106 protein-coding genes, 1 tRNA gene and 8 pseudogenes (2 of these 115 only partly in view) are annotated in these 111,776 nt (G+C 61.8%); 50 read left to right on the top strand and 65 right to left on the bottom strand.

Annotation, left to right across the window (positions count from 1 at the left end; genetic code table 11):
* From AC0V7N_RS09685 to AC0V7N_RS09660, 6 genes are all read right to left on the bottom strand, one after another.
* Nucleotides 1-53, bottom strand: the start of a protein-coding gene (locus AC0V7N_RS09685; protein WP_475460263.1) for an ArsR/SmtB family transcription factor. It extends 325 nt beyond the left edge of the window; only the first 53 of its 378 coding nucleotides appear in the window; it begins with the start codon at nucleotides 51-53; its stop codon lies off the left edge, out of view.
* A 426-nt stretch (nucleotides 54-479) separates the two neighbouring features.
* Entirely contained in the window at nucleotides 480-1,418 is a 939-nt protein-coding gene (locus tag AC0V7N_RS09680) for an IS110 family RNA-guided transposase (protein ID WP_475456790.1), read from the bottom strand.
* 504 nt (nucleotides 1,419-1,922) lie between these two features.
* Nucleotides 1,923-2,951, bottom strand: coding sequence for an esterase-like activity of phytase family protein (locus AC0V7N_RS09675; RefSeq protein WP_475456788.1), 1,029 nt, complete (start codon nucleotides 2,949-2,951; stop codon nucleotides 1,923-1,925).
* Nucleotides 2,948-4,846, bottom strand: coding sequence for a cobaltochelatase subunit CobT (gene cobT, locus AC0V7N_RS09670; RefSeq protein ID WP_475456786.1), 1,899 nt, complete (start codon nucleotides 4,844-4,846; stop codon nucleotides 2,948-2,950). Before cobT ends, AC0V7N_RS09675 begins: the two co-directional genes overlap by 4 nt.
* 11 nt (nucleotides 4,847-4,857) lie before the next feature.
* Nucleotides 4,858-5,844 (bottom strand): cobaltochelatase subunit CobS, encoded by a 987-nt coding sequence (gene cobS / locus AC0V7N_RS09665; RefSeq protein ID WP_287271377.1) that lies wholly within the window; start codon nucleotides 5,842-5,844, stop codon nucleotides 4,858-4,860.
* Between the two features lie 123 nt (nucleotides 5,845-5,967).
* A complete protein-coding gene (locus tag AC0V7N_RS09660) occupies nucleotides 5,968-6,588 on the bottom strand; it encodes a J domain-containing protein (RefSeq protein WP_172223507.1) in 621 nt (206 codons plus the stop codon).
* A gap of 192 nt (nucleotides 6,589-6,780) precedes the next feature.
* Between AC0V7N_RS09660 and AC0V7N_RS09655 the strand changes: the two genes are divergently transcribed.
* Nucleotides 6,781-7,083 carry a BolA family protein gene (locus AC0V7N_RS09655; protein ID WP_475456782.1) on the top strand — a complete coding sequence of 101 codons (303 nt, stop codon included), beginning with the start codon at nucleotides 6,781-6,783 and terminating at the stop codon, nucleotides 7,081-7,083.
* A gap of 30 nt (nucleotides 7,084-7,113) precedes the next feature.
* Here the strand turns inward: AC0V7N_RS09655 and AC0V7N_RS09650 are convergent, their stop codons facing one another.
* From AC0V7N_RS09650 to AC0V7N_RS09630, 5 genes are all read right to left on the bottom strand, one after another.
* Nucleotides 7,114-8,667: an acetolactate synthase large subunit gene (locus AC0V7N_RS09650; RefSeq protein WP_475456780.1), complete on the bottom strand. Its 1,554-nt coding sequence runs from the start codon at nucleotides 8,665-8,667 to the stop codon at nucleotides 7,114-7,116.
* Between the two features lie 116 nt (nucleotides 8,668-8,783).
* A complete protein-coding gene (locus AC0V7N_RS09645; protein WP_475456778.1) occupies nucleotides 8,784-9,584 on the bottom strand; it encodes an alpha/beta hydrolase in 801 nt (266 codons plus the stop codon).
* 368 nt (nucleotides 9,585-9,952) lie between these two features.
* A complete protein-coding gene (locus AC0V7N_RS09640) occupies nucleotides 9,953-10,843 on the bottom strand; it encodes an HlyC/CorC family transporter (protein ID WP_475456776.1) in 891 nt (296 codons plus the stop codon).
* 1 nt (nucleotide 10,844) lies between these two features.
* Entirely contained in the window at nucleotides 10,845-11,981 is a 1,137-nt protein-coding gene (gene aroB / locus AC0V7N_RS09635) for a 3-dehydroquinate synthase (RefSeq protein ID WP_475456774.1), read from the bottom strand.
* Nucleotides 11,978-12,586 (bottom strand): shikimate kinase, encoded by a 609-nt coding sequence (locus AC0V7N_RS09630; RefSeq protein WP_475456772.1) that lies wholly within the window; start codon nucleotides 12,584-12,586, stop codon nucleotides 11,978-11,980. The genes aroB and AC0V7N_RS09630 overlap by 4 nt, the downstream gene beginning before the upstream one ends.
* 211 nt (nucleotides 12,587-12,797) lie before the next feature.
* On the opposite strand from AC0V7N_RS09630, the gene AC0V7N_RS09625 reads away from it, so the two are divergent.
* The 5 genes and pseudogenes from AC0V7N_RS09625 to AC0V7N_RS09605 all read left to right on the top strand — a co-directional run bounded on the left by AC0V7N_RS09625 (nucleotide 12,798) and on the right by AC0V7N_RS09605 (nucleotide 16,730).
* Nucleotides 12,798-12,950, top strand: a complete 153-nt coding sequence (locus AC0V7N_RS09625; RefSeq protein WP_015315495.1) for a hypothetical protein — start codon at nucleotides 12,798-12,800, stop codon at nucleotides 12,948-12,950.
* Nucleotides 12,951-12,978: 28 nt separating this feature from the next.
* Complete coding sequence (locus tag AC0V7N_RS09620) at nucleotides 12,979-13,896, top strand: site-specific tyrosine recombinase XerD (protein WP_475456770.1); 918 nt, start codon at nucleotides 12,979-12,981, stop codon at nucleotides 13,894-13,896.
* Nucleotides 13,897-13,994: 98 nt separating this feature from the next.
* Nucleotides 13,995-14,945 carry an acetyl-CoA carboxylase carboxyltransferase subunit alpha gene (locus AC0V7N_RS09615; protein ID WP_475456769.1) on the top strand — a complete coding sequence of 317 codons (951 nt, stop codon included), beginning with the start codon at nucleotides 13,995-13,997 and terminating at the stop codon, nucleotides 14,943-14,945.
* 240 nt (nucleotides 14,946-15,185) lie between these two features.
* A pseudogene (locus AC0V7N_RS09610) lies at nucleotides 15,186-16,483 on the top strand (L,D-transpeptidase family protein).
* Between the two features lie 8 nt (nucleotides 16,484-16,491).
* Nucleotides 16,492-16,730, top strand: a pseudogene (locus tag AC0V7N_RS09605) (sulfurtransferase TusA family protein).
* A gap of 16 nt (nucleotides 16,731-16,746) precedes the next feature.
* Here AC0V7N_RS09605 and AC0V7N_RS09600 read toward each other — a convergent pair.
* Together AC0V7N_RS09600 and AC0V7N_RS09595 are read right to left on the bottom strand one after the other, a co-directional pair.
* Nucleotides 16,747-17,874, bottom strand: a complete 1,128-nt coding sequence (locus tag AC0V7N_RS09600; protein WP_475456763.1) for a CobW family GTP-binding protein — start codon at nucleotides 17,872-17,874, stop codon at nucleotides 16,747-16,749.
* Between the two features lie 4 nt (nucleotides 17,875-17,878).
* Nucleotides 17,879-19,045: a D-alanyl-D-alanine carboxypeptidase family protein gene (locus AC0V7N_RS09595; RefSeq protein ID WP_475456761.1), complete on the bottom strand. Its 1,167-nt coding sequence runs from the start codon at nucleotides 19,043-19,045 to the stop codon at nucleotides 17,879-17,881.
* A 255-nt stretch (nucleotides 19,046-19,300) separates the two neighbouring features.
* Between AC0V7N_RS09595 and AC0V7N_RS09590 the strand changes: the two genes are divergently transcribed.
* The gene (locus tag AC0V7N_RS09590; RefSeq protein ID WP_475456759.1) at nucleotides 19,301-20,464 is read left to right on the top strand and encodes a M20 aminoacylase family protein; all 1,164 of its coding nucleotides are present in this window, start codon (nucleotides 19,301-19,303) and stop codon (nucleotides 20,462-20,464) included.
* An 85-nt stretch (nucleotides 20,465-20,549) separates the two neighbouring features.
* Nucleotides 20,550-20,626: transfer RNA gene (locus AC0V7N_RS09585), tRNA-Arg, on the top strand.
* Between the two features lie 122 nt (nucleotides 20,627-20,748).
* Here the strand turns inward: AC0V7N_RS09585 and AC0V7N_RS09580 are convergent.
* The 4 genes from AC0V7N_RS09580 to AC0V7N_RS09565 all read right to left on the bottom strand — a co-directional run bounded on the left by AC0V7N_RS09580 (nucleotide 20,749) and on the right by AC0V7N_RS09565 (nucleotide 24,226).
* Nucleotides 20,749-21,714 carry a hypothetical protein gene (locus AC0V7N_RS09580; protein ID WP_475456757.1) on the bottom strand — a complete coding sequence of 322 codons (966 nt, stop codon included), beginning with the start codon at nucleotides 21,712-21,714 and terminating at the stop codon, nucleotides 20,749-20,751.
* 143 nt (nucleotides 21,715-21,857) lie between these two features.
* Nucleotides 21,858-23,045, bottom strand: a complete 1,188-nt coding sequence (locus AC0V7N_RS09575; protein ID WP_496627811.1) for a mechanosensitive ion channel domain-containing protein — start codon at nucleotides 23,043-23,045, stop codon at nucleotides 21,858-21,860.
* A 44-nt stretch (nucleotides 23,046-23,089) separates the two neighbouring features.
* A complete protein-coding gene (locus AC0V7N_RS09570) occupies nucleotides 23,090-23,707 on the bottom strand; it encodes a twin-arginine translocation signal domain-containing protein (protein ID WP_496627810.1) in 618 nt (205 codons plus the stop codon).
* A gap of 102 nt (nucleotides 23,708-23,809) precedes the next feature.
* Nucleotides 23,810-24,226: a hypothetical protein gene (locus AC0V7N_RS09565; protein ID WP_475456753.1), complete on the bottom strand. Its 417-nt coding sequence runs from the start codon at nucleotides 24,224-24,226 to the stop codon at nucleotides 23,810-23,812.
* Between the two features lie 87 nt (nucleotides 24,227-24,313).
* Between AC0V7N_RS09565 and AC0V7N_RS09560 the strand changes: the two genes are divergently transcribed.
* The gene (locus tag AC0V7N_RS09560) at nucleotides 24,314-24,541 is read left to right on the top strand and encodes a hypothetical protein (RefSeq protein ID WP_475456751.1); all 228 of its coding nucleotides are present in this window, start codon (nucleotides 24,314-24,316) and stop codon (nucleotides 24,539-24,541) included.
* Between the two features lie 28 nt (nucleotides 24,542-24,569).
* On the opposite strand, the gene AC0V7N_RS09555 is transcribed toward AC0V7N_RS09560, so the two are convergent.
* From AC0V7N_RS09555 to AC0V7N_RS09530, 6 genes are all read right to left on the bottom strand, one after another.
* Complete coding sequence (locus AC0V7N_RS09555) at nucleotides 24,570-25,412, bottom strand: ABC transporter substrate-binding protein (protein ID WP_475456749.1); 843 nt, start codon at nucleotides 25,410-25,412, stop codon at nucleotides 24,570-24,572.
* Nucleotides 25,413-25,441: 29 nt separating this feature from the next.
* Nucleotides 25,442-26,485: an OmpA family protein gene (locus tag AC0V7N_RS09550; RefSeq protein ID WP_475456747.1), complete on the bottom strand. Its 1,044-nt coding sequence runs from the start codon at nucleotides 26,483-26,485 to the stop codon at nucleotides 25,442-25,444.
* A 266-nt stretch (nucleotides 26,486-26,751) separates the two neighbouring features.
* A complete protein-coding gene (locus AC0V7N_RS09545; protein ID WP_475456745.1) occupies nucleotides 26,752-27,030 on the bottom strand; it encodes a hypothetical protein in 279 nt (92 codons plus the stop codon).
* A gap of 59 nt (nucleotides 27,031-27,089) precedes the next feature.
* Nucleotides 27,090-28,085 carry an HAD family hydrolase gene (locus tag AC0V7N_RS09540; RefSeq protein WP_475456743.1) on the bottom strand — a complete coding sequence of 332 codons (996 nt, stop codon included), beginning with the start codon at nucleotides 28,083-28,085 and terminating at the stop codon, nucleotides 27,090-27,092.
* A 12-nt stretch (nucleotides 28,086-28,097) separates the two neighbouring features.
* On the bottom strand, nucleotides 28,098-28,430 hold the full coding sequence (locus AC0V7N_RS09535; RefSeq protein WP_475456741.1) for a hypothetical protein: 333 nt from the start codon (nucleotides 28,428-28,430) through the stop codon (nucleotides 28,098-28,100).
* Nucleotides 28,427-29,323 carry a DUF2092 domain-containing protein gene (locus AC0V7N_RS09530; protein ID WP_475456739.1) on the bottom strand — a complete coding sequence of 299 codons (897 nt, stop codon included), beginning with the start codon at nucleotides 29,321-29,323 and terminating at the stop codon, nucleotides 28,427-28,429. The genes AC0V7N_RS09535 and AC0V7N_RS09530 overlap by 4 nt, the downstream gene beginning before the upstream one ends.
* Nucleotides 29,324-29,600: 277 nt before the next feature.
* On the opposite strand from AC0V7N_RS09530, the gene AC0V7N_RS09525 reads away from it, so the two are divergent.
* The 13 genes from AC0V7N_RS09525 to AC0V7N_RS09465 all read left to right on the top strand — a co-directional run bounded on the left by AC0V7N_RS09525 (nucleotide 29,601) and on the right by AC0V7N_RS09465 (nucleotide 41,139).
* Nucleotides 29,601-29,912 carry a hypothetical protein gene (locus AC0V7N_RS09525; RefSeq protein ID WP_475456737.1) on the top strand — a complete coding sequence of 104 codons (312 nt, stop codon included), beginning with the start codon at nucleotides 29,601-29,603 and terminating at the stop codon, nucleotides 29,910-29,912.
* Nucleotides 29,913-30,044: 132 nt separating this feature from the next.
* The gene (locus tag AC0V7N_RS09520; protein WP_475456735.1) at nucleotides 30,045-30,899 is read left to right on the top strand and encodes a transporter family protein; all 855 of its coding nucleotides are present in this window, start codon (nucleotides 30,045-30,047) and stop codon (nucleotides 30,897-30,899) included.
* Between the two features lie 211 nt (nucleotides 30,900-31,110).
* A complete protein-coding gene (locus AC0V7N_RS09515) occupies nucleotides 31,111-31,893 on the top strand; it encodes a SphA family protein (RefSeq protein WP_475456733.1) in 783 nt (260 codons plus the stop codon).
* 27 nt (nucleotides 31,894-31,920) lie between these two features.
* On the top strand, nucleotides 31,921-33,132 hold the full coding sequence (locus tag AC0V7N_RS09510; RefSeq protein ID WP_496627808.1) for an alpha/beta fold hydrolase: 1,212 nt from the start codon (nucleotides 31,921-31,923) through the stop codon (nucleotides 33,130-33,132).
* A 141-nt stretch (nucleotides 33,133-33,273) separates the two neighbouring features.
* Nucleotides 33,274-33,753 carry a YidH family protein gene (locus AC0V7N_RS09505; protein WP_475456731.1) on the top strand — a complete coding sequence of 160 codons (480 nt, stop codon included), beginning with the start codon at nucleotides 33,274-33,276 and terminating at the stop codon, nucleotides 33,751-33,753.
* A gap of 22 nt (nucleotides 33,754-33,775) precedes the next feature.
* The gene (locus AC0V7N_RS09500) at nucleotides 33,776-33,991 is read left to right on the top strand and encodes a hypothetical protein (protein WP_475456729.1); all 216 of its coding nucleotides are present in this window, start codon (nucleotides 33,776-33,778) and stop codon (nucleotides 33,989-33,991) included.
* Between the two features lie 61 nt (nucleotides 33,992-34,052).
* Complete coding sequence (locus tag AC0V7N_RS09495; protein WP_475456727.1) at nucleotides 34,053-35,597, top strand: arylsulfatase; 1,545 nt, start codon at nucleotides 34,053-34,055, stop codon at nucleotides 35,595-35,597.
* 74 nt (nucleotides 35,598-35,671) lie between these two features.
* Nucleotides 35,672-37,009 (top strand): DUF1214 domain-containing protein, encoded by a 1,338-nt coding sequence (locus AC0V7N_RS09490; protein WP_475456725.1) that lies wholly within the window; start codon nucleotides 35,672-35,674, stop codon nucleotides 37,007-37,009.
* 88 nt (nucleotides 37,010-37,097) lie between these two features.
* Nucleotides 37,098-38,576 (top strand): DUF1254 domain-containing protein, encoded by a 1,479-nt coding sequence (locus AC0V7N_RS09485; RefSeq protein ID WP_475456723.1) that lies wholly within the window; start codon nucleotides 37,098-37,100, stop codon nucleotides 38,574-38,576.
* A 62-nt stretch (nucleotides 38,577-38,638) separates the two neighbouring features.
* On the top strand, nucleotides 38,639-39,508 hold the full coding sequence (locus AC0V7N_RS09480) for a bile acid:sodium symporter family protein (protein ID WP_475456721.1): 870 nt from the start codon (nucleotides 38,639-38,641) through the stop codon (nucleotides 39,506-39,508).
* A 73-nt stretch (nucleotides 39,509-39,581) separates the two neighbouring features.
* Nucleotides 39,582-39,758: a hypothetical protein gene (locus AC0V7N_RS09475; protein WP_475456719.1), complete on the top strand. Its 177-nt coding sequence runs from the start codon at nucleotides 39,582-39,584 to the stop codon at nucleotides 39,756-39,758.
* A gap of 83 nt (nucleotides 39,759-39,841) precedes the next feature.
* Nucleotides 39,842-40,765: a formylglycine-generating enzyme family protein gene (locus AC0V7N_RS09470; RefSeq protein ID WP_475460261.1), complete on the top strand. Its 924-nt coding sequence runs from the start codon at nucleotides 39,842-39,844 to the stop codon at nucleotides 40,763-40,765.
* Nucleotides 40,765-41,139, top strand: coding sequence for a DUF1622 domain-containing protein (locus AC0V7N_RS09465; RefSeq protein WP_475460259.1), 375 nt, complete (start codon nucleotides 40,765-40,767; stop codon nucleotides 41,137-41,139). The genes AC0V7N_RS09470 and AC0V7N_RS09465 overlap by 1 nt, the downstream gene beginning before the upstream one ends.
* Before the next feature lie 13 nt (nucleotides 41,140-41,152).
* On the opposite strand, the gene AC0V7N_RS09460 is transcribed toward AC0V7N_RS09465, so the two are convergent.
* Entirely contained in the window at nucleotides 41,153-42,892 is a 1,740-nt protein-coding gene (locus AC0V7N_RS09460; protein WP_496627807.1) for a tetratricopeptide repeat protein, read from the bottom strand.
* A gap of 379 nt (nucleotides 42,893-43,271) precedes the next feature.
* Here AC0V7N_RS09460 and AC0V7N_RS09455 point away from each other — a divergent pair, with 379 nt between their 5' ends.
* Nucleotides 43,272-44,249, top strand: coding sequence for an AraC family transcriptional regulator (locus AC0V7N_RS09455; RefSeq protein WP_475456715.1), 978 nt, complete (start codon nucleotides 43,272-43,274; stop codon nucleotides 44,247-44,249).
* A 165-nt stretch (nucleotides 44,250-44,414) separates the two neighbouring features.
* On the opposite strand, the gene AC0V7N_RS09450 is transcribed toward AC0V7N_RS09455, so the two are convergent.
* From AC0V7N_RS09450 to AC0V7N_RS09440, 3 genes and pseudogenes are all read right to left on the bottom strand, one after another.
* Nucleotides 44,415-45,113 (bottom strand): hypothetical protein, encoded by a 699-nt coding sequence (locus AC0V7N_RS09450; protein WP_496628053.1) that lies wholly within the window; start codon nucleotides 45,111-45,113, stop codon nucleotides 44,415-44,417.
* Nucleotides 45,114-45,175: 62 nt separating this feature from the next.
* Nucleotides 45,176-45,304 (bottom strand): annotated as a pseudogene (locus AC0V7N_RS09445) (DUF5681 domain-containing protein); the annotation flags it as partial.
* A 41-nt stretch (nucleotides 45,305-45,345) separates the two neighbouring features.
* A complete protein-coding gene (locus tag AC0V7N_RS09440; protein WP_475456711.1) occupies nucleotides 45,346-46,143 on the bottom strand; it encodes a ParB/Srx family N-terminal domain-containing protein in 798 nt (265 codons plus the stop codon).
* 1,232 nt (nucleotides 46,144-47,375) lie between these two features.
* Here AC0V7N_RS09440 and AC0V7N_RS09435 point away from each other — a divergent pair.
* A complete protein-coding gene (locus tag AC0V7N_RS09435; protein ID WP_475456709.1) occupies nucleotides 47,376-47,837 on the top strand; it encodes an ATP-dependent DNA ligase in 462 nt (153 codons plus the stop codon).
* Between the two features lie 11 nt (nucleotides 47,838-47,848).
* Here AC0V7N_RS09435 and AC0V7N_RS09430 read toward each other — a convergent pair whose 3' ends face one another.
* The gene (locus tag AC0V7N_RS09430) at nucleotides 47,849-48,055 is read right to left on the bottom strand and encodes a DUF2188 domain-containing protein (RefSeq protein ID WP_475456707.1); all 207 of its coding nucleotides are present in this window, start codon (nucleotides 48,053-48,055) and stop codon (nucleotides 47,849-47,851) included.
* A gap of 695 nt (nucleotides 48,056-48,750) precedes the next feature.
* On the opposite strand from AC0V7N_RS09430, the gene AC0V7N_RS09425 reads away from it, so the two are divergent.
* Nucleotides 48,751-49,029, top strand: coding sequence for a hypothetical protein (locus AC0V7N_RS09425; RefSeq protein WP_496627806.1), 279 nt, complete (start codon nucleotides 48,751-48,753; stop codon nucleotides 49,027-49,029).
* Nucleotides 49,030-49,514: 485 nt separating this feature from the next.
* Here the strand turns inward: AC0V7N_RS09425 and AC0V7N_RS09420 are convergent, their stop codons facing one another.
* From AC0V7N_RS09420 to AC0V7N_RS09410, 3 genes are all read right to left on the bottom strand, one after another.
* Nucleotides 49,515-49,682, bottom strand: coding sequence for a hypothetical protein (locus AC0V7N_RS09420; protein WP_475456703.1), 168 nt, complete (start codon nucleotides 49,680-49,682; stop codon nucleotides 49,515-49,517).
* Between the two features lie 200 nt (nucleotides 49,683-49,882).
* The gene (locus AC0V7N_RS09415) at nucleotides 49,883-50,074 is read right to left on the bottom strand and encodes a hypothetical protein (RefSeq protein ID WP_475456701.1); all 192 of its coding nucleotides are present in this window, start codon (nucleotides 50,072-50,074) and stop codon (nucleotides 49,883-49,885) included.
* A 299-nt stretch (nucleotides 50,075-50,373) separates the two neighbouring features.
* The gene (locus AC0V7N_RS09410; protein ID WP_475456699.1) at nucleotides 50,374-51,051 is read right to left on the bottom strand and encodes a LuxR C-terminal-related transcriptional regulator; all 678 of its coding nucleotides are present in this window, start codon (nucleotides 51,049-51,051) and stop codon (nucleotides 50,374-50,376) included.
* Nucleotides 51,052-51,814: 763 nt separating this feature from the next.
* Between AC0V7N_RS09410 and AC0V7N_RS09405 the strand changes: the two genes are divergently transcribed.
* From AC0V7N_RS09405 to AC0V7N_RS09395, 3 genes are all read left to right on the top strand, one after another.
* Nucleotides 51,815-52,168, top strand: coding sequence for a lipocalin-like domain-containing protein (locus AC0V7N_RS09405; RefSeq protein ID WP_475456697.1), 354 nt, complete (start codon nucleotides 51,815-51,817; stop codon nucleotides 52,166-52,168).
* Nucleotides 52,169-52,660: 492 nt separating this feature from the next.
* Nucleotides 52,661-52,822 carry a hypothetical protein gene (locus AC0V7N_RS09400; RefSeq protein WP_475456695.1) on the top strand — a complete coding sequence of 54 codons (162 nt, stop codon included), beginning with the start codon at nucleotides 52,661-52,663 and terminating at the stop codon, nucleotides 52,820-52,822.
* A gap of 294 nt (nucleotides 52,823-53,116) precedes the next feature.
* Nucleotides 53,117-53,557 carry a CatB-related O-acetyltransferase gene (locus tag AC0V7N_RS09395; protein ID WP_475456693.1) on the top strand — a complete coding sequence of 147 codons (441 nt, stop codon included), beginning with the start codon at nucleotides 53,117-53,119 and terminating at the stop codon, nucleotides 53,555-53,557.
* A 205-nt stretch (nucleotides 53,558-53,762) separates the two neighbouring features.
* Here the strand turns inward: AC0V7N_RS09395 and AC0V7N_RS09390 are convergent, their stop codons facing one another.
* Nucleotides 53,763-54,035, bottom strand: a complete 273-nt coding sequence (locus tag AC0V7N_RS09390) for an outer membrane protein (protein WP_475456691.1) — start codon at nucleotides 54,033-54,035, stop codon at nucleotides 53,763-53,765.
* A gap of 34 nt (nucleotides 54,036-54,069) precedes the next feature.
* Entirely contained in the window at nucleotides 54,070-54,513 is a 444-nt protein-coding gene (locus AC0V7N_RS09385) for a hypothetical protein (protein WP_475456689.1), read from the bottom strand.
* 428 nt (nucleotides 54,514-54,941) lie between these two features.
* Between AC0V7N_RS09385 and AC0V7N_RS09380 the strand changes: the two genes are divergently transcribed.
* The gene (locus AC0V7N_RS09380; protein WP_475456687.1) at nucleotides 54,942-55,490 is read left to right on the top strand and encodes a glutathione peroxidase; all 549 of its coding nucleotides are present in this window, start codon (nucleotides 54,942-54,944) and stop codon (nucleotides 55,488-55,490) included.
* Nucleotides 55,491-55,576: 86 nt separating this feature from the next.
* Nucleotides 55,577-56,377, top strand: a complete 801-nt coding sequence (locus tag AC0V7N_RS09375) for an SDR family NAD(P)-dependent oxidoreductase (RefSeq protein WP_475456685.1) — start codon at nucleotides 55,577-55,579, stop codon at nucleotides 56,375-56,377.
* 142 nt (nucleotides 56,378-56,519) lie between these two features.
* Here AC0V7N_RS09375 and AC0V7N_RS09370 read toward each other — a convergent pair whose 3' ends face one another.
* The 9 genes and pseudogenes from AC0V7N_RS09370 to AC0V7N_RS09330 form a co-directional block, all read right to left on the bottom strand.
* The gene (locus AC0V7N_RS09370; protein ID WP_475456683.1) at nucleotides 56,520-57,407 is read right to left on the bottom strand and encodes an MBL fold metallo-hydrolase; all 888 of its coding nucleotides are present in this window, start codon (nucleotides 57,405-57,407) and stop codon (nucleotides 56,520-56,522) included.
* Nucleotides 57,408-57,486: 79 nt separating this feature from the next.
* Nucleotides 57,487-57,990, bottom strand: coding sequence for an exopolysaccharide production repressor protein (locus AC0V7N_RS09365; RefSeq protein WP_475456681.1), 504 nt, complete (start codon nucleotides 57,988-57,990; stop codon nucleotides 57,487-57,489).
* Nucleotides 57,991-58,239: 249 nt separating this feature from the next.
* On the bottom strand, nucleotides 58,240-58,593 hold the full coding sequence (locus AC0V7N_RS09360; protein WP_475456679.1) for a cupin domain-containing protein: 354 nt from the start codon (nucleotides 58,591-58,593) through the stop codon (nucleotides 58,240-58,242).
* A 143-nt stretch (nucleotides 58,594-58,736) separates the two neighbouring features.
* On the bottom strand, nucleotides 58,737-59,630 hold the full coding sequence (locus tag AC0V7N_RS09355) for a sugar phosphate isomerase/epimerase family protein (protein ID WP_475456677.1): 894 nt from the start codon (nucleotides 59,628-59,630) through the stop codon (nucleotides 58,737-58,739).
* 71 nt (nucleotides 59,631-59,701) lie between these two features.
* A complete protein-coding gene (locus AC0V7N_RS09350) occupies nucleotides 59,702-60,640 on the bottom strand; it encodes an ABC transporter substrate-binding protein (protein ID WP_475456675.1) in 939 nt (312 codons plus the stop codon).
* An 80-nt stretch (nucleotides 60,641-60,720) separates the two neighbouring features.
* Nucleotides 60,721-61,720 (bottom strand): annotated as a pseudogene (locus tag AC0V7N_RS09345) (ABC transporter permease subunit).
* Nucleotides 61,717-63,259 (bottom strand): annotated as a pseudogene (locus AC0V7N_RS09340) (sugar ABC transporter ATP-binding protein). Before AC0V7N_RS09340 ends, AC0V7N_RS09345 begins: the two co-directional pseudogenes overlap by 4 nt.
* Nucleotides 63,256-64,634 (bottom strand): annotated as a pseudogene (locus AC0V7N_RS09335) (FGGY-family carbohydrate kinase). The pseudogenes AC0V7N_RS09340 and AC0V7N_RS09335 overlap by 4 nt, the downstream one beginning before the upstream one ends.
* Nucleotides 64,631-65,413 carry a DeoR/GlpR family DNA-binding transcription regulator gene (locus AC0V7N_RS09330; RefSeq protein ID WP_475456673.1) on the bottom strand — a complete coding sequence of 261 codons (783 nt, stop codon included), beginning with the start codon at nucleotides 65,411-65,413 and terminating at the stop codon, nucleotides 64,631-64,633. The pseudogene AC0V7N_RS09335 and the gene AC0V7N_RS09330 overlap by 4 nt, the downstream one beginning before the upstream one ends.
* A gap of 182 nt (nucleotides 65,414-65,595) precedes the next feature.
* On the opposite strand from AC0V7N_RS09330, the gene AC0V7N_RS09325 reads away from it, so the two are divergent.
* Genes AC0V7N_RS09325 through AC0V7N_RS09315 form a run of 3 tightly spaced genes read left to right on the top strand, consistent with a single transcriptional unit; the run spans nucleotide 65,596 to nucleotide 68,777 of the window.
* Nucleotides 65,596-66,639, top strand: coding sequence for a class II aldolase/adducin family protein (locus tag AC0V7N_RS09325; protein ID WP_475456671.1), 1,044 nt, complete (start codon nucleotides 65,596-65,598; stop codon nucleotides 66,637-66,639).
* A 15-nt stretch (nucleotides 66,640-66,654) separates the two neighbouring features.
* Complete coding sequence (locus AC0V7N_RS09320; protein ID WP_475456669.1) at nucleotides 66,655-67,929, top strand: FGGY-family carbohydrate kinase; 1,275 nt, start codon at nucleotides 66,655-66,657, stop codon at nucleotides 67,927-67,929.
* Nucleotides 67,926-68,777, top strand: a complete 852-nt coding sequence (locus AC0V7N_RS09315) for a TIGR01459 family HAD-type hydrolase (protein WP_475456667.1) — start codon at nucleotides 67,926-67,928, stop codon at nucleotides 68,775-68,777. The genes AC0V7N_RS09320 and AC0V7N_RS09315 overlap by 4 nt, the downstream gene beginning before the upstream one ends.
* Here the strand turns inward: AC0V7N_RS09315 and AC0V7N_RS09310 are convergent.
* Nucleotides 68,764-69,788, bottom strand: a pseudogene (locus AC0V7N_RS09310) (sugar-binding transcriptional regulator). The gene AC0V7N_RS09315 and the pseudogene AC0V7N_RS09310 overlap by 14 nt on opposite strands.
* A 157-nt stretch (nucleotides 69,789-69,945) precedes the next feature.
* On the opposite strand from AC0V7N_RS09310, the gene AC0V7N_RS09305 reads away from it, so the two are divergent.
* Nucleotides 69,946-70,740: a hypothetical protein gene (locus AC0V7N_RS09305; protein ID WP_475456665.1), complete on the top strand. Its 795-nt coding sequence runs from the start codon at nucleotides 69,946-69,948 to the stop codon at nucleotides 70,738-70,740.
* Nucleotides 70,741-70,779: 39 nt separating this feature from the next.
* Here AC0V7N_RS09305 and ptsP read toward each other — a convergent pair whose 3' ends face one another.
* From ptsP to AC0V7N_RS09280, 5 genes are read right to left on the bottom strand one after another with little or no spacing between them, the layout of a single operon-like run.
* Nucleotides 70,780-72,765 (bottom strand): phosphoenolpyruvate--protein phosphotransferase, encoded by a 1,986-nt coding sequence (ptsP, locus tag AC0V7N_RS09300; RefSeq protein WP_475456663.1) that lies wholly within the window; start codon nucleotides 72,763-72,765, stop codon nucleotides 70,780-70,782.
* 49 nt (nucleotides 72,766-72,814) lie between these two features.
* Complete coding sequence (locus AC0V7N_RS09295) at nucleotides 72,815-73,195, bottom strand: PTS glucitol/sorbitol transporter subunit IIA (RefSeq protein WP_475456661.1); 381 nt, start codon at nucleotides 73,193-73,195, stop codon at nucleotides 72,815-72,817.
* A 26-nt stretch (nucleotides 73,196-73,221) separates the two neighbouring features.
* Nucleotides 73,222-74,220 carry a PTS glucitol/sorbitol transporter subunit IIB gene (srlE, locus tag AC0V7N_RS09290; RefSeq protein ID WP_475456659.1) on the bottom strand — a complete coding sequence of 333 codons (999 nt, stop codon included), beginning with the start codon at nucleotides 74,218-74,220 and terminating at the stop codon, nucleotides 73,222-73,224.
* Nucleotides 74,221-74,236: 16 nt separating this feature from the next.
* Nucleotides 74,237-74,998 (bottom strand): PTS glucitol/sorbitol transporter subunit IIC, encoded by a 762-nt coding sequence (gene srlA, locus AC0V7N_RS09285; protein WP_127279228.1) that lies wholly within the window; start codon nucleotides 74,996-74,998, stop codon nucleotides 74,237-74,239.
* 51 nt (nucleotides 74,999-75,049) lie between these two features.
* Complete coding sequence (locus tag AC0V7N_RS09280) at nucleotides 75,050-75,487, bottom strand: transcriptional regulator GutM (protein WP_475456657.1); 438 nt, start codon at nucleotides 75,485-75,487, stop codon at nucleotides 75,050-75,052.
* Nucleotides 75,488-75,678: 191 nt separating this feature from the next.
* Between AC0V7N_RS09280 and AC0V7N_RS09275 the strand changes: the two genes are divergently transcribed.
* The gene (locus AC0V7N_RS09275; protein ID WP_475456655.1) at nucleotides 75,679-76,320 is read left to right on the top strand and encodes a hypothetical protein; all 642 of its coding nucleotides are present in this window, start codon (nucleotides 75,679-75,681) and stop codon (nucleotides 76,318-76,320) included.
* A 105-nt stretch (nucleotides 76,321-76,425) separates the two neighbouring features.
* Nucleotides 76,426-77,100, top strand: coding sequence for an HAD family hydrolase (locus AC0V7N_RS09270; RefSeq protein ID WP_475456653.1), 675 nt, complete (start codon nucleotides 76,426-76,428; stop codon nucleotides 77,098-77,100).
* A gap of 11 nt (nucleotides 77,101-77,111) precedes the next feature.
* Here the strand turns inward: AC0V7N_RS09270 and AC0V7N_RS09265 are convergent, their stop codons facing one another.
* From AC0V7N_RS09265 to AC0V7N_RS09205, 13 genes and pseudogenes are all read right to left on the bottom strand, one after another.
* Nucleotides 77,112-78,128 carry a DUF930 domain-containing protein gene (locus tag AC0V7N_RS09265; RefSeq protein WP_496627805.1) on the bottom strand — a complete coding sequence of 339 codons (1,017 nt, stop codon included), beginning with the start codon at nucleotides 78,126-78,128 and terminating at the stop codon, nucleotides 77,112-77,114.
* A gap of 162 nt (nucleotides 78,129-78,290) precedes the next feature.
* Entirely contained in the window at nucleotides 78,291-79,445 is a 1,155-nt protein-coding gene (locus AC0V7N_RS09260; protein ID WP_475456651.1) for a DUF930 domain-containing protein, read from the bottom strand.
* Between the two features lie 105 nt (nucleotides 79,446-79,550).
* Nucleotides 79,551-80,294, bottom strand: coding sequence for a 5'/3'-nucleotidase SurE (locus AC0V7N_RS09255; RefSeq protein ID WP_475456649.1), 744 nt, complete (start codon nucleotides 80,292-80,294; stop codon nucleotides 79,551-79,553).
* On the bottom strand, nucleotides 80,291-81,004 hold the full coding sequence (locus AC0V7N_RS09250) for a hypothetical protein (protein WP_475456647.1): 714 nt from the start codon (nucleotides 81,002-81,004) through the stop codon (nucleotides 80,291-80,293). Before AC0V7N_RS09250 ends, AC0V7N_RS09255 begins: the two co-directional genes overlap by 4 nt.
* Before the next feature lie 247 nt (nucleotides 81,005-81,251).
* Complete coding sequence (locus AC0V7N_RS09245) at nucleotides 81,252-81,455, bottom strand: MBL fold metallo-hydrolase (RefSeq protein ID WP_475456645.1); 204 nt, start codon at nucleotides 81,453-81,455, stop codon at nucleotides 81,252-81,254.
* Nucleotides 81,455-82,534, bottom strand: a complete 1,080-nt coding sequence (locus AC0V7N_RS09240) for an ABC transporter ATP-binding protein (protein ID WP_475456643.1) — start codon at nucleotides 82,532-82,534, stop codon at nucleotides 81,455-81,457. The genes AC0V7N_RS09245 and AC0V7N_RS09240 overlap by 1 nt, the downstream gene beginning before the upstream one ends.
* The gene (locus tag AC0V7N_RS09235; RefSeq protein ID WP_496627804.1) at nucleotides 82,522-84,225 is read right to left on the bottom strand and encodes an ABC transporter permease subunit; all 1,704 of its coding nucleotides are present in this window, start codon (nucleotides 84,223-84,225) and stop codon (nucleotides 82,522-82,524) included. The genes AC0V7N_RS09240 and AC0V7N_RS09235 overlap by 13 nt, the downstream gene beginning before the upstream one ends.
* Before the next feature lie 58 nt (nucleotides 84,226-84,283).
* A pseudogene (locus tag AC0V7N_RS09230) lies at nucleotides 84,284-85,269 on the bottom strand (ABC transporter substrate-binding protein).
* A 261-nt stretch (nucleotides 85,270-85,530) separates the two neighbouring features.
* A complete protein-coding gene (locus AC0V7N_RS09225; RefSeq protein WP_496627803.1) occupies nucleotides 85,531-86,940 on the bottom strand; it encodes a pyruvate dehydrogenase complex dihydrolipoamide acetyltransferase in 1,410 nt (469 codons plus the stop codon).
* Nucleotides 86,941-86,943: 3 nt separating this feature from the next.
* On the bottom strand, nucleotides 86,944-87,942 hold the full coding sequence (locus tag AC0V7N_RS09220; RefSeq protein ID WP_475456639.1) for an alpha-ketoacid dehydrogenase subunit beta: 999 nt from the start codon (nucleotides 87,940-87,942) through the stop codon (nucleotides 86,944-86,946).
* The gene (locus AC0V7N_RS09215; RefSeq protein WP_475456637.1) at nucleotides 87,942-88,970 is read right to left on the bottom strand and encodes a thiamine pyrophosphate-dependent dehydrogenase E1 component subunit alpha; all 1,029 of its coding nucleotides are present in this window, start codon (nucleotides 88,968-88,970) and stop codon (nucleotides 87,942-87,944) included. The genes AC0V7N_RS09220 and AC0V7N_RS09215 overlap by 1 nt, the downstream gene beginning before the upstream one ends.
* 2 nt (nucleotides 88,971-88,972) lie before the next feature.
* The gene (locus AC0V7N_RS09210) at nucleotides 88,973-90,301 is read right to left on the bottom strand and encodes an NAD(P)H-dependent oxidoreductase (RefSeq protein WP_475456635.1); all 1,329 of its coding nucleotides are present in this window, start codon (nucleotides 90,299-90,301) and stop codon (nucleotides 88,973-88,975) included.
* Between the two features lie 284 nt (nucleotides 90,302-90,585).
* Complete coding sequence (locus AC0V7N_RS09205; protein WP_475456633.1) at nucleotides 90,586-91,359, bottom strand: phosphodiesterase; 774 nt, start codon at nucleotides 91,357-91,359, stop codon at nucleotides 90,586-90,588.
* A gap of 336 nt (nucleotides 91,360-91,695) precedes the next feature.
* Here AC0V7N_RS09205 and AC0V7N_RS09200 point away from each other — a divergent pair, with 336 nt between their 5' ends.
* The 6 genes from AC0V7N_RS09200 to AC0V7N_RS09175 all read left to right on the top strand — a co-directional run bounded on the left by AC0V7N_RS09200 (nucleotide 91,696) and on the right by AC0V7N_RS09175 (nucleotide 99,299).
* Nucleotides 91,696-92,646, top strand: a complete 951-nt coding sequence (locus AC0V7N_RS09200) for a MurR/RpiR family transcriptional regulator (RefSeq protein WP_475456631.1) — start codon at nucleotides 91,696-91,698, stop codon at nucleotides 92,644-92,646.
* 40 nt (nucleotides 92,647-92,686) lie between these two features.
* Nucleotides 92,687-94,135, top strand: coding sequence for an amidase (locus tag AC0V7N_RS09195; protein WP_475456629.1), 1,449 nt, complete (start codon nucleotides 92,687-92,689; stop codon nucleotides 94,133-94,135).
* An 85-nt stretch (nucleotides 94,136-94,220) separates the two neighbouring features.
* The gene (locus AC0V7N_RS09190) at nucleotides 94,221-95,753 is read left to right on the top strand and encodes an ABC transporter substrate-binding protein (RefSeq protein WP_475456627.1); all 1,533 of its coding nucleotides are present in this window, start codon (nucleotides 94,221-94,223) and stop codon (nucleotides 95,751-95,753) included.
* Nucleotides 95,754-95,825: 72 nt separating this feature from the next.
* On the top strand, nucleotides 95,826-96,764 hold the full coding sequence (locus AC0V7N_RS09185; protein WP_475456625.1) for an ABC transporter permease: 939 nt from the start codon (nucleotides 95,826-95,828) through the stop codon (nucleotides 96,762-96,764).
* 32 nt (nucleotides 96,765-96,796) lie between these two features.
* The gene (locus tag AC0V7N_RS09180) at nucleotides 96,797-97,612 is read left to right on the top strand and encodes an ABC transporter permease (RefSeq protein WP_475456623.1); all 816 of its coding nucleotides are present in this window, start codon (nucleotides 96,797-96,799) and stop codon (nucleotides 97,610-97,612) included.
* A gap of 1 nt (nucleotide 97,613) precedes the next feature.
* Complete coding sequence (locus AC0V7N_RS09175) at nucleotides 97,614-99,299, top strand: dipeptide ABC transporter ATP-binding protein (RefSeq protein WP_475456621.1); 1,686 nt, start codon at nucleotides 97,614-97,616, stop codon at nucleotides 99,297-99,299.
* Here the strand turns inward: AC0V7N_RS09175 and AC0V7N_RS09170 are convergent.
* Both AC0V7N_RS09170 and AC0V7N_RS09165 read right to left on the bottom strand, forming a co-directional pair.
* Nucleotides 99,267-100,055, bottom strand: a complete 789-nt coding sequence (locus AC0V7N_RS09170) for a 3-hydroxybutyrate dehydrogenase (protein WP_496627802.1) — start codon at nucleotides 100,053-100,055, stop codon at nucleotides 99,267-99,269. The two genes, AC0V7N_RS09175 and AC0V7N_RS09170, sit on opposite strands and share 33 nt — an antisense overlap.
* 116 nt (nucleotides 100,056-100,171) lie before the next feature.
* Nucleotides 100,172-100,940, bottom strand: a protein-coding gene (locus tag AC0V7N_RS09165; protein ID WP_496627801.1) for an IS5 family transposase whose coding sequence is annotated in 2 segments (ribosomal slippage) — nucleotides 100,172-100,630 and nucleotides 100,632-100,940 — 768 coding nt in all. Because the reading frame shifts where the segments join, the coding sequence is not laid out codon by codon here.
* A 218-nt stretch (nucleotides 100,941-101,158) separates the two neighbouring features.
* On the opposite strand from AC0V7N_RS09165, the gene AC0V7N_RS09160 reads away from it, so the two are divergent.
* Both AC0V7N_RS09160 and AC0V7N_RS09155 read left to right on the top strand, forming a co-directional pair.
* A complete protein-coding gene (locus tag AC0V7N_RS09160) occupies nucleotides 101,159-101,947 on the top strand; it encodes an acetoacetate decarboxylase (RefSeq protein WP_096458017.1) in 789 nt (262 codons plus the stop codon).
* Nucleotides 101,940-103,100, top strand: a complete 1,161-nt coding sequence (locus AC0V7N_RS09155) for a patatin-like phospholipase family protein (RefSeq protein WP_475456619.1) — start codon at nucleotides 101,940-101,942, stop codon at nucleotides 103,098-103,100. Before AC0V7N_RS09160 ends, AC0V7N_RS09155 begins: the two co-directional genes overlap by 8 nt.
* Nucleotides 103,101-103,446: 346 nt before the next feature.
* Here the strand turns inward: AC0V7N_RS09155 and AC0V7N_RS09150 are convergent, their stop codons facing one another.
* Entirely contained in the window at nucleotides 103,447-105,057 is a 1,611-nt protein-coding gene (locus AC0V7N_RS09150) for an inorganic phosphate transporter (protein ID WP_496627800.1), read from the bottom strand.
* A gap of 170 nt (nucleotides 105,058-105,227) precedes the next feature.
* Complete coding sequence (locus tag AC0V7N_RS09145; protein WP_475456615.1) at nucleotides 105,228-106,442, bottom strand: ROK family protein; 1,215 nt, start codon at nucleotides 106,440-106,442, stop codon at nucleotides 105,228-105,230.
* A gap of 221 nt (nucleotides 106,443-106,663) precedes the next feature.
* Between AC0V7N_RS09145 and AC0V7N_RS09140 the strand changes: the two genes are divergently transcribed.
* The 6 genes from AC0V7N_RS09140 to AC0V7N_RS09115 all read left to right on the top strand — a co-directional run.
* Nucleotides 106,664-107,902: an extracellular solute-binding protein gene (locus tag AC0V7N_RS09140; RefSeq protein ID WP_475456613.1), complete on the top strand. Its 1,239-nt coding sequence runs from the start codon at nucleotides 106,664-106,666 to the stop codon at nucleotides 107,900-107,902.
* Between the two features lie 81 nt (nucleotides 107,903-107,983).
* On the top strand, nucleotides 107,984-108,868 hold the full coding sequence (locus AC0V7N_RS09135; RefSeq protein ID WP_475456611.1) for a carbohydrate ABC transporter permease: 885 nt from the start codon (nucleotides 107,984-107,986) through the stop codon (nucleotides 108,866-108,868).
* On the top strand, nucleotides 108,868-109,713 hold the full coding sequence (locus AC0V7N_RS09130; protein ID WP_475456609.1) for a carbohydrate ABC transporter permease: 846 nt from the start codon (nucleotides 108,868-108,870) through the stop codon (nucleotides 109,711-109,713). The genes AC0V7N_RS09135 and AC0V7N_RS09130 overlap by 1 nt, the downstream gene beginning before the upstream one ends.
* Nucleotides 109,710-110,732, top strand: a complete 1,023-nt coding sequence (locus AC0V7N_RS09125; RefSeq protein ID WP_475456607.1) for an SIS domain-containing protein — start codon at nucleotides 109,710-109,712, stop codon at nucleotides 110,730-110,732. Before AC0V7N_RS09130 ends, AC0V7N_RS09125 begins: the two co-directional genes overlap by 4 nt.
* The gene (locus AC0V7N_RS09120) at nucleotides 110,732-111,670 is read left to right on the top strand and encodes a PfkB family carbohydrate kinase (protein WP_496627799.1); all 939 of its coding nucleotides are present in this window, start codon (nucleotides 110,732-110,734) and stop codon (nucleotides 111,668-111,670) included. Before AC0V7N_RS09125 ends, AC0V7N_RS09120 begins: the two co-directional genes overlap by 1 nt.
* A protein-coding gene (locus AC0V7N_RS09115) for an ABC transporter ATP-binding protein (RefSeq protein WP_475456603.1) crosses the window boundary here: on the top strand, nucleotides 111,657-111,776 show its 5' portion. It continues 990 nt past the right edge of the window; the window shows 120 of its 1,110 coding nt (coding positions 1-120); the start codon lies at nucleotides 111,657-111,659; its stop codon lies off the right edge, out of view. Before AC0V7N_RS09120 ends, AC0V7N_RS09115 begins: the two co-directional genes overlap by 14 nt.

The raw sequence follows: 111,776 nt of genomic DNA, 5'->3' as shown, positions 1-111,776 counted from the left end.
GTGGGCTCGACAAGAGCGCGAAGGATGCTGTCGATCTCGGAATAGTTAAGCATGGACTTGAGTATTACGCCAATTGCATGAATAGTCAAGTCTTCACTAAAGTGTTTTGAGCAGCGTAGATCGAGTGACGAGCAGTCGACCCCCACTCCGTCGAGCTTCGCTCGCCACCTCTCCCCCGATCGACGGGGTAGAGGAAAGGCGCGAGCGTGCAACGGCTGGCGCCTTTCCTCTCCCTCCGGAGGCAGGGCAATCGCATATGGCGATTTTCTTGGTTTTCCAGATACTTGGCTGGATACCAAGAAAATCGTCGACGCGGACGGTTCGCGATTTGATTCTGATCCGTTCTTGCTCCGATTCGGGTTCGATACCGCGATCGAACGTCGGCAAAAGTGTCTCCCAGCCACTAAGTGGCTGCAAAGACTCAGAAATTCCATATGCGATTGCCCTGCTCCGGAGGGGGAGAGCGACTATCTGGGGTGTCAAGTTGCATTTGCGAACTCGCTTCTCGCGTCGCGTGCTTTTGCATTGAGGATGACGAGAAGTTTTCTGGCGAGCGCGATGCGGATGAGCATTTTGGGCTTTCCCGCCTGTTGCAACCGTTGAGTGAACGCTTTGAGATGGGGATCGAACTTGGCCACGATGGCTGCGACGATGAAGAGGATGCCACGCGGCCCGGCGCGTCCGCCGCGCACATGCCTGTTGCCGGCGCGCCTGCCGCTGTCATTGGCGATGGGGGCGAGGCCTGCCAGCTTGGCGATGGCCTTGTTGGAGATGAGGCCGATCTCGGGCAGTTCGGCCATCAGGCGGGCGACGGTGCGCCCGGCGACACCCTTGAGCGAACGGAATGCCGATCCCAGCCTGGCCCACAGCGGATCGTCATCGATCATGGAGGCGATCTCGCCTGCCAGGCGCCGCTCCTCGCGTTTGAGGAAGGCCAGCATGGCCTCGATGCTGGCGCATGCCTCGGCATCGCGTGCGGCACTTCTACGCTGCTTGTTGATGGTGGCATCGCCGACAATTTGGCAAAGCCGCCCAACCAGCGCAGCAAGGCGCTGCTGAGCAGTGCTGGGCGGTGGCGTGGGAACCATCTTCTTGACTGCGCCGTAATGGGCGATGACGGCAGCGTCGATCCGGTCGGTCTTCTCCAGATGGCCCATCGCCTCGGCGAAGCGGCGCACGCTTCTAGCATTGACCAGAGCGCACTCCATGCCGTGCGCCCACAAAAGCATGAAGCCCAGCCGCTCGTAGCCGCCCGACGCCTCCATCACCGCAAGAGCTGCGCCATGGCTGCGGCAAAACAGGCAAAGAGCTGCGATCCCCGTCGCATCGTTGGCGAAGCGCTCTATCGCCCCACTCGGCCTGATATGCGCGTCCAGCCAATCCTTAGAAACATCAACTCCACAAATGATCTTGTTCACGGTAACCTGCCTTGTGCGTACGGTTGGAACCAAGCGACTGTTCGGTCGTGCGTGACGAAGGCGAAGATCCCAAGCTCTCCCGCGGCTGTAACCTCAGGTGGTACGGGCGACTTCGCCAAGCCAAGGTCCGGGCGGCCTTGGCTCAATCGCTTCAATCCCACGAAATCTCTCTCGTGTAGATACAAGGTGGCCCGGCGAAGCGGGGACGGAGAGGGGGAAGGCGTCCGTCAAACGCGCAGCACGACGCAGCGAGCGCCTAATCTGCGGCGAACGAGCAATCAGGCGGATCTGATGAAAGGTCGACCCCCACTCCGTCGAGCTATGCTTGTCCGGCCGATAGATGGGTAACACTTCTCCCCCTATGTGTCCGTCGCAGCGCCAAGCGGTTTGTTTGGCGTGGCGCTGCGAAGCAGCGACGGAGTGAGGGAAGGCATCCGACCAAATCGAACCCGCCCCAAATCGAACCCGCCGTTGAAAACCCCAGGTTCGCAGTTGGCGCGCCGCTCAATCCTGATGCAGGATAAATTCCAGATAGAGATTGCGCTGCAGGATCGAGTGGTTGTCGTCCGAGATCAGCGACACCATCAGCGCGCCGTCGTCGCGGATCCAGACGTCGAGCCCTTCCATATTGTCGATCTGGTAGCCCATGTCGGCTTCCAGCAGCACCGGCCCGTCGGCGACAGCGCCCTTCTCGACACTCTCGCCATAAATGCGCCGCAGCCGCATCTTGAGGCCGCCCGCCATGGTAAAACTGCGCTCCAGCAGCAAAAGGTCGCCATCCGGCAGGAAGGCGCCATCGGTGATGTCGAAATCGCCATTGCGCTTAACGGTGAAGACGCCCTTGTGCGGCCCTTCGATGATGGCGGCATAGATGTTGCCTGATTTGTCGAGGCTCTTTTCCGAGACCACGACCAGACCGCCCTCGTGCTGGCCGTTGGCATTGGCATGGGTGACGGTCTCGAAGCCGCGGTTCTGGCGCAGCTCCCGCGCCGGCACCAGAAAATCCAGCTGCCGGAACGGCGCCTTCATATCATTAGGGTCGATCTTGAACTGGGCGACGCGATGGTTGCGCTCGAAACCGACGGTGGCGATGCCATCCTTGACCGCGAGGCCTTCGGCATCGACTTCCCATTTCTCGTCGATCGGCTGGCCGTTGTCGTCCACCATCTGCTGCAGGCGGAAGTTCTGGATGCCCGTTGGCCGCCTGTCGGCGTCGCGGGCCAGCGTGCCGAAGAACCAGTAGCCGGTGTCGGCCACGCCGATGAAATCGCTGCCCGCCTTCAGAAACCGGAAGGCCGACAACGCGCCGAAATCGCGTGATGGCGAGGTCAATTCCAACCCGCCGACGAATTCGAGCGGACCGAACTGCTTGTCGGTGCGGCCAATATGGAATTCGGTAATCGGGCGTGCCGAGACTTCGATGGGCTCAACCGGAGCCGACCCAGCAGAACCGGCTGGCGCCGAAGCCACGCCGGCGAGCAGGGCTATGACGGCGAAAAGCGTCCGCCGAAACCCACCGCGCGAAAAGATCATCCGGCGCGCCGCATGCCGCCGCGCCGCGTGTCGCGGGCGCTTTCCTCGGCAAACAGCGAAGCCAGTTGCTCGGTCATGGCGCCGGCCAGTTCCTCGGCATCGACGATGGTGACGGCGCGGCGATAATAGCGCGTGACGTCATGGCCGATGCCGATGGCCAGCAGTTCCACCGGCGAGCGAGTCTCGATCAGTTCGATGACAGCGCGCAAATGGCGCTCGAGATAGTTGCCCGGATTGACCGACAGCGTCGAATCGTCGACCGGCGCGCCATCCGAGATCATCATCAGAATCTTGCGCTGCTCGGGCCGGGCGATCAGCCGGTTGTGCGCCCACAGCAGCGCCTCGCCGTCGATGTTTTCCTTGAGCAGGCCTTCGCGCATCATCAGGCCGAGATTGCGCCGTGCCCGCCGCCACGGATGGTCGGCGGATTTGTAGATGATGTGGCGCAGATCGTTGAGCCGGCCGGGGTTCGGCGGCTTGCCGTCCTTCAGCCACTTCTCGCGCGCCTGGCCGCCCTTCCACGCCCGGGTGGTGAAGCCAAGGATCTCGACCGAGACGCCGCAGCGCTCCAGCGTACGCGCAAGGATGTCGGCGCAGGTGGCGGCAACCGTGATCGGCCGGCCGCGCATCGAGCCCGAATTGTCGAGCACCAGCGTCACCACCGTGTCGCGGAATTTCGTGTCGCGTTCCTGCTTGAAGGACAGCGGCTGCATCGGGTCGATGACGACGCGCACCAGCCGCGCCGGGTCGAGGTAGCCCTCTTCCAGGTCGAAATCCCAGGAGCGGTTCTGCTGCGCCATCAGCCGGCGCTGCAGCCGGTTGGCGAGCCGCCCGACGACGCCGGACAGATTGGCAAGCTGCTTGTCGAGGAAGGCGCGCAGCCGGTCGAGCTCTTCTTCTTCACAAAGCTCCTCGGCGCCAACCGTCTCGTCGAAGGCGGTGGTGTAGACCTTGTAGTCGATTTCCTTCGGCAGGTTGGTGAAGGGATTGTCATTGCGGCGCGCCTCGCCGGGCGTCTCGGCATCCGCATCGTCATCATCGGACAGATCGTCGGCTGTGGCGTCGGAGGCTTCGGTTTCCGACGACTGCTCGTCATCGGCCGATGCCTCGGCATCCTCGGACTGCGACTGCTCCGAGCCGGAATCCTCTTCGCCGCCTTCCTCGCTCTGCTCCTCGCCTTGCGGCTGGTTGTCGTCATTGTCCTCGGAGTCTTCCGTCTCCTGGTCGTCGCCGAGTTCCTCGGCCATCTCCATGGAGGCGAGCATCTCGCGCACGACGCGGGCGAAGGCCTGCTGGTCGTCGAGCTTTGCCGACAGCCCGTCGAGATCGGCCTTGGCCTTTTCCTCGACCCAGGGCCGCCACAGCTCGACCAGCCGCTCGCCGCTCTTCGGGATCGGCCGGCCGGTCAGCTTCTCGCGCACCATCAGCGCCAGCGCTTCCTCGATCGGCGCGTCGGCCTTGTCCTTGACATCGACGAGATTGGCCTTGGCGTATTTGTCCTCCAGCATCGAGCCGATATTGTCGGCGACGCCTTGCATGGCGCGGCTGCCGATCGCCTCGACGCGGGCCTGCTCGACCGCGTCGTAAATGGCGCGGGCCGCCTTGCCTTCCGGCGCCAGCTTAGTGTGGATGCGCGCATCATGGCATGCGCGCTTCAGCGCCATGGAATCGCCGAGCCCGCGGGTAATCGCGATGTCGGTCTTCGACGCCTTCTTCGGCAGTTCGGGCAAGCGGGCGCGGCTGCCGGCGAGCGCCGGCCGGTCCTTGGCGAAACCGACTTCCAATTCCTTGTCGCCAGCAATGGCGCGCATGCAGACGGTGACGGCGCGCTTGAAGCTGTCGGCTTCAGACCCCGTCTTCGACTTGTTGCGCGTGTTGTCGCCCGGACCCGCCATCGAGGCTCTGCTTAGCCCAGCACCACGTTGGCGGCGCTTTCCGGCAGATCCTCGCCGAAGGCGCGCTGATAGAATTCGGCCACCACCGAACGCTCCAGTTCGTCGCACTTGTTGAGGAAGGTCAGCCGGAACGCCATGCCGATATTGCCGAAAATCTCGGCATTCTCGGCCCAGGTGATGACGGTACGCGGGCTCATCACGGTCGACAGATCGCCGTTGATGAAGGCCGAGCGCGTCATGTCGGCGACGCGCACCATCTTGTTGACGATGTCCTTGCCCTTGCCGTCGCGATAGTGCTTGGCCTTGGCCAGCACGATGGCGACTTCATTGTCGTGCGGCAGATAGTTCAGCGTGGTGACGATCGACCAGCGGTCCATCTGCGCCTGGTTGATCTGCTGCGTGCCGTGATAGAGGCCGGTGGTGTCGCCCAGGCCAACCGTGTTGGCGGTCGAGAACAGCCGGAACGCCGGATGCGGACGGATGACCCGGCTCTGGTCGAGCAGCGTCAGCCGACCCGACGATTCCAGCACGCGCTGGATGACGAACATCACATCCGGACGGCCGGCATCATATTCGTCGAAGCACAGCGCGACATTGTGCTGGTAGGCCCAGGGCAGGATGCCGTCGCGGAATTCGGTGATCTGCAAGCCGTCCTTGACGACGATCGCGTCCTTGCCGACGAGATCGATACGGCTGACATGGCTGTCGAGGTTGACGCGCACGCAGGGCCAGTTGAGGCGGGCGGCGACCTGTTCGATATGGGTCGATTTGCCGGTTCCGTGATAGCCCGACACCATGACGCGGCGGTTGTAGGCAAAGCCGGCGAGGATCGCCAGCGTCGTCGCCTTGTCGAACAGATAGTCCGGATCAATGTCAGGCACATGTTCGCTGGTTACCGAATAGGCCGGCACCACCATCTTGGACTCGAAGCCGAATTTATCCTTCACCGACACCGTCGTGTCGGGCAGGTTGGCGATGTCGCGATCGACCTTGTTCATATCTCTCAACGTCTCCACGGGCGAAACGTCCCGTTTCGCCGGCAATCGATTTTGTTCGGGGGCGGTCTTAAAGCCTTTTCCAACCTTATGAAAGTTGGAAAACGACACAAACCATAGGGTCGCTCAGCACAGGCCCGCCTGTTTGAGCACGCGATAGGCCTGCAGCACATCGCGGAACCGGTCTTCCGAACCTCTATCGCCACCATTCGCATCCGGATGGTGACGTTTCACCAATTCCTTATAGCGCGCCTTGATATCCTTGCCAGTCGCCTTTGTATCAAGGCCAAGCGTTTCCAGCGCCTTGGCCTCAAGCGGCTTGGCCTTGCGCTCACGCGCCTCACGCGGATCCTTCGGTCCCTTGAACAGGTCGAACGGGTCGCGCATGCGGTTGTAATAGCCGGCGCGGCCTGATCGATGCTGGGCAATATCGGGCGACGAACGCGTCGAGGCGCCGTTGACGCCCATCTTCCAAGTCGGCCGATGACCGGTCATAGCTTCCTTCTGGAAGCGCGCGACCTCAGTGTCCGGCACGCCGGAGAAATAGTTGAAGCCCTTGTTGTACTCGCGCACATGGTCGAAGCAGAAGCGGAAATACTCGCCCTCCTTCATCCGTCCGACCGGCGCGCGATGGGTGCCCGCTTCCTTGCAGCCATCCCACTGGCAAATCGGCGAGTGCGACTTCAGCTCCGCGTCCTTGTCGGGGCGGACGCGAATCTTCTCGAAATATTTGGGATACGGCTTCATCTAACCCATTTATGGGGCGTTCGCAGATGCGAAACAAGAATTGACATTTTCGCGATCATCGCCCTAACCGCTGAATCGCGGCTTAAAGCAGGCGAATGGCGAATTTAGTTGCGAAACAGCGGCCCCCCTTGTGAAACCGGTTTCCGGTTTTCACGCTGGTGCGCCAGCCATATGTGGTGAAGGGAGACGGCGATGTCCATACAGACGACCATGGAAGACAAGCTCAACAAGGCATTTTCGCCGGAGCGACTGGTCATCATCAACGAAAGCCATCTCCACGCCGGCCACCATCACCACGGCTCGGATCATCACGGCGCCTATGACGGCACCGGCGAAACACATTTTCGCGTCCGCGTCGTTTCTTCCGCCTTTGCCGACATGAGCCGCATCGACCGCCACCGCGCCGTCAACGAATTGCTGGCCGATGAATTGAAAACCGGTGTGCACGCGCTGGCGATCGAACCGGCGGCACCTGGTGAAAAGACCCGCTGGTAGGCCAGATCCGCTCTCGCCTGAACTGAGCGGTCAGATCACCGCTTCGATCAGGAACGGCCCGCGCCGCGACAAGGCGCTATCCAGCAGCGCGTCGAAGCGCTCGCACGTGTCGGCACGCGCCGCCTCCACGCCCATGCCTTTGGCCAGCGACACCCAGTCCAGCGCAGGATGGTCGAGGTCGAGCATGCGCCTGGCATTCTCGCCGATCGCATTGACGCCGACATTGCGCATCTCGCCATGCAGGATCGCATAGGTCCGGTTGGCAAAGACGATCGTCACCACGTCGAGATTTTCCCGCGCCTGCGTCCACAGACCCTGCACGGTGTACATGCCGCTGCCATCGGCCTCCAGATTGATCACCTTGCGGTCGGGGCAGGCGATCGCCGCCCCGGTTGCCATCGGAATGCCGCCGCCGATCGATCCGCCGGTGCCCATCATGTAATCGTGCGGCGCGGCAAAGGCCGACAAGGCAAAGAAGCGCCGCGCCGAGGTGACCGCTTCGTCGCAGACGATCGCATTGTCCGGCAGCTTGCGCGCCACCGACAGCGCGATGGCGTCGTCCGTGAGCTTGCCGCTCGGCGCAGCCTCGTCCGGGAAAGCGGTCGCGAACACCGTCTGCTGCGACGGCTCGATGCCGAGTTCGTCACGAAGCGCCTCCAGCGCCGCATGCAGGTCCTGACCATGGGCGGCGAGCGTCAGCGGCTTGCAGTCGTCGCGAACCAGCCGGCCGGGTTTTCCCGGATAGGCAAAGAAGGCGACCGGCTCCTTACCGCCGACCAGCACCAGAACGTCGATATCCCTCAGCAACGCCGTCGCCGCATCGATTGGATAGGGAATGCGGGTCGGCGCGACGCGCCCGCGGCCGCGTTGCATGCGGGCGATCAGAACCTCGCTGAACAGGCGGACATTGCAGGCCGTCGAGATCTGGCCGGCGATCTCGAGCGCATCGGCCCGCGCGGCTCGGCCGCGAACGATCATGCCGACACGGCCCGGAGCCGCACGGATCGCCTCGGCGGTCTCGCGTACGACATCCCTGTCGACGGCCGGTGGCGGTGAAAGGACAACCCTGCCCGGCGACGCCGGAGCAGCACCGCCCCAGGCAGCATCCGCCGGCAGGATCAGCGTCGTGACGCCTGGAGGCGTCAGCGAGGCGCGAAACGCCGCCTCCGTGGCCGGCTGGACATCGGCTGGCCCAGCGATGCGGCGAACCCAATTGGACATCGGCGCTGCCAGGCCTTCGATATCGCTGGTCAGCGGCGCATCGAGCGGCAGATGGTAGGAGGCGTGATCGCCGACGATGTTGATCATCGGCGTCCTGGCACGGCGGGCGTTGTGCATGTTGGCCAGCCCGTTGGCCAGGCCCGGGCCTGTGTGCAGCAGCGTCGCGGCCGGGCGGTCGGTCATGCGCGCATAGCCGTCGGCGGCACCGGTCACCACGCCTTCGAACAGACCGAGCACACAACGCATCTCAGGCTTGCGGTCGAGCGCGGCAACAAAATGCATTTCGGAGGTGCCGGGATTGGCGAAGCAGACCGTCACATCATTGGCCAGCAGCACGTCGCACAGGACATCGGCACCATTCATGCAATTCTCCCTCTCATGAAGAGCAATTGCACCCACGGATGTCCGCACGGCAATATCCCGCCGCCGCTTTTGGCATGATCCAGTTACAGGGAAAGGCGAGCGGAAGCTGCCGGGGATCAACCGACCGTCGATTTCAGGAATGTCAGAGCGGCAGCGGTCAGCGCATCACCATCTTCGCCGAAATCGCGGTTGATCGACATGTGCGTATAGGCAGTGCCGTCGAACAGCGTCACCTTCGTGCCGGTGGCGCGCAGGCGCTCGGCAAAGGCTTTCGAATCCTCACCACGACCTGACGCCCCCGAATAAGCGATGAAGGTCGGCGGATGTTTGCGGCCGTCGACATAGTTGGCCGGGGAAAGTGCCGCCCATTGCGAGGGGTCGGAAAAGACCCGCGCATAGGCCCGCACCATGCCGCCATTTTTCTCAAGCGCCGCAAGATCATAGGCCCTGGTATCGTCGAGCAGCAGGCCGGCGACGCCGGGCAATCCCCCGCGCATGCCGGTCAACGCAATCAGGTGGCAGCCGGCCGAATGGCCCATGCCGACAATGCGCTTGGGGTCGCCGCCATGCCCGGCGATGTTGGCCCTGACATAGGCATAGGCCTTTTCGACGTCATTGGCCTGGGTCGCGACATCGGCCTCCGGCAGCATGCGATAGTCGATCGAAACAAAGCAGAAGCCGCTGGCGAGCAGAAAACCCGGCTTGGCGCCCACCTGACTGCGTTTGCCAAACTCCCAGGCCCCGCCATGGACGAAGAACACCACGGGCAGGTTTTTCGCGCCGTCCGGTGCGTAGATATCGAGCTTGGCCGGGCCGTAGTCGAAGGTTTTGGGAGATGGCGACGACTGGCGCGCAAATGTCGTGGCCGGCAGAAAGGCCGCCATCGAAGCCAGAAGCAGGGTTCGCCGATCGATCATCATGTTCTCCTGAACGCCCGGCGCAAAATGCACCGGGACGCCGAGAAGTTCCAATGAAGGATTGGTAACGTGTTCCTCGGCTTGACGGGTCGGACGTACTTGTCTTGACGGATACATGCCTTGGAGATTGGCGAAAACGCCCATCACGTCGTCATCCTATGGCGAAGCAAGGAGCGAAGCGACGCGGCGCAGACCATAGGATCCATGCCGCGACTTCAATGCGTTGCAGCGGTCCAGAATTCTGCTCCGCCGCATCCTTCGGCCGGGGTCGCGGCATGGATCCTCGGGTCTCCGCGACGCCGCTTCGCGGCTGCTCCGCCCGTGGATGACGAAGTTGGGGCTGCGCCAATCCCGAACGTCTACGGTTTCTAAGCGTCGCCGGCCGGCCTGATCCTCAACCGGGCGATCCGGTTCTTGTCGCGCTTCATGACGATGAAGCGCTTGCCGTGGAAGGTGAAGGCCTGCTTCTCATCGGGGATCGACTGCGCCTCGTGGATGACGAGGCCGGCAATGGTGGTCGCTTCCTCATCCGGCAGGTTCCAGTCGAGTGCCCGGTTCAGGTCTCGGATCGGCACATTGCCGTCGACGACGACGGAGCCGTCGGCCTCCTGCTTGACGCCCTGAATATCGACATCGTGCTCGTCGGCGATTTCGCCGACGATCTCCTCGATGATGTCCTCCAGCGTCACCAGACCCTCGACCTCGCCATATTCGTCGACGACGACGGCGAAATGCGCCTTGCGCCGCAAAAAGGCGTTGAGCTGTTCCTGCAAGGTCGTGGTGTCGGGCACGAACCAGGGTTTCGAGGCGATCTTCATCACGTCGATCCTGGAAAAGTCGTTGCCGACTTCATTCAGCGCACGCAGCAGATCCTTGGCGTGCAGCACGCCGACAATATTGTCGAGCGAGCCCTTCCACAGCGGCATGCGGGTGTGCGGGCTCTGCAGGATCTCGCGCACCACTGCTTCCGGCGCATTGTCGGCATTGACCGAGCGCATGTTGGTGCGGTGGACCATGATGTCGGAGACTTCGAGCTCTTCGAGGTCGAACAGGCCGCCAATGCGGTCGCGGTCCTCGCGCACCACCTGGCCGTCGCGGCGGAAATCGTCGACCGCGCCGCGCAACTCGTCCTGGCTCGAGCGCTGCGGCTCGATGCGCGACAGCTCGTAGCCGAACATGGCAAGCAGGCGTGTGCGCACGGCAACGACCAGCAGGATGAGGATGGCAAGGACGGCGACGACAACCCAGCCGGTCTCCATCTCAGCCGGCTTTCCCGTTGGCTGGATGGTTTTCTCTCAAGAAGGACAGCACTTCCGAAGCCGGAACGTCCTTGGCGATAAAAGCCTGGCCGATGCCACGTGTCAGGATGAAGGTCAGCGCGCCGCGCGACACCTTCTTGTCCTGGGTGATGAAGGAGAGCAACGCCTCGGCATCGGGCAGGTCGCCTGGGATATCGGCCATCCGCCACGGCAGGCCGACAGCACGCAGATGCGTCTCGACGCGTGCCGCGTCGTCGGGGCTGGCCAGATTGAGCCGCGAGGAGAACCGGTGCGCCAGCGCCATGCCGATGGCCACCCCCTCGCCATGGACGAGGCGAGCTCCGTCATATTGCGTTGCGGCTTCGAGCGCATGGCCGAATGTGTGGCCGAGATTGAGGAGCGCGCGGTCGCCGGTCTCGAACTCGTCGCGGGCGACGACATCGGCCTTGGCGCGGCAGGCTTCGGCAATGGCCTCTCCCCGCTCCGGCCCGCCGGCGAAGACTCTTTCCCAGTTCGCTTCCAGCCAGGCGAAGAATTCCGGCCGGTCGATCAGCCCGTATTTGGCGAGTTCGGCATAGCCGGCGCGGAATTCGCGGATCGGCAGCGTGTCGAGCACTTGCGTGTCGGCCAGCACCAGCTTGGGCTGCAGGAAGACGCCGACAAGGTTCTTGCCGCGCGGGCTGTTGATGCCGGTCTTGCCGCCGACAGAGGAATCGACCTGCGCCAGCAGCGAGGTCGGAACCTGCACGAAATTCATGCCGCGCCGCACGATGCCGGCGGCAAAGCCGGTGAGATCGCCGATGACGCCGCCGCCGAGCGCGATGACGACATCGCCGCGCTCCAGCCTGGCCGCCAAAATTCCGTCGACCACCTCTTCGAGATGGGCAAAGCTCTTGGTCTTCTCGCCCGGTGGCATCGTGATGACAGTGGGCTGGATGCCACCCTTCTCGAGCCCGGCCTTCAGCGTATCGAGATGCGCGGCGGCAACATTCTCGTCGGTGACGACAGCAGCGCGCGTGCCGGGCAGGCGGCGCGAAATCTCCTCGCCGGCGCGCGACAACAGGCCGGAGCCGATCAATATGTCGTAGGCCCGGTCGCCAAGCCCGACTTCGACGGTGACGGGCTGATCGGCGCTCACGATTCGACCTCGCCCGTCGCTGCAATTTCATCGATGCCGAAATGCCGGCACAGTGCTCCCAGCACCTCTTCGGCGATGACTTCCTTGCGGTCGTCGCGGGTTGGCACGGTGACATCAGCGGTCGCATAGACCGGATAGCGCTCTCCCATCAGCCGCTCCAGCACGGCGCGGGGATCGGCACTTTTCAGCAGTGGCCGGTTCTGCTTCTTGGAAACCCGGTCCATCAGAAGGTCGAGTTCGGCCTTCAGCCACACCGACACGCCATGCGCGGCAATCGCCTCGCGCGTCTGCGCGTTCATGAAAGCGCCACCGCCGGTCGACAGCACCTGCGGACCGTTCTCCAGCACCCGCAGGATGACACGCTGCTCCAGCGCCCTGAACTCTGTCTCGCCATAGCGCTCGAACAACTCCGGAACGGTCATGCGCGAGACGCTCTCGATCTCCTGGTCGCTGTCGATGAAGGGCAGCGAAAGCATCGTCGCCACCTTGCGGCCGATCGCCGTCTTGCCGGCGCCCATCAGGCCGACAAAGACGATTGACCGGCTGCCCAGCCGGCCAAGCAGCGCGGCGTAAGTCCCGCCCGGAGGATTTTGGTGCGCGGTCATCAGCTGTTTCTTGGGCCCTCTTTGCCGGCGTATCGACATGAAAAGCCGGTTTGCGTCAAGCGTGCCGAGCACAGGCAAGCCTATATCGGCCGGGGGATGCCTGCATCAGAAGTCGCTGACAAGCCTCCGCTTCTTCCTTGAATTGGCCGAATTGGCGTCCCATAAGGGCACAGGGTTTGGAAACGCAGAACAAGAAGACGGGCGAAAATTGATGCCGACACTGTTTCGCTTTGTCGTGACCCTCGCGATTCTGGCCGGCATTGCCTATGGTACGATGTTCGCACTGGTGATGTTCGTCGAGCCGAAAAAAGCGGAGATGAGCGTGCGCATCCCGCCTGAAAAGCTGAACCCCAAGAAAAACTGAATCCCGAAGAAAAACTGACCGACAGGAAATGAACAGCGCCGCCCGCATCGAGGCCTTCCTGGAAATGATGAGCGCCGAGCGGGGCGCTGCCGAGAACACGCTGTCCTCCTACCGCCGCGACCTCGAAGACGCTTCGAGCGAGATCGATGGCGGGCTTGCCGGTGCCGCCGCCACCGATATCCGCGCCTATCTCGACGACATCGCCGCGCGCGGCTTCGCGCCAACCTCGCAGGCGCGCAAACTGTCGGCGATCCGCCAGTTCTTCAAGTTCCTCTATGCCGAGGGCCTTCGCACCGACGACCCGACCGGCACGCTGGACAGCCCGAAAAAGGGCCGTCCGCTGCCCAAGACGATGAGCGAGGCCGACACCGGCCGGCTGATCGACCGCGCCGCGCAGGAAGCCGGCGACACCGAGCTCGGCTACAGCGACAAGCTGGCTGCCCTTCGCCTGCATGCGCTGGTCGAGGTGCTCTACGCCACCGGCCTGCGCGTGTCCGAACTGGTCGGCCTGCCGGTGACGGTGGCGCAGCGCGACGACCGCTTCTTCATGGTGCGCGGCAAGGGCGACAAGGAGCGCATGGTGCCGCTATCAACCAAGGCGCGCACGGCAATGCGCGCCTGGCTTGCCGCCCGGGCCGGGGTGCCTGCCTTCGCCGACAGCCCATTCCTGTTTCCGGCAGCGTCCGACAGCGGCTATCTCTCGCGCCAGGTCTTTGCCCGCGACCTGAAAGGCCTGGCGGCGCGCGCCGGTATCGCCTCAGCGAAAATATCGCCGCATGTGCTGCGCCATGCTTTCGCCAGCCATCTCCTGCAGAACGGCGCCGATCTCAGGGCCGTGCAGCAGTTGCTTGGCCATGCCGACATATCGACGACACAGATTTACACCCATGTGCTGGAGGAGCGGCTGGTGCGGCTAGTCAACGATCATCATCCGCTTGCCGACTAGGCCTCATATCGCTATGTGAGGACGACATTTCACCGCCCGGAGCCTTGGTTTCAACGGTTCCGCAGTCCTTGCCTTCCGAAATATCGGTCCGCTCAAGCATGTACAACTACCTCGATTTCGAAAAGCCGGTGCAGGATCTTGAGCTCAAGATCCTCGAGCTCAAGAAGCTTGCCGAGAATGGCGAGGCGGTCGATGTCGCCGATGAGATCACCAGGCTCGAGAAGCGTTCCCGTGACGCGCTGCGCGAGCTCTACAGGGCGCTGACGCCGTGGCAGAAGGTGCAGGTGGCGCGCCACTCCGACAGGCCGCACTGCGTCGACTACATCAAGGGCCTGTTCAGCGACTTCACGCCGCTTGCCGGCGACCGCAATTTCGGCGAGGACCAGGCGATCGTCGGCGGTTTTGCCCGCTTCCGCGGTGAACCCATCGCGATCATCGGCCAGGAAAAGGGCTCGGACACGACCAGCCGCCTGAAACACAATTTCGGTTCGGTGCGCCCGGAAGGCTACCGCAAGGCGGTGCGGCTGATGGAGCTTGCCGACCGCTTCAAGATTCCGTTGCTGACGCTGGTCGACACGGCGGGCGCCTATCCCGGCGTCGGCGCCGAGGAGCGCGGCCAGGCCGAAGCCATTGCCCGTTCGACCTCGGCCTGCCTTGGCCTGAAAGTGCCATCGATCTCGGTGGTCATCGGCGAAGGCGGTTCGGGCGGCGCCATCGCCATCGCCACCGCCAACCGCGTCTACATGCTCGAACACGCCATCTATTCGGTGATTTCGCCTGAGGGTGCCGCTTCGATCCTGTGGCGCGACACGACGCGCTCCAAGGACGCGGCGACCAACATGAAGATCACCGCGCAGGATCTCCTGGAACTGAAGGTCATCGACGCCATCATCCCCGAGCCGATGGGCGGCGCCCAGCGCGCCCCCGAAACGGTGATTGCCGCGACCGGCGACCTCATTGCCAAGACAATGAAGGAATTCGCCGGCGCCAACACCGACTTCCGTGAACAGCGCCGCGAGAAATATCTGGCGATGGGCCGCAGCCTCTGACGCCCTCCGATGGCGGAACACGGCCATCGGAAGCCCCGCGCCCACGGCAATGTGGCGACAATGAGCAATTTCGCCACAAAAATGCCGCCACATTCGGGTCAATGAAAGTGCCGCGAAGGGCTGGCCGAGGCTTGCGGTAAGGAATTTTCAAGGTTAACGGGCTTACGGTCCGTGGGTGTTCAGCATGCGGGCCCGGCATTATGAAGCCATTGGCCCGAGGGAAAAGACATAGCCGTATCCATGTTTGCCAAGCTCGCCCGTACCGGAGTCCTCATCACCTCGATAGCTGTCGCCGGCTGCAATGATTCGTCGATGAAGGACTTTGCCCCGGAAGCCAACAAGCCGCTGCCGGACAAGATCCTGGCCGACATGAGGGCCAAGGGCATGGTGCGCACCTCTTCGGTGATGGCGCGTATCTTCAAGGAAGAGGGCAAGCTCGAGATATGGAAGGCCAAGACCAACGGCCGTTACGACATGGTGGCGAGCTACGACATCTGCAAATGGTCGGGAAAGCTCGGACCGAAATACACCGAAGGCGACCGCCAGGCGCCCGAAGGGTTCTACACGGTCCGTCCGGCGCAGATGAATCCGCGCTCGAACTACCATCTGTCCTTCAACATCGGCTTTCCCAACGCCTATGACCGCGCCAATGGCCGCACAGGCCAGAATCTGATGGTCCACGGCGCCTGTTCGTCCTCGGGCTGCTACTCGATGACCGACGCGCAGATCGAGCAGATCTATGCCTTCGGCCGCGACGCCTTCCAGGGCGGGCAGACCGAGTTCCAGGTCGAGGCCTTTCCGTTCCGCATGACCGCCGCCAACATGGCGCGCTATCGCAACGACCCGAACTATGAATTCTGGAAGATGCTGAAGGTCGGCTACGACAATTTCGAGATCACCAAGGTGCCGCCAAAGGTGGACGTCTGCGAGAAGCGCTACGTCTTCAACCAGGTCGCCGCCGACGGCCAGACATTCGATCCGACCGGAGCGTGCCCGGCGACCACGCAGCCGGATTCGCTGAAGAGCGCCTACAACGCCTATCAGAGCACCTACGATGCGGCGTACAACGGCGCGCTCAAGGCCAGCGTGCCGCCGCCCAAGCCGACCATCGCCGGCATCAAGGAAGCCAGCATCGTCTCCGACTGGTCGAAGCGCCGGGCGCGCGGCGAGCGCGTGCCGATCGATCCGCCGTCGCTCAACAACGACGGCTCGGTCACCGAGACGGCGCGCATGGGCCGCATCGATTCGCCGGCTGGCCGCAAGATGGCTGCACTCGACGCCGAGAAAGCCGCCAAGCAGAAAGCCGAGGAGCAGCGGCTGGCCGCCATAGAGGCCGCCAAACAAGCCAAGGAAGCCGCCAAGGCACAGGCGCTGGCCGAAAGGAAGCGGCCAAGGCCGCCAAGGAAGCCCCAGTCGCGACCGCCACCATCGCCGCCCCCACCGAGGCCGCGCCGGTTGCCGAGACGCAAGCCGCCGACGCCGGCGAAGGCACGGTGACAAAGCTGAAGAACAAGCTGCTCGGCATGTTCGGCGGCTGAGCCCAGTCTTGGCCGCTGATGCCGCTATCTATGACCTCAAGGGCCTGAACTGCCCGCTTCCCGTGCTCAAGGCGAAGAAGCGCCTGGCGGGTATGCAGCCGGGCAGCCGGCTGTGGCTCGAAACCACCGACCCGCTCGCCGTCATCGATATTCCGCCTTCTGCTCGGATGCCGGCCACCAGCTCATTGAAACGGCGGCGATGTCAGGCGGCCATCGATTCCTGGTCGAACGCGGCGAAATCGTCTGAATTTGGATCTGAGAGGCTATCTTCCGGCGATCGCCAGCGGATTGTTTTCCAGCGCCGCGCGGTCGGGCGTGTCGATCGACGGCCGGTTGGTGAAGGCGGCAAACAGGCGGCGCACATAGTCTTCCGGCATGTCGAGTGTGATCAGCACCAGCCGCGTGCCGCGTTGGTCATCGGGCCAGGCCGGCAGCCTTGCCGGTGGATGCAGGATCTTCTGCACGCCGTGGATGACCAGCGGACGTGACCGATCTTCCTGCAATTCAATAACGCCCTTCATGCGCAGCAGCTTCTCGCCATGCGTCGAACGCAACAGGTCGAGGAACATCTCGATGGCCGAAAACGGCACCGGACCATCATGGACCAGCGAATAGGAGCGCACGCGCTGATCGTGCCGGTGGCCATGATCATGACTGTGATCGTGGTCATGGCCATGCCCGTGGTCATGACCGTCATGGTGATGCTCGTGATCGTGCGCCGCCTCCTCGCCGAGCCAGCGGCGCACGTCGGCGGATTTGGTGGCGGGATTGTAGAGGCCGCAATCAAACAGCGCCGCTACGCCTGTTTTTGAGTTGCCAGCATCGAGCAGTTCAGCCCCCGGATTGATCCGCCGCAGGCGCGCCCGCAGCGTTTCGAGGTCGCCGGCATCGGTCACCAGGTCGGCCTTGCTCAGCACGATGCGGTCGGCGACGGCCACCTGCTTGACCGCCTCGACATGGACATCGAGCGTGGCATTGCCATTGACCGCGTCGACCAGCGTGATGACGCCGTCGAGCCGGAAGGCCTGGACAAGTGCCGGATGCGCCATGATCGACTGCAGCACCGGCGCCGGGTCGGCAAGCCCTGTGGTCTCGACGATGACGCGGGCAAGCCTGGCGATACGGCCGGTCTGCAACCGGTCGACCAGGTCGGCCAGCGTGTCGACCAGTTCGCCGCGCACCGTGCAGCACAGGCAGCCATCCGAAAGCTGAATGATGCCGTCGGAAGCCTGCTCGACCAGCAGATGGTCGATCGCCACCTCGCCGAACTCGTTGATAATCACCGCCGTGTCGGCCAGCGCCGGATCTTTCAGGAGCCGGTTGAGCAATGTCGTCTTGCCGGCACCGAGGAAGCCGGTCAGCACCGAGACGGGGATAGGGAACCCGCTCATCGGGTTAGTTCGCGACCTTGGCCGGCTGATCGCCTTGTGCGGCGGTACCCACGACTTTCGGGCCGATGCCGGCCGGTACCGGCTTGTCGGGCCGCCAGCTCGGGATTGGCACGTCGGCATATTCCTGGCCGCCCTGGTCGAGCATCGCCTTCGGTGCCGGACCGGTAGCGCCGCCGAGGCCGACGGCAACCAGCGTCGGCACATGGTCGAGCTTTTCCTGATAAGGCGACTTCGGCACATCCTTGGGAGCCTCGGCCGGCGGTGCTTCCGACTGCTCCTCCTTTGTCTTCTTCTTGCAGATCTCGTCATGCATGTCGTTGGGCGAGACCGTGTCGCCGTAAGGCGCCAGCGTTGCGATGGTGGCGGTGCCGGCGGCTTGCGTATCAAACCCCTGGTCGAGCAGTTTTGCCGCGGCCTCGGCACGGCTGACCGCCGACTTCTCGCCAAGCACGACCGCGACCAGCGTGCGGCCGTTGCGCGTCGCCGAACCGATCATGTTGAAGCCGGAAGGGCAGACAAAGCCCGTCTTCATGCCATCGGCGCCGGGATAGCGGCCGATCAGGAGATTGTAATTCGGAATGGCCTTCTTGCCGACGGCAAGACCCTCGATCGAGAACCACGGCGCATATTGCGGGAACTCGCGGCGGATCGCCATCACCAGCACCGAAAGGTCGCGCGCCGTCGTGTACTGGTCGGGCGAGTAGAGGCCGTTCGGGTTGACGAAATGGGTGCCGTTCATGCCGAGCCGGGCCGCCTCGGCGTTCATCCTTTCAGCGAAGGCGGCCTGCGAGCCGCCGACATTCTCGCCGACCGCCATAGCGATGTCATTGGCCGATTTGACCAGCATCATCTTCAGCGCATTGTCGAGCCGCATCACCGAGCCGGGCTTGAAACCCATCTTACTCGGCGGCTCGCCGGCGGAGTGCTTCGTCACCTTGATCGGCGAATCGAGCTGGACTTCGCCGGCCGCGATCGCCCGGAAGGTCACATAGGCGGTCATCAGCTTGCTGAGCGAGGCCGGGTACCAGCGCTTGAAGGCATCCTGATGCTGCAGGATCTGGCCGTTCTTCAGGTCGAAGACAACCACCGGATTGGCCAGCGCCGACCCAGCCAGGGCCGACAGCATGATTGCGCCGGCCGAGAATAGTTTGAGGAAATGCCTGTGCCGCATGATCGAATCCGAAATCGCCTCTTGCCCTGATTGCCCCCGGCTCCGTAAGATTTCGTTACGTGACCGCCAGCATAATGAGTCCGACCCTCAAAAACGGACCGCATCGGTGCGGTGCTATTTACCCTATGTGACGCCAACATGGCAAAGTACCTGACAATCACAATTCCAAAACCCCGGGCATAATTGTAAAACCCCGGGCACAATTGCAAAACACCAGGCTGAAGCCGGCTGCTCCAACGACGAAATGGAACCATCATGCCAATCCTGAACCGCGCCGCTGAAATGCAGGACGAAGTCGCCGGCTGGCGCCAGCATCTGCACCAGACACCGGAACTGAACTTCGACGTCTTCAAGACGGCGGCTTTCGTCACCGAAAAGCTGAAAGAGTTCGGTTGCGACGATGTGGTCACCGGCCTCGGCAAGACCGGCGTTGTCGGCATCATCCGCGGCCGCCAGGGCGAAGGCGCCACCATCGGCCTGCGCGCCGATATGGATGCGCTGCCGCTCAACGAAATCACCGGCAAGTCCTACGCCTCGACCGTTCCCGGCAAGATGCACGCCTGCGGCCATGACGGCCACACGGCGATGCTGCTGGGTGCTGCGAAATACCTCGCCGAGACGCGTAATTTCGCCGGCTCGGTGGCGGTGATCTTCCAGCCGGCGGAAGAAGGCGGCGGCGGCGGCAACGAGATGGTCAAGGACGGCATGATGGAGCGCTTCGACATCGCAAAAGTGTTCGGCATGCACAACATGCCGGGCCTGCCTGTCGGACAGTTCGCCATTCGCCCGGGCCCGATCATGGCGGCGACGGCCGAATTCACCATCACCGTGAAGGGCCGGGGCGGCCATGCCGCGATGCCGCACGGCACGATCGATCCGATCGTCATCACCAGCCAGCTGGTCGGCGCGCTGCAGACGATCGCCTCGCGCAGCACCGATCCAGTCGAGGCCGTGGTGGTGTCGGTGACCAAATTCCATGCCGGTGATGCCTACAACATCATTCCCGAATCGGCCGAGATCGCCGGCACCGTGCGCACCTTGCGCAAGGAGATCGCCAAGAAGTCGGAAGAGCGCATCCGCACCATCTGCGACGGCCTGGCGACCGCCTTCGGCGCCAAGATCGAGGTCGACTACCAGGCAAATTACCCCGTCACCTTCAACCATGCCGAAGAGACGGTGTTCGCCAGCGACATCGCGGCCAATGTCGCCGGCGACGCCCATGTCCACCGCGGCATCCAGCCGGTGATGGGCGGCGAGGATTTCTCCTACATGCTGGAAGCCCGCCCCGGCGCCTTCATCTTCATCGGCAACGGTGACACCGCCGGCCTCCACAACCCGAACTATGATTTCAACGACGAGGCCATCCCGCACGGCATGAGCTACTGGGTGAAATTGGCGGAAACCGCGCTCGCCGCCTGACGAGCGCTGTACAAAAGGCTGGCCGATTTGCGTTCGGCCGGCCTCTTGGCGAAACGACCCGAAGCGGCTATGTGTCGGGCCGCGTGGTCCCGTAGCTCAGTAGGATAGAGCGGCAGATTCCTAATCTGTAGGTCACAGGTTCGATTCCTGTCGGGATCACCACTCAGTCACAGCAAAATTGGGCTATGCTAGGTGGCTTGAAATTCACTCGGCTTATCCGAGGGTTAGCCGGAGCCCCCTCTAGACGGTCGGGCTGAGACGCGCAATCGGTCTCTGTTTTCGCCCTATTTTCGGAGCCCGTCTCTCTGACCGGCTTTCCGTGCCCTATTGTTTTGGTGGCCGATGCAGAGGAGTCGAATGCGTGTTCCGGCTTCTGGACCAAGCGGTGATTGAAAACCTAGAAGGGACTGCTGCTGGTTCCAATCAACAGGAAGATCGGCGAGCCGAGCGAGCCACCGGGCGGTTATGCTGACGGGTTGATTGCCGGCCAGAATGTTGTCCACGATCGCCGGAGAGAGGAAGGCCAAAGGCAATGCCTTGCTTAGGTCAGCGCGATGGATGTCAGTCGCTTTCGAGAGTTCGGAGATGCTGCGAGCCGAGCCATTTGTCAGCGCCGACAACATCGAGTGTGACCTAACCAGCAGGTTAATGAGGCTCGGGTCAGCAGCCCTGCTGGGTTTGGGTTGGTCTCCGATGATCAGCCGTGCCCCATTTCCACGCCTTTGAATCTTGCATGCGACCATAACCTTGTGAGCCTCGCTCGCGATGACAGGTTGTTGGGAGCTGGTTGCATCGGATTGTCTGTCGCCCTGTGGTTCTAGGATCACCCTCGCCAAGGCGGCAGGATTGATTGCGAGCTCAATGGTCTCGGGCCAGAGCGTCATCCTCACAATCGCGCTTTTGACAATCGATCTACGCTTTTCATGACGTGCTGGCGAGCCGTTCAAGAACCCGCCCGCCTCGCTCAATCCACTCTCGATCGCATCCTTGGATGCGTATCGCTCGATCCATTCAGCCAGTCGCAATCTGTTGTTGAGCAAAGCAACTAGCTGCTGATCGACGAACCCTTCCAGTACATCGGCTGGCACGCTCCAACCATTGTCGTCCTTGCGCCGAGCGACCTTGAGCCGGTTCGAGATGTAGCATCGATAGCGCTTGCCGTGATTGTTCGCATAGGCAGGACATCCATACCTATGGAAACGCCGCCTCTGCCCTTCCAGATGGCGTGCCTTCGCAAGACGCCTTTCCATTCAAGCTGTGGTCGTGCGTCTGCGCGCGGGCGGCGCGGCGGGCGGCGGCCGCGAGGTGATCCGCAGCTGAGAAAGGGAGATCGCCGCCTTTTGGAGCCAGCGTGCGTAGCAACCGCTAGCGCGATCATGACTAGCCGGTATGCTCATGCAGATGCCCCGAAATTAGATGTCAGCGGCTTTGGGACGGCCTGAATGCCGTTCTCCTGAAATGCCTGCTGCACGGCGATCAAAACGGCGCGGCGGATCATGAAGTTTCTGCCCGCTTTCGCCATGAATTTGGCCCGGATAACCAGCGTGCCGTCCTCAACCTCGGCAATTCCCTGGCTCTTGAACGGGGCGAGCAGATCTCCAGCAAGTTCCGGGTTGGCCGAAATATCCTGGCCGATCTTCTTGAAAATCTTGCGGACTTTCTCGACATCGGTGTTGAATGCAACGCGAAAGGTAAGTTTCTCGATCATCCAGTCGCGGCTAAAATTCTGGATCTTGCCAATCGAGCCATAGGGGATTGTCGCCAAGGCACCGCGCTGATGGCGCAAGGAAACCGACCGGACCGAGATTTTTTCTACGGTCCCCTTGGCGCCTGACGTTTCGATATATTCGCCGAAGCGGAATGCATCGTCGATCAGGAAAAACAGCCCGGAGACTAGGTCCTTCACCAGCGTCTGCGAGCCGAAGCCGATGGCCAGTCCGAACACACTCAAGCCGGCGATCAGCGGCCACACATTGACCCCGATCGACACCAGGATCGAGAGCAGCGCCAAGGCCAGAATGCTCGATTTGCCGATCGCGCTGAGCAGCGGCACCAGCGTGCCCAGCCGTGAACGCGGTGCACCCACTTCCTCGTCGACACCCGTTGCGGGTAACTCCGCGCGCATGGCGCGAGCCGTCCCCGCGCCTACCACGTTCCACATAAACGCCGCCGCCAACATGATCAACGCCACGCCGGATGCGCCCTTGGCGACCTCTCGCAGATCTATGCCGAACCCGGCAGCCAGCGGTGTCGCCCATAGTGTTCCCAGCATGGCAATCATGATAGCCACGACGGTGAAGCGGGCGGTCTGTCGCCCTGCCGCTGCCAAGATCGAGATGTCAGGGGACTCCAATCCGCGCTGCGCCCAGTTCCCGATCATTGCGTCGAGATGCGGCGCTGCGAGAAACATCAAGGTGGTCAGCAGAACGGCTGACCCACGAAGCGATGCTCCCAGGGTCAGCGCGGCCTGAGTGCTGAGAAAGGTGATTGTCAGGAACGCGGTCACGATTGCCGGCCATATTTTGGCGAGACGGGTGCGCCAGCGGCTTCTGGGGCGCGGACCGGCGACAGCCGCTGCCATAGTGCGTCTGTGCCTCCATACCGCCCATGCAAACAGAAGGTAGATCAGAACCCCAAACCTGTTCGCAGCAGATCCTCCAAGGCCGGCCCAACGCTCCAGAGCCGCAACGTTGCGAACAGGGCGACACCGATGATCGCAAAACCAATGGCAAGCGAGAGGTCGTACACGAGCGCCGCCAGATGGACGGAGCGCTCTGCGAACTCGGGTCGCCGCGATGCCATCAACAGTGATCTGATGGCGGCGAGGATGATGAAGCCGAGCACTGTCATCACCGTCCAGAGTCGCAACGTCCGCAGTGGCAGGCCCGGACCAACGAGAAGCTGCGCGACGAGCAAGCCGATCACCAAAGCCGCGGCAGCCGCAGCCGAACGGTATAAAAAGCGGCGCCAACTGCTGCGCTCGGCACCGTCTCTGTTTGCCTGCCGGCTTATCAACAGGAACGCGCCGGCGACGATCCCTGAAACCAGAATGATCTGGAAGCAAAGGTCAACGACCGATGTCGACGCGGCGGTGAGTGAGCTCCGCAAGCTAACGAATTCGGCTGGCGCGTCGAACAAGGCCAGGTATCGTGCGTGGGCGCCCGAAACAAGGCGTTCTGCAACGTCCTCGAGGGCCGTTGTTAGAGAGGTGACATCTGCATCCGGCGTAGGTCTGTCGCTCACATTGCTCGTCCTGTGGTGGCGCCAAGGTCATCTGTCGGCTGCTTCGATGGCCGCGCCTCGGCTATCCTGACCCAGATCAGTCCGGTTAACCGCTTCCGGCAATCAAAACTCGCACTTGTAATAGATGACAGAAATCTCTGGAAATTGAGGGTCGAAGCGCTCGAAATGAGTTTTGTCGATCACACGGAAGGATGCGGAGAAACTGCTGAACAGAACGGCATCCGAGCAGCTCAACAGTACCGAGAAATGATCTCCTTTCTGCGAGATTTTTTCCGCCGTGCAACTGGAGTTGGGTCCGAGGACCCTGCTGCCCGAGACGATGATTCCGGTTGTCAGCGTAGAACTCCGGTCTTTGTACTCAAAACCTTTGCCTCGCTTGTTGAAGTTGTCTTCACATCCCGTCCCGTTCATCGTCCATGCGCCTTGCAGTGCCTCCATGGAGGCTGCAACAACATCGCTCACGCCGCCAGCAAGCAAGACGATGGTAGCCATCGCGCCTAGAAACGGTCTTCCGGTCATCACCAACCCCAACGTAAACAGATCTTCTAAATTGAATTCGCAACGGGCCCTTTTTAGGCGGGAAACACCACTTTCCAGTCCTACCTCATGTCAACGACAATCCAGTTTTCCTCGACCGCTTCGCTTCAGAAGATCGCCTCCGGGCGGCTCGACGCCGGCATCGGCCAGACTGTCGCCCAACTCGTCCAGCGTGCCCTGGCTTCGACCTTTCATGTCCCGATTGGTGCGAATGACGGCCTGCTTGTCGACCGGCAGCGCCGTACGATTATGTTCGAACTTGCCGACCCGTTCTTTCTTGGCGACTTACTGAAATAGAGAGCGCTCTCGGCGCGAACACTTCCTATCATGGATTGAAGTATGGAATAGCTGCGGGATCCTCGCCCCAGGCACCGGCGAGATATTGGGTCTCCAGCTTCTTCATTGTGCCGTCATCAATCAGCGACTGGATGATCTTGTCGATGGTCTTGTTGTTGGGATTGTCCTTCGGGTAGATGGCGCCGTATGTCTCGCCGGTTTTGTACTGCCCGACGACGCTGGTCTTTCCGCTATTGATCGCCGCTTCCGAAAGTGCGATCGATGTATCGGTCAAAACAGCTGCGACATCCCCGTCATTCAGAGCACCGAAGAGTTCCGACCGCTCGGCGTAGACCTGATAATTGATGATGCCGAGGACATCGAGCGCATATGCCGCGCCGGTCGTGCCCTGCTGAATTCCAACAGCCACCGTCTTGATCGTCGTGGCATCGACGGGGCTGTTGGCGGCTGTCAAGACGCCGATGTCGGAACGGAAATAGGGGACCGAGAAATCAACCACCTTCTTGCGCTCATCGGTGATTGAGGCTTCCGATAAGGTCAGATCGTAACCACTGGTCTTGCCGGTGACGAGCGCGGTCCAGTCAATCGGAACAATCTTCAAACTGCTATAACCGGCACGCCACGCTATCTCAGCGGCCATGCAGTATTCCATCCCGTCCTTGATCGCGTCGACAGTCGTTCCATTCCACCAGACCGGTGCCGGAAGCGAAACCTGCACCGTGAGTTGTCCGGGAACGGCCGGTGTCGCGACGGGGATAGAACCTTTTGCCCCGGTTACGTCGCAGTTGCCGATTTTCTCTGCGGCCACCGCTGAGTTTACCAGTGCGCAGGCCGCGAGCCCGGCCAGGAGAAAACGCGTTACCAAAGTCATGTATTTGCACTCCTCTATTCGATCCCGGGTCAGCGGTCGGTACGGTCGAGTACGACACGCCGGTTGAGCGCGCGCCCCTGAAGGGTTTTGTTCGTTGCCACGGGTTTGCCCGCGCCGGCGCCGGCGGCGGACAGTCGATTGGGAGTGACGCCGAGCTTGACCAGCAGCGCCTTGACGGAGTCCGCGCGCGCCTGGGAAAGCTTTGTGTTGTATGCGTTTCCACCTATCGAGTCGGTATGGCCAGTCACGGAAAGCGTCCATAGCGGATTGTTCTTCATGGCCGTTGCAATCCCCTTCAACAACGGCACGGACTCGTTGCGGATCGAGGCCTTGTCGAAGTCGAAGTGAATACCGCGCGTGGTGTAGGCTTTGCGTGCCGCCAGCGCCTGCTCCATTTTGGCGCGTTCGTCGTCTCCTGGGGTGGCAAGCACATAGCGTTCGGTGCGCGGCGTCGCCTCCCCGCTGAACTGAATGCTGTACTGCACCAGCACTGGGTCGTTCCGGTTGCTGAGGAAGTAGAAATCGCCGGTTGCACTCTTGTCTCCCGAGCTGAACAGTCCGGTCGCGTGCACCACCGGAACATTGAGCAGCGTGCCATCGACGCTGATCGCGAGCTTGGCGTTTTTCTCGGCTAGGGTGAACGTACCGGGCATCGAGGCCAGCGCAGTGTTGTAGACCAGCGCAGAGCCTGCCCGACCTGTCTTGCGCAATTCGTCAAGCACCGCGGTCGACGTCCCGAGCGTCGTTGTCCCAGGAATGATCAGCGGCATCTTCGCGCTATAGCCCAGCACCATCGCTCGTGCCGAGACGCGATCCGCAACTAGGATCCGGCGCACGGCCACAACGCCGCGCGAACTGGAGTAATTGATGTCGAACGTGTCGGGCGTGACGTTGCCGAAACGTATCCAGGATTCAGAATCGGGGCCGTAAGCATTCGCCCACACCGTCGTAATCGTCCCGCCGTTGTGTGGCATGAACGGGCCTAGGCCATCCTGAGCAGCGGCGACACCGCCGGCAAAAAAGAATGCGACTATTCCGAAAAGGTATCTAAAAGCAGGTTTCGCGATTTCCATGGACCTTGTCTCACTTCTAGGCCGCTGCCAAAAATATCGCCCTGGGTGTGGGCTGAAAAGTACGTAACTGTTGCAAAGCGTTCCTTCAGCAGCGGCGCAGCCGTTGGGAGCACTTTCTGGTCTGGCGACAAGGCTGCTTCCGCCAGGAATATAATCGGCAGGGCTACAGTCACCGACGAATGCCTCGCAACTGGGAGCGATCCCAGCGTGTCAATGAACCGCATCGACCATAGGGAGGCGGCACATGCCCAAGGGTCATTGCACGATCACCTCCACATACACGCCGCTGCTCCGTGCATAATAGACGCCGAGTTGGGCCTGAGGATATTGCTTCCGGAGACGATGATACCGGTCGATAGCGAAGAGTTCCGATCTTTGTACTCAAAGCCTTTACCGGCCTTTTTGAAATTGTCCTCGCATCCCGTTCCGTTCATCGTCCACGCGCCCTGCAAGGCTTCCAACGAAGCGGCGGCAACATGGCTGGCTCCTCCGGCAAGCAGGACAGTGGCAGCCATCGCGCCAAGAAATGGTCTTCCGATCATCATCCACCAACCCCAACATATCCAGATTTTCAAAATTGAATTTTCAACGCGGCCAGTGCCCTTCAGGAGGGGAAGACCACTTTCCAGTCCTGCTTCATGTCAACGACAGTCCACCGTTCCTTCCCCGCTTCGTCCAAGGCCTTGTCCAACTTTCCGACTGAAGATTTGCGATCGTAGGCATATTCGCGATCGGCATCGGTATGATGCACGAGCCCCATAAATCGCGCGCCGCTTCCAGCTGCGGTCCATTGCAGCATCTGCAGATCGCCGTCGGAATTTCCGAACGCGAAGATGGGCCGGCGGCCAATGAATTTGTTGATGCCAACTGGTTTGCCAGGACCGTCATCGACGAAATCGATCTTGGCGTCCTTGATCAAGGCCGGTTTGCCATCCGCATCGAAGACGTATCTGGTCATGCCCGATGAGCCGACGATTCTCTCTGGCGGGATGCCGTAGACGGCTTCCATCCAGGGACGCATGAAATCGATACCGCCGCCCGAAACCACGAAGATCTTGAAATCGTTTTGGCGCAGGTACTCGAGCAGTTCCAACATCGGCTGGAAAACAAGTTCGGTATAGCGGCGATGAAACCGGGGATGCTTTGCCGTTTTGGTCCAATTGATGACGGCGTGTTCAAACTCGTCGGTGGTCATGCCCGCGTGCGTCGCTGACACGATCTCGAATATTCCTTGCTCGCCGGAGCGAACCAGACCGGCCAGGTCGTTGGAGATCACCGACCTGAAGGGTTCCTGCGTCTGCCACTGCGGATGGTCAGGCGCGAGCAGCTTCACCTGGTCCAATGCGAACGCGAGTTGAGAATAGATCGGCTGTTCGCACCACAGCGTTCCGTCATTGTCGAAAACCGCGATACGTTCATCCGCGATGACAAAATCACGGCCGGACGGCGTCGTGACCTTGGCGACGAAATCCATGATCGAAGCTTTGGCGGGCCCCTCGTGCCACGAAGCGAGAGGTGCTGCCTGAGCGCGAGCGGATATGATGCTGGAGAGCGGCAGGCCTGCAGCCAGCATGCCGGCGAGCACCGTGCGTCTGTCCATGATCGGGCTCATCTACCGAACGACGACTTCGACGTACACGCCGCCTGTTCTCGCATAATAAATGCCGCCGCAATTGTAGTAGTAGTTGCCGTAGTAGAGACCATAGACGCAGGCTGGCGGCAGCACGGCAATCTGCCGCGCAATGACACGCCTTGTTGTTCGACGAGCCGTACGGCGCGCGACCCCGGCATAAGACAGCGGAGTCAGCGGGCGCCCGATCCTTGCCTGCGCGGCCGAAACCGGGTTCAGAGCCTCGAGGAGAGCGAGGTTGGAAACAGGTCCGATTTCAGCGCACAGGAATCCACCGAAAATCGATGCCGTCAGGAGTTTGCCGAACCTGGTCATTGCTGATCTCCATCGTCTTCAGGGCTTGGAACCTCATCGATCTGCGCAATTTCGCTCAGGTCGACTTTCTTGGCATCCGCCGGCACCTTGAACCTGAAGTCGTTGGCCGCCACATCGGAGCCGAATTTCCAGTCCCTGGTCTGAAGCGTGTATTGCGGCGCTTGCGACAGGTGCTTGCTGGTGATGACATAGCGCCTGGGGATCGGTTGATCGCCCGCCTGGATCCATATCTGCCAGTCGACGTCGTGCGAGCGAAAGGCAAGATACTCACACTCGACGCCGTCGATATAGGCGCTCGAAATGTGCCGAGCGTCGGTGACACCATCCATGAGCGTATCGAAGACATTCGACGCCAGAATATCGGCTCCTGGCGGGTCAATGCCGGCGCTCGAAAGTTGTTCACCCAGATCGTCGAGTGTGCCCTTGGCCTCTACCTGGCTATAGACATTCAGGTTCTTGCCCAGGATCGACAGGGTCTTGCCGTCGAAGACGGTTTCCACATCGGCAAAGCCGCCAATCCTCGACACGCTGATCTTGTCGGGCCTGGCGACCTCGACCTTGCCAGAGCTGGCGAACTGCAGCTTCTCGAAATCGCGCGTCACGACTTCCACGGAAGAGTCATAGCTGAATGAAAAACTCGTCTGCTTGGCCATGTAGTCCGACATGGCTTTGAGTATGTCCTTGGCATCGTCGGCCATGGCGTTGCCGATTGGCAGGACAGTCAGGGCACCTGCAAGGAGCCAGCCACTAGGACGGATAAAACTCTTGGAAATGAGATATCTTGGCATCGCGAACTCCAACGGTTTGGTGTGTCGCGCCGGCAAGGACTTCAAACTGCGAAGTCGATGACTGCGATTTGATGCGCTGGCTGATGAGGCATTCAGGCCTTGCAAAGGCCGGTTCGATTGACCGAGCGCGTCAGTCGGCCAGAGTAGGAGTTGGCCTCGCAGGCACAAGACTTGGCTGCCGCATATACCGATACGAAACGGTAACAAGCGGGCCTTCCGGCCGATTGACCGATGGGAACGCCGCCAGAAGCCTACACTACCGAAAGCTGTCCCAGGCAGGAGCCAAATCGCGCCGTCGAACGTCAAGGCGGTGACGTGGCAGGCCCCGGAGAGGACCCGGCTGTAACAGTAAAGTGCTGGCGCGCTGCCCCGCGCTGCGGCGATGCTTGCTGCAATGCTTTCCGCACGAGGTCATTCATCCGGTTTGAAACCTATGGCCATGCCTTTGGAACACGACCATGATCGTCGGGGCTTGCTAAGGCTCATGCTTAAGATGCCGGCCTTGCGCGGCACGCTTCAAATCCTCAGCGCGACGAATCCTGATCTGCTCGGCTTGTGTGGCGCCTACGACGACGCCAACACCGCCCTTGAGCGGTTGAGAAAGGAACAGGGAAAATCAAATCGCGCCGCGATTGCTGAATACGAAGAACTGTGCACCGAACTGGAAAACGACATCATCCGCATGTGCCAATGACACCAGGCGGCAACGTGCGCATTTTCGGCCTCTGTAACTGTAACGTACTTCGCATCCCGGCATTCCGATTCAATTGTGTGACGCGCCGAAAGCTTCGGGCGCGCAGCAGAGGGGTCGTGACCGGGGATGTTGATGGGACACACTCGCTCTGGCGTAGGTGCAATCCCGCTGACTGGCACCTTCCGCCCCCAGGGGCCTGGAGCAGCAGCCCCAACGTCGGGCTCGAATTGTAGTCTCCTCGCCATAGCCTTCGCTATTGCGCTACCCCTTGCCGGCGGCGCCGAGGCCCAGGAGGCAAAGGATAATTCGGGGACGAACCCTGCTGTTCTGACGCGGACCCTGTCGTTCTCGAACGAGTATCGATTCCTGCCGGGGGACGAATACTACGATATTACGAACATCCGTTACACCGAGCCGTTTTTCGACGGAAAGGCGTCGGTTCGCCTGACCGTGCCGCTCGACGCAACCAATCTGACCGGCGACGACGAATTCGGCCTTGGCGACATTTCCGCGAAGCTGAGCTGGATTCCCTATTTGAGCAGGCGGCAGGCATTTATCCTCAGCACCGAGATCTACGCGCCGACCGCGTCCGAAGACGTGCTTGGCACCGGCAAATGGGTTGCCGCTCCTGGGTTGACCTGGGCCTACTTTGCCAGCCCGGAGGTCATCATCGCTCCGGCCTATATCCAAAGTTTTTCATTTGCCGGCGACAGTGACCGGCCCAATGTCAATCGCGGCGATTTCGATCTCTACGTCGTCTACAAGCCGCACGCCAGACGCTGGTGGCTGACGTCGGACTTGACCGCAAGTTACGATTTCGAAGCCAGGACAGAACCGATGTCCTGGGAGGTCGCCCTGGGCTTCAATCTGGGCAGGATGCCAAACGGCGGCGCCATCAACGGCTACATCAGGCCAGGTATCGGTATCGGCAACGACCGGCCCTACGACTTCAACATGGAGGTCGGCGTTTCGTTGGTCAATTTCTAGCGACCAATGAGACCCCGGTGCAGAAAGGGAGACAATGACCAAAGCAAGATCGCCTGCCTGGCTCATGACCGCGACAGCTGTTCTCGTGGCATTCGCTCCCGTCAGGCAAGCAAATGCCACCGAGGCCGTCGCCGGACGCTATATCCCAGGCGCCTTCGCCGGACCTGGCGCGGGCATTGTGCCGCCCGCGCCGGGAGCCGCCTATTGGGCAATGTCCAACATCTATTACCATGGCGAAGCAAGTGGTGAGGTGCCATTCGGCAAGGGCTCCGTCGCGGCGGGCCTTACTGGTGATACCTATGCCGCAATCCTGGCCGGGGTCTATGTGCCCGATTTGCACTTGCCGGGAAACTGGACTTACGCCGTGCAGCTCGCTGTCCCGCTGGGCCGGACGGCAGCCTCGGCCGAGGTCGGCCCTTTCGGGACGGATCAGCATGTTGCCGGGCTTGGCGACATCGCCTTCGCACCGCTCGTGTTCGGCTGGCACAACGATGCCATGAATACTTGGCTGTCGGCGTCGCTGACGATCACCGCGCCTACCGGCGAATGGAAAGAGGGTGACCTTGCCTTCATCGGCATGAACTACTGGACATTCACTCCGGCGATCGGTTTCACCTATCTCATCCCACAACACGGGCTGGACTTCTCAGCCAAATTTGGCGTGGACATCAACACCAAGAACCAGGACACCGATTACTACAGCGGTGCGATGGCTCACCTCGATCTCTCGGTCACAAAGGCTGTGACAGAGAACCTGTCCGTGGGCGCGATCGCCGGCTTCCTGGACCAGATCGAAGATGACCGCGGCACGTTCGCCGACGCCCATGACGGCTTCAGGGGCAGTTCGATCGCGGTCGGCCCGCTGGTCAAGTACAAGGCCAAGTTCGGCGAGAAAACCGAGGTCGATTTAACCTTGAGATGGGCCCACGAGGTCGAGGTCGAGCACCGCATGAAAGGCGACGCGGTGTTCTTCGATGTTTCCGGGAAGTTTTGAGCGGCGGGACAAACCAGGTGCTCCTCAATGTGCAACTGGGTTAGCCAAATCGTCGCGGCCTCGTGCCTGCTCACGCTGACGGCGTGCGCAGGGGGACCGGAAGGCGTGTTGGCACCGATAGCCGCCAATACGCTGTCACCGTCGGCGTCTGACGTAACAATGCTGGTGGCGACCAGCCGCAAACCTTCCGGCAATCCCGCAACGCTGTTTACAGGCGAGCGGAGCCCAACACTTTCCCTGACCGACCTGACCATTTCAATTCCACCGAACCGTGCATCCGGCACGGTCGAGTGGCCGAAAAAACTGCCGCCGAATCCCCAGAAGGAATTCGCGGTTGTTGCAGCAAAAAACCTTTCGATCCCGCAGGCCGGCGATTGGCTGCACTCTCACAATTCAACCGGCCATGTGCTCGTCTTCGTCCACGGCTTCAACAACCGCTACGAGGATTCGGTTTTTCGGTTCGCGCAATTTGTCCATGACTCCGGTGCGAAGGTCACGCCCATCCTCTTCACCTGGCCGTCGCGCGCGAGCGTCCTGGATTACAATTACGACAAGGAAAGCACCAACTTTTCCCGCACCGCCTTCGAGCGGGCATTGAAGGCTTTGGCCAATGATCGCACCGTGACGGACATCACCGTGATGGCCCATTCGATGGGAACCTGGCTCGCCATGGAAGGGCTAAGGCAAATGGCCCTGCAGGATGGTCGGGTCTCGCCTAAAATCAGGAACGTAATTCTTGCATCTCCCGACCTCGATGTGGATGTCTTCGGGCGCCAGGGGACCGAACTCGGGCCAGAGACGCCGAAATTCACGATCATGATCTCGCGCGACGACCGCGCGCTTGCGATCTCGCGTCTGATTTCAGGCGATGTCGACCGGGTGGGCCAGATTGATCCGTCAAAGGAGCCGTACAAGTCGAAGCTGCAGGCGGCGGGAATAACCGTCATCGACCTGACCAACGTCAAGACGGACGACCGCTTGAACCACAGCAAGTTCGCCGAAAGTCCTGAAATCGTGAAGTTGCTGGGATCTCAATTGGCCTCCGGCCAGATCCTCACCGACTCGCGAGTAGGCCTTGGCGACGGACTGGGCCTGGTGATTGCCGGCACGGTGGGGACGGTCGGCAAGGTCGCGGCAACGACGGTCAGTGCTCCCATCGCGATCGTGGAGGGAAAGCGAAACACCCCCGCTCCCGATCAGCTCGCACCGATCCTAAAGGCCGATCCGGCGGCGGAGTGAGCTGGCGGCCTGCCTGACAAGGAATCCGGCCGTTCGGCCCTTCCGACACGTATCGTTACCGTAACGTACTTCGAAAGTCCGCACCGCGACCCAACAGTGCCGGTGACTTCTCGACATCCTCCCATTCGCAGGACCCCTGCAATGAGCGTTGAACCCGTTACCGGCCAATCGCCGACCGACCGCATCAACACCGAGTTGTCGTCGCGGCGCACCGGCATGTCGTTCCAGCGCACGCGCATGAGCGCCGACCGCACATTGATGTCGGTGATCCGCACCGCGCTGTCGCTGATCAGTTTCGGCTTCACCATCTACCAGGTGTTCCAGAAGCTGCGGGATGCCGGCACGCTGGCGCATGCGGCGGCGCCGCGCAATTTCGGCGTGACGCTGGTCCTGCTCGGCATCGTGATGCTGGTCATCGGCATCATCTACCACGTCCAGTTCATGTTCGGACTGCGCCGCGAACGCGATGCCATGCGCGATGCCGGTCTGATCCATGCCCAGAGCGGATATCCCGTCTCGTTCACGCTGATAACGGCAGTGATCTTGTTGCTGATCGGTCTCGTCGCCATCAGCAGCATGGTTTTCAACGTCGGCCCGTTCACGGACGCCCCGGCAACATGAGAAAGGATGGGGCAACCTTGAGATGGAAACTCCCCGCATCATCGCGCTGCGAACCGCGCTCCGTGAACTGCGCAAGGCGCAGGACAGCGCAATCGCCGGACTCGCGGACGAAAACAGCGCGGAGAACCGCAAGGCTCTCCACGACATTGCCGACACTTTGAAAACACTCCGATCAATCCACAAGGAAGAACAGGGCACCGTCACGCGGATTTTGAAATGGCTGCGCGTGATTCCGTAGAGAGGCGCTTCAGCCATTCGCGATCATGCCACTGAGATAGCAGTAACCAAGGAGAAACAGGATGGCGAAATCACCTAAATCCGGCAAGCCGAATATCCTCGTCATATGGGGCGATGATATCGGCACGGCCAATCTGAGTTGCTATACGCACGGATTGATGGGCTACAAGACGCCCAACATCGACCGCCTGGCCAAGGAAGGTCTGATGTTCACCGACGCCTATGGCGAGCAGTCCTGCACCGCCGGCCGTTCTTCCTTCATCACTGGACAGAGTTGCTATCGCACCGGCCTTTCCAAGGTCGGCATACCAGGCTCGGACGTCGGCCTGCAGGCTGAGGATGCGACCATCGCCGAAGTGCTTAAGCCGCTCGGCTACGCGACAGGGCAATTCGGCAAGAACCATCTGGGCGACCGGAACAAGTACCTGCCGACTGTGCATGGCTTCGACGAATTCTTCGGCAATCTCTACCACCTCAACGCCGAGGAAGACCCCGAGGATCCGGACTATCCGAAGGATCCGAAGTTCAAGGCGATGTTCGGTCCGCGCGGCGTGATGCATTGCTGGGCGACGGACAAGGATGATCCGACCGAGGAGCCGCGCTGGGGGCGCGTCGGCAAGCAAAAGATTGAAGACACCGGTCCGCTGACGCGCAAGCGCATGGAGACCATTGACGATGAAATCGTCGCTGGCGCGAAGAACTTCATCAAGCGCCAGGACGATGCCGGCACTCCGTTCTTCGTCTGGCTGAACACCACGCACATGCATTGCCGGACGCACACCAAGCCGGAGAGCATCGGCCAGGCCGGCGAAGGCCAGTCGCCGTACCACGACACCATGATCGACCACGACAAGAATGTCGGCGAGATGCTCGACTATCTCGACGAGCTCGGCATCGCCGACAATACCTTCGTCCTGTACTCGACCGACAACGGGCCGCACATGAATTCATGGCCGGATGCGGGCATGACCATGTTCCGTAGTGAAAAGGACACCAACTGGGAGGGCGCGTTCCGCGTTCCGCTGCTGGTGCGCTGGCCGGGCAAGGTTCCCGCCGGCGAGGTGACCAATGACATCGTGCAGCACCATGACTGGCTGCCGACCTTCTGTGCGATCGCCGGCGATGCCGACATCCCGAACAAGCTGCTCAAGGGCCACAAGGCAGGCGAGAAGACCTTCAAGGTCCACATCGACGGATACAACCTTCTCGACTTCCTGACGAAGAAGGGCGTGGCGAGCCCGCGCCAAGGTCTTGTCTATTTCGACGACGACGGCAGCCTCGTCGCGCTGCGCATGAAGAACTGGAAGATCGTGTTCATGGAACAGCGCACCGAGGGCACGTTGCGCCTGTGGATGGATCCGCTTGTCGTTCTGCGCTGCCCCAAGATCTTCAACCTGCGAACCGACCCCTATGAGCGGGCCGATATCACCTCGAACACCTATTACGACTGGTACCTGTCCAAGGCCTACCTGATCATGGCGGCCCAGGCCGTGGTGCAGCCGTTCCTGAATACCTTCAAGGACTACCCGCCACGTCAGAAGGCCGCGAGCTTCACGCTTGATGACGCACTCGCGAAGATGGCGGAGAGCTTCAACACCGGCCACTGAGACAAGCCGCTGGGCGGCGGGTGCAAAGCCCGCCGCCACAGATTCCCATCGCGGCAGAATCGTGGAGCAAGGTCATGGACTTGAATCGCAGACAAACGCTGACTCTGCTGTCATCGGCATCATTTGCCGTTTCGCCGTTTGGCAGCCTTGCCACAGCCGCGGATGCTGGGCCGGACGAAGCCACCATCGCTGATGCATATGTCTATCTGCTCGGACGTATGCTCGTCATCCGGCAAGAGCACATTGATCGAATGGGCGACGGCTTCGCCTACAACCAGATCAAATATAACCCGCTTGGCTCGGCGGACTTCGTCAATCCCAATTTCGACGTCGCCTATCTCGAGGCTTGGTTCGCCGTGGACGACCGTGTGCCCGTGGTGCTGGAGGTACCGGAAATTACCGGTCGCTATTATACGGCGCAAATCCTCGACGAATGGGCCGAGGTGATCGTCAACATCAATGAGCGGACATTCCCGTCGAAACCGTTCGGCAAGTTCGCGCTGGTGGCGCCCGGCTGGCAAGGCAGCCTGCCGGCGGATGTCGCGCGTATCGAATTGCATTCGCGCAAGGCCAAGATGCTGGGCCGCGTCGAGTTGAAGGGGGATCCTGAAGGAGCGGTGAAACTGCAAAATCAGTTCTCTGTCAGCACGCTCGGCACACCCGCCATCGCAGCTCCGCCCTTCGTGCAGGCGTTCGGCAACAAGGAGTTGCTCGGCGCGGAAATGTTCGATGACATCGACGTCAGGCTCGACAGCGCCTTCGACGTGTTGCCGGTGGCTGCGCAGATGCAACAGCAGGCGAGGTCGGTCGCGGCCTATATCGCCTCTTCGTCCGATGCGCGGGCTGCGGTCGATGCCCTGCTGCACAAGAAGGTCGTGCCGGAGTTCGAGAAATATGTGTTCACAAAGGCTTCGCCCTACAAGAACCACTGGCTGGTCGCGAACACGGCCGGTAATTACGGTGTGGACTTCTGGAGCCGGGCTTCGGCCAATTATGCCGGCATATGGGCCAATTCGCCTACCGAAGTCGTTTATCTCGTCGCCACAAGGGATGCCGATGAAAAGACGCTCGACGGGGCGAACAGCTACGTCATCCACTTCCCGGCCAAATCCCTGCCGAGTTCCGTCGTCAATGCCTATTGGTCGGTGATTTTGGTCGGCGTGCCCGATTACCGCGTCGTGCCCAACGACCTCAAACGTTACAATTTCAACAGCTATTCCGATCTCAAGCCGGAGGCTGACGGCTCGCTCAAGATCGGTATCGGGCCAAAACCCGTCGTTGGCGTGCCTGAGAGCAATTGGCTGCCGGCGCCCGACCGCAAGCCGTTTTCACTGACATTCCGCACCTACGTGCCGAAGGAAGTCGTGAAGGCCGGAGAGTGGACGCCGCCGCCGGTGACGATCGTCAAATGAACCGGGCAGCAACAATGATGGGAGCGGCATCCGCCCGCGCGGTGCGCGGTCAAGTCGATGGACATCGGCTCAACAGAGGGATTCGAAGATGAAAATGCCCTTACCTTTCCTTGCACTGTCCGTCGCATCAGGCGCGGTCGTCATGCTGGCAGGAACGGTGTTGGCCGCGGAATCCCAAATCACGATTTCTCCTGGGTGGCAGCGCACATTACCTGTCGGACCTGACACCCGCGCCAGGATCACGGAAGAGTATGCGAAACTCATTGGCAAGGACGCGTATTTCTGGGCGTGGCCCATGGCCAACATTTTCAACCGACGCCTCACGTTCAAAGACGTCAAAGAGCCGATGATGTCCGGTGCGGTGCCCATTGCGCCACTCAACACGGTCGGCATGCTGACGGACTATATCACGCCGGACGAACGCCATGTGGCATGCCCGAACCAGGACGTTGTCTATGGTGCGGGTTCACTCGCTCTCGATATCGAGCCTGCGGTCGTCCAAGTGCCCGATTTCGGCGACCGATTCTGGGTCTACCAAATGGTCGACCTCAGGACGGACAGTTTCGTTCAGCTTGGCAAGATGTATGCGACCCTTCCCGGCTTTTATCTTCTGGTTGGACCGAATTGGCATGGGGAATTGCCAAAGGGCATTACCAAGGTTTTCCGCTCGACCACCAACACAGGCTTCACCGCACCGCGGGTATTTCAGGATGACACGGCGGAGGACAGGAAAGCCATCCAATCCGTGCTGCAGCAGGTCATGGTCTATCCCCTTTCAAAATTCGACGGGACGATGAAGCATACCGACTGGAGCAAAATGAAGGTTCTCCCGTCGGAGGGGGGCGGCGACGCAGAAACCCGTTTCGTGTTTCCTGAAAAGTTCTTCGACGAGCTTCCTGCCATTCTGGCCGATGCGCCGCCGCTGCCAGGCGAGGAAGCACGCTATGCTCAGGTGCTCGCGGTTCTGGAGGCCGCAAAGAATAACCCCAAGATCAAGGCAGCCCTGATCGAGGGGGCGAAAGAGGCTGACGAAAAACTTGTCACCCCACTCTTCCAGTTCCGCAACTATGGGCAACCACTGCCGCACAATTGGAGCACCATCTCGAACGAGGCGGCCTTCGGCACGGACTACTACACTCGCACAGCGGTCGCCAAATCCAACATTCTGGTCAACTCGCCGAACGAAACAAAATATTTCTACCAAGACCTCGATGCGGCAGGAGACCGGCTGAACGGCAGCAAAAGCTACACCGTGACCTTTCCCAAGGGCCAAACGCCGCCCGTGAACGGGTTTTGGTCGCTGACGCTCTACAACGAGCACCACTTCTTCGCGCCCAACGACCTCAAGCGCTATTCGCTCGGCACCAAGAACAAGACGCTGAAATACGCCGACGACGGATCGCTGTCGATCTACGTGCAGGCGGAATCGCCCGGACCGGACAAGGAAGCGAATTGGCTTCCGGCACCAAAGGACGGCGATTATTCGCTCTACATCCGCTCCTACTGGCCGAAGCCCGCCATCACCGATGGCTCGTGGACGCCGCCGGCGGTGCAGAAAGTGAACTGACAAGCCCCCCGGAGACCGGCGGCCCAGACATCCAATGAGGTCCGTGAAATGAGTGAAATGGTATGACGATCGCACAGCTTATCCCAATGGCCATCAACCTCTCGATGGCGCTGATGGTGCTGGCGCTTGGGCTTCATGCGAGTTGGCAGGACGCGTTGTCGCTGTTGCGGCAGCCGGGCCTGCTCGCCCGTTCGTTCCTGTCGATGAATATCATCATGGTGATGATCGCCGTGGCGATGGTGCTGCTGTTTGATCTTCATCCGGCGGTCAAGATTGCGCTGGTAGCGCTGGCATTATCACCGGTGCCGCCGATCCTGCCCGGCAAGCAGACCAAGGCCGGCGGAACGGTGTCCTACACGGCAAGCCTGCTCGTCATCATGGCCGCACTGTCGATCATCGTCGTGCCACTTGGTATCGCGCTGCTTGGCGATTGGGCCGGGCTTGGCATCGGCGTGCCGGCGGACAAGGTCGCGTCGGTCGTGGCCACGGGGGTGTTTTTCCCGCTCGTTATCGGGCTCGCGGTCCGGCAGTTCTTTCCGTCCTTCGCGACCCGGCTTGCGCACCCGCTCTCGCTGTTTGCGACCGTCCTTCTCATTGCTGCCTTCATCCCGGTTCTGATCAAGATATGGCCTGCCATGGCGGCAATGGTTGGCAATGGAACACTGGTAGCGCTTGCCATATTCACTGTCGCCGGCGTCCTCGTTGGTCACAGCCTTGGCGGCCCGAACCCAGACAACCGCACGGTGCTGGCGCTTGCCAGCAGCGCCCGCCATCCTGGCGTCGCCATGGCCATCGCCAGCGCGACCTTTCCCGATGAAAAGGCGGTGATCGCCGTCGTACTGTGGCACCTGATCGTCAGCGCCATCGTGTGCATTCCTTATGTCAAATGGCGCACCAGGCTCCATGCCGCCACGCAGTCAAGGGCCACGTGATGATAGGCCAGGTGAAACTTCCCAGGCACAGGATGGGTGGGTGAGCTCGATGCCTTCTCGTCGCAATCCCCGATTGGCCAGGATCGACACATGGATCCATGTCCTGGCCATCGCCGGGATGGCCGCGATCTATCTGTCTTCCTTGTTTTGGGGACCGACGAACCGGGTCGAGCAGAACGCCAATTCCAGCAGTCCCGCCGGCACGATTGACAGCCGCGGTTTGTCCGTGACCAAGGCGCAAGGAGGTTGAGGATGGACAAGTTCACTGTGCCTGGCGGGACGGTCGACCAACTGGAAAGGATGCCGGTTTCGAAAAATTCGCCGACTGACGGCATGATCTGGATTCCAGGCGGCTCGTTTCTGATGGGCTCCGAAAAATTCTATCCCGAGGAAGCACCGGTCCACCGCGTGAAAGTCGATGGTTTCTGGATGGACCGATTTACCGTGACCAATGGTGATTTCGAACGCTTCGTCGCTGCGACTGGATATGTGACGCTCGCTGAAATGCCGGCCGACCCTGCCAACTACCCCGGCGCGTTGCCAGACATGCTCTCACCATCCTCGACCATGTTCAAGAAGCCGGCCGGCCCCGTCGACATGCGCAACCACTACAATTGGTGGGTTTATGTGCGCGGCGCCAACTGGCGCCATCCGAGGGGCCCGGCCAGCTCAATCAAGAAGCTCGCCGATCATCCCGTCGTTCATGTCGCCTATGAGGATGTTCAAGCCTATGCAAGCTGGGCGGGCAAGGAATTGCCGACGGAGGCCGAATGGGAGTTTGCGTCGCGCGGCGGTCTGGACGGCGCCGACTACGTCTGGGGCGACGAACTCACACCTGATGGCCGGCACATGGCCAACACCTGGCAGGGCGAATTCCCCCACCGCAATACGCTCGATGATGGATACGAATACACAGCACCCGTCGGCTCGTTCCCGGCCAATGGCTACGGGCTCTTCGACATGGCCGGCAATGTCTGGCAATGGACGACGGACTGGTATCAAGAACATAGCCGGATCGACAGTCCGTGCTGCACGGCGCAAAACCCGCGCGGCGCCGCGCGCGAGGCAAGCTTTGACCCGCGCCAGCCCGATGTGAAAATCCCGCGCAAGGTGACCAAGGGCGGTTCGCATCTCTGCGCGCCGAACTATTGCCGGCGCTATCGCCCCGCCGCACGCATGGCGCAGCCGGTCGACACATCGATCTCCCATCTCAGCTTCCGCTGCATTGTCCGCGCCATCAGGAACGGCAATTCGTGATGCTCGGACAATGGCTGAACCAGCTGGCTGAACTCAGCGCCCCGATCATCGATCTTTTGGCCCTGGTCCTGATCCTGGCAGGGACGCTCGAGGCTTTTGTGAACGGCGTCAGGGTGATGCTCAGCCACCCGGACGGCCACTACGCAATCCGTGCGGTGTGGATGCGTCATGCAAGATGGCTGATTGCCGGCCTTACGTTCCAGCTTGCGGCCGATATCATCGAGACCTCCGTCGCACCGAGTTGGGACGACGTCGGCCGCCTAGCGGCAATCGCTGCGATCCGCACATTCCTCAATTTCTTCCTGGAGCGCGATCAGCGGGAAGCTCGCGAACTCCAGCAGGAAAGCGAAGCGAGAAAGTTGGCGACGACCTAAGCATCGCTCCGTTCTACTGAAGACGAAGGCCGGCGAGTTGGAGCCCTTGCGCAAGTTCCGTGGTCAGCTGTGGATCAAGATGACGGCGGGACATTTCGGAATGGAAATTCCGATCGAAATTGGGGCGTGCTTTCCGTATATCGGAGATGATTGCGGATGCATCTCCCTCTCGGCCCAGGCGTCCCAGTGTTGCCGTCAACAGCAGATCGGTGAGATAGCATCCGCCGGTCTCGCGTTTCAGGCGGAACAACACGTCACCCAATTGTCCCTGGCGGTAGGCATCGAACGCCAGCGTCCACTCGGCATCCGGTAATGGCAAGCCATCGACCTCCAGCGCCTTGTTAGCGAGCCTTACCCCCTCGTCCCGTGCGCCAGTGGCGTAGAGAATCCTGGCGAATGCAGCTGCTACCCTGGTGTTGTAAGGGTTGAGCGTTGTTGCCCTGCGCCCCGCGGATATCGCTGCTTCGACGTGGCCTACCCGAAATTCCGCCATCATCTTGGCCGTGAAGCTGCGGGAGGATTCCGGGGCCAAGGCTACGGCGCGATCGGCATGTTCGTGGGCGGCCGCGGTCAAGTCTGTCGACGCATCTGGCTGTTCGATCGACAGGAGTATCGGGGCCAACATGGCATGGGCGTCCGCATCGTACGGGCGCTGCTGCAATGTGAGCTCAAGACACTGCCTCGCTTGCGCCAAGGCCTGTGTCGTCTGCATACTCAAGGCAAGGCCGGCCCGCAGAACGCACCCATTACCCAGCGTTGGATGTTCCAGGTCCTTGTTGGCTTCGACGGTGTTGATGGCACCATCCACCGAGGCAATGCGTGGGGCCAGCCGGGACACCAGCCGTTCGGCCGGATCCGCCGACGAAGCGGTATCGACACGAATGCGCTCGTCATCGGATTGAAGTGCTTCGCCCGTCTGCTGGTCGATGATCTGCCACCAGACCGACTTCTGGATCGTGTCCGAGCTGTATTTCAGCACCAGTCGATAACGGCTTCGAGATGAGGCAGCGGAGGCATCTTCGGTCGTACTTGACGTATAGGCATCAGGTGCTGAAAGCCGCAGGGTGCTGAAGTCCGAGAGCGCGCTCATGAGGAGGTCGCGGAGCGCGATCGCATCATGATCGTTGGCACCGTCCAGCTGCATATCGACAGCGACCGTGGGCCTTTCCGAAATGGTCATCGTGTTCAGGCCGCTCAGCAGGCTGTACCCCGCGAAGAGCGCGACAGCGAGCAAGGCAGCCCCCGCGAGACTTGTTCGTTTCAGGATGGTGATAACGCTTCCGCCTATCCTTAGGCGCCGTACCGACCTGTTCGCCGTGTTCGATCCGGGCTGGTTTTCCATGCCGTCTGAGGGATCACCCGGATCCTTGACGTCCCGACGGTGACTGGAAAACATCGGTACATATCGGCCTTTCGGCAGTTCGATGCTGACCTCGCGGCTTGACCCGTACAGTTCATAGTAGCGGGACAATGCAGACCGAAGGCGAGTTGCCTCTATCCGTACGATTGGATCGGTCGAAGCGTCAAAAGACGACGGACGACCGAAGACATCGACGGCTATCGAATATGCCTTGAGCGCATCCTCACGTCCGGCGAAAAGCTCTTCCGAAACAAAGCGAAGAAACTTTTTGTTGCGCTCGGAACACTGAAATTGCGGGTCCGAAAGGACCTGCTCAAGCTCCTCACGTGCCTCAGAACAGCTGATCGCCAAATATTGGATCGATCGAACATCTACTTCGTGGTCTGTATTCACGACACGCCCCTCGGTCCGCCGACAGATCTCGCGTGCTCCATTCTTAGATGTTTCAGCGTAAACGCCCAGTGGCTCCGCCGCTATGCGATTTGTGCCATCGATCGATCTGCGATCCATTCGTGCAGATAAAAATGCGATTTTTGGTTTATTCCTGGCTTAGCTTCTATGTTGAAAACGCAGCATCGGCAGCGTTTTGCCGGGTCACAACCAAGTACACTTGCTTCTCAACTTAACCATCGACGCGTTTTCACAATACATTAGCACTGGAAAATGTTATATGCGGGCTGCGGGGGAGTATCTTAGAGATCGTACCATGTCGGATCACTTGAGCGAACACTTAGCAGACAAACGGCTTTCGAACCCTTGCGAGGATGACGGCTTGGCCTTGCCGGCCGTCAGGCCGAACTCCGTCGCGCTGGAAGTCCACACCTTGAAGCTTCAAACCGCGGAAGATCTGCGTGAAGCGGTACGCGGTGCGGATCTGAAGATCGTGCAATTGGCGCCGGGTAAATTCGACGGACATTTGATGCATGCACAAATCGGCTCCCTGTCTTTGAGCACTGGCGATTTCGGACCGGATATCCGAGCGCGTGGTGTGATGAACCAGGCCATGGTGACGATCGGCATGATGCTGGAGAGCAGCGGCGCGGTCTCGCAATGGGATTACGACGTCGTTCCTGGCGACGTGATCGTGTTTCCCAAATCAGTCGAACAAGAGGGGCGTTTTACAGGTCACTCCCGCTACGCGACAATCACACTCAGCGAAGAGGCGTTTGCCGACTATGCGGCAGGCGAGCCTGTCCTGCAGGACCCGAAGTTCTGGACCAGGATTTCCAGGTTTCACCGGTCGCCGACCCTGCGGGAATCTGCCTGTCGCGAGATAGCCGACAAAATTTCGAAATTGCACAGGGGTGAGGTTCCCGACAGCGAGGCATGGGTAGGCTATCTACAGAGATCACTCATAGAATCTTTCATCACGGGCATAGTCGACGAAGTCTCCGACGAGCGCGACGACAAGCCATACGCGGGCACAAAATTGGTTCGCGATGTCGAAGATTATGTTGACGGTGCGGGCATCGATCGGCCGGTGCACATCTCGGAATTGTGCGCAGCACTCATGGTCTCACGGCGCACTCTCCACCGCGCTTTTCAGCACTCGCTCGGGGTAGGCCCTGTAGCCTACCTGCGCCTGAGGCGCCTCTCGGATGTCCATCGCGCGCTTACGACGACAGAGCCTGCACCGGTCGGTGTGACACAAGCGGCGCTTGACTATGGATTTATCGATCTGGGGAGGTTCGCCGCGTTTTACAAAGAATCTTTGGCGAGGTCCCTTCTGAGACACGCCTTAGGGCAATGAGCCCGCGCGGTCGCTAATCGTGCAACGGGTTGCCTCTCCCTGCTGGGCGCCACTACTCGACATGCAGAAGTGCCGCTCTAAGAAAACCAATCGTCTTTGCGGAATGACATCTGTCGCTCCGAAACCAAGGGCATCAAATGCCTCGAAACGAATGGGGCCAAGGATTCAATGCAACCCGCGCCGCTCCATGAAATCCAATGCGGCATTGCTGAATTCGCCTCGAGCCATCGCATCGAGGTCGAGATTCCCGGCTTGGACCTCCTGGTACATTGCACCGAAATCCTCGAACCATTTTTTTGCGACGCTAAGGTCAACTGATAGCGAGCGACGTGGTCGAGGACGTCCAGTCTTGCGCCAGGAAGTGAAAAGAAGTTTGAGCAACTTTCGCTTCGAGAAAGCTTCGTATTTGCACTTCTTGTGAATCCATTCCAACTCCGAGAGCCGCAGGCGAGGTGGGATGCTTTTCTCCAACAGCATCGCCACCAGCATTGCGGCCCCAGGATCATTGAATTGCCGGCCATCTGGCCTATGGGTCGATTTGTGGTCGAGCGCATCCTGCATGATGAGGGTTTCACGCATTTGTAGCGTGCGTTCCAGCTCCCGTTGCTCAACCTCATCAACTGGCCCCAGAAATTTTGGGCCTGTCGCCGAGTCGATGACGATGTCGTCTGGATGTGGCAGGAAGCTTGGGACGGGCTCACCGCGCCGCTTAGCTTCTTCGAGTTCAGCGGTCTTAGCGTCCTTGTACCATTCCCATAGCTCATTGCGGCGTCGGATTTCCCGCGCGTTTGCCTCATCAGCCGTTCTGAACAGGTCCATGGCGAGGCCTTGCGAGCGAGCATTGCCTTTGATGGCGTCAACCAAGATTTTTGTGTGACAGCTTCTCTACCGGATAGTTCGATGGCCTTGCCGCCATCCATGACCGAAATTTTCTTATTGGCCGCTTTGAGCGCTGCACTCAGCACTGGTTGCTCTGCCATCGAGAGATCTAGCGCCGCTCTCCGTGGCCGCCCCGCAGGATTGCCGGAGCGTCCCTTTTCGAAGCGCGTTGCCATAGGCGGCTTGCCATAACCGGCTCCGAATAAAACCTGCCGCTTTATGTCATGTGGCGCCAGTCCATGCAGACAAATGCGATGGCACCGTCCTTGGCAATTTGAGAAGCGTTTGACAGCGTCACCGTCAGGAACTCAGTGAATTCGGATTGGCTCATTTCGCCAGACGCGAACGCAAACTCCCGGTGTCGGACAGACCCCAGGCCACCGACATTGCCGTCGATCGCGACGTCGTATGGAGGATCCGTGAAGATGAGGTCCGCTGTCTCCCCGCTCATCAGGAGAGCAACGTTTTCGCTCGATCGGGCGTCACCGCAGAGCAAACGATGACGGCCAAGCAGCCAAAGGTCACCCTTCTTCGATACCGCCTCGCCTGGGAGTTCGGGAATATGATCAGCAGCATCATTCGCGGCCGCTGAAGCCTCCCTCGCCTGGTCGAGTGTCAGGTCGATTTCTGCGAGCGAGAAGCCGGTCAGCGTTAAATCGAATTCGATATCGATCAGCGCCTGCAACTCGATTGCCAGGATCTCCGTGTCCCAACCAGCGTTCAATGCAAGCTTGTTGTCGGCGAGAACGTAGGCTCGGCGTTCCTCAGCACTAAGGTGCGAAAGCCTCAGCGTCGGCACAGCAGCAATACCCAACTCCTTCGCGGCCATGACACGGCCATGACCTGCGATGATTTCACCGGTGTCGCTGACCAGGACCGGATTGGTGAAGCCGAACCGCGAAATGCTTTCGGCAATTTGTCGGATCTGCTTTTTGGAATGTGTTCGAGCGTTGCCATTGTAGGGTCGCAGAGCCAAGACAGGCTGCATTTCGACTTTGGGAATAGCGATGTTCATCGTGCTCTCCAAGCGCGCGGCAAGATCTCAAGGCGCGCCACGCGTGGAACGATGCATGAACATCGAGAAAGAAATCAACTGGCTGCGTTTGAAAAACTGTTCACTTACAATAACTTCGAGACGCTCGGCGCCTTCGACCGTTCAAACGCCGTTCAAAGGCCGTTTTAGAGCCGTTTTAGGATTTGGCGTTTTTAATGAGTGCAACAATTGCACTCATTAACGAGCCATAGAGCTGGCTGTTCCGGCCGTATGACGGTTTGGAAACACGAGAAGAAGCCAAATCGGACGGTGGTGATTCGCAGTTCTGGCCCCCGAGATTTTTTCCAAAGTCAGGTTACCGTTCCAATGCCCAGAAAGATCGACCAGGCACGCAGCGGACCGGTGCGGGTCGACCGGGAGTGGGTCTCGCCGTCCATGTTCGCAATTCGACAATCGCCTCCCACATGATGACAATGCATTTCCGGGTAAGAGCATTTCGTTCTCGCTCAAGCTCAACTCGAAATCGCTAGCGCGCATTCGGGTCCCACAGAACGCCAGCGCATTCCCGGATATCGACAATTCGATCCCAGCTAACGGCAATCGCATCCCACATAACGGCAACGGATTTCCCTGTTAATTCACGGGCAACCGCGAATTTCCGCTGATATCTGGTCGACCTTCGCTGATAAGCCGGGCAGAGTCTTCCTACTAAGTAACTGAAATCACTGTACGATATAGATCGCCTGCCCACTAAAGCGCTGCGCTTCACGCAAATACCCTGTTTTTTGCCTGTTATCAGGGAATATCAAACGGAGACTGGTTCGCCAGTGATTGCTCGGTTCACCACGCATTTACCAGATATACAAAGATTTTTTCCCCATCGGCGGTGTTCGCGTTACGCAAATTGGCGCGGGTCGTCACCGGGTCGTCACGGCGCCTTGGAAACCCGTCTCGGCGTCCCGCCGGGGTGGGCTCTTTCCGTGAGGTTGACAATGTGCACCAGCACGTTGCATCTGAGTTGAGGGAAAGTCTGCAACACAGGGGTCATTATGAAGAAGTACGAAAAGCCGACACTCGTCAAGCGCCAGTGCCTGTCTAAGGTTGTCGCCGCGACGGTGACGTCTAGGCCCGTCGCCTGACCGGTTAAGGCTGCAGCCACCAAGCCCGTTTCGGCTAACGCCGGAGCGGGCTTTTTGCATTTTCGGAACTATTTAGGCGCAAGCTAATTGAATCGCGGTTTTGCGAGTCAGTTCATGCGTTTGAAGTTCATCGCGCCGTTGATGCCGACCCTGGTGGAGAAGCCTCCCGAAGGCGAAGGCTGGATTCACGAGGTCAAGTTCGACGGCTACCGCTCGCAGATCGTCATCGACGATGGCGTTCGCATCTTCACCCGGCACGGTCTCGACTGGTCGGCGAAATATCGAGACCTGGTTGACGCCGCCAAGGGGCTGACCGTCCAAAGCGCCATCATCGACGGCGAGATCATCGTCACCAATGAGGCGGGGCTCTCCGATTTCGCAGGGCTCAGCAAGGCAATCAGCCGGCGACAGCACGACCTCTATTTTGTCGCTTTCGATTTGCTGCATCTCAACGGCCATGATCTGCGCGAAATGGCGCTGGAGGAGCGGCGCGAGATCCTCGTCGGTATGATCCCGACCGGTGGTCGCATTCAGTTCAGCCAGGCTTTGCAGGGCGAGGCCAAGGCAATCTTTTGAAAAACCCGGGGTCAACCGGCGGGCCATTCGGTGCGCCATTTGCCGTCGACACCTTGGACTAGGACCTCCGCCGCATGCCCTTTTGACGCTGCGCTATTTGCGGCTTCGACAGCGGCCGATAACGCGGATTCGCGCGAGTCATAGGCATAATCTTTGTCTTCATATCGAACCTTCCAGCGGTCCGCCTCCTTCGAAACGTAGTACTTCGCGTTCGCCATCGGTTCGCTCTGCGATCAAACGATTTTTCTTGGTCGTCCCTATAGCCGCCCCACGGCGGGATCGGTTCATATTAGACCTTGCTTATGCAGAAAACCATGGCGGTGGCATCTCTTCAAGCCTGCATGCGCTCAGGCCGCAAAGTGCCAAAAAACGCCACCCGTTTCTGTGCGTTTCGGGCTTGGCGCTCAATCCCATAACGCCGCAATCCGTCTTCGCTTATTTGCTGTATTTTGCCTTGCATGCAGGACTTAATTCGCTGAGGTGCTTCTTGAGGCACGCCACAGCCTTGCCAATAGGTACCGTTGAGCAAAGCCGTTTGTAATCTGGTGCGCAAGGCGACTTGGTGTGCATCGAGTGGCCGCCTTTCGCATCCGCCAGGCCTGCGCCCGAGAGAGCGATCACGGCGGCAACTCCAGCAACGGAAAATGCTCTAAACATGACTTGTCCTTTCCCGTTAAGGTCAGGCAGACAACCACATTATCCCTTATCAAGCGATTGCTAATGTTGCACGATTGCGTGAGCCAATGAGCATTATCGGGCGCTGCAAACGAGGTGCTGTTGAAATCGATCGTCGTAGTCATCGGCTAATCGGGGATCGCAATGCCCGACAATACACTCGCCTTCACCCTGGCCGCTGGCGCTGGCGTGGCTTTGTTGAAAACAGTGGAACATTGAAGCGCGGACTTCCTCTTAATTGATGATGCTGCGTTTCGGCTGTCAGTTGTATGCTCGCAAGGTTCGGGAGGGTGCCATGCGAGAATTACCATTCGACATCGATGCAGATGCCGTGATTGAAGTCGGCCGTTATCTGGATGATCACGCGAAAACCACCGCAGTTTCGATATATGAAGCGCTCCGTGTAATCAGGCGCCGCGTCAACAATTCGCGCGTCGGCGACATCGGTTTGGAGGAACTGATTGTAGAAAGCGCTGTAGCCAGAAAGCTTGCTCTCTTGTTGGACAACCACAACTAAAGGGCCCAGGCGTAGGCGGGCGCCAGAGCGCGGAAGACGCCTCGGCGATGTAGGAGAGCGGCCGGCAGAAACGCGCGCTGGCGGGCTCTATAAGAGGCGCGACGAAATTCATTGGCCAATTGGCCCAATGGGCATACTGTCCGCTGGTCGTCCGCCTTCTACGGCACACGGATGCTTGGAAGCCAACTCAGGTGCTCCCGCCTATTCGGAGCCCTGCAATGTCTCTGTCCCAGAGCCTAGTGTCTTTCGATCTGACTTTCGAATGCCCCCACTGTCAATTGGCCCTTACCAAAACTGGCGCCTGGTTTCGCGTCATCGCCAGCTATGAGTGCGAGGGATGCCGGCGGCGGGTCAAGATAACCTATCCCGACAAGATCAAGATCTTCAGAGCACACGCGCACTTGGCAACACAGGCGGTTTGATATTGCTGGCAAGCAATTCGGCCAGGACGCAAATAATCGAGGGAAGATCACGCCCAACCGGCTTCACCGCACGGTTCGCAACGCCCGAACCGCTTCGACCAATGTCTCGCGATCGTTGCCAAGTGTCCTGATCAGATCCCTCAACTGGTCGAGCGTGATGCCGTTTTCCACGGCAAAAACCGCATCCTCATGAACCTCGACGACTTCGCGCTTCGGCTGCTTTTTGGTCATGACCCCACCCCTGGTTGCGACCAATTTGGCGCAAAGGCGATTCCAATTTCTACCAGCCCGCTCCAATTCGTCGGAGCGGGTATTTTTTCTAGACAACCGAAATAATACAGCCGCGCTACCCGGCGAGGCCATGGCGATCGGCTCAAAGTCCGTTGGGGTACGATTTTGACCGCCGTCCCCAAGGGCAACTTTGGCATTGTTCAGGGCTTTATCCTCCTGGACTGGCTCGGAGTCAGGAATCCGCCCTTTAGCAGTTCCAAGGCGTCGAGCGCCTCTTCATCCAATAAATTTGTCAAGGCCACCCCGCCCACGAGTACAACCTTGTCGTTGTCTATGTCGTAGACCTCCCACAGCCCATCCTCGACCCTTCGGATTGCGTACCTGCGTTCCATAAGGAACTTCTCATATGCGAGTCTCGGAGATTCCGGCTAGAAAATTCGGTCCATGGGCGTGATTAGCGGTGGAAAACTGAGCTGCTTTGATCAGCTTACTGAATAATCGCCGTGCGGGATCGGGGGAGGGATTGCGATTCATTTGGGTGCCCGACAGCCGCTGCATTGGTAGGGGACCAATCCATGGCTGTCGGGCCCTGGCCAGCCGCTTAAGAGGAGGCCCGTGCTGGCTGACAAAAGATATGCATGAGACTGCGGAATTCGCATCATGCGAATGATGCAAGTTCATTAGCGCGATTCTAACCCACGTTTTTCGCGTGCCAGGTTTGTAGCAAAACGGCGGCTTCAGTCCGGTTTCGCACCCCAAGCTCGCGCAAAACGGCCGCAGCGTGGATTTTCGTTGTCGCTTCGGCAATGTCCAAATTACGGGCAATCTCCTTGTTCGAGTACCCTTCCGCCATCAGCTTGAGGACTTCCTTCTGTCTCGATGTCAACCTGCTGAAATTGCCGGCGCCCGCGCGCGGTCGCGCCTGGTATCTCTGAGAAGGCGAAGGTACGTGCGGTCCTTGTCGGGCAGACGTTCGCGACAGAAGCGCTGGAACATAGATGCGGCCGGCGAGGATATCCTTTACAGCCAGCACGACTTCCTCGTCCTTTTGCGACTTTACGATGTAGCCGTGAAGCCCGATCGAAAGTGCCTTCAGGATCTCCGCGCGTGAACCATCGGCGGAAACAATCGCGAAGCGCGTATCAGGATAGGCAGACAGAACGTCGCCAAGCACTTCCTGATCGAACAGGCCCGGCATGTTTAGGTCCAAGATCGCGAGATCGATCGCTGCTTGTTGTTCCAGAAGACTGACCACGGCGTCGAAACACGCAGCGTCGAAGATTTCGACGCCCGGAATGCCTGCCGTCAGTGCCAATCGCAATCCGTAACGATACAAGCCGTGATCGTCGGCGATGACGATCCGATACATTGAACTGCCCCAACGCTCACTCTTCGCCCCGCGAGCAAACCCGAACCAGCCCGCAGAGGCTCTGTTACCCTGAGATGCACGGAACTGTGACGGGCTTAGAATCGTGGCCAACCACTTGTCGTGACACCCCCGCGAGGTTCACGGCGTCCCATCCGCAAACATCACCCATTTCTAATATAATCTTATTTGCCGAAAAAGCTCCTTTTTTTGTGAGCCAGTCCGTCGTTGGGGTAGGATTTGGCCGACCGCCGGGCCTAACCGGCATGGGCACGCCGGCTGGCGCGACCCTAATATTAGCAACTCCGCAACAGAACCCTGTTCGGACGTTTTCGACCGGTAATGTCCCATTTCGGGACGGCGGTGCTGGCACTGCTTTTGCGTCGGACAGCGTGCCGGTTGATCCCGGTCCTGATCGCGTACTCTGATCAGGTTGTAGGCTCGCCGGGCTTGAGGTTGTTGGGGTCTTCGCCTGGCGAGCTTGCCATCCACCAACACCAGGTAGTGTCTCAGTTTGAAATTTGCGTCGCTTGCGTATCCAAGACGCTCTGGTCGACGGACGATTTTTGCGGGATGGTGGACGCCGTTGCTCTGAAGCCGGGACCGCGCGGCCCACATATAGAGCGCGCCGACCAAAGAAATAACGGAGGATACAATGGCTCAAGATACGCCAGTTGACCCGATTAGCCGCGATCTCCTTCTTGGAAGCTGGAGGATGACGTCGTGGACGACGAAAGACGTCGCGACTGGGGAGCGGTAGGACGCATTGGGTCGGCATCCTCAGGGTACCGTCATCTATACGCCTGAGCGCGTCATTTTCTTCATTCTTAAGAGCAATCGTAAACGGCCCGAGCGGTTGCCGCCATCAGGCGAAGAAAAGATTGCGTTGTTCGACACGATGTTCGCCTATTCGGGCAGCTATACGGTCGAGTCAGACCGGGTGGTCCATCATGTCGACATGAGCTGGAATGAAACATGGAGCGGCACAGAGCAGGTGCGGTTCTGCAGTGTCAATGAATATACGCTAACTTACACGTCGCCCCCCGCCCAAAATCCGTTCGACGGGCGCGAGGTTGTCCACGAAGTCACGTATGTGCGAGAGAAGCGAACCGCTAGGTAGATCTGCTTCTATGCCCGCAGATGCGGCCTCACCCAAGAGGAAGCTCTGAAGCTTCTCAAAGAGGCCAGCCCGTCAAAGCCGGTAATCCATCTGGTCGGCAAGGGTAAGGGCCGCTAGGCGCTACCCAGCCATAGGCGAAGCGAGAGAGGCCCCCGGCGCTGGGTGAGGCGCCGGGGCCTTTGGTCATGTACGAGCTACTTGGCATGTCCGCCTATTATGGTGCGCTAATATGCTCAACAAACGGTAAATTCAGCACGCAACCTGAAGCTGGTGGCAGGCGAGGCTAGCCTGCATCATCTAATCGATGGATGATGCCCATCATGGCCGGTGTTACTTTGATGCATGGCGCGGCGTAAATCCCGCCATTGAGCGCGCGCGATGGAAGAGTTGTCCCCATAGGCTGCCAGCTACCGGCGCTCTCTTTGGCCCGCTGCTAACACCTTGGCAGCGGGTCTTTTCGCTCGCCAAGATGAAAAGGCGCGGGCCAGTGCTATGAACGACAAGCTAGTGACAACTTACGTCGTCAGCGTTTTCGAGAAGCCGCATTGGCGGACGGTGTTGACCACCAATGATAAGGTCAAAGCACTGGCCATGGCCGAGGAGATCGGCGACAAAGTGCGGGTCGCAGAGATCACGCCGAAGGTGAAGCGTTAGCGGACACCTAGAAATGCCAACGGCAAGTGCATCTAGGCCGCTCCCATGCCCTTACAAATCCGTAAGTCGCTTAGTCCCTTCCAGGCTCCTATGACAGAGCAATTTCTGGGAGGAAAAGCCGGTGGGACTGCTTAGAGGGCTTCGCATAAAACTGGGGCTGAAGAAGAATCCTTTGCCGCCGCTGCCCGGTGTCGAGATCGGTCGTCATACCTACGGGCTCGTGAAAACTCCTTTTGGGGTGCGCAGGAGAAATCGCCAATACGAATAGGTTCCTTCTGCTCGGTTGGCCCGGGTGTGCTCTTTCTCGGCGCGGCAGAGCATCGCGTCGACACGGTGACCAGCTATCCGCTTCGAATCGTTGACGGAAAGATCCGCAATGGCGCTGAAGCCTTCAGCAAGGGACCTACCACGGTCGGCAATGATGTATGGTTTGGTGCTCGCTGTATCATCCTCGGCGGCGTCACGATCGGCAACGGGGCGATTCTCGGTGCCGGCAGCATCGTCACCAAGGACATCCCGCCCTATGCCATCGCGGTAGGCAATCCAGCTCGCGTCATCCGCTACCGGTTCGCGCCTGATGTCATTGCGCGCCTGCAGGCATTGGAATGGTGGAACTGGAGCGATGGCCTGATCGGCGAACGCGTCGCGATTTTGACGGCGATGGATGCCGAACATTTCCTAGACGCACTAACGCAGCATCAACGGGGCGAAGCCGGGGCTGAACCAGCGGTGTGACGCATCTCTGCGGGGCGTGGACAGGTGAGATCACGCCGAGAGTGAAGCACTGATGAAAATGGCCGGCGCCAGTTGGGGTGGGCTTTGGGATGACGCCGGCCAAGCGGACATCAGGTCCGCCGCAAGCAGATGCTAATATACCGAAGGCGATCCCTGGATATGGTGTGATCGCGGAAGCCCGCGCCTTTATAGCCGCCCGGCGCAGCTAGAACTTCATCGCGACACCGATCCTGAAATCATGCGTCTGGACAGTGTGTTCCAGAAGGCAGCCGGTGCAGTAGCTTAGCGTCTTCTTGCCGAAGAACGAGAAATCATACTCGCCGCGCAGGAACACATTGTGTGTCAGCGCCACTTCGACACCGTCGCCGACGATACCGCCGACAAGCGTCGCGTCGGCTTCCGCGTTACCGCCGGGCCAGAACGTCTTCAGCTTTGCCGCCGTGACGCCGGCCGTCACGAATGGCAGATACTGCCCCATATCCATGCCACTGAGAGAGGAAGAAGGTAAGGCGCTAGGGCTTGAAACCGTCTGCTGCCGAATGAAATCCGATCTCATAGAGGTAATATTCGAGCTCAGACGAGCTAACCGACATCCCCGTTCCGATATAGGTTTCTGAGTATATCCCGTCTTCCATTTTCCAGACGTCAAGGCCGTTCGTAACAGCCTTCTCGCAGCGCCAGTTGGTGGTGTCCAGAACCTTGCACCCATCCAGAAAATAGGCGCCATTGTTCCCCGCATAAGGGCCCGACACCGTCCGCCATTCACGATGGACGACATTTCCGGCCGGATTGACCGTGAATTTTTCGACAGAGTATTCGGTTTTCTCACCGCAAATTGCCGTCTGCGAGAATGGGAGCAAGCATTCTGCAACGATGCGCGAAGCCGAATTACTACCACCGGCATCACATGCGGTGAGGAAAAGCAAAGCCAGCAAAACGAGGCTTCGCTTGATCATGTGTTCGCGCCGCCCATCTGTTGCAGTCCTCCTGCATCGGCTTCGTGCGCGAAACTATGCGCCCTGTTGCGGTGTGGGTCTACCACTGAGTGGCCCGCCACCGTTAGGCAGCGGGCTTTGCAGCCAGGGTTCATCGGGTCGCGGCTGCTAGGCGCCTCACATCTTCAATGAAGAGGTGGAGGCATTCCACGTCCCAATCCCAATCCTTCAGCGGGGCGTCTGGATCTTCGGGGTAGAGACTGGTGTCGACGCCGTTTGCGAATGAGACTGGAAGCATCGATTGATCATGCGGCCCGACCCGTCAGGGCAGCGAACATGGGCTGTCTCTCAAATGCCCGGCAATCTGGTTCTGGAGAACTGCTTTCCTTGACGGGAACGACGAAGGCACCAATGTACGAGAGCGATATTGCATGCAGGGAATTTTGCCTATGACAGCCTCGATCTACGACATCCCATTCAGCCGCGCCGACGGTTCGAACACGAGCCTTGCCGAATATGCCGGCAAGGTCCTGCTGATCGTCAATGTCGCCTCCAAATGCGGCTTCACCAAGCAATATGACGGGTTGGAGGCACTCTATCGGTCGCATCGCGACCAGGGCCTGGTGGTGCTTGGCTTTCCGGCCAATGATTTCGCCGGCCAGGAACCGGGCACGGACGCTGAAATCCAGGACTTCTGCAGGCTGACCTACGGCGTTGAATTTCCGGTGTTGGCCAAGATCGCGGTGAAAGGTCCTCAGAAACACCCGCTCTATCAGGCCTTGATCGAGGCGCAGCCAAAGGCTGTCTTCAAACCGGGTAGCACGCCGCTCAGTCGGCAGGCCGCAGGCAGCGCTGCGCGCGCGTCAGACGAAGTCAGTTGGAACTTCGAGAAGTTTCTGGTCGAACGGAAGGGGACCGTTGTCGGCCGCTACGGCTCCGACACCGAGCCGCAGGACGAGGTGATCGTCGACGCTATTCGCAAGCTTCTGGCGATCTGACGCCCGAAACCAATACCGGGCATCCGTCGATCCAAGACTGCGCAACAAACACCACCGCGTGCCCCTATCGTCTGAGGAAACAAGCCATGGATCTGCACCTGAACGGCAAACGCGCCCTGGTCACGGGCGGCAGCAAGGGAATCGGCCGCGCCATCGCCCGGCAGCTGGCGCTTGAAGGCGTGGATGTCGTCATCGCGGCCCGCAAGGCGGCCGATCTGGATGTCGCTGTACGCGAACTGGCGGCTGAGACTGGGCGCAAGATCGTCGGACTGACCGTCGACACGCAGGACGACGGCTCCGTGCGGGCGCTGGTGGCGGGAACGGTCGCAGCGCTCGGCGGCCTCGACATCTTGGTCAATGCCGCGGCAAAGCCGGGCGGCCAGGCACCGCCGCCAAAGCTGGCCGAGATCACCGACGATCTGTTCTGGGATGACGTGGACGTCAAGGTGATGGGTTATCTTCGCACAGCGCGCGAGGCGGCGCCTCATATGGCAGCTGCCGGCTGGGGGCGGATCATCAACATAAGCGGTCTCGCCGCGCGGCAGACGGGCTCGATCATCGGCTCGATCCGCAATGTAGCGGTCGCGGCCCTGACCAAGAACCTGGCCGACGAATTGGGGCCGAAGGGGATCAATGTGACAGTGGTCCATCCCGGCCTCACTCGCACCGAGAAGACCGCTCCCCTTGTCGCAGCCCGCGCGGCGTCAGGCGGTGTAGCGCCTGAGGAAATCGAACGGCGTCTGGCCGCCAATGTCACGATCGGCCGCATCGTCGATATGTCCGAGGTCGCCGATGTTGTAGCTTTCCTTGCCTCACCTCGGAGCGTTGCCATCAACGGCGACGCGATCGCCTGTGGCGGCGGGACAATGGGTTCTATCCACTATTGACCACTATTGACCTAGTGGCGGCCAAGCCCCGCAGCGACTGTCATCCGACGCTGACCGGCTGGCGCCTAAGAGACGCGCCTTGGCCTGTCAGGCGATTGGCTCGCTGAGGCCCGGAGGCCTCGCGCGCAAAGGATAGAAACGCTTACTGAGGCTTGTCGCTCGGCGCCCACTTGAAGTGATCGCCATCCTTCTGAATATAACCGACACCGGGGAACGGGAAGTGCGGCGCAAAGATCAACTCCTGGTCCTTGGCCAGCGCAGCCAGCGTCCTGGCCCTGTTCTGCTCCGCTTCCGGCTTATCTCCGTCGAAGGCCACGGCCCAGTCCGGCTTGGCGAGTGACAGGATCGAGCTGTGCACGGTATCGCCGATATCGAACAGCCGGGCCTTCCCGGATTTGATCTGGTAGCCGACATGGCCCGGAGTGTGGCCCTTGAGTGATACCGAGGTGATGCCGGGCGCCACCTGGGTGCCGGCCTTGAACGGTTTCACATGGTCGGCGATGACCTTGACGATGTCGGCCACGTCCTTGTTGGACTTGGCGAAATTCCACTCTACGTCCGACATGCGTATCGTGGTATTAGGGAAGGCCAATTTGCCGTCCTTGACCAGCCCGCCGATATGGTCGGGGTGAGAATGGGTGATCAGGACCTCATTGACTTCGCCGGCTTTGATCCCCGCTTTTGCCAGACTGTCCTGCAGCGCGCCGCCGACACCGGTGTCGATCAGGATGACGCTGTTCTTCGATTTCACCAGCAAGGCGTCGACGCTCAGCGTGATGGCATCGATGGGTGCCCCCGCCGCCTTGAGCACATCGCCGACTTCAGCAGGGCTATGGTCGATGCCGAAGGTCTTGCCATCGTTGGGTTTGACGAACTGGGCGTCGTGCAAGGCGATAATGTCGAGCTTGCCGAGCTTGAACGACTTGGCATCCGGCTGCTGTGCCGGCATCTGCGCCATTGCCAGCCCTTCATGGAGGACCATCAAGACCGTCATGGCCAACAGCTTGGTCGTGGAGTTGAACCTTCTCATACAAACTATCCTCTAGCTGCGGAAGCGCGACCGTATCGGAACACCGCTGGTGCGGCAGACAATTCCGGAGCCGTGCCGATCACAAATTCGCTAGGGGATATAGGTCCTGAGCCTGTTCCGACAACGGCAGCCCATTGCCGATATCCGCTTCCTGGGAGGACTCGATCGGCTGGCATAGCGCGTACGCCTTCTCCAGCGCCGCTTCAGCATCCTTGTGCATTTGCTTTTTCATGATCGCCTCGGCCTTGCCGATGACGCAGTCGAAGTAAGCATCATCATCATCCGCACGGGTCATGTCTGTCGTGGCGATGGTGGCAAGTATGGCTACGGCAATGAGCGTAAGCAGACGCACCGGCAGCCGGACCTCGGACTGACTTGCCTCATGGTTTGCCGTCGTCCCCTCAGAAGTTGCGGGCTGATGGACCAACCTGACAACCAGCACAAAATAGCTGATCTGCGACAGGACCGCGCTGGCGGCGGCCCATGCAAGGGCGGCCCCTGGCGAACCCGTTTTGAAGTAGGCTGAGATCGCGACGGATGCCGACGTCGTCGTCATTCCAATGAGGAACTGTGGAAAATACATCTTTGCCAACCACCGAAAGGTCCCGACTGCCGCGGTAAGGCGACGGGGCCGTGGATCAAGGCGGCTTCCTGGCCGCGTTGTCACAGGAGCAAATGCCATGCCAGACTTCCTGACCCATTACGGTGCATTGGTCATCCGAAGGCCGATTTCCAGGCAAAAGCGACCGGAGCCAATGCGGCAAAGAAAAACCCGCCATGGCAAACCATGGCGGGTTTCTTGTTGTTTCGATTGCGATCGAGGATGGTAGGCTCAGCCAACCCTGACCACAAAATGCTTGGTCACCGGCTCGATGATCTTCCAGGTTCCCTTGAAATCGGCTTCCACCACGAAGGCGTCGCCTGGGCCGACTTCGACAGGCGTGCCGCCGTCGGGGGTGATGATGATGCGGCCGGCGATCATGTGCACGAACTCATAGTCGGTGTAGGTCGCGTGATAGGTGCCGGGCGACGCGCGCCACGTGCCCGAGATGACCTTGCCGTCCGCGGTGGTGTGCTGGACGGCGGTTTGCATGGTCGGGTGGCCCTCGACCACGATCCAGCCAGGCAGGTCGCCGGCTTCCGCGTGGTCGATCGCGCCGAATTTGAGGATCGTCTTGTTCGTCATGCCGGGGCTCCGTTTGCTTCATTCATCGGAGACGTCGGATAGCCTATGCGCATGACGGGAGCAATGCGGACCCCATGAGAACGGGCTGCGTTTGCGCATCCAGGCAAGCACAGCTTGGGAGGTCTCGCTGCCCGGGGGCCGCCCTACGGCTTGTGCTGGGCCGAGACCAATTCCGCCTTGCGCCGCGCCGTCTCCAGTCCAAGGCCGATGAAGGCGCGGGCGTGCTTGGCGAGCGCCATATTGTCGGTCCACAGATTGCGCCAGATGGCGGTCTTTTTCGACAGGTTTTCGTCGACGATCTCCGACGAGAAGGATTCGAAGCTGAGATCGTCGGCATAGCCGATGGCGGTCAGCGCATCGAATATTGCCGCGAAGTCGATATTGCCGGTGCCGAGGAAGCCGCGATGGCTTTCGCCTATATGGACATAGCCGATCTTGCCCGCGGCGTGGCGGATGGCCAGCCCGACATCGGCTTCCTCGATGTTCATGTGGAACGTGTCGAGATGCAGGAAGATGTTGTCCGAACCGGTGTCCTCGATGAAGGCGAGGCCTTGCGCGGCGGTGTTGAGCAGATTGCTTTCGAAGCGGTTGACGATCTCGAGATTGAGCGTGACGCCGGCCGCCTTCGCCGTCTCTGCGACCTTGGCCAGCGCTGAGGCACTGCGGTTCCACTGATCGCGTGTCGGCGCCTCGACCTGCAGGCCGTGGCTGGTCGACAAAATGCCGGCGACCTTGCGGCCGCCAAGGTCGCGCGTCAGCGCGATGGTCTGGTTGAGGATCTCGACGCCCCGCGCGGCGACCGCCTTGTCGGCGCTCGATATGTCGCCGTCAGCAGGCAATCCGATGCTGATCGCCACGCCGAGATCGAGATCGGCAATGCGTTTGGCGAGCCCGCCAATGTCGACATTAGCCGGGTCGAGATAGGAGAATTCGGTCAGGTCGAAACCGGCCTCCCTGGTGTTGGCCAGCGTGCGCTCGAGCGCGCTCTGTGCCGAGCTCGCCGACCAGACGAAAGAATGGATTCCGATACGCGACATGATCGTCTCCGATTATAGGCGATAAGGAGGAGCGCGGCCGGGTCACCCCGGCCGCGCTTGTGTCGAACGGATCAGCGGGCCGCGGTCCAGCCCTTGTAGTCCTTCAGGTTCTCGGCGGTGATCAGCTTGGGATCAAGCAGCACGATCGGCTCGGCAGGCTTCTTGCCGGCAAGCAGATCGGCCGCCATCGTCAGCGACTGGCCGGCCATCACATAGGGGTCCTGCGAGGCCGAGGCCTTGATCATCGATTTGCCGGAAGAGAGCTCCTTTTCGATATCCGGCGCGCCGTCGACCGCGGTGAAGATGAACTCCGAGCGGTTGAGCTGCTTGGCGGCAAGCTGCGCGCCGATCGCCGTCGGGTCGTTGATGGCGAACACCGCGTCGATCTTGTCGAAACGGGTGAGCAGCGACTGGAACACTTTCAGGCCGCCATCGCGCGAGCCTTCGGCGTTCTGGTCGTCGGACAGGATCTTGATGTCGGGATGCTGCGCAAGCACGTTCTTGCAGCCCTTCACCCGTTCCAGGATCGACGACGAGGCCGGGCCGTTGAGGATGACGTAATCGCCCTTGCCGCCGGTGTGGTCGACCAAATACTGGCAGGCCTCCTCGCCGGCCTTGACGTTGTTGGTCATCACGGTGACGTCGGCGCCCGGCGCCGAAACGTCGAAAGCGGCAACGATGATGCCGGCAGCCTGCGCCTTCTTCACCGCCGGCGCGATCGCCTTGGCATCGACAGCGTTGAGCATGATCACGTCGACGCCCGCGGCGATGAAGGAATCGACCTGCGAAACCTGCTTGTTGAGGTCGTAGTCGGCCGATACCGACGTCACCTCGACGTTCGGATTGATCTTCTTGGCCGCGTCCTCGATGCCCTTGATGGTGGCGACGAAGAAGGGGTTGCCGAGCAGGCCGACCGAGATGCCGACCTTGTTGAGGTCCTTGGCCGATGCCGGCGCGATGGCGACGGCCGCGAGTGCGGCGCCGCAGAGCAGTTTGGCGATGATCTTCATTACGCTTACTTCCTCCAGATGCCCCGCGCCTCTCGCGGTGCGTTACACAAGCCGGTCGTTGATGCCGGCGACCAGGTCATTCACGTTCTTGCTCCGGCCTGGAGCCGGTAGCGGTCGAGGGCGACCGCCACGATGATGAACCAATCCCTTGATGATGTACTGCCAGATGTCCGAGACACCGGCCAAGATGAGCCCGTTGGACAGAACCGCGATGATCAGGCCGCCGATCAGCGTGCCCCAGATCGAACCGACGCCACCGACGAAGCTGGTGCCGCCGAGGATGACGGCGGCGATGGCGTCGAGCTCGTAGGACTGGCCGAGTTGCAGGCCGTTGGCGGCGTAGAGCCTTGCCGCCGACATGGCGCCGCCGAGGCCGGCGAGCAGGCCGGACACGCCATAAACGAAGAGCAGCACCAGCGGCACCTTGATGCCGGTCAGCCGCGCCGCCTCGGCATTGCCGCCAACGGCATAAATCCAGGTGCCGAGCACGGTGCGCTTGAGCACCAGCCAGGACAGCACCACCACCGCGAGCGCGATGACGACCAACCAGGGAATGCCGAACAGCGAGCCATTGCCGATGAAGTCGAATGGCAGGTCCGAATTGAACACGGTCGTGTCCTGCCCGAGCAGGCGGGCAATGCCGCGCACAGCTGTCAACGAACCCAGCGTGACGATGAAGGGCGGTAGCCTGACATAGGCGATGAGCAGCCCGTTGATGAGCCCGAAGCCGAGACCAACCAGAATGGCCGCCGGCACGCCGAGCAGGCCCCAGTCCGGTACCAGCGACACCATCACCGCCACCATCGCCGAAGCGGCCAGAATGGAGCCGACGGACAGGTCGATGCCGCCGGTCAGGATGACGAAGGTCATGCCGGCGGCGAGCACGATGTTGATCGACGACTGTTGCGTGACGATCAACAGATTGGTCTCGGTCAGAAAGCGCGGGTTCATGAACTGGAAGCCTGCCGCCAACAGGATAAGGACAGGCAACATGCCAAGCGCGGCAAAGGCGGTTCGCAACCGTCGCCTCGTACCGGTGGTCTGGTCGCCAGCGCTGATCCCGGTCGACTTTTCGGTCATGCCTTGGCCGCTCCCGTTGCGAGTTCCATGATTTTCTCTTGGCTGAGCGTCGTGCCTTCGGATGCCGTCACCTCGCCCGCGATAGTGCCGTCGCGCATCACCAGCACGCGGTCGGCAACGCCGATCACCTCGGGCAATTCGCTGGAGATCATCAGGATGGCGATGCCCCTGTTGGCGAGGTTGTCGATCAGCCGGTAGATCTCCGACTTGGCGCCGACGTCGACGCCGCGCGTCGGCTCGTCGAGGATGACGACCTTCGGCTCGGTCTCCAGCAGCCGGGCGAGCAGCACCTTCTGCTGGTTGCCGCCCGACAACGAGCCGGCATTGGCCTGCGCCGAGCGGGTGCGGATCGACAGATCCGCGATTGCTTTTGCCGCACGCCTGTCAGCAGCGGTGAAATCGCGAAATCCGCCGGCCCGTGCGTCCCTGGCCAGCACGCCCATGCTGATGTTGTCGGAAATCGACATGTCGAGGAACAGGCCGAGTTCCTTGCGGTCCTCGGTGAGGTAGGCGATGCCGGCATCGAGCGCCTCGCGCGGCGAGCCGATCGAGATCGGTTTGCCGTCGAGTTCCAGCGTGCCGGCGCTGCGCCTGTCGGCGCCGAAGATCAGTCTGGCGAGTTCGGTGCGGCCGGAGCCGACGAGACCCGCCAGCGCCAGCACCTCGCCCTTGTGGAGGTCGAACGAACAGTTCTTCAGCAGGCGCCCGTTGGACATGCCGCGCACCGAGAGCGCGACCGCGCGTCCCGTCCGGCGTTCGATGATCCTTCTTGTAGAAAGCAGAGAGATCGCGGCCGACCATCATCGACACCAGCCGCGAGGCGTTGAGGTCGGCGCGCTCCAGCGTGCCGACATAGCCGCTGTCGCGCAGTACGCTGACGCGGTCGGCGAGCTGGTAGACCTCTTCCATGCGATGGCTGATGTAGATGATGGCGATGCCTTGCGCCTTCAGCGTCGCGATCACCTCGAACAGGCTGTCGGTCTCGCGCGAAGTCAACGACGTCGTCGGCTCGTCCATGACGATGATGCGCGCATTGGTCGACAGGGCACGCGCGATCTCGACCAGCTGGCGCTCGCCGAGCGACAGGCCGGAGACCAGCGCGCGCGCCGAAAAGGAGACGCCAAGCCGCGCGATGATTTCGTTCGCGCGCCGGCTGCACTGGTCGCGGTCGACGAAGCCAAGGCGCCGCGGCTCGTTGCCGAGGAAGATGTTCTGCGCCACCGTCAGATTCGGCGCCAGCGACAGCTCCTGATAGATCACCGCGATGCCGGCAGCGCGCGCCTTGATCGGATCGCCGGTCGCGGCGGGGGCGCCATCGATCAGGATTTCGCCGCCGGCATCGGGCCGATAGGCGCCCGACAGCACCTTCATCAGCGTCGACTTGCCGGCGCCGTTTTCGCCCATCAGCGCGTGCAGCTCGCCGGCATGGACGGTGAGCGAAACATCCTGCAAGGCGCGGATCGCACCAAAGGTCTTGGAGATGTGGCGCATCTCCAGCACCGGCTGGCGGATCGCTTGCGTCTGCGCGGTCGCGCTCATCGTGCACCACCCGCCATTTTGCCGGCGATGCCGTGCCTGGCAACGAGATCGTGCCAGGCATCGCGGTAGCCGGCGAGGCCGGTGAAGCGCGTCGCACGCACCGGCTGCGGCGCCTCGGCGGCGAAGTCACGTCCGACGCTTTCGAAAGCGAGCGCTGCTGCGCCGGTGGCGCTGCCTTCCAGCGTGGCGCCTTCCAGGAAGGCCTGGTCAGGACGCAACTGCGCCAACAGCCCGGCGAGCAGGCTGCCAGTGTTCAGCCCCCATCGACGATCACTGTGTTTTCCGAATGGATCAGGTCGAGGCAAAGATCGACCATCAGCGCCACGTAAAGCAGTGCCACCGCGGCCCGTTCTCCGGCATCGGGCATGCGCCCGACCAGCCGGCCGGGACGATCCGGGGTCGGCCCGCCCGGCGCGAAGCTCGGCAGCGCCATGATACCGGCGTCGATTGCCTGCTGTACCGAGCTATGCGGGATCGCGCCTTGCCAGCCGCCGCTGATCACAGCGAATTCGCGGCCACCCATGAAGCGGATGGTTGGCACCGGGCCACCGTCGACATCGACATTGACCAGCATGTCGCGGTCACGGTCGAGCACCTCCAGCGGGCAGTCGGGATTGAGCACGATGACCCAGGTGCCGGTCGACACCACGGTCAGCGGGCCAAGCTCTTGCCGGCGATAGGCATGCAGCGCCGCATTGGAGTCATGCACGCCATTGTGGATGGCGATCGGCCGCTTGTTTTGGCCGAAATGCTGTTCGCCGGTCACAGTGCCGGCACGCGCGAAGGCTGGCATCTGGCCACGCCACCCCTCCGCATCGACCAGCGAAGAAAAGTCTCGGGCGCGCGGCGCCCACAAATGCGAATGGCAGCCGAGATAGGACACTTCGCAGACTGGTTGGCCACCGAGGCGCCAGCTCCAGTACTGGGAGTAGCCGAGGATCCATTTCGCCGCAGCGAACGCGTCTGGATCGACCTCCTGCAGCCACAGCATGTGACGGCCATAGTTGAAGCCGAGCGGCAAGCGGGGCGAGAACGTCTCGGCGAAATCCGGAATCCGGCGATCGATCCGGGCAGCGATTTCGGCCGGCGGCTCCTGCTCGTAGTCGAGGATCGGGTGCGTCAGCGCGTCATCGTCGACCAGGGCAAAGGTGCAGCCATGGCCCGACACCATCAGCCCTTCCACGCCATGATTTTTGACCGCGTCCGTGACGACACCGAGCGCCCAATCATGAAGGGCGGCTTCGTCGAGCACGCTGAATCCGTCCTGGCGTGCCCATTTCGGCTGGGTCCGGCGCTCGTCGAGGATGCGTCCGTCCTGGCCGAAGACGAACAGCTTCGAATTTGTCTTGCCGAAGTCGAGCACCGCCACTTTCACGGGACGGCCCCCGAGGTGGAAGCGATCCGCACCATGACACCGGCGTCCTCCAGCATGCGCGCATCGGTGTCGGAGAGGCCGTCATCGGTCACCAGCGTGCCGATGCGCGACAGCGACAGCGCGACATTGCGCGCGTGGATCGACAGCTTGCGGCTGTCGGCCAGCACCACGATCTGGTCGGCGCAGAGGCTGAGGTCGACGATGGAGCGCACCAGCAGCGGATGCGATTCCAGCAGCCCTTCCTGATTGAGGCCTTGTGCGCCGAGAAAGAACTTCGAGGCGTAGAAGGGCGTCGCCTGGGTCAGCGAATGGATGATCCCGGGCTCGCGATGCAGATCGCCGCCGGCAACGGTCAGGCTGCAATGGCCATGGTCGCTGAGATAGGCCGCGAGCGGCATCGAATTGGTGTAGAGGCGGATGTTGCGGTCGGCGAGCTTGACGCCGAGATGGAAGCAGGTCGAGCCGCCATGGACGATGACCGCATCGCCGTCGCGCACCATGGTCGCCGCGACAGCGGCGATCTGCCGCTTGGCCTCGACCGCGAGGTCGCGATTTTCGTCATAGGGCCGGGCATAGGCAACGCCCGCCTGCGAAGCGCCATCGAGCGCCGAGATGCCGCCATAGACCTTCCGCGCTTCACCAGCCTCGTCGATCCTGTCGATATCGCGCCGCACCGTCGCCGCCGAAACGCCAAGCCGCTCCTGCAGCTCGCGAACCGAGGCGAACGGGCGGTCCCGAAGCAATTCGACGATCAGACGCTGGCGGCCGAGGTCGCTCAACTTTTTCCTCCCAATGCCATTTTTCCATGGCAATTGGCGCAACTTACTCAACATTAGTCAGATTACAAGTCGGTTTTGATGATAGTAGATCACTATTGACGTAGATCACTCACATCTGCGATATCAGCGCCAACAGCGGCCCGGGCGACGGGATTTCACGCAAGCGTTGAGGGAAAGGCGCCATGGCAACCCAAGCTGATGCGCAGGAACTGGCAGCCTTGCGGGCGCTTTCGGCCAGCATCGGGCTCAACCCGCATATGACCCAGGCGGCGGGTGGCAACACTTCGCTCAAGGCCGGCGACACGCTGTGGATCAAGGCCTCCGGCACCTGGCTGAAGGATGCGCTCAGCGACGACATCATGGTGCCGGTTGCGATGGCGCCGCTGCTCAAGGCGATCGACGATCGCGATCCGGCCGCCGACACGCCGCAGGCCTTTGCCATCGATGAACTCAATCCGCGCGGCCTGCGCCCGTCGATCGAGACCACTGTGCATGCCTTGATGCCGCAACGCGTGGTGCTGCATGTGCACTGCGTCGACACGATTTCGCTTGCCGTGCAGGCCGATGGCGAGGCCGAGGTCGCCAGGCGGCTCGGCGGCATCGAATGGGCTTACGTACCCTACTTCCGGCCAGGCCTGCCGCTTGCCCGTGGCATTGCCGAAAAGCTGCGCCCCGGTGTCGACGTGCTGATCCTTGGCAATCACGGGCTGGTCGTCGCCGCCGAAACCGTCGCCGAGGCGGATCGTCTGCTCCGCCGCGTCCGCTCGCTGCTGGCGCGCCCGGCGCGCGCGACCGCCGCACCCGATATCGCGGCTCTGACGGCGCTTGCCGCCGACAACATCTACCGATTGCCGGCGGATGCCGAAGCGCATGCGGTCGCGCTCGATGCCGAAAGCCGCCGCATGGCCGAGGCCGGCAGCCTCTATCCGGACCATGTCATCTTCCTCGGCCAGGGCTCGGTCGTGGCGAGGCCAGGCGAGGATGCGGCCGGTGTCATCGCGCGGCTCGGCACGGCACCCATGGCTATCCTGTTTCCCGGCAACGGCGTGCTGATGCGCGGCGACGCCAGCGCCGGCGCCGATGCCATGCAGCGCTGCCTCGCCGACGTGACGGCGCGCGTCGATGTCGCGGCACGATTGAACTATCTCACCGCCGCCGAGAACGACGAACTGGTCAATTGGGACGCCGAGCAATATCGCCAGAAGCTCAATGCCACAGGCGGCTAGCAAAGGACTGAAGACATGATGCCTCTTGTCATCGGCATCGACATTGGCACGTCGGGCGCGCGCGCCGTCGCCATGTGTCCGGATTTTTCGATTGCCGGCCAGTCCGCTGTCCGCCTCGACAAATTCGGCCAAAATCCCCGCGACCCCTCGGCATGGTGGCAAGCGGTCCAGGCAGCTCTGACAGAACTGCTTTCGAGCATCGACCGCACCGCGGTCCGCGCCATCGCCATCGACGGCACGTCAGGCACGTTGCTGCCGGTCGACGCATCCGGGCGACCGCTGGCCGAACCGCTGATGTACAACGACAAGGTGGACGACGCTGAGATCCTGGCCGCCATCGCCCGCGAGGCGCCGGAGGCGAGCGCCGCGCATGGCGCCACTTCCGGCCTTGCCAAGGCATTGCGGTTCCAGCATTTGCCTGGCATCGCGGCGGTGCTGCACCAGGCCGACTGGATCGCCGCAAACTTTTCTGGCCGCTTCGACGTCAGCGACGAGAACAATGCGCTGAAGACAGGCTATGACGTCGAGGCCCGCTGCTGGCCGGGCTGGATCGCGGCCACCGGAATGCACATGGACTTGCTGCCTGATGTCGTCGAGCCCGGCGATGTCACCGGCACGCTCACCGCGGCCGCCGCGCAGCTGTTCGGCCTGCCGCGCCATGTGGCCGTGGTCGCCGGCACCACGGATGGCTGCTCCTCGTTCCTGGCGACGGGCGCCACGGCCGCCGGCGACGGCGTGACGGCGCTGGGATCCTCGCTCACCATCAAGATCCTGTCCGACCGGCCTATCTCGGCGCCGCGCTTCGGCATCTACAGCCATCGCCTCGGCGACAGCTGGCTGGCCGGCGGCGCGTCAAATTCCGGCGGCAAGGTGCTGGCGCAGCATTTTTCGCTCGCGCAGATCATCGAGTTGAGTACCGAAATCGACCCGACAACCGAGACCGGCCTCGACTACTATCCGCTCAGCATGCCAGGCGAGCGGTTCCCCATCGCCGATCCGGCCCTGTCGCCGCGCCTTACCCCTAGGCCGGCAGACGATGCCGACTATCTCAAAGCGATGTTCGAAGGCATGGCCGCGATCGAGGCGCTCGGCTACCGCAGGCTGGCCGAACTTGGCGCGCCGGCGCTGACTTCGGTCCGGAGCGTCGGCGGCGGCGCGGCAAATGCGGCCTGGACGGCGATCCGGCGGCGCAAGCTCGGTATCGATTTCCTGCCGGCACTTTCCGACGAAGCGGCCGCCGGCACGGGGCGGCTGGCGCTGAAGGGTGCCAGCAAGGCGGGACTCCTATGAGCGCGAAACCCATCGAACGCCTCGACGGCATCGGACCGCTGGCTGAGCGCTACCAAATCTTCCTGCTCGACCAGTTCGGCGTGCTGCATGACGGCCAGGCTCCTTATCCCGGCGCGGTGGAGGCATTGTCGGCGCTGAAGCGCGCCGGCAAGACGGTGGTGCTGATTTCCAATTCAGGCAAGCGCGCCAGACCCAACGAGGATCGCCTGCTGAAGCTCGGTTTTGCCGCCGGAAGCTGGGACCATTTTGTCTCCTCCGGCGAGGTGGCATGGCGACGCTTCCATGAGATGGCTGCGACCGGAGCCTTGCGGCCCGGCACGAAATGCCTGCTGATCAGCCGCGACGGCGACCGCACGGCGATCGAAGGCTTGCCCTTCGCGCTGACCGAGGCCGGTGAAGATGCCGAACTGGTGCTGATCTCGGCCAGCGAGGGCGATCGCTACGACCTCGACCACTACCGCCAGCTGCTCGCGCCGGCGGCGGCGCGGCAGGTACCGTGCTTCTGCACCAATCCCGACAGGATCATGCTGACGGCGGTTGGACCCCGCTTCGGCGCCGGCGAGATCGCCGATCTCTACGAAAGCCTGGGCGGCAGCGTCACCCGCATCGGGAAACCCTATCCGGCGATTTTCGCCGCTGCCCTGGCGCTGGCCGGCGAGCCGGACCGCCACAGCGTGGTCTGCGTCGGCGACAGCGTCGAGCACGATATATCAGGCGGCAATGGCGCCGGCATCGCCACGGCGCTGGTGCTCGGCGGAATCTTGGCGGACACACCGGATCTTGCCGTCATTTTCGACGAGCAGCAGGCCTGGCCCGATTACATCACGGAATCCTTCAGCTTGCGCTGACCGCCTCGAGCATGCGCTTGGCGCTTTCCTCGTCGGTGATGAGGATCGTCGGCGCGATCAGGTTCATGGCGCCGAGCAGCGCCTCGGTCTTCTCTGCACCGCCGGAGGTGAGGATGCGGATCGGCGCCGCGCGCAGACGGTCGACCTCCACCGACATCACGTGGCTGTTGACGGGATGGTCGACCAGATCGCCGTTGCGGTCGAAGAAATGGAACAGAAGGTCGCCGACGGCGCCGCGCGCAAGCAGGGCCTCCCGGTCCGCTTCCCTGAGAAAGCCGCCGCGAGAGAAGGTTGTGGCCGAGGCGATGCCGCCGACGCTCAGCAGAACGGCATCGAGCACGTTGGCCATTTCAAAAACCTCCTGCAGGCCGCAGCGCTCGACCAGCGCGATCTTGGTCTCGACGCTATCGACGACGGCCGGCGTCGGGATCAGATAGCCGTCGCCCTGGAATATCTGGGCGAAGCGCCAGGCGAACTCGGCCGGGTTGTAGCGCCGCACGACGCCGACACCGCCAAGCAGCGAAATGACCTTGAAGTCGGTGAGCGATTTGGCGCTGATGAAGGGCAGGCTCGAAAACAGCGTCTGGCCCCAGCCGACGCCGACGCGCATACCGGATTTCATCGTATCGGACAGAAAACTGCCGGTCTTGGCGCTGATTGCCGGTATCGGATCGGCATTGGGTGCAGAAGAGGCGCCACCAGCGCCTGTTGCAGGCCGAACGTCCGCTCCAGCGCGCGCTCCAGCCGCACGATCTCCGACAATTCGCTCTCGATGGTGATCTTCACCTCGTTGCGCGCCCGCGCCTCCGCCAGCATGCGCACGATGGTGACGCGGCCGACGCCAAGCACGTCGGCGATCTCGTTCTGCGTCATCTGCTCGACGAAATACATCCAGGCGGCGCGAATCCTGAGGCGGTCCGTCCGGCTTTCACTAGCGACCTGCTCGGTCGCTTCGACCCCTGCCCGTCCATCGTCGGCCCGTCCCTCTCCGGTTTGTCGTCGCCTGGCCAAATCATCCCTCCCCCGCGGCGACGGACAAGCCCGCTGTCGCCGATTCTGCGTGCTGGTCTAGTATCGCCTATTGATCTACCAATCGATAGGAACAATGTAGAGCTGGTGGCCGGCCCCTTGCTGGCCGCCCTCCATGGCACTTTCGAGGCGATCCGCGATGCTCCGACAAATCTCCGAAGACGTCCGCGTCAATTTGAAGGACCGGTTGCGGGAAGTCCGCGACATCATCCGCCAGAGCCGTCATGACGGCACCGGTGACGCCAGCGTCCTGCGCGAAGCGACCAGCCATCTGCCGCCGTTTCCGGGCAAGGGCATCGAAGGCTTGCTCAGCCATGCGGCCAGCGCGTTCGACGAGGCGCTGTCGATCGCCGAATCCTTTGTCCCGCATGAGCGCCCGATCAAGGTGGACGGCACGACCGTGAAAGGCCTCGGCACCTATTTCCCGGCCGGAAACGAAGAACGGCAGTTGAGCGCCGAACGCCTGTTCCGGCGCGACATGTACTATCTGACCAAGGCGGTGCTTGCCGGGCTGAAGATCGACAGTGCCCGCATTCATGAAGCCGATTTTGCTGCCGCGCATGCCACGATGCGCAAGCGTCATGGCGATCTGCTGGCCGCGTTGACCGCACCGGGTGCCGGACTGCAGGCGATCGCGGCCACCTGTGCGGCGCTGCTTGTCGAGTTGCTCAACCAGCGTCCGGTCCGCTTTGGCGAAGTCGCGCCGGAAATGGGCGGGGAACGGGCGCTCGACATAAGCTGCCTGGCGCCGGTCGTTCTGGCCTGCGGCCTGGCGACAACAGGGAGGGATGGCGCGCCGGAGCCGGACATGCTGGAGATCGCGATCCTGGCTGCCGATATCCGTCACGACCGCATCGTGCAGGCTTGCGGCAAGGCGACCCCGGTCGAGGAATTGACCCCTGTCTTTGCCACCTTGCTTGCCCACTTGCCATAACGCCCGGTTGCGCAAAACAAATAGAACGGCTGCGGAAACCTAATCTCCGGCGGCCATGGCCGTGATCGTCTTCTTGGCACGCTGGATCGAGGCCGGGCTCATCGAAAGCTCGGTCAGGCCCATCTCGATGAAGGCCGGGATCAGATCCGGTCGCCCAGCCGCCTCGCCGCACATGCCCACCATGATGCCGGCGGCGACGCCGGCTTTTGCCGTCAGCTCGATCGCCATCATGACCGCCGGATTGGTGACGTCGTTGAGCTTGGCCACGGTTGGGTTGAGCCTGTCGGCGGCCATGATGTACTGGGTCAGGTCATTGGTGCCGATCGAGAAGAAGGCCACCTCCTTGGCCAGCGCCGGGGCGATCAGCACGGCGGCCGGGGTCTCGATCATCACGCCGAGATCGAACGTCGCATGCGGCACGCCTTCGGCCGTGAGTTCCGCGGCGCATTCATCGACCAGTACGCGGGTGCGCGTGACTTCAGAAATATCCGACACCATCGGCAGCATCACCTTGATGTTGCCGTGCACGGCCGCCCTCAGCAGCGCCCTGAGCTGACGCTTGAAGATATCGGGCCGGTCGAGGCACATGCGGATACCGCGCCAGCCGAGGAAGGGGTTCTCCTCGTCGGGAAACTCGATGCCGGCAATCGGCTTGTCGCCGCCGATGTCGAGCGTGCGCACGATGACCGGATAGGACGCAAAGGCCTTGGCCAGCGCCGCGTAGGTCTCGGCCTGCATGTCCTCCGAGGGGAGATGCATGTGGCGCATGAACAGGAGTTCGGTGCGGAACAGGCCGACGCCCATGGCGCCGGCTTCCTGCGCCGCCTCGATTTCCTCCAGCGAGCCGATATTGGCCGCGACCTCGATCACCTTGCCGTCGGCGCGCTTCGGCGTCACTGTCTTGAAGGCGGTAAGGCCGGCACGCTCCTTCGCCGCCGCTTCGACACGGCCGGCGTAGTCGGCGCGCGTCGCCGCATCCGGGTCGATGATCACATGGCCGGTGTTGCCGTCGAGCGCCACGTCGCGCGCCGTGCGCAAGGCATTGACCTGGTCGCCAAGGCCCAGCACCGCCGGAATGCCGTGCGAGCGGGCGATGATGGCGATATGCGAGGTGGCGCCGCCATGGCCGCAAATCACCCCGCCAATGCGTTTCAGCGGCGCGCGCGCCAGATCCCAGGCGCCGATGTCGTCGGCGATGAGGATGGCGCCTTCGGGAATGTTTTCGAGGCTGACGTCGTCTTGGCCCAGCAGCACCAGGCAGATCTGCCGCCCGACGGCATGGACATCGTCCGCCCGCGCATTGAGGTAGTGATCGTCAACGGCGCTGAAATCGGCGGCGATGGTGGAAGCGGCGATGATGACGGCCGAAACCGCGTCATTGCCGCCCTTGATCGCCTTCTCGGCCTCGCCGGTCAGGCTGTCGTCGGCGGCGATATCCCTGAGTGCTGCGACGATGCCCCGATCCCCGGCCGACAGGCTGTCCTGCGCCAAGGCCCGATCCATGCGCGCCTGGACGACGGCGACGGCGGCACGGAACCTGTCGATCTCGCCGGCAATCTCGTCGGCCTGCAACACGCGCCCCTGTCCGGCGATCTCAGGAGGGAAATGCGCGAAGGCCGGCCCGATCGCGACACCCTCGCTTGCCGCGACACCGCGCAAGCCGTTTGATTCACCGAGTGCGGCCGGCATAGGCTGGGCAGCCGGCACCGCTGCCGCTTCCTGTCCGGCGTCGTTGGCCGGGCTCTGCGGCTCGGCTTCATCGTCGAGGCCCGCTTTCGGGTTCTCAAGATAGCCGATCAGCGCCTCAATGGCCTCGATGGCGTCGGCGCCGTTCGCCCGCACGGTGACTTCCTGGTTTTCCTTCACCGCCAGCAGCATCAGCTTGACGGAGCTCTTGGCGCTGACCGCCTTGCCGTCCTTGACCAGCTCGACATCGGATTCGAAGCCCTTGGCGAGCTTGACGAACCGCGTGGCGGGACGGGCGTGCAGACCTTCATGCACTCTGACGATGGTCGAGCGTTCCATGGCAATACTCTGGTTCTGGGCGCCAGCATAAGCTGTGGCGCGAATGCTGTCAGGCGACGATGGTGATGATCTCGCCAGTCTTCAGGGCGGCCACAAGCGCCTGTGTATCAACTTGCGATGCGCAGATTTCGCCCGGCCTCTCGGCCTCGGTGGCGCCGTTGAACGAGATGACCACGTGGCCCATCTCAAGCACCTTGCTCCACGCGCTGGAGCCGACGGCGGTTATAACAGCGGAAACCGGACCAAGGGTGATCGAAGCGCCCTTTTGAGGCGCTCCGTCACTGGGTCCCTGCTCCGTCTTGTGGAGCACGGAAACCTCGGCAAGCTCCGGCGGCGAGCCATCCGCAAACAGGATGACCACGCCCCCTTCGGCAAGATCCGCCACTTCGGGCCCGATGGCCGTGACCCGTGTTCTCAAAAGAACTGTCATATGGCGAACCTCATTTCATACTTTCCTTAAAACACGATCAGGCTGACGACCCAGGCGATCAGCACCGAGATGGGACCCATGATCTGACGGCTGATGAGCACCGCCGGAACACCGATTTCGATCGTCTTCGGCTTGGCTTCGCCAAGCGCGAGGCCGACGGGGACGAAGTCGCAGCCCACCTGGGTGTTGTAGGCAAACAGCGCCGGCAGGGCCATTGCCGGCGAAATCGTGCCATTGGCGATCTGCGGGCCAATGATGGCGACGCCGATGACCTGCGCGATGACAGCACCTGGCCCGAGGATAGGCGACAGGAACGGCAGGCCGCAAATGGCCGAGATGATCAGCAGGCCGACAATGTTGTTGGCCAGCGGACCCATCGGCTGGGCCAGCACGTCACCGATGCCGGTGTAGAGGATCAGACCGATGAGCATGGTCACGAAGGCCATGAACGGCAGCACGTTGCGAATGACCTGATCGATGGTGCGGCGACCGGCATTGAAGAAGATGCCGACGACCCGACCCATGATGCGGCCGATCGTGCTGATAAAGCCGATAAGACCACCCTCGCTGGGCAGCGCCGTCGGCGTCGTATTGTTATTGCTCGAACTCATCGCTGCTGCTCCCCCTGCAGTGGTGACCGTTTCGGACCCGTCCGCCATTGTGACGTTGGCCGGCTTCACGCCCGAAACGTAGATATCCTCGGTGATGAACTGGGCGAGCGGCCCAGACTGTCCGACCGGCGTCAGATTGACGGTCGGGATACGTTTGCGCGGATAAACGCCGCAGCGTGCGGTGCCACCGCAATCGACGACGACAACCGCCATCTCGCTTTCGATCGGCGGTGCCTTGAAGCCATCGACGGCTTCGGCGCCGGTCATGTCGGCGATGAGCTGTGCCACTGGATGAATGCCACCACCGGTGACGGACACAACCTTGCTGCGCTGTTCAGTCGGCTCGATCACGAGCGGACCACCCCAACCTGTCTTACCCCGGGAGATGCGTACTGCTTTGTATGTCTTGGCCATGATGTCCTCCCCGCCCTTACAGCTCGACGCCTTGACGGCGTGCCATGATGGCGGTGATGCGCTCGGTCAGCATGCCCTTGAGCAGGATGACGACGAGGCCGACAATGGCGTACCAGATCGCCACCTTGACGTGGTAACCGGCAACGACGGCACCCTTCTTTTCCAGTTCCAGCAACGCGACGAGAATGCCGCCCCAGACGAAATATTCGCCGGGGTTGATGTGCGGGAACAGGCCAAGCGGCGGGTGAACGTACGATACGGCCGCATCATAGAAGGCAGGCTTGTGCTTTTCTTCCAGGAACGAGCCAAACGTATAGGCCATCGGATTGGTGAGGAAGAACACCGCCAGCAGCGGCAGCAGCGTGTAGCGGGTCAGTGCGATGCGGCCGGCGCCGCGCGCCAGGCCATGCACGCGCTCTTCACCGACCAGTTCGGTGACGGCGTAGAAGGCGGTCATCAGCACCACCAGCGTCGGAATGATGCCGGTGACGAAGCCGGCGAACACTTCGCCGCCCTTCTGGAAGATGCCGATGAAATACTTGCCGATGGCGGTCAGCCAGCCAAGCTGCTCTTCCTGCTGGACGTCCTTCAGCTTTTCCTTGAACTGGTCGACGGTGATGGGTCCGCTGTCCGCTTGCGCCAGGACAACGAGATGATCGGAAGCATGCTCGACGGCGAGCTTGCCATGCAAAGCAGCATCCGAGACCATGGCACCTGCGACATGCAGATTGTGCACGGCCATGTCGGCATGCTGCGCCAACAACGAAAATACAGACATTTCTCCTCCTTATGCCGCCCGCCGGTTATCCCAGTCGGTGCGCGGCGTCCTCTAGGCCCTTGCTACGTTCAAACCGGATAGACCCGGCTTCTTCCCCGGCTCCGACCGTGTTTTGTCGATCTGTTCGATCGCCCGCTTCACGGCCTCGGCCACACCGGGTTCCCCCTCCCCCATGATCGCAGGGTTGGACCGGAGTCGATCGAGGGGAACACCCTCGAATTCTTCATGTCTTTTGAACTTGGTGAAGACGGACCGGCCGGTCATCACCATCAGGCGGCGCACAACCATGTCAGGTGTCACCACGACGAGCGCGATGGTCCCCTTGGCAAATCGGCCGCGAAAATTGCCGGCTCCGACAAAGCCGTCCTTGTACTGGTCGGTGACGCCCCGGAAGACATCCGAATAGTGCCGCATCTGCAGCCAGACGCCGAGCGACTGCAGCGCCCACACGATAACCAGCAGAAGCAGTCCCCACTGCCAAATCGCCATTCGGTTCTCCTCCCGAAGCCTCCGTTGAAGCCCACCTTGGACCGGCGCGCGACAACAGCAAAGTGAGAACATTTGTTTCCGCGAATGTCAATATGTATGATATTGGCCTCTGCCACGCCATCCACAGGACCGTCGGCTGATTTCAGCGGCGGCACGGCTGTGCTAGCCTGTCGTCAAACGGGATGCATGCAATGGAACTGCCCTTCAGGGATGAACTGGCCCTTATGCCCGACCTGCGCCACCGGTTGCGGCAGTTGCGCTGGTTTCGCGCTACTTTCCGCGGCAGCGCCAAGGTGGTCTCGGACACGTTCGGTGTGCGTTTCGAGATTGACGAGGCAAAGCTGACAAGGGCTTTTCTCGACTGGGTCGAGATCATGGAGGCGCAGAAGCGCTTCGCCGCGATAGACCGCGCCGACTTCATCGTCTTTGCCGCCGGCCTCGTGCTGCGTGAGTTGATCAAGCAGGCGCCAGCCAGGAAAATCTCCGGCCTCACCGATCTCATCGAAACGGACCAGAATGCCGGCACGCTGGAAATCATCCGCTTCTGGCCGGAAGGCTTCCTCTACACCAACTACTGCGTCTCGGTGATTTCAGCGATCTACGAGCAGGAATTCGGCACGGCGCCCAGCATCGACAAATGCGCCGACGACCTGCGCACCTGGTGGTCCTATCGCGAGAACGTGACCGAGATGCCGGCCTATGCCGTGGCTTTCCTCGACCGCTTCCTTGGCGCTGAGCCGAACTGGCTCACGCCGGACCGCGCACAGTCCCGGCAAGCCATGCAAAGGGCGCTCGAATCCACCCGCGCAAGCGATGCGCTGCGCCAGCTTTGACTGCTCACCGTTTCATGCCCAAGACGCGCTCAAGACATCGCACTATTGAACATTTGACTCTTTGTCGATAGCGATGTGCGAAATTTGACTTGAGGAGACAAGCGCGTGGCGCGACCAAGGCCTATCATTTTCGATTGTGACGGCGTTCTCGTCGACAGCGAGCCGCTGGCCGCCAGGGCTTATGAGCGCGTCTATGAAAAGCACGGCATGCCAGGCGTTCATGGCGGCATCATCGCCCAATGCGTCGGCATGAAGCAGTCCGACATCATCGTGCGGATCAGGGAATTGACCGGCCATCAGTTTCCCGCTGCCGCCGACGACGACATCTGGGCCGAGACCAAGGCGCTGTTCACCGAGGAATTGAAGCCGACGCTGGGGATCGCCGCATTTCTGGAAACGCTTGAAGGCGACCGTTGCGTTGCCTCGTCATCCTCGGTCGAGCGCATCAACCACAGCCTTGCCGTCACCGGGCTGGCGCATTTCTTCGGCGAGGCGATCTACAGTTCCTCGATGGTCAAGAACGGCAAGCCGGCACCCGACATCTTCCTGTTCGCCGCCGCCAGGATGGTCGCCAATCCGGCCGACTGCATCGTCATCGAGGATTCGCCCTTCGGCATCCAGGGCGCGGTCGCCGCCGGCATGACGGCGATTGGCTACACCGGCGGCGGCCATACCTATGCCGAGCATGGCGCGCGGCTGACGGCGGCGGGTGCCGATTTCGTCTGCGCCGATTGGCATGACGTTAGCCGGCAATTGGCCGGGCTCGGCGTTCCTGCTTAGGCTGGCAGAAACTAGAGAGGCCGCGGCCATTCGCTGCGTGGAAGCTCAGCGCCGACACGGAAGTCGAACGACAAGACCCTCTTCGCATCTGTATCGACCTCGCACCGGAAGCTCAGATGGTACCATGTCGTTGTGGTGCTGAAAGCGACATCCGAGCCGTCAACAATATTGCCCGCTTTCAGCGGAACAGATGGCACCCATTTGGGAAAATACGAGGCATCCAACAACTGCTGCTGCAACGCGTTGGCGCAAAGTATGGCAGCACGCTGACCGCGAGGCACCCCGTCCATCGCCGTCGTAGCGAGTGCATCGCTGGTAGCGCCTTGCGAGAACAACTGGCGAGCACCCGGTAGGCTCGAATGGTTCCGCGATGCAGCCTTCGAGACCTTTGAAGGGCCGGGCTTCGGCGTATTTGCCGGTTTGGGCTTTGGCGCTTCCGCCGACGTGGGGAGCTCGATCTCGCCCACGTCGGCGGCGGTAGCCGGTGGCGTGGGCTCTGCGGCTGTTTGCTCGTCGGCGTCGTGCGCTTCCGCCGACGCCGCGGATTTATCCTCCGCGGGCTTCGGCTCGACCGGCGGCTCCGAAGCGTCATCCTTGGCCGGCGCCGGCGAACTGTCCTGAGCGCTGGCCCCATCCGGGGATTTCCTCGGGCCGGTATCCTTGTCGCCGAACTGAAAGACAGGCTTCCAGGCCTCGACTGGCGGGGGCTTCTGTGCCTGCTTTTCCGGCGGAGGCGGCTTTTCAACCTTCTGCTCGGGTGGTTTTTCAACCTTCGGCTCCGGTGGCTTAGGAGCCGGCACGGGAGCAGGTTTCGGTTTCGGCTGATCGGGCGGCGGCACGAGCGCGACATCGACCGGCTGCTCCTCCTGCGGCTGTTGGGGAGGAATTGGCAGGCCATATATCAGGATCGCCGCGATAAGCACGTGCAGGATCAGCGATGCGGGGATGCCCCACAACAGATTCCGACGCCGTTCTCGTGCCTCGTCATTCATCCCGACCGATGTGGAATGAAATAGCGGCGGCTTCAAGCATAGGCATTGGATTTGCGCAATCTAGCCGCTGACAGCTTGTCGATTTGGATCACCACACCCCGGGCAACCCGACCAAGGCGCTAGGGCGACTTAACGAGCGGCGGCCCACGATCAGGCAGTTCGCCGCCGCCAGGACGGGTGCCAATCCGGCGCGCCGACCTAATTTAGCGGATACTTGGTGAATCCACGGCTGGCCCATTCGCCAGGTGGGATTGATGACCCGACACGGAAGTTGAAGGATAGGACCCTCGTCGCATCGGGGTCGACTTCACACCGGAAGTTTAGATTGTACCAGGTGTTTCTGGTGCTGAAGGCCGCCTGAGCAGGATTGAGAACATTGCCTTTGTCCAGCGTAATGGTTGGCACCCATTTGATCGAATAGTCGGCTGTTTGCAATTCCTGGCTCAGAACGTTGCCGCAGAGATTGGCCACGCGCTGACCGCGCGGCACGTTCTCCATGGAGCTTGTGGCGAACGCATTGCCGGTTGCGCCCTGCGAGTAAAGCTTTCTCACGCCCGGAAGCCCGGAATAGATCGGCGATCCTGCAACGTCGTTGTTGGTTGGATTTGACCTTCCAGCATTCCCGATCGGCGCCTTGAAGGCTCTTGCGGGTTTGAACGTCATTGTCTTGGCAGGTTTGGGCTTTGCCTTTCCAGTTGAGGCTGGAGGCGCCGGCTTGTCACCGGTCTCTGCCGCCAATGGCTTCGGCGTCACAACCGCTTGCTTTTCGGCGGGTTGCGGTGCCGGCTCCTGTTTGTCCGGCTGTTGTTTATCGGTGTCCTCGGTCGCTTGCTTTTCCTCGGTTTGCGCGGGCTTTTCGTCCGGCGCAACGGTGGCCGGCTTCTCGTCAGGCTTGATGGGCTCTGCCTTCTGCTGTGGCGTTGCTGCCGGGGTGGGCTGGGCCGGCGCGGGTGTCGGTGTTATAGGCGGCTTCGCCGCCTCATCCTTGGCCGGCGACGGCGTGTTGGGTTTAGCGCTGCTTCCGTCGAGTGATTTCTCCGGCCCGGTATCCTTCTGGCCATACTGAAAGACGCGCTTCAGAACCTGGTCGTCTCGCGGTTTCGGCGGTTCTGGAGGCGGCTTTTCAGCCTTCTTCTCAGGTCTCGGCTCGGGTGGCTTTGGAGCAGGTTTCGGCTTAGGCTTCTCGGGCGGCGGTATGATCGCGACATTGACGGGCTGTTCCTGCTGAACCGGCTGCTGCTCGGATTTCGGCACGCCAAAAAACAAGAACGTCGCGATCAAGGCATGCAGGATCAGCGATGCGGCCAAGGCCCATCGCCAATTGCGAAGCCATTCTCCTATCTTGCCGTTCATTGCGCCCGATGTGGAATGAAATAGCGGCAGCTTCAAGCATAAGGACAGGATTGGCGCAATTTGGCCGCTGACAGCTTGGTGATCTGGATGATCACGCGCAGAAGGTCAGCCCAGAATCTCGGCCATAAACCGTTCGTCCAGCCGCGTTTCGCCAAACCAGTTCAGCCGGTTGATGCTGACGAAGCCGGCATCGATCGCGTCGTTTTCATCCCCCGGTTCACTGGCATGAGCCCGCCCGCGCGGCACGGTGATGACGGTGCGATCGCCGTCGCTTTCCACGATTTCGGCACTGCGGCCGATCTTGTCGCGGCCGATGCGCGGCTGCCGGATTCCGGCCGGCAGCGCGGTCGGCAGGTTGACGCTGAGCCAATGGCCCTCCGTCGCCCAGTCGGTGCGCGACTGCCATAGCGAGGCGATCAGCGCGCCGAGCCATTGGTCGTCGCCGTCGGTGAGATCAGGATTTTTCACCCGCGAAAAACCGATCGCCGGAACGCCCCAGAAGGTGGACTCCCGGGCAATGCCGAGCGTGCCGGAATAGGCAAGGTCCTCGGCAACGTTGCGGCCGTCATTGACGCCCGCCAGCACCAGATCTGGTTTCTTCGCATCGGCAAACAGCCACGTCATGGCGCTCACCACGCAATCGGCGGGGGTGCCGGAGCACGAATACCAGTTCGTCTTGACGCGCCGCATCGTCAACGGCCTGGCGATCGTCAGCGACGAGCCGGCAGCGGTGCGCTTGCCATCGGGCGCGACCACCCAGATGTCGTCGCTAAGGCCGGTGACCGCGTTGACGAGTCGGGCAAGCCCCGGCGCGTCGATGCCGTCATCGTTGCAGATCAGAATTCTCATTGTTTGTTCCCTTGCGGCACCGTGATGCGCTGGCCGGTACGGCATTGCGTGCGCAGTGATGGGATGTGACTTTTGAGGTCATCGAGAAGATGGGTGGTGCAGGAATGGCCCAGCGCTTCAGGCCGTCCTGCCTTCTCCCAGATATCGACATTGCCCGAAAGCGTCGGATGGGTGGGCATACGCACCCAGTCCGCCCGTCCGGCTCGGTGCAGGAGATCGCCCGGAGAACCAGCCGGCAAATGTCCGGTGAGCAGCACCGGAAACCCGGCATCGTCGGCACGCGGCAACAGCCGCGACGATGGGCCAGCCTCACCCATGCCGTCATCGGCCAGTAACGGCAGCGACGGCAGGGGATCGGCATCGGCCCAGTCGGCGGCACTTGCCAAACGGGCACGCAGAAGCTCGGAAATATCAGGCAACAAGGCCGCCGTGGCGCCGATCTGCGCTTCCAGCGACGCACGCATGCCGGCATGGATGGCGAACGGCCCCGGCAAGGCCGCGATCAATTCCAGCGACCGGCCCGACAGCGGCGTCGGCAAAAGACATCCCCGCGGATGCCGCGCCACCCATTCAGAAATTTCCCGCGCCCGAACAGCCCCCGGCACGGGATCGGCGCCGTAGGAGGCATCGAAGACCAGAAGATCGCAGTGTGGGATCGTGTCCATGACGAACACATGGCTGTCCGGCACCACATCGGCGGAATGGACCATGCGGCTTTTCCGTCATCAACAGCGAACCAGACGCCGCCCACGACATGCCCGGACCGCCCGGTCCTGATCGTGAGAGTGCCGCTCTTTAGCGTGTCGCCGGGTTCGAAAATCTCGACGCGATCATTCGGCAGCGGAAAGCGCCTGAAATCCTCCGGCTCGGCATAGGCGGCAAGCGTGGCCGGCGCCTCGTCGCGCGTCTCGGCCGTCATGAAGATCGGGCCGGCATAGCCGCGCGACAACAGCCAGCTCAGAGCGCCGACATGATCCTCAAGGGCGTGCGAAACAAAGCCGCATCGATATCGGTGATCGACCCGTCGAGGGCCGGATAGTATTCCGCCCCGAAGGCGCCGACCTTGATGCCGATATCGAGCAGGATGCGGTCGCCACCGCTGTTGACGGCGAGGCTGGTGCGGCCCTTTTCGCCAAAGCCGCCAAGCAGGTCCAGCATCATCACGCGGCTGCTGCCGCAGCCGGGATCAGCCAGCCGGACCTTATCCGCAGCCGTGCCTGGGCTCCGCTCTCCAGCAAGACCGGGTCTGGCTGCTCGAAATGCAAGGTGAGATCGGGACCGGCGGCAGGCGTAAATTCGATGCGTACGGCGCCCCCCTGGTAGATCACCCGCTTGACGAGACCATCGAAGCCCGGACCATCCGGCGAGACATCAAGATCCGCCGACCTGCAGCATATCTTTCCGCCGGTGCGCGGCCGCTCGCCGGGCCGGCAGCGGACCACCAGCTCGGTGCCGAGTACCTTGACTTTGCAATGGCCGTCTTCCTCGCTTGTCAAGACGTCGGCTGGCAGCAAGATGCCTTGCGAGATGAAGGAGGCCACCATCTCATTTGCCGGCTCATGATAGAGCTCGCGCGGCGTCGCGAGTTGCGCCAAGCGTCCATGGTCCATCACCGCAATACGGTCGGCCAGCGCCATCGCCTCGGCCTGATCATGGGTGATGTAGACGATGGTCGTGCCCGTGCGCTTGTGGAAGGCGGCGAATTCATCCTCCATCGAAGCCCTGAGGTGGACGTCGAGATTGGCAAGCGGCTCGTCGAACAGCACCAACGACGGCGCGGCGACAAGGCAACGTGCCAAGGCCACGCGCTGGCGCTGGCCGCCGGAGAGATTGGCGGGCCTGCGGTCGCCCAGCCCCTGCAGATTGACCAAAGCGAGCGCACCTTCCACTTTCTGGCGCGCGACAGCCTTGTCGAGCTTTGCCACCTTCAGCGAATAGCCAATGTTTTCGGCAACCGTCATGTGCGGCCACAGCGCGTAGTTCTGGAAGACGATGCCGACGCGCCGCTTTTCCGGCGCGACGCTGCCGCCGCTGTTCGAAACGACATCACTGCCGATGCGGATTTCGCCCGAGGTCACTTTCTCGAAGCCGGCGATGAGCCGCAGCAACGTCGTCTTGCCGCAGCCCGAGGGACCGAGCACCGCCAGGAACTCGCCGTCAGCGACGTCGATCGAGACATCCTTGACCGCATCGAAGTCAGCGAAGCTCCTGGTCACATGGTCGAGGCTCAATCGCGCCATGGCAGCACTCCGCTCGGAAGGTAGGGGGCAAGCAGATTGGTCACCAGCATCAGCACGAAGGTGACCGCGACCGTGATGACCGACATTGCTGCCGCGTAGTTGGAATCGCCGCCCTGTTCGAAGGAGAACATCACAACGCCGATTGTTTCCGAGCCCGACGACCACAGCAGTGCCGAGACGGTGAGTTCGCTGAGCGCCGTCATGAAAATCAGCAGGCCACCGGCGATCGCCGCCGGCGCGACCAGTGGAAAGATGATGGTGCGCATGCGTGTGAACAGGCCGGCGCCCGCCACCTGCGCCGCCTCTTCCAGCGCCCGGTCGATCTGGTGATAGCCGCTGATGGTCGGCCGCAGCGCCAGCACCAGGAAACGGGCAAGGTAGGCGTAAAGGATGATCCAGACCGTGTTGTAGAGCTGGATGCCGGTCAGCGGGATCGGCCGCAGGAACAGCAGCAGCGAAGCGATCGCCAGCACCACGCCCGGCAAGGCATAGGGCAGTTCGACAGCCAGGTTGAGCAGCCGCACCCAGCGCTGCTTGCCCCAGGCGATGAGGTAGCCGACCGGCACGGCGACGATGACCGCGAAGAATGCGGCCGCGATCGACAGCCAGAAGCTGTTGAAGAAGGCGCGGTTGGCGGCGTCATGCTCGAACAGCACGAAGCGGTAATTGTCGAGCGTCACGGTCCTGGCGGTGAGTGCGATGCCGTAGCCCGGCACCAGCGAGGTCAGCACCAGCCCAAGCATCGGCAGGAACAGCACCAGCAGGATCAGCAGCCACATGCCGGCCTGGACGATCGGGCGCCAGCGGCCAAGCTCGTAAGGTTCGGCGGGCAGCGATGTCGAAGAGATGCGGTAGTCGCGGCGGCGGCTCATCAGTTCCTGCGCGAGGATGCCGGCCATGGCGATGACGCCGATCAGCACCGACAGGAACGCGGTTTCGCCGAGCACCGCCGGACCTCCGCCCGCCAGCCGCTGATAGATGAGTGTCGGCAGCACCAGATAGTTGGCGGGAATGCCGAGAAAGGCTGGAATGCCGAAATTGCCGACGCAGGAGACAAAGGCCAGTGCGGCCGCCGCCATGATCGACGGCGTCATCAGCGGCAAGACAATGGTGACCAGGACGGTGAACCAGCCGGCACCGCCGGCGCGTGCGGCCTCGACCAGTTCGCGCGGCAGCTTGCGCAGGCCGGCGCGCACCAGCAGGAAGACCAGCGGGCCATACTGCACGCCGAGCAGCAGGATGATGCCGGAGGTCGAATAGAGCGGGTTCTTCGTGCCGAGCGGCGGTGCCGCGCCGAAAAGCTTGAGGAACGGGCTTGCCGGGCCGAACAGTTGCAGCCAGGCCAGCGCCGTCACCTGCGGCGCGATCATCAGCGGCATGACGTAGCAGAGCACCAGGGCGCCGCGGCCGCGTATGTCGGTCAGCGAGACCAGCACCGCCACCAGCGTTCCCGACAGTACGGCAAGCAAGGTGCCGCCGATGCCGACGACCAGCGTATGCCAGGTCGCGATCCAGGTCGCCGGGCTTCTCAGCCCGGCCGCAATGGCGACCGTCGACAAGGTGCCGCCAGGTGCCACGATCTCCTTGATCAGGCGCAGCATTGGCAGCAGCGAAAGCAGCACGATGACGACGGCCACCGCCGCCGTCAGGGCCATTTCCTGGCCCCGGCTTTCCCTGATGCGTGTCGACATGGTTGTGTTTCCTGAGGTCCGGGATGCCGCCGAAACGGCATCCCGCGTGATTCTCGGCTCAGCCGCCGAACAGTTCCTGGAACTTCGCCTTGTCGGCGTCGGTCTTGGCGACGATCGCCTTGGTGTCGAACGGCATCACCTTGATCTTGACGCCTTCCGGCAGCCAGTCGGGGCGGCCCACCGAGGCGCGCGCCGGCAGGTAACCCATGGACAACGCCAGCTTCTGGCCCTCATCCGACAAATGAAGTCGACGAACTTCTTGGCGCCGTCGACATTCCTGGCGGTCTTCATGATGGCGACCGGTTCGGTCACCGCCGGCACGCCCTCGCTGGGGAACACGAACTCGACCGGCGACCCCTTCTTCTTGGCGTTCATCGCCATGAAGTCGACCAGGATGCCATAGGGCTTCTCGCCCGATGCCACCGACTTCAGCACCGCGCCATTGCCGCGCACGCTGACGGTGTTGTTGGTCTTCAGCTTCTGGAAGAAATCCCAGCCATAATTGGTATCACCGGCGAAGCCCGAAAGCAGATAGGCCGCGGCACCCGAATAGAGCGGGCTCGGCATGACCAGGCCATCGGCATAGGCGGGCTTGGCGAGATCGGCCCAATGTTCCGGCTTTTGCGCGGCCGCGGTGTTGTAGACGATGCCGGTGGTGATCAGCTTGCTGCCGAAATAGGTCTTGCCGGAATCATAGGCATCCGCCTCGATGCCATCGAGCTTGGCCTCGGCATAAGGCAGCAGCCGGTCGTCCTTCTTCAACAGCTCCATCGAGACCGCATCGGCGATCAGCAGCACGTCGGGCTGCGGGCTGCCTGCCGCGAACTCGGCCGCCATCTTGGTCAGGATGTCGCTGGTTCCCGAGCGATAGATGGTCACGTCGATGCCGGGCTGCGCCTTCTTGAAGGCGTCCACGGTCTTGGCCGCGTCCGCTTCCGGCTGCGATGTATAGAGCGTCAGAGTTTCGGCACTTGCCACGCCGGCAAACAAAGTTGCCGCGAGCGCCAGCTGGCTGGCCAGCAGCTTGATGAGTAGCGTCTTCATGAGACCTCCTGTCTTGTCTGTGCATGAACGGTCCGACCCTGGCCGGCTCCCCGTCCCTTCCTCCCTGCACGGCGCATATGACTGGTGGATGACAGCGCACATGCGCGATCAGATCAAGCGGCAGCTTGGCATGAAATGCTGTCGCGGCACGGCAAGAGGGCCCGCGGAATTGGCCTTCCGCGAGCCTGATGACCATTGTGACCGCCGATACCTGGCGCAAATGGGCGCCAGGAACTATGTTTCCCGACGCCTCGAGTGCTCTTAGACCAGCATGCCCATCGGGTTCTCGATCAGTCGCCTGAAGGCGACCAGCAGTTCGGCACCGAGTGCTCCATCGACGGCGCGATGGTCCGTCGACAGGGTCACCGACATGACAGTCGCGATCTTGATCTCGCCGTTCTTGACCACCGCCCGCTCTTCGCCCGCACCGACCGCCAGGATCGTCGCATGCGGTGGGTTGATGACGGCGGCAAAGTCCTTGATTCCGAACATGCCGAGGTTCGACACCGCCGTGGTGCCGCCCTGATACTCTTCCGGCTTCAGCTTGCGGCTGCGGGCGCGGCTCGCCAGATCCTTCATCTCGTTGGAGATGGTGGACAGCGTCTTTTCGTCCGCATGCCGAATGATCGGCGTGATCAGGCCGCCGGGGATCGACACGGCAACGCCGACATCGGCATGCTTGTGCTTGACCATGGCGCTTTCGGTCCATGAGGCATTGGCATCCGGCACCGCCTTCAGCGCCATCGCCATGGCCTTGATCACCATGTCGTTGACCGACAGCTTGTAGGCAGGCGCCTCGCCCTTGTCGGTCTTCCTGACGGGAGCCGCCGCGTTGATCTGCGTGCGCAATGCCAGGAGCGCGTCGAGTTCGCAGTCGAGCGTCAGGTAGAAATGCGGAATGGTGGTCTTGGCCTCGACGAGGCGCCGCGCGATGGTCTTGCGCATATTGTCGTGCGGGACGAGTTCGTAGGAGCCGCGTTCGAAGAGGCGCAACACGTCCCCCTCCCCTTTGAGGGGAGGGTGGCCGGCCGCAGGCCGGTCGGGTGGGGTCGGTTCGACCGGACTCGGCGCCAGGGCGGTGCCGGATTGGGAGGTGCCTTCTGAAACGACCCCCTCCGTCCGCTTCGCGGACACCTCCCCCTCAAGGGGGGAGGAAAGTGCGGCGTCGATATCGGCCTTTACAACACGGCCGTATGGACCGGTGCCTGATAGGGTTGAGAGGTTGAGCCCCGCCTCACGGGCCAGACGCCGAGCCAAAGGCGTCGCGCGGGTTTTCCCCTCCCCCTCGAGGGGAGGGTGGCCGGCCGAAGGCCGGTCGGGAGGGGTCGGTTCGACCGGGCTCGGCACCAAGGCGGAGCCTTCTGAGGTGACCCCCTCTGTCGGCTTCGCCGACATCTCCCCCTCGAGGGGGGAGATAGGCGCGTAAGCCTCGCCATCGGCATAGATCCAGGCCACGGGCGCGCCGACCGGAATGTCGACACCTTCCTTGCCAGTCACGTCACGCAGCACGCCGCTGGCCGGCGCATCGATCTCCATCGCTGCCTTGTCGGTCTCGATCTCGAACAACACATCGCCCTTCTTGACCCGGGCGCCCTCCTCGGCGAACCAGCGCGAGATTTGTCCGGTCGCCATGTCCATGTCGACCTTGGGAAGAATGACTTCGGTCGGCATGTCTCAGCGGACCCCTTTCACGAGGTCGCGCGCGGCGGTGATGATGTCGGGAACCTGCGGCACCGTCGCTTTCTCCAGCTCCGGATTGTAGGGGATCGGCGTCTCCGCGCCGCCGAGCCGCACAATCGGTGCGTCGAGATAGTCAAACGCCTCGCTCTCGGCGATCATGGCGCTGACTTCGGCGCCGATGCCCAGCGTCTTGACTGCTTCGTAGACGCACATCAGCCGCGACGTCTTCTTGACGCTGTCGATGACGGTCTGCTTGTCCATCGGCCGGATGGTCCTGAGGTCGACGACTTCGACGTCGATGCCTTCGGCTTCCAGCGTAGCGGCGGCGTCGAGCGCCTTCTGCACCATGATCGAGGTGGCGACGATGGTGAGATCGCGGCCCTCGCGGCGGATGTCGGCCTTGCCGATCGGCACCGTATAGTAGCCTTCGGGCACCGGACCTTTCATCTTGTAGAGCAGCTTGTGCTCGAAGATCATCACCGGATCGGGATCGGCGACCGCCGCCAGAAGCATGCCCTTGGCATCATAGGGCGTCGCCGGCTGGATGACCTTCAGGCCCGGCACATGTCCGAGCCAGGCTTCCAGGCTCTGGCTGTGCTGCGCGGCAGCACCCGTGCCGGAGCCGGCGGGAAAGCGCATCACCACGGGCACCGAAACCTCGCCCCCCAGCATGAAGCGCATCTTGGCCGCCTGGTTGACGATCTGCTCCATGGCAAGCGTGGCGAAATCGGAAAACTGGAACTCGAAGATCGGCCGCATGCCGGTAAGCGCCGCACCCACCGCGACGCCCGCGCCACCCAGTTCCGAAATCGGCGTATCGATGACGCGCCCCGTGCCAAAGCGTTCGACCAGATCGCCGGTGACCTGGAAGGCGCCGCCATAGACGCCGATGTCCTCGCCCATCAGGAAGACGCGTTCATCCACATCCATGGCGATCGCCATGGCTTCCTGGATCGCCTGGGCGTAGCTCAGTTCACGCACCATCGCGTCCATCACGCCTGCTCCGTATACACGTAATTTCCGGTCTCGCTGACATCGGGCGACGGGCTCGCCTTGGCGAATTCGATGCCGTCGGCGATCTCCTGCGCCACCGCGTCGCGGATGGCCTCGATGCCCTTGTCGTCGATGAAGCCGAATTCCCGCAGCTCGTTCTCGAACAGCGTGATCGGGTCGCGGTTCGACATCCAGTCCTCGATCTCCTCCTTGGTGCGATAGCGGTTGCGGTCGCTCTTGGAATGGCCGCGATGGCGATAGGTCTTGGATTCGATCAGCGTCGGCCCCTCGCCGGCGCGGGCACGCTCGACGGCCTTGTAGGACGCCTCGGCGACCTCTGAAAAGATGTTGCCGTTGACGATGACGCCCGGCATCGAATAGGCGGCGGCGCGGTCGGCGATGTTCTTCACCGCGGTCGAGCGGGCGGTCGATGTCGACATGCCGTAGCCATTGTTCTCGCAGACGAAGATGACCGGCAGCTTCCAGACCGCCGCCATGTTGAGCGCCTCGTGGAAGGCGCCCTCATTGTTGGCGCCGTCGCCGAAGAAGGAGACAACGACCTTGCCCGTCTTCATCATCTTGGAGGAAAGTGCCGCGCCGACGGCGATCGGAATGCCGCCGCCAACAATGCCGTTGGCGCCGAGATTGCCCTTGGCGACATCGGCAATGTGCATCGAGCCGCCACGGCCCTTGCAGTAGCCCGTGGTCTTGCCGAAGAACTCGGCGAACATGCGCTTCACCTCGGCGCCCTTGGCGATGCAGTGGCCATGGCCGCGATGCGTCGAGGTGATCTGGTCATCCTCGCCAAGCGGCATGCAGATGCCCATGGCGCTGGCTTCCTGGCCGATCGACAGATGCATGGTGCCGTGGATCAGGCCACGCGTGTAGCTTTCTTCCGCGCCCTCTTCGAAGCGGCGGATGAGGTACATCTTGTAAAGCACCTCTCTGAGCTGCTCGGCGCTGTACTGGCGATAGACGAAAGGCAGGTTGGCGCGACTGTCGGCGACGGCTTTGCTGGCCCCGGCCATGATCAGGCTCCCACGGTTCCGTAGACGAGTTTGTCCTGGCGGGCACGCAGTTCGGCGATCTTGGAGCCCGGCGCCGGAGCGGCATTGGCATAGGTGATGAGCTCGCCCTTCTTGATCGGCGCGGTGACCGAGCCGCCTTGCAGCAGGCCGCAAGGGATGGCCTTGGCGGCATGCGCTTCCGGCGCCGTCATGATCCAGGCGCGGTAGCAATATTCGCCGATCGCATCGAGCTTCTCGCCGGGCTGCATGTCCTTCTTGGCCACCGCAGCGACCTCAGCCACCGGCTTTGCCAGCGGCACCATGTCGGCCTTGCCGTAGAGCACGACGCGCGCGCAAGTCAGCGGCACTTCGAGCGACGTCAGGTGATAGGGGCGATGGAAGGTGAAGTACGGGCCCTTGCCCATCTTCAGATCTTCCATGCGCTCCGAAATGCGCGGATGCGACATGTCGGCGACGACGAAGACGCCGGGCGCAACGCCCTTGCCGATCGAATAGTCGACGACGCCGACCTTCGACAGCACGCCGCCATCCTTCTGCGGCACCAGCACCTTGTTCAGTTCGCCGAGCGTCGCGGCCGGGCCATGCATGCCGGCCTTGTCGGGCACCAGCCCGGTGGCGTTGGCGATCGCCGCCATCTCGACCATGGTCTTCGAGCCGTCGACGAATTCGACCAGCATGCGCACATTCATGTGCCGGCGCCTGGCCTCTTCCTCATAGGCGGGCGGGGTGGCGTCGATGTTGAGCGGGTTGTTCTTGCCCTTGCCGGCGGCGACGATCGGATGGCCCATCGCCGAGACGAATTCGATCAGTTCCATGCAGGAGGACGGCTCGTCGCCGGCGCCGAGCGAATAGGTGACGCCGAGCCGGTCGGCTTCGGCCTTGAGGTAGGCGCCGATGGTGACGTCGGCCTCGACATTCATCATCACCAGATGCTTGCCATGCTCCATGGCGCGCAAGCCGATCTCGGCACCGACGGCGGGAACGCCGGTCGCGTCGATCACCACGTCGATCAGATCATTGTTGATGACCAGGCTGGCGTCGTTGGTCACCGCGACCTTGCCGGCCTCCATGGCAGCCGTCATCGCCGAGGCGTTCGACACTTCGCGCGTATGCCCGGTTTCCTGGAAGGCGATGTCTACCGCCTTGCTGGCCGCCGGCAGGTTCAGTTCCGAGATCGCGCCGATCTCGATGCCGGACATATGGGCGACGCGGGTGACGATGTCGGTTCCCATCTCGCCGGAGCCGATCAGGCCGATGCGGATGGGCTTGCCCGACTTGCCGCGTTCCTCGAGATCGCGGGCAAGGCCCGTCAACGAAACATTGGAAGCCATACCGCTCATTCCTCCCACATTGCAGGCTTGTTCATTCGCTTGACGGGTATTGAACATCTGTATTTCTGTCAAGACTAATGTCCAATTTCATGTGCTTTTTGGCGCCCTTTCGCGGAGACCGGATATGCGCCAAAAACATCGTGAAGGGCGGCAACGGGCAGGCGCGCGCGGAGAAGCGATCGCCGGGATATGATCCTTGGCGCACGGGAGATGCGCGGCCTCGCTCGATCGGTCGCTACGTTCGCCGCGTCACGACAGCCGAAGCCTTCTCGGAATCGGGAACTCTACAGGACTCGATCCGCCACCGGCGGCACCGGAAAATCATGGAAATGCACGATCACCCCATCCGCGTCGATGAAGATCACGGCATAGGCGGGCGGCTCGTGGCCCAGGCTCCAGCTCTGCGAGAAATCGAGCGCGGTCTGATGGTTGGTGCTGCGCAGCGTGCTGACCGGTATGCCGCGCCAGCTGCCGGCGATCGGCCGATGGACATGTCCAGCGAAGATGTGGCGGACATTGCCATGGCGCGACAGCACCTCATGGAAGGCATCGGCATCGGCGAGCCTTACCTCGTCAAGCACCGGCATGTGTATCCGGAACGGCGGGTGATGCATGAAGAGGAAGGCCGGGCCGCGCGCTTCCCTGAGCTTTTCGTCCAGCCATTCGAGGCGCGCCGCGCACAGCCTGCCCTCGACATGGCCGCTGTCCAGCGTGTCGAGCAGGATCAGGCGGCCCTCGCTGCCGTCGAACACGCTCTGGACGAACCCGCGCTCGGCGGCGGCCTCCGGGAACATCTCGAAAAACAACGCCCGGTCGTCATGGTTGCCGAGCATCAGCCGGCATGGTGGAGAAAATTGCGCCAGCCTTTCCCGCAATGCCGCATAGGCGGCACGCTCGCCGTCATTGGTCAGGTCGCCTGATATCACCACCAGATCGGCGTCAGCATGGTTCTTGCCGATGTCGGCAAGGCAGGCCTCCAGCCTTGCCAGGGGATCAGAGCCATAGAGAAGGCCACCTGGCGTCATCAGATGCGGATCGGAGAGCTGGATGATTTTCATGGACCTGACCGCAGTGTTTTCCCGTTGGCGCCTGGCGGCACCGGCGGACAAATGGAACGCTTGGACACTACCCCCTCTACTGTGCAGTCGAGCCGCCGTCCATCGACAAGGTCGGGCTGGTGATCTGCTTGGCTGAACCCGAACACAGGAGCCGCGCCGGTGCCGCAACCTGGCCGGCCATGAAATAAAAGTACCGTAATATTAAATTATAAAATTTATCTTTCACAACGCGTTTTCGCGTGCTAGCGTCGCATCCGTAGCTGGAAATGAAGTGCGCTTCCTTGGGTGGCATTTCCGGTCTGCCCGAAACAATCTTGTCATGGGACGTTGCGGTCGATGAAGACGAAGGCGGCTAGCAAGAAGGCTGTGCCTGGCGGGACTGAGGTGGCCAGTGCGCTGGAAGCCAGGTTGCGCGAGGGCTGGCTGGATTTCGCCCGGACCGAGCAGGCAATCGCGCGATACCTTCTCGCCAACACCCATGACATTCCCTTTGAAACGGGCGCCACCATTGCCGCCGGCGCTGGTGTGAGCGAGGCAAGCGTCACCCGTTTCGTGCGGCGTCTCGGCTACACCGACCTCAAGGAAATGAAGCGTGGCCTGCGCTCGGCGCCGAAAGCCGCGGGCCCGGGCCTCGATAGTGCTGAGCTGCGGTTTCGCATCGGCGGCGAGAAGCAGGAGCGGTTGGCTCGCAGCCTGGAGATGGAGCAACAGGCCCTGACCGCGGCCTATGGCCTGGCCCATGGCGAGATGTGGTCTGAAATCGTCCACCTGCTCAGCACCTGCGACCGCGTGAACTGCGTGAGCTTCCAGGCAGTGAAGGGATTGGGGCTCGATTTCGCGACACGTCTGCGCTGGGTGCGGGGCGGTGTCCGCTTTGCCGAAGGCTTGGGCGGCACGTTCTCGGAAATCCTCACCGACAGCGGCGAGAATTCCTGCGTCCTGCTGATCGATACGGCCGAATACGCGGCGATGAGCTTTCGGCTTTGCGCTCAGATCAAGCGTCGCAAGATTCCGCTGATCATCGTCACCGACAAATACAGTCATTGGGCATCTGAATACACAAAGCTCGCGCTCGAAGTATCGACACGCGTCGACCTGTACTGGGATTCGACGGCCGCGATTAGTTCGGTGCTGAACCTGCTGACGCATTCCGTCGCCGAGAAACTCGGCAAATCGGCTGAGACAAGGATGAATGAGCTGGAGGATATCGCCGGCATCCTGCGGACCTTTCACAAACCGCCGCGGCGCGTAGCGCGGCACATCAAGGAGGACGAAGGCGAAGAATGACTGTTCATCACCCGTTGCTGGATTCGTGGACGGCAAGCGCATGAAGTTGACGGAATACGCCGCCCATGACGGCCTCGGCCTGGCCGAGCTCCTGCGCAAGCGGGAAATCACGCCGCGCGAGTTGGGAAGCTGCATCCTTTCGGGGATCGCCGCGGTCAATCCGCAGCTCAATGCCGTGATCGAAACCTATTCCGATGCGATCGAAGCACTTGGCCAAGTTCCCGGACCGGCACCTTTCTACGGCATGCCGACATTGACCAAGGATTTCCCCATTGAAGCCGGCCGGCCGGGGGAGTTCGGCAGCGTTTTCGCCAAGGGCTTCACCTCGGGCGACGATCACGCCTTCTGGGTGAAAATGCGATCCGGCGGCCTTGCCAATATCGGGCGCACGACCACGTCGGAATTCGGCATCGCGGCGGCGACTGAATCCTCGCTCTACGGTGCGACGCGCAACCCCTGGGATACCAGCCGGGGTGTTTCAGGATCGAGCGGCGGCGCGGCCGCGGCCGTTGCCGCCGGCATCGTTCCCTTCGCGCAAGGCGCCGATGGCGGTGGCTCCATTCGCACCCCCGCCGCCTTTTGTGGTGTCGTTGGCCTGAAGCCGTCCCGTGGCCGGATTAGCGGCGCGCCGGAATCGAATGCGCCAATGCTGGGCCTCGCCATTTCATTCATGCTGACACGCTCGATCCGGGACACGGCGGCTTTGCTTGATCTCGGGTCTGGTGCGCTTCCCGGCGACAGCTATGAGATCGTCCATCCAACCACCAGCTATGCCCAGGCGATCACATCGCCGCCCAAGGCTTTGCGTGTCGCCCTGTGCACAACGTCTTGGTCCGGCTATCCGCTCGACGCCGAGGTGAAGGCGGCGGTCCTCGACGTCGGCAAGAGGCTGGAGCAACTCGGCTACAAGGTCGTCGAGGCCGGCCCCGTGTTCGACTACGAGTGCTACCTGGCGGCACAGAAAGTGATCTGGGCTGCCTCCACGGCGCAGTCACTCGACGCGTTGGCGGGCTTGCTGCGGCGGCCGCTCGAAGAGGCCTGCCTGCAGCAGACGACACTGGCCGTCTACCGTCATGGCCAAACGCTCGATGCGGCGAGCTTGATCGCGGCTCTCGCTGTCTATGACCAGATCACGCGGACAGTCGGTGAATTCCTGGCCGTGCATGATGTGCTGGTGACCCCGACTTGTCCGATCTCGCCGGAACTCATCGGCACGCACAATCCGGATCGTCCTGGCCGCGACATCGACACGGTGTTTGCCGATCTGGCGCCAAAGGAGACTTTCAGTGCGCTCTTCAACGGCACCGGGTCGCCGGCGATATCCCTGCCGCTCGGCTGGACGCAAAACGGCCTGCCGATCGGAGTGCAGTTTGTCGCCGCATTCGGGCGCGACGACCTGCTGCTGCGGCTAGGTGCGGTGCTCGAGGCCGAATACGCCTGGCACCAGCGCAAACCACCCACCCACGTCACCCAAGACTGCTTGAACTAACCAAGGCCGCTTCAACCAACAAGGCTGCTTGAACCAACAAGCATGGATTGCCCAGGGAACATCATCAACACAATGGGAGATTGTCATGGACCGCAGAGTATTCCTCAAGAGCGCGGCACTTGCCGGCTTCAGCATCGCGACATTGCCGGCGACATTGCTTCGAGCCAATGCTGACGGCAACAAGGTCCTGCGCATGGCCTATGGGGCCGAGGTTCTCACCCTGGACCCGATCAAGACCACCTATGGAGCCGATATCCTCATCCAGGGCATGATGTATGCACGCCTGCTGCATGCCAATCCCGATCGCACCGAAGTCGGCCCGGGCCTTGCCGAGAGCTGGGACATCGCGGATGACGGCAAGACCTATACCTTCCACCTGCGCGAGGCCAAATTTTCCGATGGGTCGCCGATTACGGCCGAGGATGTGGCGTTCAGCTGGAACCGCATGCGCTTCCAGAAGGACTCCGCTTATGCAGCGCCGTTCCAGCCCCTGACCAAGATCGAGGCAAAAGATGCCAAGACAGTGGTGATGACGCTCGATCGCAAATTCACGCCCTTCCTGACGCTGACCGAAATCTGGAATACCGGCATCGTGCCGAAGGCAGCGGTCGAGAAAATGGGAGACGACGCTTTCGCCAAGGCGCCAGTCACATCAGGGCCATTCAAATTCGTCGAGTTGAAGCCGGGCGACCGCGTCGTCCTTGGCCGCAACGAACACTATTACCGCGAAGGCGAACCGAAGATCGACGGCGTCGAATTCCGCTATGTCCCGGACGACAACACAAGGGTCTCGATGCTGCAGGCGGGCGAGCTTGATGTCTGCCTCGGAGTTCCAGCCCCGCGCATGGCCGAATTGAAGGCCGCCGGCTTCCGGGCCGACCCTGAACCGTCGAGCACCACCTACGACATGCTGGTCAACCATTCGGCCGAACCCTTCAATGACCTCAAATTCCGCCAGGCTGTCAGCTATGGCATCGACCGCGCCGCGATCAATGCCGCGGTGACGCTGGGTCTCGGCACACCGGCCAGTTCCATCATGAGCCCGGCGCTCGATTTCTTCGACAAATCGCTGCCGGTCATTGCCCGGGACGTCGACAAGGCCAAGGCCCTGCTGGCCGAATCCGGCAAGCCCGGAGCCAGTTTCGAATTGATCCAGAATGCCGGAAGTGCCGACGAGGAAAAGGCCGCCGTGCTGATCCAGGCGCAGTTGGCGGAAGTCGGCATCACCGTCAACATCGCCAAGATCGACTCGACTCAGGCCTGGACCCGCCTCGCCGACGGCGAATATCAGGCGGAAATGAACTGGTGGTACAACGAGACGCGAGACCCGGACAACGCATTGCGCTGGTGCGTCTGGGGCGCGGGCGACAACAAATCCTATTACACCCGCTACAACAACGAGACGGTCAACAAGCTGATCGATGAAGCCTCGGGCGAGGCGGACAATGCCAAACGGGCTGAGCTCTATGCCCAGATCCAGAAGACCGTGGTCGATGAAGTGGCGCAGGTCGCGCTCTATCACCCGACGTGGCTCAACGCCTACGCTCCGAGCGTAAAGGGACTGACCCTGAACGTCGGCCTGCAGTTCTCGTCCATCGGCGGAACCAGCCTGGATTGATCGGCACAGGATGCGGGGCGGGACGAAGCAGTTCGTCCATGCCTCGCATCGATTTGACACCAGGATTCCGACATGACCCGATTCTCCTTCGTGCTCAGGCGGCCGATACAGTTGATACCCGTGCTGGTGGGTATCAGTGTGATCACCTTCCTGCTGCTGCAAATGACGCCCGGCGACCCGGTTCGCCTCATGCTTGGCCCCAAGGCCAGCCCGGAGGCGATTGAATTCGTGCGGGCGCGATACGGTCTCGATCAGCCCGTGCCCGTGCAGTATTTCTATTATGTGCTGAATTGCCTGCGCGGCGATTTCGGCCAGTCGATTGCCTTTCGAGGCCCGGTCAGCGGCGTCGTCGTGGCACGGATCGCGCCAACGGTTTTCTTGATCCTTTATGGCCTCGTCATCTCGCTGCTGTTGACATTCGCACTCGCGGTCACCGCTGCCCGGCAACGCGGGCGGTGGATCGACCATCTCATCCGTCTCGTCTGCGTCGCGGGCGTCGGTGTGCCTTCCTACTTTGTCGGCCTGCTGCTGATCATGGGCTTCTGCCTGCGGCTGAAGATTTTCCCGGTATCGGGATACGGACCAACCTTTGCCAACAATCTGTGGCATCTGTTCCTGCCGGCCCTGACGATCGGCATCGGGGTGACGCCGATCCTCGCCCGCAATCTGCGCGCGACCTTCATTCAGCAGATGGACAAGGACTACGCGATCGCCTGCCGCTCCAAGGGCCTGCCTGAGAGCTACATCTTTTCCCGGCATGTGTTCTGGAATTCCCTGCTGCCGACGGTCAATCTGCTGGGCGTCGTCGTCGCCTTCCTGATCGGCGGAACGGTCGTTGTCGAAAATGTCTTCAACATTCCAGGGCTGGGCAATCTGCTCATCCGCGGCGTTCTCACGCACGACCAGTTCGTTGTCCAGGCAGTGGCCCTGTTGCTGGCCGTCGGTGTTGTCATTTCGAATTTTGCCGTCGACATCTTGACCGCCATTCTCGATCCACGGGTGAAATTGTGAGCGATGTGATGCGGGGCAGCGGCCCCTTGGCCATGGCGCGAATTCGAACGCTGCCGGCAACCCTGGTCCTTGGCGGCGCCATTACCCTGGCCTGGATCATACTGGCCGTACTGGCACCGGTGCTGACCAGCTTCGACCCGATCAAGGTCGATGTGATGCAGGCGCTGAAACCACCTGGCGCCGAGCATTGGTTTGGCACCGACGCCATCGGCCGCGATGTCCTGGCGCGGACGCTGTTTGCCGCGCGCTATGATCTCGCCATGGCCTTCTTCGGCGTGGTCGGGCCCATCATCCTGGGAACGATCATCGGCCTTGTCGCCGGCTATCTGGGCGGCAGGATCGATGCGGTGCTGATGCGCATCCTCGAGGTCACGGTATCATTTCCCTATTTCGTCCTCGTGATCGCCATCGTTGCCGTGCTGGGGCCGGGCCTCAAGAGCTACTTCATCTCGCTCACCTTGGTGAACTGGGTCAGCTATGCACGGCTGGTGCGGAGCCAGGCGCTGGTGCTGCGCGGCGCCGATTTCGTGCTCGCGGCGCGCGGCATGGGTTTTGGCCATTCGCGCATCATGCTGTTCCACATCCTGCCAAATGCCATCGTCCCATCGATCGTCTTCGTCATGACCGATGCCGTGCTGGCCATCGTGCTTGGGTCGTCACTGGGCTTTCTCGGCCTCGGCGTACAACCGCCGACACCGGAATGGGGTGCCATGATCGCCGACGGGCAGACCTACCTGACCACCGCCTGGTGGATTGCGATCTTTCCAGGCATCGCCATCTGCCTTCTGGCGCTGGGCCTCTCGTTGACCGCTGATGGTCTCGCCCGCCTCTTGAACACGGAATCCTGAGATGAGCGACCTCGTCAGCGTCGAGAACCTCACCATCGACTTCGCCACCAATTTTGGCGATGTCCAAGCCCTGCGCGGCGTCAGCTTTTCGTTGAAGGAAGGCGAGGTCCTTGGAATCGTCGGTGAATCTGGCTCCGGCAAGACGGTGGCTTGCAGGGCCATCCTGAAGCTGATTGCCGGTAACGCGCTGGTGAAGTCGGGCCGGATCATGTTCGAGGGCAGTGATGTCCTCACCATGAAGGATGTCGAGCTGGGTCGGCTGCGTGGCGGGCAAGCGGCGATGATCTTCCAGAATCCGTCGACGCATCTCGATCCGATCATGACGGTCGGACGCCAGGTCGGCGAGGCGATGGTGGTCCATCAGGGCATATCCTGGCGACAGGCCAATGCGCGGGCGGTCGGCTTGCTGGAAGACATGCATATCAAGGACGCGACCAGGCGGGCGGGTGCCTATCCACACGAGCTGTCGGGTGGCATGCGTCAGCGTGTGATGATCGCGGCGGCCCTTGCCTGCGAACCGAAACTGCTGATTGCCGACGAGCCTACCACAGCGCTTGATGTCACGGTGCAGGCTCAGATACTCGAGCTGCTTCGCGGCATCCGGCGCGAACGCAAGCTGTCGATCATTCTGGTCTCTCACGACCTTGGCGTGATCGCGGAAATGTGCGACCGCGTCGTCGTCATGAAGGACGGTGCCGTGCTGGAGATCGGGTCGGTGGACCAGATCCTGCGTGAACCAGCGCATGACTATACGAAGCGCTTGATCGCTTCCCAACCCTCGCTGATGAAGCCAACCACGCACCCCTGTCCCGTGGCGGCGCAACCGCATCTCCTGGTGAAAAACCTGTGCGTCAACTTCCATCCGGGGCAGAGCCTTGCGGCCTGGGCGACGCGTAAGCCGCTACAGATCGTGCGCGCGGTCGACAATGTTTCGTTGGCGCTGCGCCGCGGCGGTGCACTCGGGATTGTCGGCGAGTCCGGTTCCGGCAAGAGCACCATCGCCCGGGCCATTGCCGGCCTGGTGCAGCCGCAACAAGGAGAGATCGAGGTGGACGGCCAATCGCTCGATCGTGCGCTCGCAAGGCGCCGGCCGGAACAGGTCCGCAAACTGCAGATGGTGTTTCAGGACCCGTTCATGTCCCTCAATCCGGCCTTTACCGTTGCACGGACCCTGGCCGAACCACTGCTGCAACAGAATATTTGCCCGCAGCGGGAAATTCCGGCACGGATTCGCGAGCTGATGGAGAAAGTGGAACTGCCTCCTCAGCTGCTGGACCGTCGCACCACGCAACTTTCCGGCGGCCAGCGCCAACGCGTCGGCATCGCAAGAGCCCTGGCGCTGGAGCCGGAGATTCTGATCGCCGATGAAGTCACCTCCGCTCTGGACGTCACCATCCAGGCCCAGGTCCTCGACCTCTTTGCGCGGCTGCGCCGCGAATTGTCGCTGACGCTGATCCTGATTTCCCACGACCTGGGCGTGGTGCGCTATCTCTGTGAACACGTTGCGGTCATGCAGCACGGCAAGCTGGTTGAGTATGGCAACACGCAAGACGTTCTGGACCGGCCGCAGCAGGCCTATACCCGCGAGTTGATCGCCGCTATCCCGAAACTGTCGCGTCCACATGCAATCGCGACAACAGAGCCAGAGGCCGGACTACTGTGCCGTCCAGCCGCCATCCATCGGTAAAGTCGTACCGGTGATCTGCCTGGCGGAATCCGAACACAGGAATAGCGTCAGCGCCGCAAGTTCCTCGACGGTGACGGATCCCTTCGTCGGCTGTGCAGCCAGAAGCACGTCGTGCTTGACCTGCTCTTCGGTCATGCCGCGCGCCTTCATCGTGTCGGGGATCTGCTTTTCGACCAGCGGCGTCCAGACATAGCCCGGCGCGATCGCGTTGACGGTGATGCCGTCCTGCGCGACTTCCAGCGCCACCGTCTTGGTCAGGCCGGCAATGCCGTGCTTGGCCGACACATAGGCCGACTTGAACGGCGAGGCGACCAGCGCATGCGCGGAAGCCGTGTTGATGATGCGGCCCCATTTGCGTGCCTTCATGCCCGGCACCACCGCCTTGATGGCATAGAAGGCCGCCAAGAGATTGATGCGGATGATGGCTTCCCACTTGTCGTCGGGAAACTCCTCGATCGGCGCGACATGCTGGATGCCGGCATTGTTGACCAGGATGTCGAGGCTGCCGAACGCCGCCTCGGCGTCATGCACCATGGCGCTCACTGCCGCGCCATCCATCATGTTGGCATCGGAATAGCGGCACTTGACGCCAAAGTCCTTCTCGATGCCGGCGCGCTCCTGCTCGATGGCAGCAGCATCGCCAAGACCATTGATGGTGACGTTGGCGCCTTCGGCGGCGAAGGCGCGGGCGATGGCCAGGCCGATACCGCTGGTCGAGCCGGTGACGAGGGCATTCTTCGAAGACAGGGAACCCATGGTGATCTCGCGAGAGGTGGGAGGGGAATGAGAGGATATAATTGTGCGTCGCAACATGACAATGACAGAGCCATGTGTCGATGCGATTACAGCCAGACGACAGCGCCGGCATGGCTCTAGGCCATAGACTCATTAAATCGGCACCAGATACGAAAAGAAGCGAGTTTGACGCTTGCAAGGAAGTTATCGTCGCGCTTGTCGTATCGTGTGGCAACGGCTCGGAAGTGCTTGAGTTTGTTGAAGAAGCGTTCGACGAGGTTTCGAAAGCGATATAGCCACGGGCTGAATGCGGGGATATTTTTGCGGTTCGGCATCGGCTTGATGTTAGCCCAAGCGCCGCGTTGCTTGAGGCTGGCGCGCAATTCGTCTGCGTCATAGGCGCGGTCAGCAAGCAGAATTTGGCCGTCGCCCAAACCGCCCAACATCTCCCGGGCGCTGCGGCCGTCATGGGCTTGTCCCTCGGTCAGCTTGAGGGCGATCGGTAGTCCCTCGGCGTCAACGAGCGCATGGATCTTGGTCGTCAGGCCGCCCCGCGAGCGACCCACGCAACGGGATCGGCCATCTTTTTTGGGCGTTTGCACCATGCTGATGGACGCGGATCGAGGACGAGTCGATCATTTGGATGTCCCCATCGTAAGCCTTTGAAACGGCATCCAGAAGCCGGTCCCAGACACCCGCTCGACGCCATCGGTTGAAGCGGTTGACGCAGGTCGTGTGCGGCCCGTAGCGTGCCGGGATGTCTGCCCATGGCGCTCCAGTCCGAAGCCGCCAGAAGATGCCGTTCAAAACCCGCCGATCATCAACCCGCGCTACCCCGCGCACCTTGTTTGGCAACAACGGTTCGATAGTCGACCACTCGAAATCCGTCAGATCAAAACGTGCCATATCAAACCTCCTCAACTACGAAGGTTGAATCATTCATCGCACGTTTTGGGAATCCCCTTTATGGGTCTATGACCTAGTCCCCTGAGAAACCACGGTCGTCAGGCTGACACGGCATTGTCATGGTGCCGTGCAACATAATTGCTTGCGCATTCGCGCCGTCATTCCTGAACGAAATTCGCCCAACAAACCTTCGCCTGACAAAACCTTGGGGGTGCAGCTTGGAAATCGCCGATGTCGTGAAGCGCGCCTATGCGATGCCGCTGACCAATCCGTCTTTCCCGCCCGGGCCCTATCGTTTCTTCGATCGCGAATACATCATCATCACCTACCGCACGACGCGCGAGGCGCTCGAAGCCGTGGTGCCGGCGCCGCTGGAGATCGACGAGCCGCTGGTCAAATACGAATTCATCCGCATGCCGGACTCCACGGGCTTCGGCGACTACACCGAGACCGGCCAGGTCATCCCGGTGAAGTACAAGGGCCAGCATGGCGGCTACGTCCATTCGATGTATCTCGACGACGACGCGCCGATCGCGGGCGGCCGCGAGCTCTGGGGGTTTCCCAAGAAGCTGGCCAATCCCAAGATCGTCCATGAAGGCGAGGTGATCGTCGGCACGCTGCACTATGGCAGCGTCCTATGCGCCACCGGCACGATGGGCTACAAGCACCGGGAAGCCGATCACGATTCCGTGCTCGCAGCACTCGCCGCTCCCAATTTCCTCATCAAGATCATCCCGCATGTCGACGGCACGCCGCGCATCTGCGAGCTGGTGCGCTACTACCTCACCGACATCACGCTGAAGGAAGCCTGGACGGCGCCGGCCGCCCTCGACCTTCGGCCCCACGTCATGGCCGACGTGGCGAAGCTGCCGGTGCTCGACATCGTCTCCGCCGTCCACTTCAAAGCCGACCTGACGCTTGGCTTGGGCGAGGTCGTCCACGACTATCTCAGTGATCACAGCCGGCTCACAACCAGCACAACCCAGCCGGAGAAAATTCGTGCTTGAACGCAACCGAAACAAGGAAGCCGCAGCCACGATCGAGGAGATCTCGGCGCAGTATGACCGCATCGCCCTGGTGTTCCAGGGTGGCGGCGCGCTCGGCGCCTATCAGGCCGGCGTCTACCAGGCGCTGGCCGATGCCGGTTGCGAGCCGAGCTGGCTGTCGGGCGTCTCGATCGGCGCCATCAATGCCTCGATCATCGCCGGCAATGAGCCGAGCCGTCGCCTGCAGCGCCTCGAACAGTTCTGGCAGACCATCTCGGGTCGCAAGATCTGGTCCTACACGCCTGAAGGCGACATTTACCGCGACATCCGCAACCGTACGTCCTCATGGATGACGATGACAATGGGCCAGCCCGGCTTCTTCAAGCCGCGCAACCCCAATCCCTGGCTCGAGCCGCAGGGCGCCGAGGGTGCGACCAGCTTCTACGACACCGCTGAACTGAAGGACACGCTGGAGAGCCTGATCGATTTCGACGTCCTGAACGACGGCAAGAAGCGGCTGAGCGTCGGCGCGGTCAACGTCCGCACCGGCAATTTCGTCTATTTCGATACCGAGAAGGTCCGCATCGGACCCGAGCACATCATGGCCAGCGGCGCGCTGCCGCCGGCCTTCCCGTCGGTCCGCATCGAAGGCGAATATTACTGGGACGGCGGCATCGTCTCCAACACGCCGCTGCAATATCTGCTCGACCAGGACGAGGACCGTTCATCGTTGGTGTTCCAGGTCGACCTGTTCAGCGCCCGTGGCGTGCTGCCGCGCAGCATGCCGGACGTGCTGTCGCGTCACAAGGACATCATGTATTCCAGCCGCACGCGCCAGAACACCGACAATTTCAAGCGCATCCATAGCCTGAAGATGCGCCTGCTCGATGCGCTGAAGCGCGTGCCGAAGGAGCAGCTGACGCCGGCGGAAGAAGCGCTGATCGCCGACTATTCGGATGCCGGCATCGTCAACATCGTGCACCTCATCTACCAGCACAAGGGCTATGAAGGTCACGCCAAGGACTACGAGTTCTCCGGCACCTCGATGCGCGAGCATTGGGAAACAGGCCTGGAAGACACGCAGCGCACCTTGCGTCACCGCAAATGGCTGACGATGCCGACCAATGTCGATGGCGTTGCCATCCACGATCTGCATCGCGAGGATCCGACCTGAGCCTCCTGACGTCGTCATCCTTGGGCGCAGCGACGCGAAGCGGAGCGAAGACCCAAGGATCCATGCCGCGACCTCAGCCGAAGGCTGCAGCGGAGCAGAATTCTGCACCGCAGCAACGCTCAAGAGTCCCGGCATGGATCCTGGGGTCTGCGCCGCGTCGCTGCGCTCCTTGCTCCGCCCCAGGATGACGAAGCGTTAGGCGTTTCGCGCCAATCTCGTAGGCGTGTTCCGCGTCAATACAAACGCGAATACCTCCCAGAAATCCACCCCTGAACACAGTGCCCGCTAAAAGAAAAAGGCAGCGCCGATCACCGGCGCTGCCTTTTTCTGAAAGTGCCTGCTCCGCTCAGAACACCTGGCGGAAGATGATGAACAGCACGAAGGCGAGCGTGATCGAGCACGGCAGGGTCAGCACCCAGGCCAGCAGCAGGTTGCGCACCGTCGCCCATTGCAGGCCCGAGCCATTGGCGGCCATCGTTCCGGCAACGCCCGACGACAGCACATGGGTTGTCGACACCGGCAGACCGAGCCGGTCGGCCATGCCGATGGTCACCATGGCGACGAGTTCGGCCGCCGCACCCTGGCCATAGGTCAGGTGGCTCTTGCCGATCTTCTCGCCGACGGTCACGACGATGCGTTTCCAGCCGACCATGGTGCCGAGGCCAAGCGCCAGCGCAACCGCGACCTTCACCCAGATCGGGATAAACTTCGTCGCATTGTCGACGGCCTTGTGATAGTCGGTCACCGCCTTGAGATCGGCGGCCTCCATCGGCAGCAACTGCTTCTTGTCGATCAGCTTGAGCGCCTCGCCGATCAGGTAGATGTCGTTGCGGGCGTTGCTGACCAGATCGGTCGGCACATTGTCGACCGATGCATAAGGCTGCAGCGAAGCGGTCGTGTTGTGGATGTAGGTCTGCAGCGCAACCGTCGTCTGGTCGCTCCAGGTCCGGGTGCGCACGGCATCCTGGACGGCTGCTTTGGCGGCCTTGGCATCGGCAATGGTAACACCGGGTTTGACGTATTTGCCCAACGCGGTCTCGACGCTGACCGAAGCCGACTTGTAGGCTTCGAGATAGTTGATGTCGGGCGTACGGTTCAGTGCATAGGCCGTCGGCACGACGCCGATCAGGATCAGCATGATCAGGCCCATGCCTTTCTGTCCATCGTTGGAACCATGCGCGAAGCTGACGCCGGTGCAGGTGAAGATCAGCAAAGCGCGGATCCACCAGGGCGGCGGGGCATTGCCCTTCGGTGCTTCGTAAAGCGCCGGATTGCGAACGAGAAGTTTCATCGCATAGAGCAGGATCGCCGCGGCAAAGAAGCCGATGATCGGCGACACCAGCAAGGTTACGCCGACATTGGTCGCCTGCGACCAGTCGACGCCACTGGTGGCGCTGCCGGCCGGTGCCATGAACTGGTTGGCGAGACCGACGCCGATGATCGAGCCGACCATCGTATGCGAGCTCGAGGCCGGCAGGCCGAGGAACCAGGTACCGAGGTTCCACAGAATGGCGGCGACCAGCAGCGCGAACACCATGGCAAAGCCGGAGGAGGAGCCGACCTGGAGGATCAGCTCGACCGGCAGCAGCGACAGGATGCCGAAGGCGACCGCGCCGCTGGAGGTGAGAACGCCGAGGAAATTGAAGGCGCCGGACCACATGACGGCGAATTCGGCCGGCAGGGAGCGCGTGTAGATGACGGTCGCCACCGCATTGGCGGTGTCGTGGAAACCGTTGACGAATTCGAAGCCGAGCGCGATCAGCAAGGCGATGCCGAGCAGGATCCACGGCACGGTCTCGGCCACCGCCAGGTCCTGGCTCAGCGCGTAGCCGACATAGACCACGCCGACCAGCACCAGCACGCCGAAGGCCGGCAGGAACCACTTGGCGCTGCCCGAACTATCCAGCGGATGATCCGGCCTCGGAATCCCCGCCTCACTGGAAATTATGTCCACCATGTCCCACTCCTATTGCACTGCAGCAAGAACTGGAAAAGACGCTATGTCCGGTCGATGAACTCTGTGTGACGACGACAGCCGGCTTTGATGCGTGTCGCCCAAAGGTGACTTCGGGTTTGGATGAACGACACGCCGGTTCGACGCGACGCACTTTTAGGTTCTCGACGCCGCTACACCGGACCGGGGCTTGTCTTCAGTATCGCCGAGAACAGCGGATCGAAGGCACGGCTGATCGGCGCCGCCGCGGCGCCGAGCGCGATCGACCAGGGATTGGTGGTGCCAAGCTGAAGGCGCGGCAAAGTCCGGCCCGGCCAGTCGGCGATCGACGGCAGCAGCGGATGCATCGCCTCGACAAGCCGGCGCGCCAGCGCTTCCGGCGCGCCGCTGGTCAGGATCACGGTCTGCGGATCGAAGATCGTTTCGATGAGATGCACACTCCAGCGCAGATCATGCGCTGCACCATCGATCCAGGCCATCATCCTGGGATTCTCGGCCAGCACCAGGGCGTTCATCTGTTCGTAGATATCGCTGTCCGCCGGGTTGAGGCCGAGATGCTGGTAGAGCGAGGCGAGCGAGGCGCGGTGCTCGAGCGGTGTCGACCCCGGACCGGCCGGCGCCAGCAGCGCCATGCCGATTTCGCCGGCATTGCCATGGCCGCCACTGTAGAGCTCGCCGTTGAGGATCAGTCCGGCGCCGATGCCGTAGCCGACATAGAGGCAGACCGCGTGATCAACGCCATGCGCCGCGCCGACGATACGCTCGGCCGTTGCGCAGGCGGCGGCATCGTTCTGCAGGCCGACATTCAGTCCCGTGCCTTTGGCCAGCGTCTCCAGCAGCGGAAATTTCTGCCAGGCCGGCATCATCCATTTGTCGTCGGAATCCTTCAGTCCGAAAGGGCCCGGCATGGCAACGCCGAGACCGACCAGCCGTTTTTCCGACTGGGCCGAAATGCCGGCCAGGTCGCGACGGACACCAGCGATCAGCTCGAGGATGATCTCGACGCCCTTCGAGGGCTCATCGAAAGGCAGGTTCGCCTCGGCCCGCGCCAACACGCTGCCCATCAGGTCGACGGCGACCGCACGCGTCAGATGGCGGTCGATATGCAGGCCGATGGCGAAGGCGCCTTCGGGCACCAGCCTGTAGGGCGTCGAGGGCTGCCCCCTGCCCTTGCGCACCGCATCGAGCGCGACGACCAGGCCATCGCTTTCGAGATCCTCGATGATGTTGGAGACCGCCTGTTTGGTGAGCTGCGTCGCCCGCGCCAGGTCGGCCCGCGACAGGGCGCCATTGAGACGCAACGCCTCGATCATGACCCGGCGATTGTGCGCGCTGGTGCCTTCCTGATTGGTGCCGCTTTTGGCGCGGATCGGGCTGATGTCGTCCACCGGCGTTTCCCCTCTTGACTCCATTAGAATATTGATCGACTAATTAAGTCAAGCGAGTTGACTTAATGCAAACCGAATGCCCCAAAACAAGATGGCCAAAGGCTCCCAGCCTGTCGCCACTGGTCAGCCGGATAACCATCAGGTCACGCGACATGGATCCGGGAAGACGATGCGAAATATCAGCATCGCCGGCCCATCAACGCCGGAAATGGGAGAAGTAGATGCTTAAGACAATCACCAAAACACTGGTCGGCGCGGTCTTCGCCGGAGGACTGCTCGTCCCCCACGCTTTCGCCGAAACGACGCTCAACGCGCTATTCATGGCGCAGGCCGCTTACAGCGAGGCGGATGTGCGCGCGATGACGGATGCCTTCACCAAGGCCAACCCGGACGTCAAGGTCAATCTCGAATTCGTTCCCTATGAAGGCCTGCACGACAAGACCGTGCTCGCGCAAGGCTCGGGCGGCGGCTATGATGTCGTGCTGTTTGACGTCATCTGGCCGGCCGAATACGCCACCAACAAGGTGCTGGTCGACGTGTCGTCGAAGATCACCGACGACATGAAGAAGGGCGTGCTGCCCGGCGCCTGGACCACGGTCCAATATGACGGCAAGTACTATGGCATGCCCTGGATCCTCGACACCAAATACCTGTTCTACAACAAGGAAATCCTGGAAAAGGCTGGCATCAAGACGCCGCCGAAGACCTGGGAAGAACTCGGCGCACAGGCCAAGATCATCCAGGACAAGGGCCTGCTGAAGACGCCGATCGCCTGGAGCTGGTCGCAGGCCGAAGCGGCGATCTGCGACTACACCACGCTGGTCAGCGCCTATGGCGGCGACTTCCTCAAGGACGGCAAGCCGGACTTCCAGAATGGCGGCGGCCTGTCGGCGCTGAAATACATGGTCGACAGCTACAAATCCGGCCTCACCAATCCGAACTCCAAGGAATTCCTGGAAGAGGACGTGCGCAAGGTCTTTGAAAACGGCGACGCCGCCTTCGCGCTGAACTGGACCTACATGTACAACATGGCCAACGATCCGAAGGACTCGAAGGTCGTGGGCAAGGTCGGCGTCGTGCCGGCGCCGGGCGTCACCGGCATCAGCGACGTGTCGGCCGTCAACGGCTCGATGGGCCTTGGCGTCACCGCGGTCTCGAAGCATCCGGACGAAGCCTGGAAGTACACCACCTTCATGACCTCGCAGGCGACGCAGAACCAGTATGCCAAGCTCTCGCTGCCGATCTGGGCTTCGTCCTATGACGACCCAGCCGTCACCAAGGGCCAGGAAGAGCTGATTGCCGCCGCCAAGCTCGGCCTCGCCGCCATGTATCCGCGTCCGACCACGCCGAAATACCAGGAGCTGTCGACGGCGCTGCAGCAGGCGATCCAGGAATCGTTGCTCGGCCAGTCCTCGCCTGAGGATGCCTTGAACACGGCCGCAAAAAACAGCGGTCTCTGAGGTAGTCTTGTTCTCGATACGGGCGGCCTAGTGCCGCCCGTGTTATGTCTGAAATCGCGATGAATGAGAGAGGCTGCTCCGATGTCGAGCACCTGGATGACAACCCGCGCGTGGTTGCTGATGCTGCCGCTGCTCGTGGTCATGGTCGCCGTCATCGGCTGGCCGCTGGTCGATACGGTCAACCTGTCCTTCACCGACGCCAAGCTCGTTGGCACCGGTGGCAATTACGTCGGCTTCGACAATTACACCAACATGCTGTCGAGCTCGAATTTCTCGCGCACGCTGGTCACCACGACGCTGTTCGCGGTGATTTCGGTTGCCGCCGAAATGGTGATCGGCGTGCTCGCCGCCCTTCTGCTCAATCAGCAGTTCCACGGCCGCGCCGTCCTGCGCGCCTTGATGATATTGCCCTGGGCGCTGCCGACGGTGGTCAACGCCACGCTGTGGCGGTTGATCTACAATCCCGAATATGGCGCGCTGAACGCTGCCTTGACGCAACTGCATCTCATCGACGCTTACCGCTCCTGGCTGGGTGAGCCGGGCACGGCGCTGGCAGCCTTGATCGTCGCCGATTGCTGGAAGAACTTTCCGCTGGTGGCGCTGATCGCGCTCGCCGCCTTGCAGGCGGTGCCCCGCGACATCACCGCCGCTTCGCTGGTCGACGGTGCGGGACCGTTCAACCGCTTCCGCTTCGTCATCCTGCCCTATCTCGCCGGCCCGCTGATGGTGGCGCTGGTGTTGCGCACCATCGAGGCCTTCAAGGTCTTCGACATCATCTGGGTGATGACCCGTGGCGGCCCGGCCAACAGCACGCGCACGTTGTCGATCCTCGTCTATCAGGAAGCTTTCTCCTTCCAGCGCGCTGGCTCCGGCGCATCGCTGGCGCTGATCGTCACCTTGCTCGTCACGGTGCTCGCCGTCGCCTATGCGGCGCTGGTGAGGAAGACCGCCGGGAGTGCCGCCTGATGGAACGCAAGAGCCCCGCCTTTGCGATCTTCATCTATGCCTGCGCGCTGCTGCTGGCCGCTATCATCCTGGCGCCCATCGCCTGGCTGTTCATCATGAGCATTTCGCCGGCCGCCGATCTTGCCGCCAAGCCGCTGCGCTGGTGGCCGCAGGTTGCCGACTTCTCGCGCTATCAGACATTACTGTCGACGGCTGAAAACAGCGCCGGCGCCGCCTTCACCTCGTCGCTGCGCAACAGCCTGGAGATATCAGGCATGGCGACGCTGGCGGCTCTCGCTCTGGCCATCCCAGCCGGCTGGGCGGTGTCGCGCACGCCGGCGATCGGCTGGTCGCTGTCGATGGTCATCGCCACCTACATGCTGCCGCCGGTGGCGCTCGCCGTGCCGCTCTATATGGGCCTGTCGCATCTCGGGCTGCTCAACAATGTCTTCGGCCTGGCGTTGGTCTATCTGACCATATTGGCGCCCTTCACCACCTGGCTGATGAAGTCCGGTTTTGATTCCATCCCGCGCGAGATCGAGGCGGCGGCGATGATCGACGGCGCCGGCCTGTTCCAGACCCTGCGCATCATCACGCTGCCGCTCGCCGCACCTGTGATGGCGACATCGGCGCTGTTTGCCGTGCTGCTCGCCTGGGACGAATTCTTCTATGCGCTGCTGTTCACCTCCGACCAGCGCGCCAAGACCTTGACTGTCGCCATCGCCGATTTGGCCGGCGGTCGTGTTTCCGACTACGGGCTGATCGCCACCGCCGGTGTGCTGGCCGCTTTGCCGCCGGTGCTGATCGGCCTTGTCATGCAGCGTGCGCTGATTTCGGGCCTGACCAGCGGCGGTGTGAAAGGATGATGATGACTGCAACAAAAATTCGACCGGCGGGACTGCTCGCCATCGACCGCGAAATGGCACGCCAGCATGCCGATGCGCGTGCTTCGTTCGAGAACAACGCTGCCATGGCGCGAGAGGTCGCCGCCTCGATCAGGAAGACCGGCCGTCTGCTGCTGCTCGGCATGGGTGGCTCGCATGCGGTCGGGCGCGCCGTCGAGCCGCTCTATCGCGCGCACGGTATCGATGCGCTGGCGCTGCCGCTGTCGGAACAGCTCGGCCAGCCGGTGCCGCTGAACGGCAAGACGGTACTCGTCACCTCCCAGTCCGGCGAGAGCGCCGAGGTCGTCAGGTGGTTTGCGGAGGCCGGCAACGCTGCCGATGTTTTCGGCCTGACGCTCGAAGGCGGCTCGTTCCTGGCGCGAACGGCGCCTTGCCTGGTCGGCGCCGGCGGCACCGAACTGGCCTTCGCCGCGACCCGCAGCCTGACCGTGACCTTCGCCTTGCACCTGGCCATCCTGGCCGTGCTGGGCGAAGACCCGAAGGCAGCCCTTGAGGCACTGGATCAACCACAGGACAACGACATCACACAGGCACTCGCGGCGCTCGAGAAGGTGACGACCATCGTCACCTCAGGCCGCCGCCTGCAAGGCGTTGCCGAAGCGCTGGCGCTTGGTCTCACCGAGCTGTCGCGACTTCCATGCTTCTCCCTCGAAGGTGGCCAGTTGCGGCATGGGCCGATGGAGATGTTCGGCCCAAAAATCGGCGTCATCCTGTTTCGCGGCAACGATCCGACCGCGGAGCTGGTGACCGCCATGGCCACCTCCGTCGTCGAGGCCGGCGCGCCGCTCATCATCTTCGACGCCTCCGCGCAACCGGCGGTCGCGGGTGCCGTCACGCTCTCCTTCAAGCCGGCTTCGGGTCTCGCCGCGATCTTCGCCATGCTACCGGTGGCGCAGCGCCTGATGATTGCCTTCGCCGACAGCCGAGTCGACAATGCCGGCACACCTCTCCGCTCCACCAAGATCACTAGGAGCGAGTGATGCGTCCGCTTGCGGTGATCGGCAACGTCAATGTCGACCTCATTGTCGGCCCGGTCGCGCCATGGCCGAAGGCGGGCACGGAAACCGTCGTCGACCATGATGAATTGCGCGTTGGTGGACAGGCCGGCAACACCGGACTTGCCTGGCAGGCGCTGGGCGTCGATTTCGAGATCGCAGCCAATGTCGGCGACGACCAGTTCGGCCACTGGCTGCGCGAGGCGTTCGGCCTCCGCGCTGAGACATGGCCGGTACGCCCCGAAGGCACGACGCTGTCCGTCGGCATGACCCACCCAGATGGTGAACGGACCTTCTTCACCACGCGCGGCCACCTGCCGCGTTTCAACCTTGCAGACGTCTTGTCCGTCCTCGATGGCAACGCGCTCTCTGGCGGCTATGCGCTGTTGTGCGGCTCTTTCCTGACCGACGACCTCGCTCGCGATTACGATGGGTTCTTCGACTGGGCGGACAGCCACGGCATCGCCGTCGCGCTCGACACAGGCTGGCCGATCGATGGCTGGACCGAGGCCAATTGCGTCGCCACGCGCGCATGGCTTTCGCGCTGCGCGCTGGCGCTGTTCAACGAAGTGGAGACGGTGACCCTGGCGGGAATGCCGAATCCGATCGAGGCCGCGCGCGAGATCCGCTCCAGCATGCGGCAAGGCGCAACCTTTGTCGTCAAGCGCGGGCCACGCGGCGCCATCGCCATCGGCCCGGATGGGGCGCTTGTCGAAGCCGTGGCGCCCGATGTCCGCGTCGTCGACACGATCGGCGCCGGCGATGTTTTCAACGCCGCCTTCCTCGCCACCCTCGCCCAGGAACAGCCGCTGTCCGCTTGCCTTTCCGCCGCGACGCATGTCGCCTCGCGCGCCATTTCCACTCTGCCCCGCAACTATGGCGGGCCGATGCAGTTCGAGGGATCCATGCATGAGCGCGCTTGAAATCCGCAACGTCCGCAAGAACTATGGCAGCGTCGAAACGCTGAAAGGCATCGACATCGCGCTGCAGAGCGGCGAGTTCCTGGTGCTGCTCGGCTCGTCGGGCTGC

This window comes from Mesorhizobium kamtschaticum (genome assembly GCF_056174585.1).
This window is presented reverse-complemented; position numbering and strand designations above follow the sequence as displayed.

What these genes read in the sequence shown, in the direction of transcription:
- cobT (WP_475456786.1), bottom strand. Translation starts at nt 4,846, where the DNA reads ATGGCGGGTCCGGGCGACAACACGCGCAACAAGTCGAAGACGGGGTCT.
- ptsP (WP_475456663.1), bottom strand. Translation starts at nt 72,765, where the DNA reads ATGGAACGCTCGACCATCGTCAGAGTGCATGAAGGTCTGCACGCCCGT.
- srlA (WP_127279228.1), bottom strand. Translation starts at nt 74,998, where the DNA reads ATGTCTGTATTTTCGTTGTTGGCGCAGCATGCCGACATGGCCGTGCAC.
- AC0V7N_RS09215 (WP_475456637.1), bottom strand. Translation starts at nt 88,970, where the DNA reads ATGGCCGGGGCCAGCAAAGCCGTCGCCGACAGTCGCGCCAACCTGCCT.
- AC0V7N_RS09525 (WP_475456737.1), top strand. Translation starts at nt 29,601, where the DNA reads ATGCTTGCTGCAATGCTTTCCGCACGAGGTCATTCATCCGGTTTGAAA.
- AC0V7N_RS09470 (WP_475460261.1), top strand. Translation starts at nt 39,842, where the DNA reads ATGATCTGGATTCCAGGCGGCTCGTTTCTGATGGGCTCCGAAAAATTC.
- AC0V7N_RS09650 (WP_475456780.1), bottom strand. Translation starts at nt 8,667, where the DNA reads ATGAATGGTGCCGATGTCCTGTGCGACGTGCTGCTGGCCAATGATGTG.
- AC0V7N_RS09565 (WP_475456753.1), bottom strand. Translation starts at nt 24,226, where the DNA reads ATGACCGGAAGACCGTTTCTAGGCGCGATGGCTACCATCGTCTTGCTT.
- srlE (WP_475456659.1), bottom strand. Translation starts at nt 74,220, where the DNA reads ATGGCCAAGACATACAAAGCAGTACGCATCTCCCGGGGTAAGACAGGT.
- AC0V7N_RS09370 (WP_475456683.1), bottom strand. Translation starts at nt 57,407, where the DNA reads ATGAGAAGGTTCAACTCCACGACCAAGCTGTTGGCCATGACGGTCTTG.
- AC0V7N_RS09235 (WP_496627804.1), bottom strand. Translation starts at nt 84,225, where the DNA reads ATGTCGACACGCATCAGGGAAAGCCGGGGCCAGGAAATGGCCCTGACG.
- AC0V7N_RS09495 (WP_475456727.1), top strand. Translation starts at nt 34,053, where the DNA reads ATGGCGAAATCACCTAAATCCGGCAAGCCGAATATCCTCGTCATATGG.
- AC0V7N_RS09400 (WP_475456695.1), top strand. Translation starts at nt 52,661, where the DNA reads ATGAACGACAAGCTAGTGACAACTTACGTCGTCAGCGTTTTCGAGAAG.
- AC0V7N_RS09210 (WP_475456635.1), bottom strand. Translation starts at nt 90,301, where the DNA reads ATGGCTTCCAATGTTTCGTTGACGGGCCTTGCCCGCGATCTCGAGGAA.
- AC0V7N_RS09485 (WP_475456723.1), top strand. Translation starts at nt 37,098, where the DNA reads ATGAAAATGCCCTTACCTTTCCTTGCACTGTCCGTCGCATCAGGCGCG.
- AC0V7N_RS09430 (WP_475456707.1), bottom strand. Translation starts at nt 48,055, where the DNA reads ATGGCGAACGCGAAGTACTACGTTTCGAAGGAGGCGGACCGCTGGAAG.
- AC0V7N_RS09420 (WP_475456703.1), bottom strand. Translation starts at nt 49,682, where the DNA reads ATGACCAAAAAGCAGCCGAAGCGCGAAGTCGTCGAGGTTCATGAGGAT.
- AC0V7N_RS09560 (WP_475456751.1), top strand. Translation starts at nt 24,314, where the DNA reads ATGTCAACGACAATCCAGTTTTCCTCGACCGCTTCGCTTCAGAAGATC.
- AC0V7N_RS09250 (WP_475456647.1), bottom strand. Translation starts at nt 81,004, where the DNA reads ATGGTCCATTCCGCCGATGTGGTGCCGGACAGCCATGTGTTCGTCATG.
- AC0V7N_RS09615 (WP_475456769.1), top strand. Translation starts at nt 13,995, where the DNA reads ATGTACAACTACCTCGATTTCGAAAAGCCGGTGCAGGATCTTGAGCTC.
- AC0V7N_RS09625 (WP_015315495.1), top strand. Translation starts at nt 12,798, where the DNA reads ATGCCGACACTGTTTCGCTTTGTCGTGACCCTCGCGATTCTGGCCGGC.
- AC0V7N_RS09315 (WP_475456667.1), top strand. Translation starts at nt 67,926, where the DNA reads ATGAGCGCGAAACCCATCGAACGCCTCGACGGCATCGGACCGCTGGCT.
- AC0V7N_RS09515 (WP_475456733.1), top strand. Translation starts at nt 31,111, where the DNA reads ATGTCCAACATCTATTACCATGGCGAAGCAAGTGGTGAGGTGCCATTC.
- AC0V7N_RS09135 (WP_475456611.1), top strand. Translation starts at nt 107,984, where the DNA reads ATGTCGAGCACCTGGATGACAACCCGCGCGTGGTTGCTGATGCTGCCG.
- AC0V7N_RS09385 (WP_475456689.1), bottom strand. Translation starts at nt 54,513, where the DNA reads ATGATCAAGCGAAGCCTCGTTTTGCTGGCTTTGCTTTTCCTCACCGCA.
- AC0V7N_RS09200 (WP_475456631.1), top strand. Translation starts at nt 91,696, where the DNA reads ATGAAGACGAAGGCGGCTAGCAAGAAGGCTGTGCCTGGCGGGACTGAG.
- AC0V7N_RS09220 (WP_475456639.1), bottom strand. Translation starts at nt 87,942, where the DNA reads ATGGACGCGATGGTGCGTGAACTGAGCTACGCCCAGGCGATCCAGGAA.
- AC0V7N_RS09190 (WP_475456627.1), top strand. Translation starts at nt 94,221, where the DNA reads ATGGACCGCAGAGTATTCCTCAAGAGCGCGGCACTTGCCGGCTTCAGC.
- AC0V7N_RS09595 (WP_475456761.1), bottom strand. Translation starts at nt 19,045, where the DNA reads ATGCGGCACAGGCATTTCCTCAAACTATTCTCGGCCGGCGCAATCATG.
- AC0V7N_RS09140 (WP_475456613.1), top strand. Translation starts at nt 106,664, where the DNA reads ATGCTTAAGACAATCACCAAAACACTGGTCGGCGCGGTCTTCGCCGGA.
- AC0V7N_RS09540 (WP_475456743.1), bottom strand. Translation starts at nt 28,085, where the DNA reads ATGGACAGACGCACGGTGCTCGCCGGCATGCTGGCTGCAGGCCTGCCG.
- AC0V7N_RS09255 (WP_475456649.1), bottom strand. Translation starts at nt 80,294, where the DNA reads ATGAGAATTCTGATCTGCAACGATGACGGCATCGACGCGCCGGGGCTT.
- AC0V7N_RS09130 (WP_475456609.1), top strand. Translation starts at nt 108,868, where the DNA reads ATGGAACGCAAGAGCCCCGCCTTTGCGATCTTCATCTATGCCTGCGCG.
- AC0V7N_RS09640 (WP_475456776.1), bottom strand. Translation starts at nt 10,843, where the DNA reads ATGGAGACCGGCTGGGTTGTCGTCGCCGTCCTTGCCATCCTCATCCTG.
- AC0V7N_RS09590 (WP_475456759.1), top strand. Translation starts at nt 19,301, where the DNA reads ATGCCAATCCTGAACCGCGCCGCTGAAATGCAGGACGAAGTCGCCGGC.
- AC0V7N_RS09655 (WP_475456782.1), top strand. Translation starts at nt 6,781, where the DNA reads ATGTCCATACAGACGACCATGGAAGACAAGCTCAACAAGGCATTTTCG.
- AC0V7N_RS09305 (WP_475456665.1), top strand. Translation starts at nt 69,946, where the DNA reads ATGCTCCGACAAATCTCCGAAGACGTCCGCGTCAATTTGAAGGACCGG.
- AC0V7N_RS09505 (WP_475456731.1), top strand. Translation starts at nt 33,274, where the DNA reads ATGAGCGTTGAACCCGTTACCGGCCAATCGCCGACCGACCGCATCAAC.
- AC0V7N_RS09365 (WP_475456681.1), bottom strand. Translation starts at nt 57,990, where the DNA reads ATGTATTTTCCACAGTTCCTCATTGGAATGACGACGACGTCGGCATCC.
- AC0V7N_RS09240 (WP_475456643.1), bottom strand. Translation starts at nt 82,534, where the DNA reads ATGGCGCGATTGAGCCTCGACCATGTGACCAGGAGCTTCGCTGACTTC.
- AC0V7N_RS09245 (WP_475456645.1), bottom strand. Translation starts at nt 81,455, where the DNA reads ATGATGCTGGACCTGCTTGGCGGCTTTGGCGAAAAGGGCCGCACCAGC.
- AC0V7N_RS09185 (WP_475456625.1), top strand. Translation starts at nt 95,826, where the DNA reads ATGACCCGATTCTCCTTCGTGCTCAGGCGGCCGATACAGTTGATACCC.
- AC0V7N_RS09195 (WP_475456629.1), top strand. Translation starts at nt 92,687, where the DNA reads ATGAAGTTGACGGAATACGCCGCCCATGACGGCCTCGGCCTGGCCGAG.
- AC0V7N_RS09355 (WP_475456677.1), bottom strand. Translation starts at nt 59,630, where the DNA reads ATGTCGCGTATCGGAATCCATTCTTTCGTCTGGTCGGCGAGCTCGGCA.
- AC0V7N_RS09125 (WP_475456607.1), top strand. Translation starts at nt 109,710, where the DNA reads ATGATGATGACTGCAACAAAAATTCGACCGGCGGGACTGCTCGCCATC.
- AC0V7N_RS09440 (WP_475456711.1), bottom strand. Translation starts at nt 46,143, where the DNA reads ATGAACATCGCTATTCCCAAAGTCGAAATGCAGCCTGTCTTGGCTCTG.
- AC0V7N_RS09660 (WP_172223507.1), bottom strand. Translation starts at nt 6,588, where the DNA reads ATGAAGCCGTATCCCAAATATTTCGAGAAGATTCGCGTCCGCCCCGAC.
- AC0V7N_RS09520 (WP_475456735.1), top strand. Translation starts at nt 30,045, where the DNA reads ATGGGACACACTCGCTCTGGCGTAGGTGCAATCCCGCTGACTGGCACC.
- AC0V7N_RS09280 (WP_475456657.1), bottom strand. Translation starts at nt 75,487, where the DNA reads ATGGCGATTTGGCAGTGGGGACTGCTTCTGCTGGTTATCGTGTGGGCG.
- AC0V7N_RS09325 (WP_475456671.1), top strand. Translation starts at nt 65,596, where the DNA reads ATGGCAACCCAAGCTGATGCGCAGGAACTGGCAGCCTTGCGGGCGCTT.
- AC0V7N_RS09175 (WP_475456621.1), top strand. Translation starts at nt 97,614, where the DNA reads ATGAGCGACCTCGTCAGCGTCGAGAACCTCACCATCGACTTCGCCACC.
- AC0V7N_RS09580 (WP_475456757.1), bottom strand. Translation starts at nt 21,714, where the DNA reads ATGGAAAGGCGTCTTGCGAAGGCACGCCATCTGGAAGGGCAGAGGCGG.
- AC0V7N_RS09320 (WP_475456669.1), top strand. Translation starts at nt 66,655, where the DNA reads ATGATGCCTCTTGTCATCGGCATCGACATTGGCACGTCGGGCGCGCGC.
- AC0V7N_RS09150 (WP_496627800.1), bottom strand. Translation starts at nt 105,057, where the DNA reads ATGGTGGACATAATTTCCAGTGAGGCGGGGATTCCGAGGCCGGATCAT.
- AC0V7N_RS09600 (WP_475456763.1), bottom strand. Translation starts at nt 17,874, where the DNA reads ATGAGCGGGTTCCCTATCCCCGTCTCGGTGCTGACCGGCTTCCTCGGT.
- AC0V7N_RS09645 (WP_475456778.1), bottom strand. Translation starts at nt 9,584, where the DNA reads ATGATCGATCGGCGAACCCTGCTTCTGGCTTCGATGGCGGCCTTTCTG.
- AC0V7N_RS09510 (WP_496627808.1), top strand. Translation starts at nt 31,921, where the DNA reads ATGTGCAACTGGGTTAGCCAAATCGTCGCGGCCTCGTGCCTGCTCACG.
- AC0V7N_RS09205 (WP_475456633.1), bottom strand. Translation starts at nt 91,359, where the DNA reads ATGAAAATCATCCAGCTCTCCGATCCGCATCTGATGACGCCAGGTGGC.
- AC0V7N_RS09260 (WP_475456651.1), bottom strand. Translation starts at nt 79,445, where the DNA reads ATGAACGGCAAGATAGGAGAATGGCTTCGCAATTGGCGATGGGCCTTG.
- cobS (WP_287271377.1), bottom strand. Translation starts at nt 5,844, where the DNA reads ATGAACAAGGTCGATCGCGACATCGCCAACCTGCCCGACACGACGGTG.
- AC0V7N_RS09480 (WP_475456721.1), top strand. Translation starts at nt 38,639, where the DNA reads ATGACGATCGCACAGCTTATCCCAATGGCCATCAACCTCTCGATGGCG.
- AC0V7N_RS09390 (WP_475456691.1), bottom strand. Translation starts at nt 54,035, where the DNA reads ATGGGGCAGTATCTGCCATTCGTGACGGCCGGCGTCACGGCGGCAAAG.
- AC0V7N_RS09545 (WP_475456745.1), bottom strand. Translation starts at nt 27,030, where the DNA reads ATGATGATCGGAAGACCATTTCTTGGCGCGATGGCTGCCACTGTCCTG.
- AC0V7N_RS09550 (WP_475456747.1), bottom strand. Translation starts at nt 26,485, where the DNA reads ATGGAAATCGCGAAACCTGCTTTTAGATACCTTTTCGGAATAGTCGCA.
- AC0V7N_RS09415 (WP_475456701.1), bottom strand. Translation starts at nt 50,074, where the DNA reads ATGGAACGCAGGTACGCAATCCGAAGGGTCGAGGATGGGCTGTGGGAG.
- AC0V7N_RS09360 (WP_475456679.1), bottom strand. Translation starts at nt 58,593, where the DNA reads ATGACGAACAAGACGATCCTCAAATTCGGCGCGATCGACCACGCGGAA.
- AC0V7N_RS09555 (WP_475456749.1), bottom strand. Translation starts at nt 25,412, where the DNA reads ATGACTTTGGTAACGCGTTTTCTCCTGGCCGGGCTCGCGGCCTGCGCA.
- AC0V7N_RS09120 (WP_496627799.1), top strand. Translation starts at nt 110,732, where the DNA reads ATGCGTCCGCTTGCGGTGATCGGCAACGTCAATGTCGACCTCATTGTC.
- AC0V7N_RS09170 (WP_496627802.1), bottom strand. Translation starts at nt 100,055, where the DNA reads ATGGGTTCCCTGTCTTCGAAGAATGCCCTCGTCACCGGCTCGACCAGC.
- AC0V7N_RS09410 (WP_475456699.1), bottom strand. Translation starts at nt 51,051, where the DNA reads ATGTATCGGATCGTCATCGCCGACGATCACGGCTTGTATCGTTACGGA.
- AC0V7N_RS09225 (WP_496627803.1), bottom strand. Translation starts at nt 86,940, where the DNA reads ATGCCGACCGAAGTCATTCTTCCCAAGGTCGACATGGACATGGCGACC.
- AC0V7N_RS09350 (WP_475456675.1), bottom strand. Translation starts at nt 60,640, where the DNA reads ATGAAGATCATCGCCAAACTGCTCTGCGGCGCCGCACTCGCGGCCGTC.
- AC0V7N_RS09435 (WP_475456709.1), top strand. Translation starts at nt 47,376, where the DNA reads ATGCGTTTGAAGTTCATCGCGCCGTTGATGCCGACCCTGGTGGAGAAG.
- AC0V7N_RS09465 (WP_475460259.1), top strand. Translation starts at nt 40,765, where the DNA reads ATGCTCGGACAATGGCTGAACCAGCTGGCTGAACTCAGCGCCCCGATC.
- AC0V7N_RS09675 (WP_475456788.1), bottom strand. Translation starts at nt 2,951, where the DNA reads ATGATCTTTTCGCGCGGTGGGTTTCGGCGGACGCTTTTCGCCGTCATA.
- AC0V7N_RS09295 (WP_475456661.1), bottom strand. Translation starts at nt 73,195, where the DNA reads ATGACAGTTCTTTTGAGAACACGGGTCACGGCCATCGGGCCCGAAGTG.
- AC0V7N_RS09535 (WP_475456741.1), bottom strand. Translation starts at nt 28,430, where the DNA reads ATGACCAGGTTCGGCAAACTCCTGACGGCATCGATTTTCGGTGGATTC.
- AC0V7N_RS09620 (WP_475456770.1), top strand. Translation starts at nt 12,979, where the DNA reads ATGAACAGCGCCGCCCGCATCGAGGCCTTCCTGGAAATGATGAGCGCC.
- AC0V7N_RS09490 (WP_475456725.1), top strand. Translation starts at nt 35,672, where the DNA reads ATGGACTTGAATCGCAGACAAACGCTGACTCTGCTGTCATCGGCATCA.
- AC0V7N_RS09180 (WP_475456623.1), top strand. Translation starts at nt 96,797, where the DNA reads ATGGCGCGAATTCGAACGCTGCCGGCAACCCTGGTCCTTGGCGGCGCC.
- AC0V7N_RS09575 (WP_496627811.1), bottom strand. Translation starts at nt 23,045, where the DNA reads ATGGCAGCGGCTGTCGCCGGTCCGCGCCCCAGAAGCCGCTGGCGCACC.
- AC0V7N_RS09630 (WP_475456772.1), bottom strand. Translation starts at nt 12,586, where the DNA reads ATGACCGCGCACCAAAATCCTCCGGGCGGGACTTACGCCGCGCTGCTT.
- AC0V7N_RS09275 (WP_475456655.1), top strand. Translation starts at nt 75,679, where the DNA reads ATGGAACTGCCCTTCAGGGATGAACTGGCCCTTATGCCCGACCTGCGC.
- AC0V7N_RS09375 (WP_475456685.1), top strand. Translation starts at nt 55,577, where the DNA reads ATGGATCTGCACCTGAACGGCAAACGCGCCCTGGTCACGGGCGGCAGC.
- AC0V7N_RS09380 (WP_475456687.1), top strand. Translation starts at nt 54,942, where the DNA reads ATGACAGCCTCGATCTACGACATCCCATTCAGCCGCGCCGACGGTTCG.
- AC0V7N_RS09500 (WP_475456729.1), top strand. Translation starts at nt 33,776, where the DNA reads ATGGAAACTCCCCGCATCATCGCGCTGCGAACCGCGCTCCGTGAACTG.